Annotated in this window: 77 protein-coding genes, 2 pseudogenes and 1 riboswitch; of the genes and pseudogenes, 30 read left to right on the top strand and 49 right to left on the bottom strand. The window is 42.6% G+C overall.

From position 1 onward, the window contains the following. Window positions 1-8: 8 nt before the first annotated feature. Window positions 9-206 carry a hypothetical protein gene (locus tag OSCI_RS24595; protein ID WP_007357908.1) on the bottom strand — a complete coding sequence of 66 codons (198 nt, stop codon included), beginning with the start codon at window positions 204-206 and terminating at the stop codon, window positions 9-11. A gap of 225 nt (window positions 207-431) precedes the next feature. Between OSCI_RS24595 and OSCI_RS24590 the strand changes: the two genes are divergently transcribed. After that, the gene (locus tag OSCI_RS24590; RefSeq protein ID WP_007357907.1) at window positions 432-1,325 is read left to right on the top strand and encodes a DUF4351 domain-containing protein; all 894 of its coding nucleotides are present in this window, start codon (window positions 432-434) and stop codon (window positions 1,323-1,325) included. Between the two features lie 115 nt (window positions 1,326-1,440). Here the strand turns inward: OSCI_RS24590 and gloA are convergent, their stop codons facing one another. Further along, window positions 1,441-1,827 carry a lactoylglutathione lyase gene (gene gloA, locus OSCI_RS24585; RefSeq protein ID WP_007357906.1) on the bottom strand — a complete coding sequence of 129 codons (387 nt, stop codon included), beginning with the start codon at window positions 1,825-1,827 and terminating at the stop codon, window positions 1,441-1,443. A 464-nt stretch (window positions 1,828-2,291) separates the two neighbouring features. Next, a complete protein-coding gene (locus tag OSCI_RS24580; protein WP_234708822.1) occupies window positions 2,292-4,682 on the bottom strand; it encodes a VIT domain-containing protein in 2,391 nt (796 codons plus the stop codon). Between OSCI_RS24580 and OSCI_RS31760 the strand changes: the two genes are divergently transcribed. The 4 genes from OSCI_RS31760 to OSCI_RS24565 all read left to right on the top strand — a co-directional run bounded on the left by OSCI_RS31760 (window position 4,671) and on the right by OSCI_RS24565 (window position 8,161). Then, window positions 4,671-5,045, top strand: a complete 375-nt coding sequence (locus OSCI_RS31760; protein WP_234708821.1) for a hypothetical protein — start codon at window positions 4,671-4,673, stop codon at window positions 5,043-5,045. The two genes, OSCI_RS24580 and OSCI_RS31760, sit on opposite strands and share 12 nt — an antisense overlap. A 155-nt stretch (window positions 5,046-5,200) precedes the next feature. Next, window positions 5,201-5,638, top strand: a complete 438-nt coding sequence (locus OSCI_RS24575) for a hypothetical protein (RefSeq protein ID WP_007357903.1) — start codon at window positions 5,201-5,203, stop codon at window positions 5,636-5,638. Between the two features lie 201 nt (window positions 5,639-5,839). Beyond that, window positions 5,840-7,549, top strand: coding sequence for a CTP synthase (locus OSCI_RS24570; protein ID WP_007357902.1), 1,710 nt, complete (start codon window positions 5,840-5,842; stop codon window positions 7,547-7,549). A gap of 189 nt (window positions 7,550-7,738) precedes the next feature. Further along, the gene (locus OSCI_RS24565; RefSeq protein WP_007357901.1) at window positions 7,739-8,161 is read left to right on the top strand and encodes a hypothetical protein; all 423 of its coding nucleotides are present in this window, start codon (window positions 7,739-7,741) and stop codon (window positions 8,159-8,161) included. Window positions 8,162-8,305: 144 nt separating this feature from the next. Here the strand turns inward: OSCI_RS24565 and OSCI_RS24560 are convergent, their stop codons facing one another. The 3 genes from OSCI_RS24560 to OSCI_RS24550 all read right to left on the bottom strand — a co-directional run bounded on the left by OSCI_RS24560 (window position 8,306) and on the right by OSCI_RS24550 (window position 11,704). Beyond that, a complete protein-coding gene (locus OSCI_RS24560) occupies window positions 8,306-9,190 on the bottom strand; it encodes an ROK family protein (protein WP_019487551.1) in 885 nt (294 codons plus the stop codon). 154 nt (window positions 9,191-9,344) lie between these two features. Continuing rightward, the gene (glmU, locus tag OSCI_RS24555; protein ID WP_007357899.1) at window positions 9,345-10,736 is read right to left on the bottom strand and encodes a bifunctional UDP-N-acetylglucosamine diphosphorylase/glucosamine-1-phosphate N-acetyltransferase GlmU; all 1,392 of its coding nucleotides are present in this window, start codon (window positions 10,734-10,736) and stop codon (window positions 9,345-9,347) included. 101 nt (window positions 10,737-10,837) lie between these two features. Next, window positions 10,838-11,704, bottom strand: a complete 867-nt coding sequence (locus OSCI_RS24550; RefSeq protein ID WP_007357898.1) for a tRNA (5-methylaminomethyl-2-thiouridine)(34)-methyltransferase MnmD — start codon at window positions 11,702-11,704, stop codon at window positions 10,838-10,840. 287 nt (window positions 11,705-11,991) lie between these two features. On the opposite strand from OSCI_RS24550, the gene OSCI_RS24545 reads away from it, so the two are divergent. Then, window positions 11,992-12,819, top strand: a complete 828-nt coding sequence (locus OSCI_RS24545) for a hypothetical protein (protein ID WP_007357897.1) — start codon at window positions 11,992-11,994, stop codon at window positions 12,817-12,819. Window positions 12,820-12,985: 166 nt separating this feature from the next. After that, a complete protein-coding gene (locus tag OSCI_RS24540) occupies window positions 12,986-13,813 on the top strand; it encodes a sulfurtransferase (protein WP_007357896.1) in 828 nt (275 codons plus the stop codon). Between the two features lie 411 nt (window positions 13,814-14,224). Here the strand turns inward: OSCI_RS24540 and OSCI_RS24535 are convergent, their stop codons facing one another. Both OSCI_RS24535 and OSCI_RS24530 read right to left on the bottom strand, forming a co-directional pair. Continuing rightward, a complete protein-coding gene (locus OSCI_RS24535) occupies window positions 14,225-15,991 on the bottom strand; it encodes an EamA family transporter (RefSeq protein WP_007357895.1) in 1,767 nt (588 codons plus the stop codon). A 436-nt stretch (window positions 15,992-16,427) separates the two neighbouring features. Beyond that, window positions 16,428-16,943: pseudogene (locus tag OSCI_RS24530) on the bottom strand (inorganic phosphate transporter); the annotation flags it as partial. Between the two features lie 153 nt (window positions 16,944-17,096). Here OSCI_RS24530 and OSCI_RS24525 point away from each other — a divergent pair. From OSCI_RS24525 to OSCI_RS24515, 3 genes and pseudogenes are all read left to right on the top strand, one after another. Continuing rightward, window positions 17,097-17,398 (top strand): annotated as a pseudogene (locus OSCI_RS24525) (DUF2605 domain-containing protein). Between the two features lie 183 nt (window positions 17,399-17,581). Next, complete coding sequence (locus OSCI_RS24520; RefSeq protein WP_007357890.1) at window positions 17,582-17,893, top strand: DUF2973 domain-containing protein; 312 nt, start codon at window positions 17,582-17,584, stop codon at window positions 17,891-17,893. A 513-nt stretch (window positions 17,894-18,406) separates the two neighbouring features. Next, window positions 18,407-20,410, top strand: coding sequence for a DICT sensory domain-containing protein (locus OSCI_RS24515; RefSeq protein WP_007357889.1), 2,004 nt, complete (start codon window positions 18,407-18,409; stop codon window positions 20,408-20,410). Window positions 20,411-20,520: 110 nt separating this feature from the next. Here the strand turns inward: OSCI_RS24515 and OSCI_RS24510 are convergent, their stop codons facing one another. Both OSCI_RS24510 and OSCI_RS24505 read right to left on the bottom strand, forming a co-directional pair. Beyond that, window positions 20,521-20,724 carry a hypothetical protein gene (locus tag OSCI_RS24510; protein WP_007357888.1) on the bottom strand — a complete coding sequence of 68 codons (204 nt, stop codon included), beginning with the start codon at window positions 20,722-20,724 and terminating at the stop codon, window positions 20,521-20,523. A 267-nt stretch (window positions 20,725-20,991) separates the two neighbouring features. Then, the gene (locus OSCI_RS24505; protein WP_019487467.1) at window positions 20,992-26,754 is read right to left on the bottom strand and encodes an alpha-2-macroglobulin family protein; all 5,763 of its coding nucleotides are present in this window, start codon (window positions 26,752-26,754) and stop codon (window positions 20,992-20,994) included. 350 nt (window positions 26,755-27,104) lie between these two features. Here OSCI_RS24505 and pbpC point away from each other — a divergent pair, with 350 nt between their 5' ends. Continuing rightward, the gene (gene pbpC / locus OSCI_RS24500; RefSeq protein ID WP_019487466.1) at window positions 27,105-29,435 is read left to right on the top strand and encodes a penicillin-binding protein 1C; all 2,331 of its coding nucleotides are present in this window, start codon (window positions 27,105-27,107) and stop codon (window positions 29,433-29,435) included. 157 nt (window positions 29,436-29,592) lie between these two features. On the opposite strand, the gene OSCI_RS24495 is transcribed toward pbpC, so the two are convergent. Both OSCI_RS24495 and OSCI_RS24490 read right to left on the bottom strand, forming a co-directional pair. Then, window positions 29,593-30,030 (bottom strand): DUF3574 domain-containing protein, encoded by a 438-nt coding sequence (locus OSCI_RS24495; RefSeq protein WP_007357884.1) that lies wholly within the window; start codon window positions 30,028-30,030, stop codon window positions 29,593-29,595. A 323-nt stretch (window positions 30,031-30,353) separates the two neighbouring features. Beyond that, on the bottom strand, window positions 30,354-32,012 hold the full coding sequence (locus OSCI_RS24490; RefSeq protein WP_007357883.1) for a trypsin-like peptidase domain-containing protein: 1,659 nt from the start codon (window positions 32,010-32,012) through the stop codon (window positions 30,354-30,356). Between the two features lie 258 nt (window positions 32,013-32,270). On the opposite strand from OSCI_RS24490, the gene OSCI_RS24485 reads away from it, so the two are divergent. Together OSCI_RS24485 and OSCI_RS24480 are read left to right on the top strand one after the other, a co-directional pair. After that, complete coding sequence (locus OSCI_RS24485; RefSeq protein ID WP_007357882.1) at window positions 32,271-32,543, top strand: DUF4160 domain-containing protein; 273 nt, start codon at window positions 32,271-32,273, stop codon at window positions 32,541-32,543. Then, window positions 32,533-32,985, top strand: a complete 453-nt coding sequence (locus OSCI_RS24480) for a DUF2442 domain-containing protein (protein ID WP_007357881.1) — start codon at window positions 32,533-32,535, stop codon at window positions 32,983-32,985. The genes OSCI_RS24485 and OSCI_RS24480 overlap by 11 nt, the downstream gene beginning before the upstream one ends. A gap of 48 nt (window positions 32,986-33,033) precedes the next feature. On the opposite strand, the gene OSCI_RS24475 is transcribed toward OSCI_RS24480, so the two are convergent. The 3 genes from OSCI_RS24475 to OSCI_RS24465 form a co-directional block, all read right to left on the bottom strand. Beyond that, window positions 33,034-33,513: a VOC family protein gene (locus OSCI_RS24475; RefSeq protein WP_007357880.1), complete on the bottom strand. Its 480-nt coding sequence runs from the start codon at window positions 33,511-33,513 to the stop codon at window positions 33,034-33,036. A gap of 72 nt (window positions 33,514-33,585) precedes the next feature. Beyond that, window positions 33,586-34,284 (bottom strand): pirin family protein, encoded by a 699-nt coding sequence (locus tag OSCI_RS24470; protein WP_007357879.1) that lies wholly within the window; start codon window positions 34,282-34,284, stop codon window positions 33,586-33,588. A gap of 238 nt (window positions 34,285-34,522) precedes the next feature. Beyond that, window positions 34,523-34,759, bottom strand: coding sequence for a CDGSH iron-sulfur domain-containing protein (locus OSCI_RS24465; RefSeq protein WP_007357878.1), 237 nt, complete (start codon window positions 34,757-34,759; stop codon window positions 34,523-34,525). A gap of 129 nt (window positions 34,760-34,888) precedes the next feature. Between OSCI_RS24465 and OSCI_RS24460 the strand changes: the two genes are divergently transcribed. Then, window positions 34,889-35,221, top strand: a complete 333-nt coding sequence (locus OSCI_RS24460) for a winged helix-turn-helix transcriptional regulator (protein WP_007357877.1) — start codon at window positions 34,889-34,891, stop codon at window positions 35,219-35,221. 184 nt (window positions 35,222-35,405) lie between these two features. Here OSCI_RS24460 and OSCI_RS24455 read toward each other — a convergent pair whose 3' ends face one another. From OSCI_RS24455 to OSCI_RS30385, 3 genes are all read right to left on the bottom strand, one after another. Beyond that, window positions 35,406-38,006 (bottom strand): CHAT domain-containing protein, encoded by a 2,601-nt coding sequence (locus tag OSCI_RS24455; RefSeq protein WP_007357876.1) that lies wholly within the window; start codon window positions 38,004-38,006, stop codon window positions 35,406-35,408. Window positions 38,007-38,289: 283 nt separating this feature from the next. Then, window positions 38,290-39,324: a threonine aldolase family protein gene (locus OSCI_RS24450; protein WP_007357875.1), complete on the bottom strand. Its 1,035-nt coding sequence runs from the start codon at window positions 39,322-39,324 to the stop codon at window positions 38,290-38,292. Between the two features lie 158 nt (window positions 39,325-39,482). Next, a complete protein-coding gene (locus OSCI_RS30385) occupies window positions 39,483-39,629 on the bottom strand; it encodes a hypothetical protein (protein WP_155523403.1) in 147 nt (48 codons plus the stop codon). A 107-nt stretch (window positions 39,630-39,736) separates the two neighbouring features. On the opposite strand from OSCI_RS30385, the gene OSCI_RS24445 reads away from it, so the two are divergent. From OSCI_RS24445 to polA, 3 genes are all read left to right on the top strand, one after another. After that, window positions 39,737-41,968, top strand: coding sequence for a histidine kinase dimerization/phosphoacceptor domain -containing protein (locus tag OSCI_RS24445; protein ID WP_007357874.1), 2,232 nt, complete (start codon window positions 39,737-39,739; stop codon window positions 41,966-41,968). Beyond that, window positions 41,955-43,628, top strand: coding sequence for a putative bifunctional diguanylate cyclase/phosphodiesterase (locus OSCI_RS24440; protein ID WP_007357873.1), 1,674 nt, complete (start codon window positions 41,955-41,957; stop codon window positions 43,626-43,628). Before OSCI_RS24445 ends, OSCI_RS24440 begins: the two co-directional genes overlap by 14 nt. A 198-nt stretch (window positions 43,629-43,826) precedes the next feature. Then, a complete protein-coding gene (gene polA, locus OSCI_RS24435) occupies window positions 43,827-46,856 on the top strand; it encodes a DNA polymerase I (RefSeq protein ID WP_007357872.1) in 3,030 nt (1,009 codons plus the stop codon). Between the two features lie 172 nt (window positions 46,857-47,028). Here the strand turns inward: polA and OSCI_RS24430 are convergent, their stop codons facing one another. Then, complete coding sequence (locus tag OSCI_RS24430; protein WP_007357871.1) at window positions 47,029-47,661, bottom strand: DUF4328 domain-containing protein; 633 nt, start codon at window positions 47,659-47,661, stop codon at window positions 47,029-47,031. Window positions 47,662-47,919: 258 nt separating this feature from the next. Here OSCI_RS24430 and OSCI_RS24425 point away from each other — a divergent pair, with 258 nt between their 5' ends. Beyond that, a complete protein-coding gene (locus OSCI_RS24425; RefSeq protein WP_007357870.1) occupies window positions 47,920-48,552 on the top strand; it encodes a bifunctional 4-hydroxy-2-oxoglutarate aldolase/2-dehydro-3-deoxy-phosphogluconate aldolase in 633 nt (210 codons plus the stop codon). 128 nt (window positions 48,553-48,680) lie between these two features. Next, window positions 48,681-49,196 (top strand): L,D-transpeptidase, encoded by a 516-nt coding sequence (locus OSCI_RS24420; protein ID WP_007357868.1) that lies wholly within the window; start codon window positions 48,681-48,683, stop codon window positions 49,194-49,196. Between the two features lie 106 nt (window positions 49,197-49,302). Here OSCI_RS24420 and OSCI_RS24415 read toward each other — a convergent pair whose 3' ends face one another. Further along, window positions 49,303-50,892, bottom strand: coding sequence for an Hsp70 family protein (locus tag OSCI_RS24415; RefSeq protein ID WP_007357867.1), 1,590 nt, complete (start codon window positions 50,890-50,892; stop codon window positions 49,303-49,305). 133 nt (window positions 50,893-51,025) lie between these two features. Between OSCI_RS24415 and OSCI_RS32535 the strand changes: the two genes are divergently transcribed. The 7 genes from OSCI_RS32535 to OSCI_RS24380 all read left to right on the top strand — a co-directional run bounded on the left by OSCI_RS32535 (window position 51,026) and on the right by OSCI_RS24380 (window position 65,933). Continuing rightward, window positions 51,026-51,262, top strand: coding sequence for a DUF3157 family protein (locus tag OSCI_RS32535; protein ID WP_148288890.1), 237 nt, complete (start codon window positions 51,026-51,028; stop codon window positions 51,260-51,262). A gap of 411 nt (window positions 51,263-51,673) precedes the next feature. Further along, window positions 51,674-53,938: a PAS domain-containing sensor histidine kinase gene (locus OSCI_RS24405; RefSeq protein WP_234708820.1), complete on the top strand. Its 2,265-nt coding sequence runs from the start codon at window positions 51,674-51,676 to the stop codon at window positions 53,936-53,938. A 251-nt stretch (window positions 53,939-54,189) separates the two neighbouring features. Next, on the top strand, window positions 54,190-55,515 hold the full coding sequence (locus OSCI_RS24400) for a DUF1822 family protein (RefSeq protein WP_007357864.1): 1,326 nt from the start codon (window positions 54,190-54,192) through the stop codon (window positions 55,513-55,515). Window positions 55,516-55,527: 12 nt separating this feature from the next. Further along, window positions 55,528-58,083 carry a CHASE2 domain-containing protein gene (locus OSCI_RS24395; protein WP_007357863.1) on the top strand — a complete coding sequence of 852 codons (2,556 nt, stop codon included), beginning with the start codon at window positions 55,528-55,530 and terminating at the stop codon, window positions 58,081-58,083. Beyond that, a complete protein-coding gene (locus OSCI_RS24390) occupies window positions 58,080-58,808 on the top strand; it encodes a hypothetical protein (RefSeq protein ID WP_007357862.1) in 729 nt (242 codons plus the stop codon). The genes OSCI_RS24395 and OSCI_RS24390 overlap by 4 nt, the downstream gene beginning before the upstream one ends. 60 nt (window positions 58,809-58,868) lie before the next feature. Further along, window positions 58,869-60,299, top strand: a complete 1,431-nt coding sequence (locus tag OSCI_RS24385) for a hypothetical protein (RefSeq protein WP_007357861.1) — start codon at window positions 58,869-58,871, stop codon at window positions 60,297-60,299. 198 nt (window positions 60,300-60,497) lie between these two features. Beyond that, window positions 60,498-65,933, top strand: coding sequence for a trifunctional serine/threonine-protein kinase/ATP-binding protein/sensor histidine kinase (locus tag OSCI_RS24380; RefSeq protein WP_007357860.1), 5,436 nt, complete (start codon window positions 60,498-60,500; stop codon window positions 65,931-65,933). A 126-nt stretch (window positions 65,934-66,059) separates the two neighbouring features. On the opposite strand, the gene OSCI_RS24375 is transcribed toward OSCI_RS24380, so the two are convergent. From OSCI_RS24375 to OSCI_RS24330, 11 genes are all read right to left on the bottom strand, one after another. Continuing rightward, window positions 66,060-66,275: a hypothetical protein gene (locus tag OSCI_RS24375; RefSeq protein WP_007357859.1), complete on the bottom strand. Its 216-nt coding sequence runs from the start codon at window positions 66,273-66,275 to the stop codon at window positions 66,060-66,062. A 105-nt stretch (window positions 66,276-66,380) separates the two neighbouring features. Further along, entirely contained in the window at window positions 66,381-67,043 is a 663-nt protein-coding gene (gene nblB, locus OSCI_RS24370) for a phycobilisome degradation protein NblB (protein WP_007357858.1), read from the bottom strand. Window positions 67,044-67,138: 95 nt separating this feature from the next. After that, window positions 67,139-67,600 carry a CBS domain-containing protein gene (locus OSCI_RS24365; protein WP_019487463.1) on the bottom strand — a complete coding sequence of 154 codons (462 nt, stop codon included), beginning with the start codon at window positions 67,598-67,600 and terminating at the stop codon, window positions 67,139-67,141. 443 nt (window positions 67,601-68,043) lie between these two features. Then, the gene (locus OSCI_RS24360) at window positions 68,044-68,538 is read right to left on the bottom strand and encodes a hypothetical protein (protein WP_007357856.1); all 495 of its coding nucleotides are present in this window, start codon (window positions 68,536-68,538) and stop codon (window positions 68,044-68,046) included. Window positions 68,539-68,600: 62 nt separating this feature from the next. Next, entirely contained in the window at window positions 68,601-68,924 is a 324-nt protein-coding gene (locus tag OSCI_RS24355) for a hypothetical protein (protein ID WP_407635880.1), read from the bottom strand. Window positions 68,925-68,960: 36 nt separating this feature from the next. Continuing rightward, window positions 68,961-69,389, bottom strand: a complete 429-nt coding sequence (locus OSCI_RS24350; RefSeq protein WP_007357854.1) for a hypothetical protein — start codon at window positions 69,387-69,389, stop codon at window positions 68,961-68,963. Window positions 69,390-69,458: 69 nt separating this feature from the next. Next, window positions 69,459-69,701: a DUF4926 domain-containing protein gene (locus OSCI_RS24345; RefSeq protein WP_007357853.1), complete on the bottom strand. Its 243-nt coding sequence runs from the start codon at window positions 69,699-69,701 to the stop codon at window positions 69,459-69,461. Between the two features lie 3 nt (window positions 69,702-69,704). Then, window positions 69,705-70,034 (bottom strand): DUF6883 domain-containing protein, encoded by a 330-nt coding sequence (locus tag OSCI_RS24340; protein ID WP_007357852.1) that lies wholly within the window; start codon window positions 70,032-70,034, stop codon window positions 69,705-69,707. A 77-nt stretch (window positions 70,035-70,111) separates the two neighbouring features. After that, complete coding sequence (locus tag OSCI_RS24335; protein ID WP_007357851.1) at window positions 70,112-70,378, bottom strand: hypothetical protein; 267 nt, start codon at window positions 70,376-70,378, stop codon at window positions 70,112-70,114. Window positions 70,379-70,456: 78 nt separating this feature from the next. Beyond that, window positions 70,457-70,627 carry a hypothetical protein gene (locus OSCI_RS30370; protein WP_019487462.1) on the bottom strand — a complete coding sequence of 57 codons (171 nt, stop codon included), beginning with the start codon at window positions 70,625-70,627 and terminating at the stop codon, window positions 70,457-70,459. 102 nt (window positions 70,628-70,729) lie between these two features. Then, complete coding sequence (locus OSCI_RS24330; protein ID WP_007357850.1) at window positions 70,730-71,320, bottom strand: GNAT family N-acetyltransferase; 591 nt, start codon at window positions 71,318-71,320, stop codon at window positions 70,730-70,732. 235 nt (window positions 71,321-71,555) lie between these two features. Here OSCI_RS24330 and OSCI_RS24325 point away from each other — a divergent pair, with 235 nt between their 5' ends. The 3 genes from OSCI_RS24325 (at window position 71,556) to OSCI_RS24315 (ending at window position 75,793) form a co-directional block, all read left to right on the top strand. After that, window positions 71,556-72,752 carry an ATP-binding protein gene (locus tag OSCI_RS24325; protein ID WP_007357849.1) on the top strand — a complete coding sequence of 399 codons (1,197 nt, stop codon included), beginning with the start codon at window positions 71,556-71,558 and terminating at the stop codon, window positions 72,750-72,752. After that, window positions 72,749-75,331: an AAA family ATPase gene (locus OSCI_RS24320; RefSeq protein WP_007357848.1), complete on the top strand. Its 2,583-nt coding sequence runs from the start codon at window positions 72,749-72,751 to the stop codon at window positions 75,329-75,331. The genes OSCI_RS24325 and OSCI_RS24320 overlap by 4 nt, the downstream gene beginning before the upstream one ends. A gap of 135 nt (window positions 75,332-75,466) precedes the next feature. Further along, window positions 75,467-75,793: a (2Fe-2S) ferredoxin domain-containing protein gene (locus tag OSCI_RS24315; RefSeq protein ID WP_007357846.1), complete on the top strand. Its 327-nt coding sequence runs from the start codon at window positions 75,467-75,469 to the stop codon at window positions 75,791-75,793. Here OSCI_RS24315 and puuE read toward each other — a convergent pair. From puuE to hpxO, 9 genes are all read right to left on the bottom strand, one after another. Then, window positions 75,790-76,698 carry an allantoinase PuuE gene (puuE, locus tag OSCI_RS24310; protein ID WP_007357845.1) on the bottom strand — a complete coding sequence of 303 codons (909 nt, stop codon included), beginning with the start codon at window positions 76,696-76,698 and terminating at the stop codon, window positions 75,790-75,792. The genes OSCI_RS24315 and puuE overlap by 4 nt on opposite strands. A gap of 201 nt (window positions 76,699-76,899) precedes the next feature. Then, window positions 76,900-77,298 (bottom strand): gamma-glutamylcyclotransferase family protein, encoded by a 399-nt coding sequence (locus OSCI_RS24305; RefSeq protein ID WP_007357844.1) that lies wholly within the window; start codon window positions 77,296-77,298, stop codon window positions 76,900-76,902. Between the two features lie 39 nt (window positions 77,299-77,337). After that, a complete protein-coding gene (locus OSCI_RS24300; protein ID WP_007357843.1) occupies window positions 77,338-78,051 on the bottom strand; it encodes a GntR family transcriptional regulator in 714 nt (237 codons plus the stop codon). Window positions 78,052-78,207: 156 nt separating this feature from the next. Continuing rightward, on the bottom strand, window positions 78,208-78,708 hold the full coding sequence (gene uraD / locus OSCI_RS24295) for a 2-oxo-4-hydroxy-4-carboxy-5-ureidoimidazoline decarboxylase (RefSeq protein WP_007357842.1): 501 nt from the start codon (window positions 78,706-78,708) through the stop codon (window positions 78,208-78,210). A gap of 27 nt (window positions 78,709-78,735) precedes the next feature. Further along, on the bottom strand, window positions 78,736-79,335 hold the full coding sequence (locus OSCI_RS24290; protein WP_007357841.1) for a hypothetical protein: 600 nt from the start codon (window positions 79,333-79,335) through the stop codon (window positions 78,736-78,738). A 144-nt stretch (window positions 79,336-79,479) separates the two neighbouring features. Continuing rightward, window positions 79,480-80,838: an 8-oxoguanine deaminase gene (locus OSCI_RS24285; RefSeq protein ID WP_007357839.1), complete on the bottom strand. Its 1,359-nt coding sequence runs from the start codon at window positions 80,836-80,838 to the stop codon at window positions 79,480-79,482. A gap of 179 nt (window positions 80,839-81,017) precedes the next feature. After that, window positions 81,018-82,031: an aromatic ring-hydroxylating oxygenase subunit alpha gene (locus tag OSCI_RS24280; RefSeq protein WP_007357838.1), complete on the bottom strand. Its 1,014-nt coding sequence runs from the start codon at window positions 82,029-82,031 to the stop codon at window positions 81,018-81,020. Window positions 82,032-82,065: 34 nt separating this feature from the next. After that, the gene (gene uraH / locus OSCI_RS24275) at window positions 82,066-82,428 is read right to left on the bottom strand and encodes a hydroxyisourate hydrolase (RefSeq protein ID WP_007357837.1); all 363 of its coding nucleotides are present in this window, start codon (window positions 82,426-82,428) and stop codon (window positions 82,066-82,068) included. A 198-nt stretch (window positions 82,429-82,626) separates the two neighbouring features. Then, window positions 82,627-83,787, bottom strand: a complete 1,161-nt coding sequence (gene hpxO / locus OSCI_RS24270; protein WP_007357836.1) for an FAD-dependent urate hydroxylase HpxO — start codon at window positions 83,785-83,787, stop codon at window positions 82,627-82,629. Between the two features lie 72 nt (window positions 83,788-83,859). Next, window positions 83,860-83,943, top strand: a riboswitch (Glutamine riboswitch). Window positions 83,944-83,976: 33 nt separating this feature from the next. Here hpxO and OSCI_RS24265 point away from each other — a divergent pair. Beyond that, complete coding sequence (locus tag OSCI_RS24265; protein ID WP_007357835.1) at window positions 83,977-84,258, top strand: hypothetical protein; 282 nt, start codon at window positions 83,977-83,979, stop codon at window positions 84,256-84,258. Window positions 84,259-84,371: 113 nt separating this feature from the next. On the opposite strand, the gene OSCI_RS24260 is transcribed toward OSCI_RS24265, so the two are convergent. The 9 genes from OSCI_RS24260 to OSCI_RS24220 form a co-directional block, all read right to left on the bottom strand. Continuing rightward, window positions 84,372-85,160 (bottom strand): amino acid ABC transporter ATP-binding protein, encoded by a 789-nt coding sequence (locus OSCI_RS24260; protein WP_007357834.1) that lies wholly within the window; start codon window positions 85,158-85,160, stop codon window positions 84,372-84,374. A gap of 78 nt (window positions 85,161-85,238) precedes the next feature. Next, window positions 85,239-86,096: a transporter substrate-binding domain-containing protein gene (locus tag OSCI_RS24255; protein ID WP_007357833.1), complete on the bottom strand. Its 858-nt coding sequence runs from the start codon at window positions 86,094-86,096 to the stop codon at window positions 85,239-85,241. 129 nt (window positions 86,097-86,225) lie between these two features. Then, window positions 86,226-86,879, bottom strand: a complete 654-nt coding sequence (locus OSCI_RS24250) for an amino acid ABC transporter permease (protein ID WP_007357832.1) — start codon at window positions 86,877-86,879, stop codon at window positions 86,226-86,228. Between the two features lie 30 nt (window positions 86,880-86,909). After that, window positions 86,910-87,584 (bottom strand): amino acid ABC transporter permease, encoded by a 675-nt coding sequence (locus tag OSCI_RS24245; protein WP_007357831.1) that lies wholly within the window; start codon window positions 87,582-87,584, stop codon window positions 86,910-86,912. Between the two features lie 171 nt (window positions 87,585-87,755). Continuing rightward, window positions 87,756-88,571: an ABC transporter permease gene (locus OSCI_RS24240; RefSeq protein ID WP_007357830.1), complete on the bottom strand. Its 816-nt coding sequence runs from the start codon at window positions 88,569-88,571 to the stop codon at window positions 87,756-87,758. 36 nt (window positions 88,572-88,607) lie between these two features. Next, a complete protein-coding gene (locus tag OSCI_RS24235) occupies window positions 88,608-89,513 on the bottom strand; it encodes an ABC transporter permease (protein WP_007357829.1) in 906 nt (301 codons plus the stop codon). A 133-nt stretch (window positions 89,514-89,646) separates the two neighbouring features. Next, window positions 89,647-90,969, bottom strand: a complete 1,323-nt coding sequence (locus OSCI_RS24230) for an ABC transporter substrate-binding protein (RefSeq protein ID WP_007357828.1) — start codon at window positions 90,967-90,969, stop codon at window positions 89,647-89,649. Window positions 90,970-91,008: 39 nt separating this feature from the next. Then, entirely contained in the window at window positions 91,009-92,205 is a 1,197-nt protein-coding gene (locus tag OSCI_RS24225; protein ID WP_234708819.1) for an ABC transporter ATP-binding protein, read from the bottom strand. A gap of 249 nt (window positions 92,206-92,454) precedes the next feature. Then, window positions 92,455-93,192: an aspartate/glutamate racemase family protein gene (locus OSCI_RS24220; protein WP_007357826.1), complete on the bottom strand. Its 738-nt coding sequence runs from the start codon at window positions 93,190-93,192 to the stop codon at window positions 92,455-92,457. Window positions 93,193-93,564 lie beyond the last annotated feature (372 nt).

Below are 93,564 nucleotides of genomic sequence, written 5' to 3'. Positions count from 1 at the left end.
TGTCATTTTTAGAGTAACTGGGCATAAACATCATCCTCTGTATTATCCCAAATTGCATCTAGCGATCCTTGACTTGTCTGAATCCAGAATTCAGATTCATCATCAGGTAGAAATGTTACCAAAATTCTTGCACCTTCAGGAATTTCTGTTGGTTCCAACAATTCAATTTTGCCTTGGCGAACGATCGCCCAAAGTGTCTTTAGCATAATAGGGTGAGTTCAGAATCGTTCGGGTCGTATCTCAGTATATCTGATTCGTTGAAGAGTTGTAACAAAGAAAGCGATCGCGTTGTCCAATAATTTTTAGATTTATTGAATCAGGCATAAAGTGTCAGCCATTCAAAAACGGGATGCCTACGGCTGGCTACGCCTACGCACTCCCCAAAAATAGCGGTACAATATCCTACAAACCACTCGCACAATCCACCTTCCTTGGCCTACGATAACACCTGCAAATACCTAGCCGAAAAATTCCCCGCCGCCTTCGTCAACTGGCTACTACCAAACGATCGATCCGGCAATATTCAAATCCTCAAAACCGAACTGATCCAAGAACCCATCCGCGCCGATTCTCTCGTCTTCCTCCAAACCAATAACCAAATCCTCCACCTGGAATTTGAAACCCGTCCCTATTCTGAACCCACCATCGCCTTCAGAATGCTAGATTACTACGTCAGGCTGAAACGGCAATACTCCTGCGCCATCTATCAAGTCGTAATTTTTTTACAGGAAACCACATCAGAACAAGTTTTTGTATCCGAGTGGACAGACACCAACACCAGACACGGCTACCGAGTCATTCGTCTGTGGGAACAAGACCCCGCTTTACTGCTATCTTCCCCCGGATTATTGCCATTAGCAACCCTATCTCAAACCAACTCGCCGCAAACTTTGCTACAGCAAATAGCGGAGAGAATTGCTATAATAGATGAACCCAATCAACAAGCTGATTTACTGGCTTGCACCCAAGTAATCGCTGGATTGAGATTTGAAAAAAACTTAATCAGACAACTATTGAGGAGAGACATTATGCGTGAGTCTGTCATTTACCAAGAAATTCTCGAAGAGGGCATCCTTGAAGGCAGACAACAAGGTTTGCAACAAGGTTTGCAACAAGGTTTGCAACAAGGTTTGCAACAAGCACAGCAACGCGAGACAGCTTTACTTACTCGCCAATTGAATCGACGCATCGGCGCGATCGCACCGGAAATGGTTGAGCAAATTCAAGCTTTATCTGTAGAAGAATTAGAAAATTTAGGGGAGGCGTTACTAGATTTTTCATCAGCCGCAGATTTAGCCAATTGGTTGCAGGAACATCAGCCTTAATTGCTAAAGAATCATTCCAGGCGAATAGAATTCGCGAAGCAACGCGGGTACACAAACTAAGTCCGCCTACGCGGACTAAAGAATAAAGGTGCTATATTGCTTTTTCAGCAATGTTTTAAGCTTTCAATTGAATTAATTCAACTTTATATCCATCAGGATCTTGCACAAATGCAATCACCGTTGAACCATGTTTCATCGGCCCCGGTTCGCGAGTAACTTTACCACCACGAGTCTTAATTTCATCGCAAGTAGCATAAATATCATCAACACCGATCGCAATGTGACCGTAAGCATCTCCCAAATTGTACTTGTCAGTACCCCAATTGTACGTTAATTCTAATACCGTGTGGTCGGATTCATCGCCGTAACCCACGAAAGCCAGAGTAAATTTACCATCTGGATATTCCTTTTGACGTAGCAGTTTCATTCCTAGCACTTCAGTGTAAAACTTCAGTGACTCTTCTAGGTTTCCGACTCGCAACATCGTGTGTAGTAGGCGCATTTTCTTAACTCCAAATTTCTTGAGCTTTGACTACCATTCTATAACAAGTGGTAAAATTAGATGCGTCCTAAGCTATAGCACAATATGGAAAACGATTTACTTTCCTTAATTGTAGGTATGAGTTTATTAATTATCTATCTCATCTTCTCAGCCATGACTGAAATGGGGACTAAGTGGCCTTGGAAAAAATAATATAACTAGGGACTAGGGGCTAGGGGCTAGGGGCTAGGGAAGAGGGAAGAGAGAAAAGGTTACGACAATCAAGGATTATGAACCAGATGTCAGAGTTGGAGTTACCGTAAGCGACGAAAGCGGTTGCTATAATCAACAAAGGTATGTAGTTGCGCTTCAGTGCAACTACATACCTCTTAGTCCGCGTAGGCGGACTTTGTTTGTATAGCTGCGATTTCAATCGCCGGAATATTTGATCCCGAATATTTGAGAATATTTCAGCTTGATTGTCTTTAATTCGGCATAGGAACAATTCGCAATTTAAGGCGAATAGTCCCACGCAACCCCGCAGGAGATGACCAAGAAAAGAGCGATCGCTTCAAAGTATCAACAACATCTTTCTGTTGCAGCGTCGAAGCTTTATCGTCTAAGACAATGCGATCGACACGCCCATCTTTAACGAATAACTCCAAGATAATATCGCCGCCGACTCCGTTAACTAAATTTATCGCTTTCAGGTGTTGAGTTAGAGATGCGATCGCACTTCCATCCAATCCCTCAACAGTTACCACCTCTACATTAGAACTGGGGGTTTTCTGCGTAGTTTCCGGCCGTCTGGGGGCAATGGGTAGGGAACTAGGATAAGGTGCAGGCGCGGCCAAACTCCGCACTCCACCGCCTCTGGTGGCTTCCGCCTCCTGCTGTGGCTCAATAACTGCGTCGTAGCTAACGCCCTCTGGCAATTCTACGGGGACTTGGACGCGGCGACGAGTTCCATCTGGTTCTACCCGCACCTCTTCGCTGACGGCGACAAAAGCCGTATATTGGGACAGCAAGCGATAGGTGAGGGCAGTATTAGTAACAGCATCCACCAGAGATGTAGTCTCGCCGCCAAACATTTGACTCATTAAGTCTTTAATTCTATAACGTCCCCAGAGTTGCGCGATCGCGGGATTGCCAAAATCTGCGATCGCACTTGGTGGATTTGACTCCCGTTGACGAAGTTCTACCCCCGCCATAAAATTAACTGGCACGCTCTTTTCATAGCGTTTCCCCCCAGCTACCGTTCCAGTAATGCGGATTTGACCGTTAGCGCGATCGCTCTTTCTTCCAAACAAAACTAACGGCTGATTAGCAAATAAATCGGGTGCAACTAGAGGATAAATCTCTGGTTTTTCCCCTCCCCCTTCCCAAACCATTTCAATATTCGTCAACACCGGATTATTAATTTCTGTCAAAAACTTTTCGACTAAATCTTGGGTTGGTTCATCTTGACGAATTACCACAGAAGTGCCTCTTCCCACTTCTGCCAAACGGTTGAGTAAAAACCGATTTACAGAACTACCAACCCCGAAACTGTACAGTCTATTTCCTGGTTTTAAACTTCGTTGTACTTGGGAAATTACCTCATTTTCATTGCCAATATAACCATCTGTAATTAAGACAACGCTCCGCAATCTTCCTGACTCAGCGGCGGGAAAATTCATCACTGCTTGAACGCCATTTAGCAACTCTGTACCGCCATTAGCTTGCAGTTGCTCGATATAAGCTAAAGCCTTTTGCCTATTTTCTGCTGTATTTGCCAGAGGTGCAACGGAAAGCGCTTTAGCAGTATTAGCAAAATCAATAATCGTAAAGGTATCATTAGGATTGAGCCCATTGATAAAGCGGCGCATCAATTCCTTAGATTTAACCAAAGGTTCGCCTTGCTGAGAGCCGGAAGTATCCATTAAAAATACAACATCTTTCGGCACAATTTCATTACTTTTGTACTGTAAAGCTGGAATAAGATACAGGGCAAAATGTCCCCCTCGTTTGTCAGCTTGAGTCAGCACAGTTGCCTGAGTCCGATCGCCAGCCACTCGATAGCGCAAAATCAAATCTTTATTAGGGATTGTATCTAAATTCCCCAGTTGAACTCGGACTATATTACCGCTAGCAGCAGTTTCAATTTTATGAGAAGTAGAGCGGACGTTGCTAATAGCCAAACCCGCATCAATTTCTACAGAAACGCCGATATCATGTCCCGAACGAGTGTTTGGCGGCAGTATGGGCGGATTAATTCGAGAAGCATCGGGAACGCGATCTGTGTTAACTCCTGAATTGGGCGATTTCGGGGGAATTGGTGTCCCTGGAATGTAGCGCGGCCCTACCACCATTGGGAACACAAATTCATAATCGCCGCCTTCAAATTTGAGTGAATCTGTGTAGCGAATAGTAACTTCTATCTGTTCTCCTGGCTTGATATTGGCAAGAGATTGAGTAAAAATATTGTCTCGTTCTTGTTCTAAAAGTCCAGCAGTGCGACCTTGTTGTTTAGCACGTTCGTAAATTTCTTGAGCTTCTTCCCGACGTTTGATATCAGCTTTAACTATCCGCGCACCTATTTTAATTTCCATATCGTCTACCGCTGCGCCATCCGGCAAGGGAAAGACATAAACTGCTTCTAGAGGTTCATTAAAAGGATTTTCAAACTTCTGAGAAACTTCGACGCGGGAAATATTGCCGGCAATTTTTGCCTTAACTTCTGTATGCTTGAGAGGAAAAACTTGTTCTGTTTTGCCAGGAGTTTCGACGTACAAACCGCTGGGTTGACATTTAGGCTGAGATGAGCCGTTAACAGAGCAGTTAGCATCAGCTCTAGCAAGGCGGAGGGGGATTTGAGTGGGATAGTGGCTAGACATAACGAGAAAATTTGGCTTGTAGTCTGTTGCCCGCGAGCCTTGGCCCATGCCAGTGATGAGTGCGATGCCTACGGACAGCAACCCTTGGACTGGGAAAATAGGGGCGAACTTCATAGCAGTTTTTATAGCAGATGTGACAGCGTTTACTCTGCGTACCATGACCCCGGTAACAAAAAAAACGTTCCTGACCAATACCAATTAAAGTTGGAGGAGGCAGGAGAAGGCAGGAGGCAGGAGGAAAATGCAATAGTAGACATGGTTTGGGCGATCGCTTATTTGCTAAAGCCTTTGGTAGTAACTATTTTTGCCTCTCTCATTCGGTTCGCCTTGGCGATGGAGTCTCCTATTGCCGAGAGAAATTAACCAATTTAACGATCGTAACAAATTTTAGCAAAAATAGTTGACTTTTCCTGCTTAATTCTCTATACTAAAAAGTAGAGTTTTTTGATTGCATAAGTATCGTGATGATGCTTCTGTAGCACAAGTTAAAAATTCCCCGTTTTTTCTAAAATTTACTCATGGACATCAAAAATCTAGGCAATCCGATACAGGGTGCGAAAGATAAAGCACAAGGAGCTACAGGCAAATTAACTGAACAAGTTGCAGGAATTTCTGCTGCTGCTCAGGAACAATTCAATGCCATTCTGGAAGAATATCAAAAAGTTTTACCGATGGCAGAAAGTCTGGGTTTAAGCGTGGAGAGTTTTAAGGTAGAAATGGGACTTGTACCAGAGATTAGAACTACTCTCTCTGGTTCGGTAGAGCGGATCAATAAAGAAGCGGTACAAAAACTGATAGCAGATCATCCCAACAACAAACTTTTGGGGACAATTCTCAACGCCTTACTTATTACTAGGGATCTACAACTGAAATTGAATCTCAAAGCCCTTAAGGGGGTTGCCGTTGATATTAAGCTGGGTATTTCTCCTAATGTTTCTGTACATTTAACGCCTTAAACTGTTATCTTTTACCTTCTTAACAGTTAACTGTTAACTGTTAACAAAAATTTGTAAGATGGGTTTCGCTTCTCTTCACCCATCCTACAAATTGGGTGGGTTCCCCAGTCCCCAGTCCCCGCTAGACAATTTCCAATTTTGGCTTTTAGATTTTAGAGTGGGAGTTGGATAGAAAAATCTAAAGTTGAAAGCTAAAATCCTATGACCAAGTTTGTGTTTGTGACTGGTGGGGTCGTTTCCAGCATTGGCAAGGGGATTGTCGCTGCTTCCTTGGGCCGTTTGCTGAAGTCGCGGGATTATTCTGTCTCGATTCTGAAGCTAGACCCCTATCTGAATGTCGATCCGGGAACTATGAGCCCGTTTCAACACGGTGAGGTGTTCGTGACTGATGATGGTGCCGAAACGGATTTAGACTTAGGGCACTATGAACGGTTTACGGATACGTCGATATCGCGTCTGAACAGCGTCACTCAAGGTCAATGCTATCAGGCGGTGATTAATAAGGAACGCCGGGGAGATTATAACGGCGGGACGGTACAGGTGATTCCGCACATTACGAATGAGATTAAGGAACGCATTCACCGGGTGGCGAAGAATACGAATCCCGATGTGGTGATTACGGAGATCGGGGGTACGGTGGGTGATATTGAGTCCCAACCCTTTTTGGAGGCGATTCGGCAGTTCCGCAGGGATGTGGGACGCAAAAATGTGATTTATATTCATGTTACCCTAGTACCTTGGATTGCGGCGGCGGGGGAGATGAAAACTAAGCCGACTCAGCACTCGGTGGGAAGTTTGCGATCGATTGGGATTCAACCTGATATTTTGGTTTGTAGATGCGATCGCCCTTTGCAACCAGGGATGAAGGAGAAGTTGTCAACTTTCTGTGACGTACAGGAAAAGTGCGTGATCACTTCTCACGACGCGAAAAGTATTTATGAAGTACCGCTGATGCTAGAAAAGGAAGGGTTAGCGGAACAAGCTTTGGATTTGCTGCAACTAGAACAACGACAACCGGATTTGACGCAGTGGGAGACTTTGGTAAATCGGATGTATAGTCCGACTCAGGTAATTGATATTGCGATCGTTGGGAAATATGTCAGGTTAAGCGATGCTTACTTGTCAGTGGTAGAAGCTTTGCGACACGCTGCGATCGCGATCGGCAGTGATATTAATTTACACTGGATCAATTCTGAAGATTTGGAATCAGGAGAGATCGAAAGCTATTTCGATGATATCAATGGCATTGTCGTACCCGGCGGCTTTGGGATTCGAGGAGTTGATGGTAAGATAGCAGCGATCGAATACGCTAAACGCAAGCAAATTCCATTTTTAGGATTGTGCCTGGGAATGCAGTGTGCTGTGATTGAGTGGGCACGAAGTATCGGGGGGTTAGAAAATGCCAACAGTGCTGAATTTGACCCCGATACTACTAATCCGGTGATTAATTTATTACCGGAACAGCAAGATGTCGTCGATTTAGGTGGTACGATGCGTCTTGGTTTGTATCCTTGCCGATTGAATGCCGATACTCTTGCTTTCAAACTCTATCAGCAGGAAGTGATTTATGAGCGTCATCGTCATCGGTATGAATTTAATAATGCCTACCGTAATCTTTTTTTGGAGACAGGCTATGTAATCAGTGGTACATCTCCCGACGGCCGCTTAGTAGAGATTATTGAATTGCCCAAACATCCATTTTTTATTGCTACCCAATTCCATCCAGAATTCCAGTCTCGACCTTCCGCCCCCCATCCCTTGTTTAAAGGGTTTGTTGAGGCGGCAAGTGAATCTCGAACTGGCAAAATAGAAGAGGTTGCCACCATAGATGGTATAGTCTCTGGGAAGGATACAGGCAGTGAGGATGCCAGCCCTGAATCAATCCTAAATTTCCCTGCTGAGGTGTCTTAGCTATTAGTTGTCACCCCTCAGCCATTGGTAGTTAGCATAAACTAAATACTAATGGCTGACGACCGGGAATAGTCTTCCCCCCGATGTCAATGGCTAAACGAAATTTTCTCACCCACTTCTGTTTTTTACTTGCTTTTGAGTTACTTGAGCCATTTGAAATGCCAGAACTCACAGCTTTGAGGAGGTCTTGTGGGCTACTGGGTTAAAATAAATTATGAACGCAGCATATACCTAATCGAGCTTGAGAGTATTAGTGCGTTTTCTAGTGAAGTTGACAATAAGCGGATTACATTTTGGTTGCCCAATAGCAGTCAGCCAATTATTCTTAGCCCTCAAAATAATGCTGATGCTTATAAGCAAGTTTTAGAATATATTAAAAAAACTACTGAACGTGCCTCTAAAGGTTGGTGGGTTTCTATTAGTTATGACCGCAAGGAATTCTTAATTGATTTAAGTCAGATTAGTACATTTGTGTGGGAACCTAATGGTCGATTATCTTTTTGGTTGCCTGATAGTTCAACTAATATTATAATTAATCCACAAACTAGCATGGATGCTTATCAAAAAATTCACGATTTTATCCAAAAAACAACCGGTCACTCTATGCCTTAAAGAAGGGGAGAGGGGCTAGGGGCTAGGGGCTAGGGGCTAGGGAAGATGGGAAGAGGGGGGAGATGGGGAGGATGGGGAGGATAGGTAATTAACAATTATCAATTATCAATTACCAATTACCAGTTAACAGTTAACAGTTAACTGTTAACAATTAGCAATTGCTAACTTTGCTGCCCCGACAATTCCAGCTTGGTTGCCTAATTCTGCGATTAATAGCTGTAAACCTTCACGGGAACTGGGGAGGACTCGTTTTTCAATTTCTGCTTTGACTATGGGTAAGAAATGTTCTGCACCAGCACTAATACCGCCGCCAATAATGATGGCTTCTGGTGTTAAAATGTAGAGGAAATTTGCTAAACCTGCACCCAGATATCGACCGTATTTTTGCCAATATTCTAATGCTGTAGCATCTCCCGCCTTTGCTAAGTTTGCTACTTCTAATGGTTCTAAACCAGTGTCGCGGCGAATTGCTTGGATGGAAATATATTGTTCTAAAGAGCCACGATTGCCACTATTACATTCTGGGCCATCGGGGTTAATGGTAATTAATCCTAACTCTCCGGCGGTTCCTTTATGACCAACAAATAGTTTACCATCTTGGATAATTGCACCACCTATACCAGTGCCTAATGTTAATAGAATTAGGTTTTTAAAGTTACGACCGGCACCCAACCAAGCTTCTCCTAATCCTGCACAGTTTGCATCATTTGCTAATACTGTGGGTAAACCTGTTTTGGCTTCTAACCAATCAGCTAAGGGGACATCATGCCAGTTTTTGAGGTTAATTGCTACTCTAGCTATGCGGCCAGTTGCGTCTGCGGGGCCGGGGATACCGACACCGATTGCTTTTACAGAGTTAGCAGTTGGGTTCAGTTCGGTAATTGCGTCGGCCATTGCAGCTAAAACTGCTTCTGGTGTGGCCGGTTGTGGGGTGGGAACTGTTAAGGATTGGTGACAAGTGCCGTCTTCACTGAATCTGCCTAGTTTAATTGCTGTTCCGCCTAAGTCGATGCCGATTACTTGTTTCATCATTGGTTATTTGTTAGTTGTTAGTTGTTAGTTGTTGGTTGTTAATAGTAGGTAGGATCTTAATCCTGATGGAATGCTAACAAAATCAATTATGGCTATTTCTCCACCACATCAAAACCTACTAGCGGCGCATTTTAACCGTTCCTTCCAGTCTTTATTCCTCCTTCTGCAACCGCCAACCAGGTTTCACAACCTGCCGAGATCTAGCTACCACTAAACAATCATCGGGAACATCATCCGTCACCACAGAACCGGCAGCAATAGTAACATCATCACCCAAGGTTAAAGGTGCAACTAACACACTATTAGAACCCGTCTTAGTCCGATCGCCAATTTTCGTCCGATGCTTATTCACCCCATCATAATTAGCTGTAATTGTACCAGCTCCGATATTCACTTTCTCACCCAAAGTAGCATCACCTAAATAGGATAAATGGGCCGCATTAGTGCGATCGCCCAATTTTGCATTCTTCAACTCTACAAAATTACCTACACGGCACTTTTCCCCAACTTCGGAGTGTCCCCGTAAATGCGCGTAAGGCCCAATCCGAGAATTATTGGCTACAGTGCTATCTGCAACCACTGAATAAAGTACAGTCACATTTTGCCCAATTTGACTATTCTCAATTAAACTTCCAGGCCCGATGCGACTCCCAGATCCGATCGCAGTTTTTCCCCGCAGATGCGTCTGCGGTTCCACAATTACATCTGCTTCTAATTTTACCGTATCATCAATGGTAATACTGTCAGGATCGATCAGTGTTACTCCTTTTGCCATCCAGTCATCTTTTACCCGCCTTTGCAAAATATTGTAAGCAGTTGCTAGATGTTTGCGGTCATTAATTCCCAATATTTCCTGATAGTCTTCAACATCTACGGCCATTACTGGTTCGAGGTGATTTACTGTATCTGTTAGGTAATATTCTTTTTGATCGTTGTCCGCCTTTAAGTGCGGTAAAATTTCTGCTAATTTTGGCCAATTAAAGCAGTAAACACCCGCATTGATTCGATGATTTTGTTTTTGCGCTGCCGTACAGTCCCGGTCTTCTACAATTTGTTTGACAAGATTGTGACTATCAGCAAATACCCTCCCATATCCTTGAGGATGAGGCAAGTGAGCCGTCAACAAAGTAGCCGCATTGCGGTGTTCTTTGTGAATTTTCATCATGTGTTTGATAGTTTGCGATCGCAACAAGGGTACATCCCCGTTTAACACCAACAAATCCCCAGTAAATCCCTCTAAATGGGGTAACAATTGTTGAATAGCATGACCAGTACCTAATTGCTCAGTTTGTTCGACAAATTCCAGTGGCGGAAATGATACAGATTTTGGCTTTGTTTCCGGTTGTCTATCGCCACTGAGAGACTCTTTTACCATTTCACCCCGATAGCCAACAATTACAATGCGCCGCAATGGGTTAATATCAATACAACTATAAAGCACCCGATCGAGTAGCGATCGCCCTCCCAATTCGTGCAAAACTTTGGGCAAGTCAGATTTCATGCGCGTACCGCGCCCAGCGGCTAAAATTGCTATTGCTATCATGGGAGAATTTACTATTTCTGGTAGATGATGATGTGGCGTTTACACATTTTAAGATGATAGGCGATCGCATTGTCACCAAATCTTTATAAAATCAAAAGAATTTAACTAGCCCAGCGTTTTTTCCAGTGGGATGATGGCTCTTTGGGTGAGGCTAGTTGTTCTGCCTGACGGCGTTGCAGTATAATTTCGGCAGTATCGGACAAAGTGCGATCGCGATAGGGAATCCCTGCTTTCGTCTCTAAATGTTCGCGCTCTTGCTCTGAAAGTCCCGGCAAATTAGCCTCAGAAAAGCTTGCTGCTGTTCCCGGCCATCGCCTCCCCACAGGCGGAGTTGAACCAATTTTCAAACCGGCTTCCAGCAAGGCTACCCTCGCCGCCGCTGAGCAAGAATAAGTAGCTAAGATCCCCTCCGGCTTTAAACATTTTGCCAGCAACCCTAAAAATTCAACAGTCCACAATTGCGGACAATGGGGTGGGGAGAAAGGGTCAAGAAAAATTGCATCTGCTTGAAATCCCGATTTTGCTACTTGCTGGAGGGTTTGCCTAGCGTCGCCAATCAGCAGTTTAGCCTTGATTTTATCGGTTTGCAAGTCGCGATCGCGAACTACAGCCTCCAGCAATGCGGGAATGGGATCTGACCAATCTTGAAGTAGATGATGCGCGATCGCAGCCTTGGGTACTTCGGGATCTAACTCCAAACCGATCCATTCTATCCAACAATGGGGATTAACTTCCCAAATCGCCCCCAAAGCTGCCGCCGTATTATACCCCAATCCATAGCAAACGTCAAGCAAAACCAGTGTCGGTCGTGTAGCTTTGGCTCTGAGTTGGAGAGGGCCCACAAATTTAAGCTCAGCTTCCTGTTTAGCACCCCGATCGCTATGAAAAGCTTCCCCAAATTCTAGTGAAAAGAACGTAAAAGAGCCATCAGCCGTTAGTTGTGGTGTAAAGGCACTGGTATTTTGCATCCTTGAGCTTTTATTTTTCATTAATATCTTATAACATTTCTGTATATAGTTAGGGATTAGGGGCTAGGGGCTAGGGACTAGGGGAAGAAGGGAATAGAATCAGCGAGTTTCGGCAATAAGCAAGTGTCCTAACTGCCAATAAGGTTGCTATATCTCATACTAAAAACTAGGGTAACGGAGATTGGGGATTGGGAACCAAGGATTGAAGACTGGGAAATTCCAGCTTTCTTACCAATTACCAATTACCAATTACCAATTACCAATTACCAATTACCAAATTCTTAGCCATGAACGAACCTAATTATCAAGCACTTGCCAAACAGGGAAACCCAGAAGCGATCGCATTTCTGCTCAATCAACAGCTAGAACCTCAAGGCATTACCCTCACCACCAACTTGACCAATGGCTGCTTAGAAGTAATGCTAGAATCAGAGCAAGTACCCGATCGATACGAACTCATTGATTTTGTCCGCAACCAACTCACAAACATAGAACCAGATTCAATTCAAAGAGCAAAAGTTGAAGGTAAAAAAAGAGGGAGCGATTCTCCAGCCTGGAGTCAAGGATTTGGCTTAGAAGTAGGCAGCTATTCAATGCTAACATTTCCCCCCGAACCAGCCCCAAATCCAGAACTAATGTCAGCAGCACCTACTAGCTACCCAGAAGTAAAACAGCCAGAACCAATCGGTGAAGACCGAATGAAAACTACTACAATTATAGTTGGGCTGGTCATCGGTATCTTAGGGATTTCCGTCGCTGTATTTGTAAATAAGATGCTAGCTGTAACCGAAACAAAAGCAGATAATGCTAGCAATCAAACCGCTACCAACGCGCCAAAGCCATCACAGTCTCAGTCTTTCCGAAACGCAGTTAACATTGCCATCAATGCCTCCAAACTAGCTCAATCAGCGGAAACAGAGGAAGAATGGAATTTAGTAGCAAGCCAGTGGCAGGAAGCAGTTACAATGATGAAAAAAGTACCACCAGAAAGTGCGAATTATGAATTAGCTCAGAAAAAAGCCATTGAGTATCAAAAAAATCTGGCTTATGCTCAAGAATCTGCAAAACCAAAACCACCCAAAAATAATATTATCAATAGAAAGAGACAACGATGAGTGAATTAACGACAAAACTACCTATTTGCTTCTAAATGAAGCTTTACAGCGCACTCGCCAGATGAATCAAAGTCAGGTAGTTTGCTGGTTATTATCCCAGTTTCAGCAATAGTTTATAACCACAGCATTTTAAAATTAAATCATCATTTACTTTGACAAATTAACTATGCAAGACATAAACTCGATCGTTTCCCCAGAATGGCTGGCCGCACATCTAGACGACCCGAAAGTTATCGTTATTGACTGCCGTTTTTCCCTGGCAGATCCAGAATTAGGACAACAACAATATAAAACAAATCATATCCCTGGAGCATTCTATTTAGACCTTAACCGCGATCTTTCCAGTCCAGTTAGCAAACATGGCGGTAGACATCCCTTACCTAACCCAACAGAATTAGCGGAAAAATTAAGCGCGATCGGCATTACCAACGACACCTTAATTGTCGCTTATGATGACTCCAAATTTGCCTTCGCTGCGCGTTTGTGGTGGCTATTGCGTTACATGGGGTGCGATCGCGTCGCTATTCTTGATGGTGGCTTCAGCGCGTGGCAAACAGCCGGATATCCCACATCTGATACTCTACCAACACCCCAACCGGGAAACTTTGTCCCGCAGCTACAACCAGGATGGGTAGTAGACATTGATACCGTAAAAACACGCAAAGACCAACCGGGAGTAGTATTAATAGACTCGCGAGAAAGCGATCGCTATCAAGGACTGCGCGAACCCATAGACCCCATAGCTGGACATATACCCGGTGCGGTAAATTACCCTTGGCAAGAAGTGACAGGAGAGGGAGGGAAAGCGCGATCGCAAGTAGAACAGCAACAGCGGTGGGCGCAAATAGAACCAGCAGAAGAAATCATCGTATATTGCGGTTCCGGCGTGACAGCCTGCGTCAACCTTTTATCTTTAGAAATAGCAGGTATTCGCGATGCTAAACTTTATGCCGGTAGTTGGAGTGATTGGTGTTCATATTTGGTTAACAGTTAACTGTTAACGGTTAACTGTTAACTGTGGTGATGGGTTTCGCAAACATTCCTTCTTCCTTCTTCCTTCTTCCTTCTTCCTTCGGCTATAAAATTAAAGGTTGAAAGTCATCAGCTTGCGCCTTAAACTTTCAACCTTGATAACGATCGCAACTGAAATAGGACTTACGCAGGGAGTCCCAGAAACCGGGTTTTTGAGGCATCTGTGGGTACGGGCGAAGTATTTTCGTAAAAAACCCGGTTTCCTTGGTTGGGTGCGTAAGTCCTGCTTAAAGCAATATATAGCAACCGCCAAGGTGGTTAGGACATTCTAGTTTCCTCAAACCCTTAATTCTATTCCCTTCTTCCTCTTCTTCCCTAGTCCTGAGCATCGGAGCATCGTAGCCCCTAACCGCTGAAAGCGGTTGCTATAGCTTCAGGTTGTTTTCTTCGGCATAAGCATTCTTTCAAGACTCATACCAGCAACACCCAAAGTTACGAGTGCTAATCCCGAAACCTGGATGAAAGGTATTTTCTCATTAATAATCACCAAAGCAAACAAAGCTGTCAACGCCGGGCCTAAAGTTCCAATCACCGACGCTAACGCCGCACCCGCAAAACGGATTGCAAAGTTATTCAACAAATAGCTAAATAGCGTCAGCACCCCTAAAAGGAAACCGCCAAAAAGCAGCCCACTCCAGACATTAGGATCGACAAAAACAGCTAAATTTGTGGGCAATCCCATCCCAATGCCCAAAGGTAACAGTATTAAACTGACAGCAGAAAAGACAAAGATAGCTGCAAAATTAACCAAACTGAAAGGAATCGGGTGCAGTTTCCCAGCGGCCATTTGCGTCAACAACACATAGCCAGCAAAAGTAACGCCAGCACCTACAGCCGCCGCCACCCCTAAACCAACATCGCCAATAGCCTTTTGACCAAAACTAGGAACCGCTGCTAACAATAACCCGCCACTAATCACGCACATTGCTAAAATGCGAAGTACCGTAGGGCGATCGCCAAATAGTCCCCAAGAAGCAAGCACCGTTACAATCGGATAAATAAAGAAAATCGTGATCGCCACCCCCGTCGGGATATTGCCGATCGCGATATAGATCAACACCTGAGACAAAAACAAAAAGAAAGCACTACCTAAAACCTTAGTCCACAAATCGCGATCGCCATTATCGATAAACCGCCTTAAATCCTTCCACACCGACGGATAAAGGAAAGTTGCCAAAATCGGCATCAAAGCCATCACCACAATCAACCGGATCAACAGAATCAACAGCGAATTTCCGAAACCAGGAGAAACCACACCCTGCACCTGGAATAACCCAAAAATCATCCGGGGAGCCTTAGCCTTGAGGATAATCTTCAAGGAAACATTAAATAGCGATAGCACCACCGCCGAAATTAAAGCCAGCAACAAACCTACCTGAACTTGAGAAGCCGGTTGTTTCGCTGGAGCAGGAGCAGGTGGCGGCGAAGTCGGCTCTGGTAAAGGCTTCCGAATTGGAGGAGAAGGTGGTTCGGGATGTAATGAGTTAGTCGTATCCGTACTGTCGTAATCTCTCGGATCGAAAGTTGCATCAACTTCCTCTTGGAGTTCCACTCGGAGGCGGTTAACCAGAGTCTCCAACAGAGCCTCCCCTTGGCGCTCCATACCTTCCATATTTCTGAGTCGTTGAGACAAGCTACTCTCATAACTGCTCAAATCCCGATCCATCATATCGAAAGTCCTGTTGACACTCGCATCTAGCGAAGCCAGTAACTCCGTGGCTCGTTCATTATAGTTATTCACCAGAATTGGAGTCGGGAACTCCCCACTGGGGATAGCCAGATTCATTCCCTGTACAGAATTGGCACTGAGTTCGTTAAATCGTTGCACTAGCAACTCTTGCAAGTTATTGGCCAAAACTTGAGCCAACTGCTTAAGCCACAATTGCTGCTGGTATATGTATCGCTGAGAGAGGGTTTCGACTTGCTGCGACTGCAATTGGCGGTATTGATCCCGCAGTCTGTCAATATCCTCAATCAAGCTCGTTTTCTCTGTTTGGAGCCGGGTTATGTCTTCGGCTAATTGACCTCTAACATTTTGATGTAGAGTTTCTAGTTCCTGAATCACAGAATTCAGGACTTCTTCAGCCGATGTTGCATCCCCTGCTCCGGGTCTGAGCGGTTGCTTGTCCCGTTGCGCCATTTGCCTGTAACCTCTAATCTATCTGCTTGTTCATTATTCCTAGTATTTTGGCAAATCAAATCCAAAATACCAGTGAATTAATTTTGATTTTGATCGATTAGGCTGTTTCAACTTGCCGCTATAGTCGTTACGAGGGTTAGCGGTTAGCGATTGACCTTAAGGAGTGATATTTACATCATCATCCACGCCTAAAGGCAATGGGTTTCCATTTTGAAGGAAGTTATGATGACGTGATCTAATAGTAGTGCGTGATTGGAGATTTAAAGATTTGCGATCGCCTCAAGAACACTTTACGGAATTAGAAGCCATCTTACAACACCAACTGGGGCGCTGATACCGCCTGGAAACTATTGCCATAAAGAGTTTATCCCAATTAAGGTAACAGCAAAGAGGACTTAGACCCGCCAGGAGTTTAAACCTTTGGGCAATATCAGTATTAAAGACCTAGAAAGAGGCGAGTTAGGCTGAAAATAACAGCCGCTAAAGCCGTAGCGATCGGGATGGTAATTACCCATGCTAAGCCAATTGACTGCAAAGTTTGAAATTGTACTGATTTCCAACTCCTAACAAGTCCCACTCCTACGACTGCACCGACTAAAGCATGGGATGTAGAAACGGGCAAACCTAAGCGGGAAGCGATTAAAACTGTAGTGGCGGTAGCTAATTCTGCACAGAAGCCACCACTAGGCTGTAGTTCAATTATGCCTTCGCCAACGGTAGCAATCACTTTTTTGCCCCAGATGGCTAAGCCTGTGACAATGCCGATACCTCCGAGCACTAGAATCCATAGGGGAACATTGAAATCATTTATAGGAATGGAGTTTGTACGGCGAATGTAGGCGATCGCAGCTAAGGGTGCTACAGCATTCCCTACATCATTCGAGCCGTGAGCAAAAGCCACAAAACAAGCACTGAGAACTTGAAATCGCCCCATTTGTCGCTCAATTAAGGAAGAAGGCAGGGGGGCGGGGGGGCGGGGGAGAATTATTAGGGTATTCAAAATTCAACATTTCCCCAGGCGAAAAAATTGAAACTTTGTTAAATAAATATTAAAAAATGTGAATTGCGTTAAGATTAAAATAGATAGATAAGTTGATTTTAATGAATGGTTAATCCCAACTTGCCGGAAACTCAATTGCTCAAAGCCTTGCTGCCACAGCTACTAGAGGATTTTTGGTCTTGGTTTGAGCGTTCAATCGACCTCCTGAAAACTGAGGATATTCTTTTTTTTGGTTCTCAGGAGCAATGTGACTTACTCGCCAGGGTAAGACAGGCTCAGCAAGAAGTAAGTCATGCACAGGTGCTATTTCAAGCAATTGAAGGTGAAGTTGAGGTGAAACGGCTGTGCTCATACCTTGGCATAAACTGCTGACTGAATGCTGGCAAGTTGCTATGTGCTTTCGCTGAGAGCAGTTTCCTAAACCTGGAAAAATATAGTGAGAGTTGAACTCTGGCCCGCTTGCTTCTAAATTAAGAAGATGGCGATCGCAGATGCGGACAATCTCAAAAATATTTCCAGTTAATAAGTTATTCCTTGCTCAAACACTTTTGTAAATTTTTGTGTGGCTGTTTGGCCCGGAGGAGAATATTATGTTACACGTCCTTTACATCCTGGCTTTCACGATCCTAGCTTTTTTGGCTGTGGGGAACTTATTCCGCAGTTTGTTGACGGTGGGTATGGAGTCTCAGCGCATCCAACCATTTAGAGGTGGTAATTATAACGCATCATCCTCTCGGTTTCAAGCAGTGCCGCATCCAGAATTATTGGATGATTATGGGAATGTTGTGAATGAGCCATTGTTGGTAATGCGATCGCTTTCAGTGCAAGACGCTCGCGAACAATTGGATGCTCTTTATAAGTCTTCTCCGGGTAATAACGACGAGGCCCGCGAGGATGTGTGAGGCAGCCTAGACCGTAGCTTGAAGATTTACAAAAATTAAAGAAAAGTGCTATTAGCTGTTAGCTGCGAAGCTCATAGCTAGTAGCTCATGTTTTTTGATGGTGAGGGCGGTTCACAAAATTTTACCTAATTCTTTCTAAACTTACTCATACAAAATGTTAAAGTAGAATTTATGAGCAATTTAACAATTTTTAAGAAGGTAATTGGTAAGTAATTGGTAATGGCTAATGGCTAATGGCTAATGGCTAATTATTAATTAAGATTAGTACCTACGCAATTGAAAACTGCTATAGCTAAAGTCTCAAAAGAATTAGTAAGGCTAGTTCGGCCTGAATTTATGCCTGTGGACATCGAAGGAGCCGACTCCCCAGCGTGAAACAGGAAGTGAACATTAAATCTGCCCAATCGTAGATTTGAATAAGTTTCATAGAACTGATACTGGTAAAAGATCTCATAAAACCTCCTGTCGATCGCTCCTGTCTTGTCATCGGCAAAAATTTACGTCTAAGGCTAGATGATCGTCCCAACTTCGGTACTACCAGAGCTGCTGCAAGCTTTGCCGCAACTGCGATCGCAAATTTATTTTAAGTCTTCGCTGACGGCGCTTTCCCACGCGATGGAAGACCTGGTACTGGCGGGGTTAGACCAGCCGCTAGTGATCGCGAGTTTCCAGCGAGAGCGCTTTTACCGCCAGGAAGCTCACCGTTATCGGCGCATTGCCACGCTCACATCTCAGGTTTATGTGCTGGCGGTACCGGAAACTGATTTCAAAAATGCTTCTGACTGTTACGAGACTGTAGCATTTAAGCCGGAAGACGGTTTGAGTCAAGAGTGGCATTTAGTCGTGATCGGTCAGGAATATTCAACTTGCTTAATCTGTCAAGAACGAAAAGCTCCTACTCAAAATGAGAACGATAGCGCACCGCTGGCAATGATGGATCAAGCTCGCCGCTTTGAAGGGATTTGGACGTTTGACCGCGAAGTGAGCTGCAAAGCTGCTGATTTACTGCTGAAACGAATTCTTAACTATCGGCCGGAGTTAGAACAAAAGATTGAGGAAGCGCAAAATATTTATGGTATTGCCAAGGAATTGCCGAAGCAGCGAAAAACGACTAATGCCAAATCTAAATCTGCCTTGAGAAAGGGGAGTCAAAATCCCAAATTGAATGAGCCGTTTGCTCAGCGATTGGTGACATATTTACAGGCGGGTCAGCATAAATTACTAAAAGCTTACCGTTCGATCGCGGCCCAAGAGCGGAAAGAGCGTTTAGTAAATTTAATTACCACAGCGATGCGGCGATCGCTCAATCATGACGAGATGATCGAAGTAGCTGTGCAAGAATTAGGAGAGGCTCTCCATGCTTGCCGTTGCTTGATTTACCGCTGCAAAGCTACAGATGCAGCCGCCAAAATCAATCAGGAGTTTTTGCGTCCCGGCGTTCGTTCTCTGCGGGGTCAGACTTGGCCGCTGCAAAACAATCCCCTGTTTGAGGAGGTTGTGAGTAAGTTAGAGCCAGTTTATGTGGAACAGGGAGCAGAATATCCTCTGATTGCTAATACATCGGCATTGCGGACACTGGTTCAAGAGTGGCAAATTCTTTCTTGGCTGATGGTGCCAGTGCTTTATCAGGGGAGGGTTTTGGGGATAGTGGAATTGCATCAGTGCCATTCTACGAAGGCTTGGGAAGAAGATGAATTGGCCCTCGTAGAGGCGATCGCGACTCAACTGGGAGCGGCCCTAATTCAAGCTGAAACCTACGCTCACTTAGAAGAACTCAACCAACAACTGGAAGCTCTCGATCGCACTCGCAGTAATTTAATCGCGATCACGGGTCACGAACTCCGCACTCCCCTGTCTACTATCCAAGTTTGCCTGGAAAGTTTGAGCCAAGACCCCGATATGCCTTTAGAGTTGCGGCAAGTGATGCTAGAAACTGCTTTAAGTGACGCGGAACGAATGCGTAAACTGGTGCAGGACTTTCTCACTCTTTCTCACTTAGAGAGTGGCAGAGTGCAATGGAATATGGAAAGCTTGCCGCTGCAAGAGTGCGTCGATCTTGCTCTCAGCAGCATTCGCGCCCGCCGTCAACGTGAGGATTTACCGCAGATTATCGCACAAGTGCCGCCAGAGCTGCCTTTGGTACAGGCGGATGGGGAATGGCTGGTGGAAGTGCTCTCGAAACTACTGGATAATGCTTGTAAATTCACAGAACCCAATGGTAATGTGACGATTGAGGCTAAGCGCAATGGCGATCGCACGATCGAGGTAGTGGTAACTGATACTGGGCGCGGCATTGAGCCTAACCGTTTAGAGGTAGTATTTGACCGCTTTTATCAAGAGGAAGGTGCTTTGCGGCGTAGCACTGGGGGTACTGGTTTGGGGCTAGCAATTTGTAGGCAAATTGTCAAAAGTTGGGGCGGTCAAATTTGGGCGAATTCGGCAGGAAAAGATCGCGGTTCTCAGTTTCATTTTACTATTCCTTTTGTGGAAAATGGCATAGAGCCAAAGCGATCGTAAACGTAATCCCAATTCTCTAAAGTTATGCAGCAGTAGGTCGTAAGCTCTTCCCTCTTCCCTCTTCCCTCTTCCCTCTTCTATCTTCCCCTTCTTTCCCTAGCCCCTAGCCCCTAGCCCCTAGCTATATCAGGCTCGACTTTTTCTTCCTCGGATTTTTGGGCAGTTTCCTGTTGAGATTCGGCTTTTTTATTTTTCTCTAAAATATCTGCATAAGACCAAGCTGCGCTCACAATTATCCCTTTAAAGATTCCTTTTAAATCCTTTAAGTCGTCATTTTCAGAGGGTTGAGCCTTTTGATTGGCTTTATCTGCCATTGTTGCGTCTCCTGTTAAATCTAATTAGTTCCCTATTAATTCTCAAACCGAAATCCCAAATTGTATAGTCCTAGATTAACCTCAAATTCTTGTTGTTGGTTGCAGGGGATGGGATCTCATACCCCACATGAGGGGTATAACCCTGCATATCGTAAACGTCATTCTATAGTATATCGAATGCGTGCAAACGATCCGCCGCCGGGGGCGGTATCCGTAACGCCGCCCTCTGGGCGGTTCCATCACCGCCCAGAGGGGGCGTTACGTAAGTCATTTATCGAAGACAATCAAGGTAGAGGATGCCGATCGCCCAAACTCTTCAGGAGCATATTGTAAATGAGCTTCTGCGCCTGGCCAGAGGTAGGTTCCGGGGGTGACGGAACGGACGAGGTAGTGGAGGCTGTAGGCCCCAGGTTCGAGGCGATCGCTATAGGCGAGGACGCGATCGCGATACATCGTTTTATACCCAATTTGCCAGCTATCACCTTGAGCTTCCACCGCCTTTGTAGAGGTTTGGAAACTGTTATCAATTGCCTCGAAACCAGCAGGTAACTGGTCAGTAATTACCACATGATCCACATGGCGATCGGCGATAATTTCCAAACCAATATCAAACACTTGTCCCACTCCCAAAGTCAGGTCTTTAGGAATAGAAAGTTGCTGTTTCCCTAACACTCGATCTTCACCCGCAGGTCGGATTTCTCGCACTACTCGCAACCCGTTTAAACGTCCCGGTTGATTACCCTGCAAGCGATAGCCATAATTGACGATATAGTGCAGCGTACCTTGACCAGATTTCTGAATGATTAGATCGCCATTTCGTGGCAATTGATCTGTGGCTACAGTGATAAACTGACTGGGATTGCGGTAGCCGTCAAACTGAATGGAATCTAACTGTTTACCAGCCAATTTTACCGTAGCACTAAACTTAGGTGGTGTCGGCTGAGTTTTGCTGTAATCTACTAAAGCTGTCAGTGCTTCTGCATTGTCATAAGTGCTTTGCCAAGTGCCATCACGCCGCAAATTTAGGAGGCTTTGCAATAAGCGATCGATATCTTCAGTCTTGCTTTTTTGAGCGATAAACAGCCGCAAAGCTTGAGCTTGAATAGCTGTAGGAGAAGCTATCCAGCTCACATTCTTAGGTAGATTCACCGTAGCTGTGCGACCCGTGATATAGATGCTTTTTTGCAACTCATTAGTTAGCACTTGAGACTCATTTTGCCAGTCATTAAATTGAGAAAGGTAACGCGCCAGCTCAATTTGAGTAACTAGATTATATTCACTCCGCTGTTGATAGATATCGGCTAGAAAATCATTGCGCTTTTCGCCTAATTCTGCTAGAGAGATTAAAGCCGATAATCTCACTTGATTCTTACAAACTTGCTCTTTGCAAAACTCATATTGTCCGGGGTCAGCAAGAGTTTTCTTTAAGTAGTCTGTCAGGCGAGATAGCATCCCCGTATCGACTGTATTAGGAAAAGCCTTAGAAGCAGATGCGATTGCCTTTGCTGCATAGGGAGTCACAAACGGGTCAGATAGTTCTTGTCCGGGGTAGGAAGCAAAACCACCATCGGGACGCTGAAGTTTTTGCAATTTTTCAAGCGCGATCGCAGCTTCTTTGCTAGGATTAAAATCTTTCAAACTTTGAGCATATTGCTGAGAAAGAGTTTGCAAATTAGCTGCAATTAATAACTGACTAGCCGCAGGTTCCAAAAATGGTAACTGTTCATTCTGTAAAACCTGTTTCGCTGGTGCGATAATTTCTGGTATCAATGTACTAGCTAGAGAAATCTCTAAACCGCCAACATCTGACACCACATTTTTATCAACCTTCAGAGGAATTTTTACCTCCTGTCCCCCCCTTTGTAAGGGGGGATTGGGGGGTATTGTTCCCACTTCCACAACGTTTTCTGTAACTTCTAAAGGTTTCACCTCTAAAGGCACTTCAAACGCATCTACATTGCTATTTAATTGCGTGGCAAATTGAACTTTAGCATCACCAGCATTACCGGCCACAATGGGGAAACGGTAAGCATGAGTCCCTGACTCGGCTTGAGTTTTTAGATTCGCCGCTGTTGGGTTATTCCCTTCAAAATTGATAGCGCCAGCGACTTGACCGTTAATTGTCAGATTGCCTTTTTCCTGAGTATTGTTAGTTACAGATAAGCCTGCTTGAATGCGATCGCCGGGGCGGGCAAACTGCGGTAAAATGGGATTAGAAATCAGCGATTTAGTGGTAATAAAAGTTGCCTCGCCATTACCAAAATCTAAATTGCCGTCAGTAGCAACAGCCATTACACGCCAAGTTGTTAAATCGTCAGGAAGTTTGAATGTAACGCTCGCTTTCCCATTAGCATCTGTAACAACAGAACCATTGTAATAAGCCAAAGCTTGAAAATCTTTGCGGACGCGAGTATTTGCTGCACCTGTGGAGAAGCCACCGCCATAACCCCAACCTTTTGCCAAGGGTGAAGCCATATTTTCTAACACTACATTCGGTCGATTATCGTTGAAGCGGGTAGAAATAGATTGCTCCGCATAGACAGTTTTAACCAAATCTGGCGGGCGATATCCAGTTAGTTGCAGCACGGCTTCATTGACAGCCATAACTGTAAATTGCCCCTTGATTGGTTTCCCTTGATTGTCCTGTAATTGTAGTTGTACGGTTTCCTCTGCACCCGGTTGTAATTCTGTTTGCTGGGGAGTAACTTGGACTTTCAAGTATTTAGCATCTAAACTGGTTTGAAAAGGAGCAAAGCCGATTTTTACCAGATTTTCTAGACTTCCCGGTTCTAATTCTTTTAAACTCTTGCCCTGACGGACTAACACAGCTTCTACTGCTGCATTTGGCAACATTTCTGGCGTTACTTGGAACTGGATTTGAGGCGCACCACCCTTAACTTTAGTGACAGTTTGATAGAGGGTTTTATCGCGAACAACAGCAAAGTATAACTCTGCTTCTGGATAAGGCGATTGAATTAAAGCTGTTGCTGTTTCACCTGGTTGATAGCTTTTCTTGTCGAGTTTGACTTCCAGGCGATTATTATCGTATCTGTTACCCCAGCTTACGACATTTTCTCCTGTTGCCCAAATCTGTAAATCAGTGGCAGTTACTTCGTTATTGCTATCAGGAAATTTAGCCCGAATGCGGTAAGAACCAGATTCAGGAGGACTCAGAGATACTGTTTGAGGAGTGCTGCCAGATTTTACCTCGCTTTTTGCTACTGTTTTGTATTCGATTTGATTGTGAGGATTGCGACTACCTTCGACTACTTGAGTAACGCTGCTGTAGTTAATTTTTTGCAGTTCAACGCGGACTTTTTGACCTTCTATTAGTTTTCCTGTAGGATCGGTAACGATGAGTTGAATCGGTAAAGGTTTACCGGCATCGCCAACAAAATTAGTCTGTAAACCAATTAATCGCTCGCTGGGTAGGGCAGTAAATGTTTTAGAATCGGATACAGACAGATTTGAAACATCGGAGACTTCAATATCTACCCGATAATTCATCGGATAGGGCAAATCTTTGCCGACTGTAAATGTTTGATTGCCTTTACCACTAGCATCTAAGACTGCATTTTGTTGCAGTACATCAGTGGGAACGTTCGGGCTTTCTTCTGGCCAAAACCATTGCCGCCCAAAGGCAAATTCTTCCCAACCTTTTGGTGTAAATTCTGCTTTGCGGCGAGTGACATAGTATTTGGCTTTTCCACCTTCTACTGGCGAACCAAACAGATAATTACTTTGGGCAGTTGCCTCGATTTTATCGTCAATCAGTGCAAACTCTTTATCGAGGTTTAAATCTACCTTAAAATTAGGTGGTTTGAATTCAGCAATCCGAAATTGACCAGAAATTTCCGCTCCGCTTCCTCCTTTAGCTAGAATAGAATAGTAGCCTAAAGGTAGATTATTTTCGATGGGCAATTCTAGGGAAAATGTGCCAAATTCATTAGTTGTCTGAGTTCCTAAATCAGTCTTAGTACCGCTGGGAGTTTGCAGCGTGACTGCATAACTGGTATTTTTATCCTGCTTGATAACTCCATTTTGGAGATAGTAAGCAGTTCCCGTCAACCAAGCTTTTTCCCCTGGTTGATAAAGTTGTCTGTCTGAGAAGATTGTACCGCGCGATTGTGGCTTATTACTGTTCCAAGTATCTCCTTCAATCCCGTAGCCATAAGCACCGCTATATTCTTCAGTTCTAGCAAATGCCCAGTCTTTGTTTTCACGGGCAATGACTAATAAACTTGGTGCTTTTTCAAAGCCACCTACTTCAGATTTAATACAGTTCTGTAAATTCTCGCGATTGAGTAATAATGTACCATTATTGTCAGTTTTACCCGTTGCACAAGGAGTAGGTTCAGGTCGAGATTTTGCCTGTAATTGAGATTCGTAAATCTCGACTGATGCTGCTACTGGGGAACCATCATCGAGATGGTTTACTCTAATTAAGCCTGACTCTGGGAACCACTGGGCAAATACTCCCAAATTAGTCAATTGAACTAAACCGTAATTAGTAGGTTCTCGCCATTTTTGTTTACCTTTTTCATCCGAGTAAAGATTCGTGCGTGCTTGCACTCCATAAGCAAGCATTCCTGTTGCTGCACCTAGTTTTTCCCGTAAGGGAACTGTTATATCTAGAGGCTGATTTTTCTGCCCTGAAACTCGAAAAGTTTGCCACTCAGAAGGATTGGAAAGTAAATCATTTCCCTCGCCTCTGGGATATGCGTCAGCAGTATAAACTAAATCTGTCGGTTGAACGACTTTATAGGCTGCTTTGTACTCGGATTCGGGTAAATTGACTGTAGAAATATTCAGTTGTAAGTCTTTCCCTGCTGGGAAAATATTTAACCCTGTGGGTGTCCAAATTTCGCCAGAGACATCGCCTGTTTCATACTGCAATGTGACTGGTTTTCCCAAGGTTTGACCGAATTTATCTTTGAGGTTAGCACCAATAGTAATAGTATATTGTTTTGCTGGTTCTAAACTCCAGGGATTAAGACTAACCAAAGGTTCATTGTCATAGGCTTGGACAAGTGTGGGAGATTTTTTAGGTTGGGGATTAAGGGTGATATTCTCCCGCGCTGAATCCGCGATCAGACCGTTATTAAATTGTAACTGACCGCTGCCTTTTACGAACCGACCATAAGCACCGCCAGCATCTGGTTGTCCAAAAAATTTAATAGCTTTAAATGCCAAGGGCGAATAAGTTTCTACCTGGCTAACAAATGGTGTTTCGCTGGGGAGATTGCCGCGAAGTGGTAGCAAGCCAGAGTCAAATTGTAGACGGTACTGAGTGGCTTTTTCGAGGGTTTGTTGGGGAACTATGGTATACTTAAAAGGGCGAACCGATGGATCGAAATTTTCTTCTGGGTTTTCCCTATCCTCTGATTTTACCTCAGCTTTTTCTAACTCTACTTTAACAGGCACAGTTGTTGTCTGTCCCTCTGGCATTAGCTTCAAATGTTGTTCCACTGAAGCTAAATCTAATTCTACATTTGATGTGAATTTCAGAGTAGGCTTAATATCAATGGGTTGGAACTCTGAATTTTCCGGTTTAGAAGTGGGTAAATTGGACAGTTGGATTGGTTCGGTGTTAAATGTCCAACTTAAATCTCGATCGAGGCGGTGATTTTTTAAATCAGTCAAACCTGCTTTGATGGCGATTTGAATACGAGTAGCTTTAGGTAATGCTTGTTCCGGTTGAAATCCCACCATACGGGGGGTTAAAAAACGAAATTGACCGGGGATAGCAGGTTTGATTTCAAATAGTTTGAGTTTATCTTGCTGTTCGGAACTATCAAGGCTTTCAACGGGAATTAATGCCTCTTTAAACCGGATGCGAATTTGGTTGAGAGGTTCAGCTTTTCCAGTAGGACTAATTTCTTCAATCCAGTCTACCAGTTGCGGATTAACTAGGGGAGCAACTGAGGGAAGGGGTTCAATTTTTGAAGATTTATTCGCGACTCCACAGGTTGTTACTACCACCGTGAGAATTAGGAGAAGTATCGGCCTTATCCATTTTTTGAATTTCATATTGATGTTTTCCTTTACGGCTACTGTATCTACAGTTGACGCGATCGGGTTTCCCGATCAATTTTATTAAATTTTTAACTCAGCCATTGCTAAGGCTATATAAATGATTAAAGCCTATAATTTTATGGTGTAGAGATTTTGTATTTTTTCTTAATGAGTGCGAAATTTATAGTTTCTGGAAGTAGGGATATTCAAGTTGTAGTCTTGTAAATGAATATGCGTAATCCCGCCTTTGGGTGGTTAAAGATACCGCCCAGAGGACGGGGTTAGGTTATACTTTTTTGTCGATCCGGTAGGGTTGTTTCGATATCGGAAATAGATTAAACTTTTCTGGGCTGAGGGATTAATTGATGAAAGCATTAAGGCTGTGGCTAATTAAAAATTCCCAGAAGGCTGGGCGCAAATGTAGAAACCCAAAACTTCGCGTATTTTTGGTGTTAGTATTAATTTGTCTGACGGTGCGATCGCTTCCCTATCTCGCACCCATCCGCGCTGCTGACATCGCACAGGATCGGGAGGCGATCGAATTTAGCGATCGCAACGGCCTTACTCTCGGCACTATTCTCACTCGTGACCAAGAACATACCGCCGCTGTACCCTTAGATCGAGTTTCTTCTCACTTTGTACGCGCCATCATCGCCGCTGAGGATAGCCGATTTTATCAACATGGTGCCACAGATATGAGAGCGATCGCGCGATCGCTCCTCGAAGCCGCACAAGCCAAACAGTTAGTCAGCGGCGCTTCTACCATCACTATGCAGTTAGCGCGGATGCTAGACCCCGCACCTCGCACATTAGCTAATAAAGTGCGAGAAATTTGGCTATCTTGGCGCATTTTCGCCGGCATGAATAGAGACGAAATTCTCGAATCTTACATCAACAGATTGCCAATGAGCGGCAATATTTACGGGGTAGAAGCCGCTTCCCGTAACTATTTTGGCATTTCCGCCGCCGAGATCAATCTCGCTCAAGCGAGCCTTTTAGCAGCTATTCCCAACGATCCAAATAACCTCAATCCTTACTACCGCTGGCAATCTCTGAAAAAACGGCAAAATTACGTACTCGATCGCATGGTCAAAGACAAGTATATCACGCGATCGCAGGCAGATAGAGCCTTGAATGAAGAAATTTTACTAGCACCGAAAGAACAGGGAATTATTGCCGCACCTCACTTTTTATTCTGGCTATCTAATCAATTACCCAAGCAGCATCCGTCTCATATTCGCACCACAATCGATCGTTCTTTACAGCAGTTTATAGAAGCACAAGTGCAGCAAGTTGTTAACTCTTTATCTCCCCATAATGTCCACAATGCAGCCGCTCTAGTCATAGATAATCATACTGGGGAAGTTTTAGCTTATGTCGGTTCTCCAGATTATTTTAATGAAATAGAAATAGGTCGGAATGATGGAGTGCAAGCGCTACGCCAGCCTGGTTCTACCCTTAAACCTTTCTTGTATGAATTAGCCTTAGAAAAACGTGCGATTAGACCCAACACTATTTTAGCCGATGTACCGACTTATTACGCCATTCCCGGTGCAAAACTTTACAACCCAACTAATTATAACGATGAAACATTTTTAGGCCCGGTACGGGTGCGGGTTGCCTTGGCAAATTCTCTCAACATTCCAGCAGTAAGAGTATTAGAAAAAGTGGGAGTATCTACGTTTCTCAATCGTTTGCATGAATTGGGATTTGAGCATTTAACTCAATCTCCAGAATACTATGGTTTAGGCTTGGTTTTAGGTAGCGGTGAAGTTAGTTTGTTTGAGTTAGCTAGAGCTTATGTGACCTTAGCAAGACAAGGGAAATCGACACCTATTGTCACCACATTTAATGATGATAAAATTTCCAGTGATACACCTGTCATGGATCGAACAACATCGGCATTAATTACTAATATGTTAAGCGATGCTCACGCCCGCGCTCAAGAGTTTGGTGTTGATTCTGTGCTGGCTTTACCATTTACTACAGCGGTGAAAACAGGAACATCTTCTAATTTTCGGGATACTTGGACGGTGGGTTTTACTAATGATTACACGGTTGCAACTTGGGTAGGAAATTTCAATGGCGATCGCATGAAGAAAGTCTCTGGAGTCATGGGCGCTGCCCCTCTCTGGAATCACATTATTTTACACTTACACGAACATCAAGAGCCTGCACCTTTTCCTACTTTAAAAGGGTTAGTACAGCGCCCTATTTGTGCTATTTCTGGGTGGCGGCCTACACCTGAATGTTCCTCGGTTGTACAAGAATATTTTTATCCTGAAGATATCAGCAAATACAAAACTGAGTCAGGTATTTTAAAGCTGTCTGAAGATTATAATGGGTGGTTAGCAAGGCAGAGTAAATCTAGTTTAACTAATAGCAAATTCAAAATACTTTTTCCTCAAAATGATGCTTATTTTCTGATAAATCAGAATGAAAATTCACGCCTAGAGTTTAAATTGTCTGGATCGAATAACGCCCCCGTTGAGTGGTGGTTGAATGGTAAAAAGTTAGCCACTCAGCCCTCTAATTCACTTTTTTGGCAACTTCAACCTGGTCAATGGAATTTACAAGCTAAATCGGGTACTTTAGTGGATAGTGTAAGATTTGAAGTGCAAGTTACTGAGAATAAATCCCTGCGGCGTGGCTTTTCTTTTGTTGATAATTCAGCATCTTTTCCTACTGAAAAATAGAACAGGAATTACGCACCCAACCAAAGAAACCGGGTTTTCTTACGAAAATACTTCCTTCTACCTTTTACCTTTTGTCTCCTGCCTTTTGCCTTCTGCGTGACCCACAGATTTTCTCAAAAACCCGCTTTCTAGGACTCTATGCGTAAGTCCTATAGAATTAAAATGAGACTTTAGCTTCAGTAGTTACGCGGAGTACGGATTCTTGGTGAAAGGTGCGTTTATAGATATCGATAATTTCTGCTATTGCCCGATTTTTCTCTGGGCTATTTTCATAAATTAAGATAACGACTTTGGACTTTTCTGTTACCAGTAAGCTATTGCTATTAAGATATTGTCCATAGGAATCTAAGACGGTTAATCCTTCGTGAAAACGGGGCGTAATGGTAGTGTTTAAAAATTGCTGCCATTCTACATCGGAAATTGTACTACCTCCCGGTTTAGTTAGACCAAAATATAGTTCATCTTTGATGAGAATTTTTTGGTTAATATTTGTAGTAGAAGTTTCGGAAATTTCGGCACGAACGAGTGTAGGTATGGAGATGGGAATAAGGATAAAAAAACTGGCTAGGAAAAGGCTGTTAATAGTTTTTGGCATGGTAATTAATTAGGATAATAATTGTGGAAATTGCGCTAATAGCCATGTCCCTACTTGCGATCGATCTTGGTTGCGACTACGCTGTAAAGCTTCCTTTAGTAAGGCAATGGTTAATCGCGGTAAAACTTCGGACTAAAAAAATTGTATAAGTAAGGTTATAGCACAAATTGTTGCTACATGAGAACAAATTGCTTTCTAAAATAATTTTGTGTATATATTTATTGATTAATTAAACAGTTAGGTCTACACTTACCAGCCAAATTATTAACCAATTAGCGATCGCAACCCCAAATTAAATTAAGGTAAGCAACGCTTAAGAACTCTCACCCTCCTCTTTTCCAAATCTTGATCTGCCCATCCCAACCCCCACTAACAATCATCTGCCCATCCCCACTAATTGCAACAGAATTAACATAGCCAGAATGCCCGCTTAAAGTTCCTTTCAGCGCCCCAGAACGCACATCCCAAAGTTTAACAGTTTTATCCCAACTACCGCTAACTAAAGTATTTCCATCTTTAGTAATTGCCACAGACCAAACCCCATCTGTATGCCCGCTCAAACGCTTAATTAATTGCCCAGTACCCAAATTCCATAGGCTAATTGTTCCATCACCACTACCACTAGCTAAAGTTTTGACATCGGGACTGAAAGCCACCGACAAAATAGATAAAGAATTACCTTTTAAAGTGCGGATTAAGTCACCAGTTTGCAGATTCCATAACTTAATAGAACCATCCTTACTGCCACTAGCTAAAGTTTTGCCATCTGCTGCGATCGCCACCGAATTTACCAGAGCAGAATGTCCCAACAAAGTATAAAGTAAAGCCCCAGTTTTCACATTCCAAATCTTAACAGTTTTATCCCAGCTACCACTGGCTAAAAACTGACCATCAGGACTGAGGGCAATTGCAACTACCACATCAGAATGCCCGGTCAAAGTGCGAATATTCTCACCTGTTTCTAGATTCCAAATCTTAATAGTTTTGTCATCGCTACCGCTGGCAAAAATCTTGCCATCAGATGCGATCGCCACTGCATTCACCGCGTCCCCGTGACCCCGCAGCGTACTCTTTAACTCGCCGCTAGGCAAATTCCAGACAGAAATACTGCCGTCAGTATTGCCCGATACAAAGTGAGAGCCAGCCGCCGCCACCGAACTCACTACCCCCGCAGAAACCTTGAGCGCACTAGCGAGAGTAAAAGCAGCATTAGCAGGTAGGCGCGGCGAATTATTAACAGGAGTACCAGTTTGCGGTTTTCCCGGTGTTGGAGAATCTTGGGGTACTGTTGGCAGCGCAAGGCTTGTCCGCCACTTCAAGAAAGTATCGATCTCAATCCCGGCGGCCACAATTTTATCGGATTTGTCCTCTAATTGTATAATGCCATTAATGGCTACAACCCTCCCCCCATCGTCCAATACCGGGCCGCCGCTCATGCCTCCCCTCACTAAGTTACTATAAACTAAAGTATAACCATTCCAGGCCGTTTGACGGCGCGTCATCAGCCCCTCAGTGACAATCAAAATCGGCTGTTGCAGAGTTCCGCCCGATCGCGGCCAGCCAGCCACATAAAGCTTTTTACCCTCGCTTGCGTCAGTATTCGCCAACACAGCGAGGCGATAGTTTTCCGCGCTGCTGAAGGGAACTACTGCCAAATCTGCTCCCGGCATTCGTTTGATCAGGCTGTAATAGACTGGATGGCGCTTGCCATCGGGGGTAACAATGTGATAATTACCCGCTTGGCTCACTACGTGCCAATTAGTAATTATATAGTAAGTGCTACCTTTTTTTTCAAAGATCACCCCAGAACCGTTGCCTGTTGGGCCATCAACGCGAACTGTAATTTCTTTAGCGATCGCATTCACCTCAGCGGGTGCTAGTGCTGCGGAGACTTGGGGGGTAAGAAGTGGGAGAATAGGCGCGATCGCGGTCGCGCCGAGTCCAATACTCAAAATAGCTGAAATACTTTTGTTATAATTCATCTGCGAGTCAAAATGTTAATATAGCAACCTTTTAACAGACGGAAAACCTTTCTACTTTGTGTCATATTTTCACATGAATTTGAGATGAACAAAATGATTCAAGCTGATCTTAAATCAGTTTTTCCAATTTGAACCTTGACAAAACCCAACGCTTGGGTTATTATAAAGATAAGCTTTAAATAAAAGCTATTTGTATACACTAAAAACCAGTATGTATAATATTATGTTAATATATAATAATCCACTAATAATAATACTATGCCGAAAGTTCTTGAAGATACCCAGAAAAATTTATTCGTTTACATCTATACTAACGATCATATCCCTGCTCATGTCCATGTCTTTATAGGTAGAAAAAATGATGCTAACCAAATGGAAATTAAAATTAATATTGGTAGTGAAGAAAAACCTCCTAGTATAGTTAGTGCAAATGATAAAATCAAAGATAAAGACTTAGTAGCTGCTCTCAAGTTCGTAGCAGCTAATCAAGAAATACTATTAAGTAAATGGCAAGAAATACATGGTGATTAGAAACTGGGATAAAGAGTTAACTGAGGAAAATCTACGAGAGCAAATAGCCAAAGCCAAGCAAGCATGGAAACAAGCCGAGGCTACAGAGCCTCGTGCCGAATCCGTGCATTATAATCAGTCTGATGATTTAATAGTTATTAAACTGAAAAACGGTGCTATTTTTAGTTTTCCTCCAAGATTGGCACAAGGTTTAGAAGGTGCTTCAGCAGAACAACTTGCCGATCTTTGGCTACCACCTTCTGGTAGCAGCGTCCACTGGGAAAGCCTAGACGTTGATTTTGGTATTCCCGAACTTGTAGCAGGTATTTTTGGGACAAAATCATGGATGGCTGAACTAGGTAAAAAGGGAGGACAAGTAACTTCAAGTGCCAAAACTATCGCCGCTAGAAAAAATGGTAAAAAAGGTGGTAGACCTAAAAAAAATGCTCCTATTAATTTATGAAATTAATTTCAGGAACTTGGAGCATTCTTACCTTGATAATCTGAATTTTTACCTTAAATTTTTACCGCCATAACGTTGCAACTCCTCTGTCAAATTCAGAGGAGCAACAATCGCTTTACTTTCAAACTCACCCCACATTTCACGAGGTACTATCCAAGTAATTTCAAACTGATTACCATCAGGATCTTCACCATATACAGACTTACTAGCACCATGATCGCTTGCACCCCGATAAGAGCCTTTCTCCTTGAGAAATTGAACAGCATCAGCCAACTCCTCAATTGTTTTAACTTCCCAAGCTAAATGATAAAGTCCCACACTTCCAGGGGGTGGTGACGGCGCATTTGTTCCCAAAGCCGCTAAACCCAGATCGTGATGGTTTTGAGAACCTACGGCCCGCAAAAATGCCATCTTCCCGTGCATCTGCGCTACTTCCACAAAACCAAAAACAGATTTATAGAACTCAACTGAGCGTTTTAAATCCCGTACATAAAGCACAACATGGTTCAAACTGGTGACAGAAATCATAGTATTTTTAGATTGTCCCCCCTTTTTAAGGGGGGACAAATGCAGGAGATTTGAGATTTAAGATTTAGCATTTTAAGCCAAATCAAACAAGAGAAATTCAGCCTTATCTGCCGCTTCGATCTCGATATGAGATTCATCGCTAATGGCAGCGCCATCGCCATGTTTTAACGGCAAACCATTCAAAACAATTCCACCGCGAGCCACCTGTACCCACGCATGACGCTTAGGTTGCAAGGAATGAGTGACGCGATCGTTTTTTTCCAAAACAGCCGCATATAAATCCACATCCTGATGTACCTTAACAGCACCATCCCGTACATCCCTAGCAGCAACTAACCTCAACTTTCCGGGGTGTTGTGCCACATCAAAATCACGCTGTTCGTAACTTGGTTTTAATCCCTTTGTATCGGGAAGCAGCCAAATTTGTAGTAAGTGAACTGGGTCTGTTTTGGATTGATTAAACTCGCTGTGCTGGATACCTGTACCAGCACTCATTCGCTGTACTTCGCCAGGTTTAATCACTTCACCATTGCCGATACTATCTTTGTGTTCTAGCGCTCCTTCCAAGACATAAGTAATGATTTCCATGTCTTGATGACCGTGCGTACCGAACCCACGACCGGGGTTAACAATATCTTCATTAATTACTCGCAATGCCCGAAAACCCATTTGATTAGGATCGTAATAATTGGCAAACGAAAATGAGTGGTAACTATCCAGCCAACCGTGATTAGCATGACCTCTATCTTCACTTTTTCGGATGACGATCATTTTTTAATTCCTCATTTTTCAAGTTTGAAGGGAAAGTGTCAACTTAGGTGAACTTGGTGGTTTAAAACGCAACTACAAAAACAAAAACTGCCTACACGAGTTTAAAAAATTGTAGTTCTCGATTAGTCCGCGTAGGCGGACTTTGCTTGTGTAGCCGCGAATTCTATTCGCCTGCTAAATTGTTGTGATTCCTCCGATTAATTCTTGCAGCAATACCCACTCTACGGTTAACTATGCCTTAAAGTTTGGCATGAGCCCCATCGCAAAACGGGGAGTTAGCAGTATGTTTGCAGTTACAAAGCGCTACCGTTTTTGTCTCGGTAATTTCAAAAGCTAGCGGCACAAATTCTGTACCTTTGTGACCACCATCACAATAAGGCTGGTTTTGAGATTGACCGCATTTGCACCAATAGTAAGTACCAGGCTCTAATGCAAGAACAACGGGCTTTTTATCAAAAATAACAGGCGTGCTCATCGGATTCTCCTCTCAGGAATGGCAACAGATTTGTTATTTCTGTGCTTTTTGCATATTTATACTTTAAACTAAGTAAAGCCATAATGGGAAGTATGCACTTTAAAGTAAGGTAGTACCCAAAAAGATACTATGCAAACCAACACAGATACCGAGAGAGCCAGTTGTATTGTAGAAAGAACGTTAGACGTGATTGGTGGGCGCTGGAAGGTCTTAATTCTGCGCGAGTTATTTCAAGGGGTGAAGCGTTTTAATGAGCTACAACGCGCCTTAAAAGGAATCACTCAAAAAATGTTGACACAACAACTGCGGGAGATGGAATCGCATGGTATTGTCCATCGCGAAATATACTTGCAGGTTCCTCCAAAAGTCGAATATTCGTTAACACCTTTGGGAGAAAGTCTCAAACCAATCATCGATGCCATGCACGAATGGGGTGTTAAGTATCTCAATCAAAACAATTAATTTTGAAAAAAATAGTCATTGCGAGCCAAGCGAAGCGCAGTTGCGGGATATTGCCCGAAGCAATCCCAAAGCCTTGCGATTGCTTCGCTACGCTCGCAATGACAAGTTATCCCTAAGTAAGCTCTAACACCTAAGCAAGTCCTAACAACTAACAACTAACAAATTACAAATTACAAATTACAAATTACAACCAATTACCAACTAAAACAAAAGCTGCCCAGAAATAAGGATGAGAAAATCTTTTATCCTGGAAAATCGCCTGCTGAGCACGGCGGAGAGCTTCAGCTTTTGTCACTTCTTTCTTGGCTAATTCTTCATAAAATTTAGTCATCAGTAAAGCAGTCGCTTCATCGCTCACATACCACAAAGATGCCATCGTACTCCGAGCTCCCGCCCGCACAGCTACCCCCGCTAATCCCAAAGCCGCCCGCTTATCTCCAACAGCAGTTCTGCAAGCACTCAGCACTAGCAATTCAATAGGGCGGGCCGTCCTTGTATTTCCCCTTAGCAAACTATCTAATTCCTTAGCGTTAATTCGCTCGTCCCAAGCAAGAATAAATGTATTTTCAGCTTTAGAACTGAATTCGCCGTGAGTTGCTAAGTGAACTACTGGGAAAGGAAACGAATTAATTTTTGCTTTTAAGTTGGCTTCGGTGAAAGATTCATTTAGCAGAATTGTACTGGGAACTTCTGCCGCGATCCGTTGCAATTCAGTCTCAACGCCAGGAAGTGCATCAAACCCTTGGCGAGATTCGCTTAAGCCACCAGTGAGAATTTTGAGGCTATTTCTTGCTAAAGGTTTAGCGTCTACCAGTTGTAAACCAGGAGCTATTGCAATGCTATATTTTTGAGCTAAATATTGCTTGCCATCGTAAAGAGCGGCCATCGGAATACTCCGCAGAGAACCATCTAAGACAAATACTAAAGTTTGTACGCCACTCGCTGCTAAGTCAGTTTCGATGGGACGGATTAACCAGTCATAAGCTTGTTGCGACGGTTCCAATAAGATTTTTAAGACCCCCCGGATTAAGCTTCTTGTTAGTCCTTCCCGCAGTTTTATGAGTATTTCTTCTACTCGCTCTTCAGATACAAAGGTAGTGTAGTGAAGTAGAGGTTTGTTTGGAAGTTTGACAATTACTTCTAGGCGATCCCGCAAAATAATCGGATAAAAAACTGCTGCTTTTGGATCGATTTGGTCGATTTGAACTGGTCTGATATCTAAACAGGCATCTCGAAAGAAGTTGTCAAGTTCAGCTACTTGTAATGCTTCTATTATTTGCCTCGCTTGAATTAATGCTAATTGATCTACAACTCCATGACTTTGTGAAGAATTAAGAGGCGGTTGCAACAGCAAACCTACTAGCTCTCGATAGACTGGCTCTACACTTTCTGTAAATGAAAACTGTACATCTGAGCTAATACTAACTAAATCGCTACGAAGAGACTGGAGGGTTTTTACTGCGGAGAAATAAGCAGTAATTGCGCCTTCTCGCTCTCCTTGAACTTTCATAATTCTTCCTAATTGCCACTGCCACTGGTAGGCAATATCCGCAGCATTCACCGCTTGCGCTAAAAGTAGTGCTTTTTCAGTTAATTTTCTCGCGTCAGCCCATTGTTGATTCTGTTCGTAAAGCTTGCCCAAATTTCCCAGAGCATTAGCTTCTGCTCTTCTATCTTTTAAGCTTTGAGCTAGTTTTACTGCCATTGCTAATAATTGAGCAGGCTCTTGATAATTGGCGATCTGCTGCTGTTCTTCGCCTTGCTGTTCAATCCTAATTAAGCTGTGAGCTAAATTAATTATAGCATAAACTGCTGTCCTGCTAGCAGGTAATTTGGCAAGTAAAAACTCGATTTTAGGTGATAAAATTTTGGCTTCTGACCATTGCTTTTGCTCTAATAAAAGGCTCAGTTGGTTTAGTTGCGCTTCAATTGTCTGTAAAGGTGTAGGAGATGCTTTCACTGCCCGCTGATAAAAATCTAAAGCTGCTTCCGGTTTTTGCTGTACTCTAAATGTATTACCCAAGCTAATCATAGCGGCTGTCAAGGCTTCGGGAGATTCTAATTTTTCAGCTATTGCTAAACTTTGCTGTAAAACTTCCTGAGATTGATTCAAATCTCCCACTATCCGCAACGCATCGCCTAAGCTCTGAAATCCTCTGGCTTTCAGTAGCGTATCTGGTTGGTTTTTCAGTGTTTCTTTCACAGTCTTTAGCATTTTGAGAGCTTGACTATATAGCCCTAATACCTGTAGTGATTGAGCTTGGTTAATCTGGTTCCTAGTAACTCCTGTAGCATCGCCGATTTCTTTGTATGTTTCTGCGGCTTTTTTCCAGGTTTCTAGGGCTTGTTCGGAATTGCCAGCAGATAATTCTAATTGTCCTTTTACTTCTAGTATTTGAGCGAAAATTTTTGTCCTCTCAGCGGTATTTTCTATTTGATTTAGTTGGTTGAAACTGTCTGTAATTGCAGCCGTTGCTTTAGTTCTTTCTCCAGCATGATGATAGACGAGTGCCAGATTTCTTAAAGCCCTTGCCTGACCTAATTGATTGCCTTGGGCGGTATAATCGGTAACTAAGCGCTGTAATACCGCGATCGCATCTGCAAACTGTCCCGTTTCATAAAGTTGCTGTGCCTGTTTTTCTAAGGCCGCCACTCTATTTAAAGCTGGCGTTTGCCTTACCTCTGCTTTAGCAAATGTTTCAGGAGTAATTGCCAAGGCTTTTGGGGTTTGGGAACCGCAAACTAAAGAGAAAATGCAAATAGTAAAAACAGGGATTTTTTTCATCTATAATAATTGTTAATTATTAATTGTTAATTATTTATTTCATAAACAGGTGCATAACAACCACAATTTGTCAATCGAGGACTGTATTTGGAGTTCAGATCGTTAGCAGAGGCACGAAGTAAACAGAAATGAAGTGAAGCAATCGCAGGGATAAGGAAAAAGCTTCGTACCCTCGCAACTGCGATCGAGCTTAGCTCACAATGATATTATTTATTTTATACTATAGCATTATCAGAACTTACTCAAAACTGTATGCTCCCAAAGCATAAAACAACTGCTCGAGTTATTGTGCAAAGTTTTTGACAGTTTTTATGAAAGCAATAATATCTTTTTCCTGCGTATTGAAAGCGGTGACAAGTCGGACAATATTCGCATCTTCACGATGCCAACGATAAAACTCGAATCCTTCGGATAAAAGCGCTTTAATTACTGGTTCTGGAAGTTCAATAAAAATTTCATTTGCTTCTACTGGATAGGCAAGCTTCACCCCAGAAATACCCGCGATTCCTTCTACTAATTGGGCTGCCATTTCGTTAGCTTTCGCTGCATTTCTTAACCACAACTTATCTTTAATATATGCTTCTAGCTGTACTGATAGAAACCGCATTTTTGAGAAAAGATGACCGCTGCGCTTGCGGCGATATTGGAAATCTCGCACCAATTTGTGATTAAAAAATACTACTGCTTCTGCTGCCATTGCGCCATTTTTAGTAGCTCCAAATGAAAGTACATCAACGCCAGCCCGCCAAGTAATATCGGCAGGAGAACAACCGAGACTGGCGACAGCATTTGCAAACCGCGCTCCATCCATGTGCAATTGTAAATTGTAAGCGTGAGTTACTTCAGCAATTTGGGAAATTTCATCAGGATTGTAAATAGTTCCGGCTTCTGTTGCCTGAGTAATGCTGACAGCAGCAGGTTGTACATGATGAACAAATCCTGCACCGGCTCGATCGAGTATTGCTGCTAAGTTAGCAGCATCAATTTTGGCATTATTTCCTGTTAGTGTTACTAGCTTTGCACCACCAGTATAAAATTCTGGTGCGCCGCATTCATCGACGTTGATATGAGATTCGGCATGGCAATAAATTGCTCCATAAGGAGGAGAAATAACAGAGAGAGCGAGAGCATTGGCGGCGGAGCCTGTCGCTACGGGAAAAACTGTGACGGGTGTCTCAAATAGTTCGGAAAATTTGCCTTGCAAATTCTGCGTGCATTCGTCATTTCCGTAGGGCATAGTAGCCCCGTCATTGGCGGCTGCGATCGCTGCCATTATTTCTGGAGAAACTCCCGTAACATTATCGCTGCAAAAATTCATTTTAATAATTGGTAATTGTAATTGATAATTGGTAATTCCTCTCCATTACCACTTCAACTCTAACACTATCTTGAGTTTACTTCTCCTTAAATACAAACCTTTATACATTTAATCAGAGCGTAATTTATCTTAAAAAAATAAAACACAAGCTCGAAATTTTAAACGGTTGAGTAAGTGGGATCTGTGGAAATACGAGTGAAAATACTATTAAAGCTGAATTTGCCAAGGCTGTCTCCGTTTTTATACGTAAGTACATTTACATAAATGCGACATTGACGATCGTCTGCCTTTGTTCCCAGAGGCATTTTTTTTGTCAAGAATAAGTGTCGCAGCTAACTTTAATACTTTACTTGCAAAGCTTATCTTTAAAATAGAGGCTGTACTCATAGTAAGAGTGCATCGCAAATTAACCATGCTACACCCCAACCCATCCTTTTGTCGCACCCTTGCTCCCACAGAAATATCTGGCATCGCTGCCACCTTGCAGCATAAGGTAGAGCAATTGACTGGCGAATTAAACAGTGCCCGCCAGCAACTAGAGCGCGAGAGAGAGCAACTAAAAAAGACCAATGATGCTCTCCAAGAAAGCCAAGTACACCTGCACGCAGTCATTTCCAAAGCGCCAATTGTCCTCTGGGCATTGGATGGTGAGGGCATATTCACACTTTTTGATGGCAAAGGGCTAGAAAATTCAGACCTTCAGCCCGATCAACTCGTCGGTCAGTCAATTTTTGATTTATATTGCAACCATCCAAATATTTTGGAAAGCATCGCCTTTGTACGTGCAGGCAACGAGCACAGTTGGATTGCAGAAATGGGGGATTTAGTATACGAAAGTCAAGCAACTCCGATACGGGATCGAGATGGTCAAGTTTTGGGAGTAATCGGTGTTTCTACTGACATTACGCTGCGTCATAAATCTGAAGCAGCCCTGCAAGAAGCAAAGATAGAGCTAGAGTTTAGAGTCGATGAGCGGACAGCAGCTTTAAAGGAGTCTAACGATCAGTTAGTAGTAGAAATTGTGGAACATCTACAAGCAGAGAAAGCGCTGCGATATCGAGTTGAATTTGAGCAATTGATCGCGACTCTTTCTACTCATTTTATCAACTTAAGACCAGAAGAAATTGATAGCGGTATTAACCGAGCGCTGGAAACAATCGCAACTTTTAGCGGTGTCGATCGCAGTTACGTCTTTTTGCTCGATGACAACGGCACTAAGCTCAACAATAGTCACGAATGGTGCGCTCCTAACATTGCCCCGCAAATTCGCCAACGTCAAGGCATAGCAGTGGAAGCTCTGCACTGGTGGCAAGAGCAAATCCGCCAGCGCGAAACTATTAATATTCCCAGTGTCGCCAAATTGCCGCGATCGCAGCGGACTACCAAAGCCATTATGCGATCGCAGTCCATCCAATCTCTGATCGTGATGCCAATGACTCATCGCGGCTCCCTGGTGGGATTCTTAGGCTTAGATGCCGTGCAATTAGAAAAAGCTTGGTCAGAAGATGTCATTACCTTACTGCGAATTGTCGGCGAAATGTTCGTCAACGCCCTAGAGCGCAAGCGAGTAGAAGCACAAAAGACCCAATTAATTGCCTCTATCCAAGAGTCAGAACGCAAATTTCGCAGCTTATACGAAGCCACCAACGACGCAGTAATGCTCCTTGACGAACAAGGTTTCTTTGACTGCAACCGCGCCACCCTAAAAATATTTGGCTGTACTATCAAAGAGGATTTGTGTGGGAAGCAACCCAAAGACTTTTCGACCCGATTTCAGCCAGGAGGAGAAGATTCAGAAAGTTTAGTAAAACAACACATTGCTGTAGCTATGGAGACAGGTAGCAACCGATTTGATTGGCTACACCAACGCATTGATGGTTCAGAATTTCCCGGAGAAGTCTTACTCTCTGCAATGGAAATCGACGGCAAAAAAGTGCTGCAAGCAGTAGTGCGCGATATTACCGAGCGAAAGCGAAGTGAAGAGGGAATTAAGGCATCCTTAGCAGAGAAAGAAGTCCTGCTTAAAGAAATTCACCATCGCGTTAAAAACAATCTCCAGGTTATTTCTAGTCTGCTCAGACTTCAATCGCGATACATTCAGGATCGACGTACAATTGAAATGTTAAAAGAAAGCCAAAATCGCGTTCGGTCAATGGCTCTCGTTCACGAGCAATTATATCAATCCCAAGACTTATCAAAGATTAACTTTGCTGAATACATCCATAACCTAGCAAATAATTTATTTCAGGCTTATGAAGTAAATGAAAAGGGAGTTAAATTAAGGATGAATATCGAGGTAGTTTATCTCAATATTGACACAGCAGTTCACTGTGGATTAATTATCAACGAATTGGTTTCCAATTCTCTTAAATATGGATTTATCGATCGGCAAAAAGGAGAAGTTTATATAGAATGCTCAGTCACAAATCAGCAATTTATGCTGACCGTTCGGGATAACGGCATTGGATTTCCAGCTAACTTGGATTTCCGCAATTCCTGCTCATTAGGACTGAGATTAGTGTGTTCTTTAGTTAATCAACTCAGAGGGACTATTGAACTAAATAGCAGTAAAGGAACTGCGATAGCAATTACATTTACAATGCAAAACTTACAGCAGGGGAGTGAAACTAATGTCAAGAGCTAAGATCCTCATCGTTGAAGATGAAAGCATCATCGCCGAGGACATTGCAGATAGTTTAAAAGTTCTAGGGTATAGCATTAGCGCTATAGTATTTTCTGGAGAAGAAGCCATTCAAGCAGCCGATGATATGCAGCCTGATTTGGTGTTAATGGATATTCATCTGCAAGGAAAAATGGACGGCATAACAGCAGCAGAAGAAATCAGATCGCGCTTCCAAATACCAGTTGTTTATTTAACAGCTTATGCCGATGATAACACTTTACAACGGGTCAATGCGACAAAACCATTCGGCTATGTTGTCAAACCATTTGAAGAAAAAAACTTGCATTCAGCTATCCAAATTGCTCTGCATCGGCATCAGTATGACTATTTAACAAATTTACCTAATCGCTCGTTGTTGCGAGAGCGGCTTAATCAGATATTAGAAAAACAAAAAGCTTTTCAGACTCTAATTCCGATTGTATCTCTCAGCGTGGATCGGATCAACAAAATCAACGGTACATTAGGGCATTCTATCGGTGACTCCGTACTCCGTATTATTAGTCAAAGGCTCACTAACTGCAATCCTAACTTTAATATGGTTGCCCGTTTAGAAGCTGCTGAATTTGCGATTATCATGCCGCTAATTGAAGAAAAAGAAGATACTGGCAATGTCGCTCAAACCATTTTAGATATGATCTCCGATCCCATCGTTGTTGATGGCTATGAAGTTTATGTCACTGCCAGTATCGGCATCGCTTTCTATCCCGGTGACGGCACTAAGGGAGACGAATTGTTGAAGAATGCTTATGCAGCCATGTATTATGCTCAGCAGCAGGGCGGAAATAGTTATCAGTTTTATACTTCAAAATCATCGATAGTATCTATCAACCAAATCATTCAGGAAACCAGCCTGCGGAATGCCCTTAAATGCTCAGAGTTTGAAGTTTACTATCAGCCTCAAGTCGAACTTAAGACAGGTAAGATTGTTGGTGCTGAAGCCCTATTACGCTGGAATCATCCAGAACGAGGTTTAGTTTACCCCGATGAATTTATCGCCCTTGCTGAAGAAATGGGTTTGATTATTCCACTGGGTGAATGGGTGCTGCAAACTGCTTGCAAGCAAACTAAAATTTGGCAAGAATCAGATTTTTCCCCCTTGCGGATAGCAGTCAACTTGTCAGGTCGTCAGTTCAATCAGAAAAATATTGCTGAAAGAGTAAGGCAGATATTAAAAGAAACAGGACTAGATCCTAAGTATTTAGAACTGGAAGTAACAGAAAGTCTAGTAATTCAAAATGAATCGGCTGCTACTAAGGCTATGACTGAATGGCGTACCCTTGGAATTAAAATAGCGGTTGATGATTTTGGCACGGGATATTCCTCTTTAAGCTATCCTAAACGTTTTCCATTTGATATTATTAAGATTGACCGCAGTTTTATCTGCAATATCACAAACGATCCCAAGAATGCCGCAATTACTAAAGCGATTATTCAAATGGCACACAGTTTGAATATGAAAGTGATTGCTGAGGGTGTGGAAACCCAGGCAGAACTAGATTTCCTTTATCAATATGAATGTGATGAGATGCAAGGTTATTTTTTTAGTAAAGCCCTTACCAATAAAGAATTTGAAGAATTGTTAAAAAAAGGGCAATGTTTGCCTAGTGTAGAAGATAACTAAATCCTGCCGGCCTCTACTTAATTAGAGTTTCCATACCCCCTTCATTAATTTTTAATTGCCATAGGGCGAGATATAGCAATCCTCAAGGCGAAACAAAGCTTGTCAACTCCTAAAACCATTGATTTTTCCTGTATTTTCCTTCTTCCATCTTCCTGCTGCTATAATTCGTTAGAATAGAACTATTGTCTCGCGCTATTGGTGTCTATTTCTGTGTTGGCAAATCAAATTCCTACTTTCGTCCTAGTTGACGGCCACTCCTTGGCTTTTCGCTCCTACTACGCCTTTGCCAAAAGTCGAGATGGGGGGTTGCGGACTTCCACAGGTATTCCCACGAGTGCATCTTTTGGTTTCCTCAAGTCGCTCTTAGAGGTGATGGCGGCAGAGGAACCGGAGTATATGGCTATCGCTTTTGACCTCGGTTTGCCTACGTTTCGCCACGAAGCTGACGATACCTACAAAGCAGACAGAACTGAAACTCCCGAAGATTTTATTATTGACCTCAAAAATCTTCAAGAACTATTAAGTTACTTCCATTTGTCAATAGTAACTGCTCCTGGTTATGAAGCCGATGATGTCTTAGGAACCTTAGCACAAAGAGCGAGTTTAGCAGGTTTCTGCGTTAAAATTCTTACAGGCGACCAGGATCTATTTCAGCTTGTTAATACAGACGCAAATATCAGCGTTTTACGTCTCGGTAGAGACTCTTTCGGGCGCGGTGGTACAGGAAGAGGTCAAGAATACGGCCCAGAACAAGTAATTGAAAAACTGGGAATTAGACCCGATCAAGTAGTTGATTATAAAGCTCTGTGCGGCGATGCCTCTGATAACATCCCTGGAGTGAGAGGGATTGGCGAAAAAACCGCTGTGCAGTTGTTGACAACTTACAACTCTCTCGATCGGATTTATGCTTCTTTAGATCAGGTTAAAGGAGCTGTGCGGAAAAAGCTGGAAGACGGAAAAACCGAGGCCTATCATTCCCAGCATCTTGCTAAGATTATATGTGATGTACCCTTGGAAATTGAGTTAGAAGAATGCAAGCTTGCTGGTTTTGACGAGGCAGCTTTAATACCAGTTTTAGAAAAATTAGAGTTTAAGACATTTTTAAATAAAGTCAAGCAACTTCAGAAGCGATTTGGCGGTGTAGAACAGAGTGGAGAGGAGGCTTCCAGTCGGAAAATAGAAGAGGTAGATCAGGACAATCGCACCACAATCAAGACTGAAATTAGTGAAGATAGAGTTAGTAAAGAAAATAGCGATCGCTCTTTATCAAACAATGAAGATGATGCAAGCTGGTTTTGGAACTTAGAGGATACCAGAGAGGCTCAACAGCAGGCAATTTTGCCCATTAAACCGAGGATTATTCATACTCCTGAACAGCTAACCGAATTAGTGCAACTATTGCGAACTTTCACCGATTCAGCCACACCTGTTGCGTGGGATACTGAAACTACAGCCTTAGAACCGCGAGACGCTGAATTAGTAGGAATTGGCTGTTGTTGGGGAACTGGGGAAGCAGATTTAGCTTACATTCCTACAGGACATAAAACTGGTCAAAATTTAGATAAAGCCATAGTTTTAGAAGCATTGCGTCCAATTTTAGAAGACAATAATTATCCTAAAGCCTTGCAGAATGCTAAATTTGACCGCTTAATTCTGCGTTGTCAGGGAATCAAATTAGCTGGCGTAGTATTTGACACGATGTTAGCTAGTTATGTCATCGATCCCGAAGGCAGTCACAACCTTACTGCTCTGTGTAAGGAATACTTGGAAGATCCCAAGTTAACTGCAAAAAGTTATAAAGATTTAGTCTCTAAAGAGCAAACAATTGCAGATTTAGCCATTCCGATTGTTGCTAACTACTGCGGTATGGATGTCTATACAACGTTCCAGCTAGTAAGTAAACTTCGCGAAAAACTAGAAGAACTTGATGCAGAAAAGCCGCTTACAGCGTCTTTAGAACAGTTGTTAATAAAAGTAGAACAGCCTCTAGAACCTGTTTTAGCTCAGATGGAATATAAGGGTATTCGCATTAACACAGAGTATCTCAACGAACTATCACAGGAGCTAGAAAATAAATTACAATTAATTGAGCAGACAGCCTACGAAGTCGCTGGGGAAGAATTTAGTTTGAGTTCGCCAAAACAGTTAAGCAAACTGTTGTTTGAAACTCTAAAACTAGATATCAAAAAATCCCGAAGAATTCAAAGCGGCTATTCTACTGATGCTGCTGTTTTGGAAAAGTTGCAAGACGATCACGAGGTAGTCAAAACTATTTTGGAGCATCGCACTTTATCAAAGTTAAAGTCAACTTATGTGGATGCACTCCCGCAGTTAGTGCGTCCTGATACTGGACGGGTGCATACAGATTTTAATCAGGCCGCTACGGGGACGGGGAGGCTATCTTCTTCTAATCCAAATTTGCAGAATATTCCCATCCGCACTGAATTTTCTCGACAAATTCGCAAGGCATTTTTGCCTAAAGAAGGCTGGCTGATGGTGTCTGCTGACTATTCTCAAATTGAGTTAAGAATTTTGGCTCATTTAACTCAAGAACCTGTGTTAGTTGAAGCTTACAAAACGAATCAGGACGTGCATACTGTGACTGCTAAACTCTTATTTGAAAAGGAAACAGTAACGCCGGACGAGCGCAGGTTGGGCAAAACGATTAATTTTGGCGTAATTTATGGAATGGGGGCGCAGAGATTTGCACGGTCTGTGGAAGGGGTGAGTCCGACGCAAGCTAAGCTGTTTATTGAGAGGTTTAATCAGCGGTATTCTAGGGTTTTTGAGTATTTGAATAGGGTCAAGAAGGATGCGATCGCGCAAGGTTACGTCTCAACAATTCTAGGCCGTCGCCGCTATTTCAAATTCGAGGGCGAAAGTGTCCGCAAACTGAAAGACTCTGATGTTCAAGACATTAACCTGGCTACTCTCAAAAATATAGGTCAGAATGACGCACAACTTTTACGAGCTGCTGCTAATGCTCCAATTCAGGGCTCCAGTGCTGATATTATTAAGGTGGCAATGGTGAAACTGCATGATATCTTGAAGGATCGTCAGGCGCGTTTACTATTACAAGTTCATGATGAATTAGTGTTGGAAGTACCGCCCGATGAGTGGGAAGAATTGCAGCATAAAATTAAGAATACAATGGAAAATGCTGTAGAGTTAAGTGTACCGCTAGTGGTTGATATTCATGCGGGGCAAAATTGGATGGAGACGAAGTAAATAGCTAGGGGCTAGGGGCTAGGGACTAGGGGCTAGGGGAAGAAGGGAATAGAATCAATGGTTTCAGCTATTCAAAATGTCCTAACCGTCTTGGCGGTTGCTATAGCAATTAGCAATTAGCAATTAGCCATTAGCCATTAGCAATTAGCAATTAGCCATTAGCCATTAGCCATTATGGAGAGGGTGTAATTTGCGGTTGTCTGGCTTTTTCAGCAATGGCACTTTTCATAACTTTTACCATTTGCAGTACCACGACAGATAAAAACACGCTGACTATATCACTAACTAAGAACCATAAAGGCTCTATTTCTGAATTCTGTCTTTGCATTCTTGACATTTCCCGGTTCAATATATTTGAGCCAATAGTTAAAGCGTAAAACCCTCCAATTAGCGGATCTAGCTGCTCGGCCCACTTTACCAATTCCCCTCCTTCCTGCTTAAATGTATTGCCAAATGTTGATAGTGTATTCCAAATTCCCCAAAAGCTGTATATGGGGATCAAAAATCTTGCAAGGGCTCCTCCTGGCGTGATGGGATAATCCTTGAAGAGAACCTTGAGATCGACGTGCAGACGATATAGCCATACTAGCCAAAGCACTAACGCAACCAAGCCTATAAAAAGTGCAACAAATAGCAAAATCTCTTGCAGACCTTGAAGCGCCTCAGAAATAGTCGGTGCTATTACTTTAAGCAAAGAGAAAATTAGGGAAATGATGGCTAACGATAGGTTAGCCCAAAGAAACTGCGTTAATAAGCGACTAACTCCTTGGGACTTGAGAGGAGTAGCTGCATCAAAATTATTCATTAAGCCTCCACGAAAATCTGCCGCAGGGGGGTGATACCCACAGCATACACGACTATACCAGTTTACCTTTTTTTGTAGAGAACGGTAATGCCGAGAGGCTGTTACACTGAGAGTAGCTTAAATAAGTAATTGAGTGCGGGGATAGCTTTTAAAGAGAGAAGCAAGACGCGATCGCACTCATTCATCTTTCGTAAATTTCCCGGCGATGACCAACTTCCACAATTTTGATAGTGAATATGTATATTATAATAAATTAGCATGAACGATCGATATTGGTTAAAACTACTGCAAAAACACCGCGCGATCGCGGTCATACGTTCCCCAAAAATGGAACTGGGAGCGCTGATGGCTAAAGCTATAGCAAAGGGAGGAATTCAGTTAATTGAAATTACCTGGAACAGCGATCGCGCACCTGAGCTAATTTCCCAATTGCGCTCGGAATTGCCAGAGTTTACAATTGGTACTGGTACGCTCTTAAACTTAGAGCAGCTAGAGCGAGCTGTTGAGTGTGGCGCTCAATTTCTCTTTACTCCCCACACCGATTTAGCTATGATTGAAGCCGCAGTTAATGCAGGTATACCAATAATTCCTGGTGCTTTCTCGCCTACGGAAATAGTTAGCGCCTGGCAAGCTGGCGCTAGCTGTGTTAAGGTTTTTCCCATCTCAGCAACAGGAGGTGCTAGCTACATTAAAAGTTTGCAAGGGCCACTGGGTAATATTCCCCTAATTCCTACTGGAGGTGTTACTCTGGAAAATGCTAAAATATTTATCGAAGCAGGCGCGATCGCGGTGGGTTTGGCAGGGGATTTGTTTCCTCAACAGCTAGTAGAAACTGGAGATTGGGACGCGATCGCACAGTTGGCTCGTAATCTTGTAAAGAATTTAACCTGAAGGGTAAAGATTAGGCAAGAATGCTATAACAGATAAGTTGCCTGCGATCAGGATAAAATCTTTAGCTATATTATGTAAATGGGAAACCCTGAAATTATCTAGTTTTCCAAACCTCAGAGGTGTGAAGAATGAAAAACATTATTAGCTCAATTTGGTTGCGTCGCGCTGTAACTTTGTGTGCTTGTAGTGCTTTGAGCATTTCCGCTTTGTGTGGCGCGTCAACTCCGGCAACGGCAAACGAGGCACACAACAAAATTGCTTATAGAATTATGCAGTTACAACAATCCAATCAACGATGGATTGAAATTGACTTATCCCGGCAGCGATTGGTAGCTTGGGAAGGTAATAAAGCAGTTTATGCAGTTATTGTTTCTACAGGTAAATCATCAACTCCTACCCGCGTTGGAACTTTTGCTATTCAAACTAAGTACGTAACTACCCGGATGACTGGGGATGACTATGATTTACCCAATGTTCCTTATACAATGTATTACGACGGTGGTAATGCAATTCACGGGGCTGATTGGCATAATTTGTTTGGCAATCCCGTGACTCACGGCTGCACAAATGTTGCAGTTGATCATGCTAAATGGCTATTTGAATGGGCTGATGTAGGCACGCCTGTGGTAGTACATAAATCTTAGTTGTTAGTTGTTGGTTGTTAGTTGTTAGTTGTTAGCAATTAGCAATTAGCAATTAGCAATTAGCAATTACCAATTACCAATTACCAATTACCAATTACCAATTAGTCTAACTTAGCTGTACAACAGGTTTATCTTCTAATAGGGTTTGGGTTGTTAACAAGTCTTCTACTGTCATTCGCAAAAATCGCTGGTTGTCCACTCGAAATAGGATTTTAATGCGATCGCTTCCCGGATACCCAGGCGGATTTAACTGAGCAATACTGCGTGCGCCCTCCCGATCGTTAAGTGCTTGTACAGATGTCCTCCCAGATAACTGACGAGTTACCAAGCGATCGCCATCAAAATAAACCTCTGTGCCGCCAGTTTCCGCTCCCAATTCCCCTACAATTAATTCAATACTGGGCTGACTTTCGATAGATGCGCCTAATACTAATTCTATTGGTTCGCTCATCGGATAAGCTTGGCCGGATTTAATCAAAGGATGCCAACTGTGACAATTGTCGCGGCGGTTCCAATAGCGAATACCATAGCTGTGATAGAGAAAATCTTTCACTTCTACGCCTTGACTTAGTTGCAAAGCACCGTGCGCGATCGCTTCAAATGGCTTCTGGCACCTAATTTTTGTTGAGTTAAAATACTTCTCTACCCAAGTTTGAACTGCTGGAATTTGGACTGTCCCACCAACTAATAAAACTGCATCAATGTCTGCCGTTTCTATGCCTTGACGACGCGCTTGCTGCAATACTTGATTCATGCACTCGTCCAGGTTATCAAAAAACTGATGTTCGGCAAGGATATTCTCGAAGCGATCGCGCTCTAATTCTAGTTCGTAACTATCAAAAGTTTCGTCATTGAAATAAACTTCTGTGGCCTTCGATTGCAGGGACAACTGAATTTTTAAGCGTTCTGCCAAACGAGTTGTTAAAGGAGATTTCGCCAATCCTTGCGACTGGGCAAAATAATCTACCAGCCAGTTATCAATATCAGAACCGCCTAAGTTTTGCCCAGCTTTAGCTAAAACACGGGCGGTTTTTAGCTTTTGTCCTGAAGATTCAGCGAGGAGTTTTTCGCCCCATTTAAGAATGAAGCCTAGAGGTTTTTTACCTTCAGAATTATCTAATCTAACTAAAGAAAGGTCGAGAGTGCCACCACCAAAGTCTATTACTAGCAGAATTTCCCTATCTGCCAAACCGTAACCCAAAGCGGCGGCGGTGGGTTCATCTAACATCCGCACTTGTTCTACTTGTAAAGATTGACTTACTTTACCTAGCCAGTTGCGGTAAGCTTCAAAACTATCTACCGGGACGGTAAAAACTACAGAATCTACAGGTAATGGCAATTCACGAATTGAGCCGACAATGTGGTTAAGAAACCATTGACCAACTTGTTCAAAAGTGACAATTTGACCGTCTAATTCTGGCAAAAAACCTTGGATAGGAGTGCCTATTCCGCGTTTGAAGTTACGGAAAAATCGGGGGTCTGCATTTAAGTCGAGGCCGCGATCGCGCACTTGTTGACCCAGTACCACTTTACCCTGAGCCGCGTCCTCAGCATAGAGCAAACTGGGAATTAGGGGCGGATTTGGCGCGGAGATCAGAGATAAACCTGGTAATCTCAAGGTTTCTGGCTGCTGGGAGGCTTGATTCCAGCGAGCGATTACGGTGTTGCTAGTGCCAAAGTCAATTGCGATCGCCATTCAGTCATTAAGCAGCAAGTCGTGACTAGATCATACTAGGGTATGCAGCCCCCCAAAAGCAAACCGGACTAGATCAATTATTTCGATGTAATCATCTGTCAAGGTTGCTTTTCCAGAAATTTAGTTATTATCAATCACCGCAACCTCCATCACTACCACCTCCGTCACCACCACCTCCATCACTGCAACCTCCATCACCACCACCCCCGTCACCACCACTTCCATCACTGCAACCCGAATCACCCCAACCCGAATCACCCCAACCCGAATCACCGACATCTCCGACTCTGGAATCTGCACTGCCGCCTCTACCTCTTACGATAACGGAAGGTTGAGGATGAAGGATGAGGTCAAGCATTTTTCTGAATAACTGAAGCATCCAAAAAACAGACCATAGCAAAAATAATAAAAGTATCAATGCCTCTAGATTTAATGTCTTCATGGTATCGCCTACTCCATAATCTACTGCCTCTATAAGTAGAAGGCCCAGGAAATTAGTAGAATTCAGAACGGAAAAGACTGAGCTAGCCTGCTTTTCAGTCATTGGCGTTTTAGATTTAAGTATATTCTCTTACTTAAAGGCTTACAGACTGACTCTAATATGTGAGAAAACTTATGCAAGTGACGACAATCACAGTAGAATTATAAATAATAAGTTATGGCACTTTCAATTCTCTACCTTTAAGTTAAGTTTCTTACTACTCAAGAATGAGATCAAAAATACAAAAAATGTTTAAGATAGGTTGCAATAATATAAAAATCGTTACCCTTTGGAGTTTTAATGATGAGCTTGATTACGACCATTGTAGAACAGCCTTTTGATACTACCTATCTTAATATCAAGGCTTGTTTAAATAATCTTCTAAAAAGTCTGCTAAGTAAGATTTTTGTAAGTTCTAATAGCAGTCAAGGCAAGTTTTTGTCCGACCAACAGGCTAACTCAGAAATCCCACCATCAGTCAAAGGATTGTCTGACCTCAAATCTGCTTTAGATCGAACTGCTATCTGGGTAGCACTAGATTCTAAAGGACTTATTAACGATCTCAACGATAATTTTTGTCAAATTTCCCAATATTCTAGGCAAGAACTGATTGGAAAAGATCCGCGTCTGCTTAACTCTGGCAATCATTCTCAAGCGTTCTTTAACAGCATTTGGTCAACCATTTCTAGAGGGCAAGTTTGGCAAGGAGAGATTCATAATAGAGCCAAAGATGGAAGCTATTTCTGGCTCGATGTGAGAATTGTTCCTTTTTTAGATGCTCGTGAAAAACCGTTCCAATATTTAGCTATCGCCTTTGATATAACTAACATAAAACTCGCTAATTCATCGCTACAGCAGCAGGAAGAACGATTAAGATTAGCCTTGGAAGCTGCCAACACGGGCATCTGGGATTGGAATATTCTAACTAATCAACTGCTCTGGTATCATAACACTGAACAACTATTAGGTTTAGCATCAAGTCCTTTTCAAGGAAACTGCGAAGCTTTTCTCGAATGCGTTTATCAGGAAGACCGCGAATTTGCACGCCAAACTATAAATTTAGCTGTTCAAGAAAAGAAGAATTGCAACTTTGACTTTCGCGTTATTTGGAGTAATGGCAGCATTCATTGGATGGTTTTAAAAACTCAGTTATATAGCGATAAAAAGGGTCAACCAGTACGAATGGTAGGGACAACAATGGACATTAGCAAGCGGAAAGCCGCAGAAATAGCTCTCTACCAGCAGACCGAACGAGAGCGCTTGGTGAGCGCGATCGCGCAACGCCTCCACAGGGGTTTAGAACAGCAAGTAAAAGACCGTACAGCCCAACTGCAACAGGCCCTCGACTTTGAAGCAATGCTGAAGCGAATTACTGATAAAGTACGCGATTCCCTGGATGAAAAGCAGATTTTACAAATTGCTGTTCAAGAATTAGGAATAGGGCTGGGTGTCCGCTGTTGTAATGCCTCATTATATGACCTTGATGCTGACACTTCAACCATCTGTTATGAGTGGACTAATTCGATGTTTTCCGACCGAGGTCGCGTGGCTTTGATGGCAGAGTACCCAGAAATTTACCAGTTACTTTTTCAAGCTCAATATTTACAGTTCTGCAACATTATTCCTAATCCTGTGCGCGGCAAAGTGGCAATGCTAGCCTGCCCAATTTTTGACGATCGAGGAGCGATCGGTGATTTGTGGTTAATTAATGATAGAGACTACGCTTTCCAGGAATTAGAAATACGAATGGTGCAGCAGGTAGCAAATCAATGTGCGATCGCCATCCGCCAAGCCAGACTCTACGAAGCCGCCCAAGCGCAAGTGAAATCTCTGGAAAAACTCAACTGGCTTAAAGATGACTTTTTGAGTACAGTTTCTCACGAATTGCGAGCTCCAGTTGCTAACATGAAAATGGCAATTAGGATGTTAGAAATCTGTATGAAACAGGATCAGCTATCACCTCATCACCGCCAAAAAGCAACTCAATACTTGGAAGTTTTGCAGCGGGAATGCGATCGAGAAATTACTTTAATTAATGACTTGTTAGATCTACAACGGCTAGAAGCGGGAAGGCAGTCTTTAGTGTTAGAAACTGTTCAGATTCAGCATTGGCTACCGCAACTCGTGGCAGGTTTTCAAGAACGCGCGGAAGCTCGGCAACTTATGCTAATTATTGAGCTTCCACAAACACAAATGCCTCCCTTAGTTTCTGATATTTCTAGCCTGGATCGTCTGGTCAGCGAGTTGTTAAATAATGCTTGCAAGTACACGCCTCCTGGTAAGCAAATCATTGTCACCGTTAGCGCTCAACCAGGTAAAGTTCAACTAAAAATAACCAACTTTGGGACTGAGATTCCGACTGAGGAATTTGCCAGAATTTTTGACAAATTTTACCGAATTAAAAGTGCCGATCCTTGGAAGCAGGGCGGAACTGGTTTAGGCTTAGCATTAGTTAAAAGGCTGGCAGAACATTTAGGGGGAACGATTCATGTAGAATCTGCAAATCTTCAAACAACTTTTATAGTAGAATTGCCCAATCAAGGAGTGCTCAGTAGAGTTGGATAAGCTGCTACGGGCTTAAACAAAACGGGCAAGCTAAGCTTTTACGCCTCTAGACTGTACTATTTGTAATGCCACCTCAACCCCGCAACCTCCTCCTCTGCAAGGGAATGATGAGAAATAGGTCGATGTGTAAATCTTGTTGCTACTATTCTTGCATACCCCCTAGACTTTGGGAGATATAGATCGACAGCACGAACCTTCACCTGCCAGAACAGCTTTTATTTCAACGCTGAATTCGGAGGAGATATTAACCAATGATAAATTACTTAGCTAATTCTGAGCTTGACTTTGAAAGCTTACAAATAGAATCGATCCCACTTGCTCCCGCCTCAATTAACCAGGCAATCCAAATCAGCCAGAAAATTAAAAATCAAGGGCGGCAGTGGCAAACTTATTTGACTGTTTTAGCATTGTTTACTTTCCGTCAGTGGGCGGAAGAACGTATACCTAAAATTGCGTTAAATCAGGAAGAATGCTCGATTTTACAGCCACAATATGCTAATATAATTGAAGCAGCTTGCAATCTAAAATTAGGCGATTTTAAAATCTGTTTACTAGCAATTGGCAGCTTAACAGAGGAAAAAGTATCTATCCCTAGAGCTGCAATTGATTTGCCAGAATTTACCGCTCATTTTTATGTCGTTGTAGAAGTAACTGAAGAACTTGAAGAAGCTACAATTATTGGTTTTATTAGTTACGACCAATTAATCAAACAATTTAATTCGGTTAATTTTTCCCAAGAAAATGACTGGACATATCGTTTTCCCTTGGCTTGTTTTAATAGTAACTCTGATGATTTACTGCTATATTTACGGTATTTAGAACCAGACGCGATCGCGCTCCCCTCTATCCCAGTTCGCCCTATCGATACCTTATCAATAATGCAGGCTCAATTGTCTCCGCTATTGCCGCAGTTACGAGCTGGCAGTCGAGAACTATGGGAGCTATTAATTTGGGAAAAAGCAACAGAAATACTGACAAATCCGCCGCTTTTAAATTGGCTATATCAAGAGTCAATACGCCCCCATCCAGAGTCTAAATTAACTCAGAGAATATTAAATGTCGGGCTGTGGTTACGAGATGAAATGGATGATTTAGCGCGAGAATTGTCTTGGGTATTGCTTCCCGCTTTCAATTCAGAAAAGTTAGGTGTGGCTGGAGGGACGGCAATGCGATCGCCCATTGAAGAACTAGAAGCCATTGTCACCCAATTAGAGCGGCGGGGTACAGCAATTTCGGCAGCCGCGAGGGGAGCTTGCAAAACCTTGAATCTAGCATCAATTTCCCTGCGGCTTTATGCCCTCAGTTGGCCGATGCTGTCAACAGAAAATATTCCAGAGTGGAAATTGCTGTTAATATTAGGAGGTTCCCCCTCTGGCACTCGGCTCCCAGAAGGCACAAGAATGCAAATCAGTGACAATACAAGCGTACTGGTTGAACAAGTCCTCAACCAAAACACTGCTGAACCCTATCTTTACAGTCTGGTAGCGGGAACCTGGGACGAACAATTTACTGTTACTCTCGCCCTCAGCAATGGAGCAAGATTAACATTACCTCCCTTTGCTTTTCGTCCTCATTAGAAAGAGGGATCGATGACAATTTTTAGGTTAAAAATTCAGCGTTTTGCTCAAAATTGTCTGTTTGAATTGTCTTGGGGTACAGGACAACAACTGTCTGCAACGTTAAATTATCCAGAATCAATCGCGACTTTATATCAAGAGTGGCAGCGAATTTATTTAAGCTTTTACAAATCAGCTCTGAGAGGGCGGGTAGAAGCTAGTGGTAGCATTGCACCGCCACCTATAGATTGGCACGCTAGACTGATTCAAGCCGAAGCTAGATTATTGTCAGAATTTCATCACTGGCTGCGAAGTGCAGATTTATTTGAAATCCGAGCAGAAATTGCTAATAGTAGATTACCGGAAATTACTGAGTCGGTAATTGTTGGCAGCCAAAATTCAAATGTTAATGTATTCCTTACTTGTCATCCTATTGAGATCGAGCGCTTACCTTGGGAATCTTGGGAAATCGGCGCTGATTTTCCGAGATTAGGGGAAATTCGTATTGTTCGGACTCCTGTAAATATTAGGAGTGAAACTGATAAAAATCCCCCACAAAAACGAGGAAAAAAAGCCAGAATTTTAGCAATTTTAGGAGATGATACGGGATTGAATTTTCAGGGCGATCGCACCGCAGTGCGCTCCCTTTCTCGCATCGCTGAGATTAAGTTTGTAGGTTGGCAACCGGGATTAGATATTCCTGAATTGAAAGCTAATATTTGTCAGGCTTTAGCCGATGAGAGAGGCTGGGATATACTATTTTTTGCGGGACACAGCAATGAAACAGCAATGACGGGCGGAGAATTGGCGATCGCGCCCGAAACCTGCATATCAATTAGTGAAATTAAACCTCAACTTCTCTTAGCAAAAGAGCGGGGATTAAAGTTTGCCCTATTCAATTCTTGTTGCGGTTTGACCATTGCTAATTCGTTAATTGATTTAGGATTAAGTCAAGTAGCGGTGATGCGAGAACCCATTCATAATCAGGTAGCGCAGGTATTTTTAGCTCGGTTTCTCCAAGGACTTGCCCAACACAAAGATGTACAAGATTCTTTAGTCGGTGCTTGTCAATATCTGCGATTGGAAAAGAGCCTAACTTATCCCTCTACTTGCTTAGTTCCTTCGCTATTTTGTCATCCGGGAGCAGTTTTCTTTCAAATTAAACCTTACGGGGTTAGAGAATTTGTTAAGCGTCTTTTACCAACTCGGATAGAAGCGATCGCGCTGTCAATTTTAACATTCCTTAGTTTGTCACTTCCAGTACAAGATGGGCTGCTAGAAAAGCGCGTTTTAGTACAAGCAATTTATCGCGACATTACCCGACAACTACCGATGGTTGCTACCCCTAAAGTGCTATTAATAGCAATTGATGATAAGTCAATCCGCAAGGCTAAAATTTCTAATCCCAAACCGATGAATCGCCAATATTTAGCTAGTTTAATTGACAAGCTTGCGGCAAGTAATGCTAAAGTTGTAGGGATTGATTATTTATTAGATCGTCCCCACGAGGAGAGCGATCGCATACTTTCTAAATCTATACAAACCGCCGTTCAAAAACCTCATCCCACTTGGTTTGTATTTGCATCTGTCCGCGACGATACCGAAGGATGGCTAAAAGTGCTCCCAGAAATTGCCAGCCCTAATTGGAGCTTTCAAGGTCATATTAATATGGTACACTGGTACATGAGATTAGTACCCGAAGAAAATTCTAGTTCTGCAAAAATGCCCTTAGCTTATATGCTGGCTTTAGCTTATCATTTGAACATAGAAGCTTATTCACAGCCATCTGTGGCAGCAAATCAAAAATTGGCAACAGGAAATCAAGATTCGTCTCAATTGCCTGCGCCTAGATTGGACAGCAAGACAGAACTTTTCTCGGAAGCAATTGCATATCTTAATCGAGAAAAAGGCCTTAATTACAAAACATTATTCTCGCCTTCATCGCAACTACAACCGATTACCAGCTTATCTTATGATTGGGGGCAAATGTGGTTACAACCAATCATTGATTTTTCAGTTCCCCCTGAATATATCTATCAGCATATCCCCGCTTGGCAACTGCTGGAAAGTGAAGTTAATTCCCCGGAATTGCAGCATTTACAGCAGCAAGTTGTGCTGATTGCACCGGGAGGATATAGCGAAGCAGGGGTAATTAGAGATGGGGAAGATAATTTTAGGATTCCCGCAGCACTTAGCTACTGGTTCAATCAGCGCCGCCACAAGCAGCGCCGCTATTTTACTGGTGGGGAAGCTCACGCTTACATGATACACCATTTCTTGCATAAAAGGTTAGTAATTCCTATTCCCGATCTCTGGACGATCGGCCTAGCGGTGTTGTTAGGAAAAGGGGCTGCCCTCGCCCTAGCACATCGCGAGCAAGCAGTTTGTTCGATATTAATTGGAACTACCATTTATGGATTAATTAGCTTACAACTTTACATTACTGCTGCCGTGCTTTTACCTTTTGTTCTACCTGCTGCAACGCTGAGTATTTACATCCTGCCCATACTGGTAAAATTATTAAATCAGAAAAAATCTGCCAAAGATTTACGTTTTTGGGGATATAGTTTGTTGAAGGATTCAAAATGAGATTTCACAAGGGATTAACCATTTTTTTGCTATCTTTAGCGTTGATTTCCACCCCGTTTTTGCTACATTTATCCGTGCAAAATGCTATGGCAGAAACAGAAGAACAACAGTTACCCTGGGATAAATTGTACGAGAAAGAACCTCCTAGAAAGGAAGAAACAGGAGGTTCGCGGGGCCCAGTTGAACTCGTCTGCACCATCTCACCCGAATCTCTGTCAGGGGAAGAAATAAGAATTTGGAACGATCGCCCTTTATTTCTATGGCAAGGAAATATATCAAAAATAGAGGTGCGCCGACGGCGTAGCGAGCAAGTAATGTGGAGTCAGAAACTCGCGCCTAGTAATAACAGCGCCACCTATAGCGGACAACCTCTGCAACCGGGAGAAAGTTACGATTGGGTACTGTTTGAAGAGGGGGAGGATATCCCCACTTTCCAAGTTTCATTCCAGATCGTACCCGCCGAGGAACGCGATCGCATTACCGCAGATTTAAACACCTTAGAAAGGCAATTGCAACAAGAGGGAGCTACGCCAGAAAAGATTGCTTATGCCAAAGCAAATTATTTTGCCGAGCGCCAGATGTGGTCAGATGTTTTACAGTCTGCTTATCAAGTGCAAAATCCTTCAGAAGCTCTCGCACAATTTATTCAAAACATCCCCCAGCAGTTTTGTCAGCCTTTGGCTACTATCAGAAAGTCAATTAGGCAGGCTAATAGGGATAGATGATTAAAGTAGATGATTAAATCCTTCTGCCTTCTCCTATACATCTGGTAATGGGTAATTGCTATGGGTGCTGCTTCAAAATACTGGACACTTGTAAGAATTGATATTGCTGGAGGGTGCAAAATCGAGGTGATTGCCGAAGTAAAAGCCTTTTTTGCTTCAGAATTTCTCAAAGGTACTGATACTGCACAAGGCGATGTACCTGACGATCGAATTCAGCGCCAATTGCGGGAATGGATGAGATTTCCCCCTCCCCATCAATCAGAAAAATCTGTATTTGCAGAACGCTGTTTGCTCTGCTTTATTTCCCATCACATTGAGCAAGCTTGCCGACATCTTGAAACCCAATTTGGGGCGGCTCACGGCTTCACTTACCAGGATTTATTGCCATTTGTCCTCTCTGAAGATGGCAGATTTAACAAGTTCTCCAGTGAAGCTCGTGGCTCTAGTTCCTACAAATCAATTGCTAAGATCGTTCTGGAAAGCTTCGATCCAGAACAGAGCAGTTTAAGCACCTGGACTTATAGAAGGGTAAAACATCATTCTGAATTAAATTCTTTCTTGCTAGAACGCGGTGTTTATATGGTCAGCGATTGGGCAATACTCAACGATACTCGTACCAAACAGCTAGAGCGAATTTTATCTGATTTTTACCAACTAACATCCTTTGAAATCCAGCAATTTTGCCAACTTTTAGAAGCTTATCATGCTGTCTACCGCACCGCCAGACTTCAGCAGCGTCAAGCGGGAGGGAAGAGGCAGTGCCAGCCACCCACACCTGAGCAACTGCAACAAATTGCAGAATTTATAGAAACTAAAACCAGCCAGAAATTTTCACCTAAAATGGTGATGCTACTGCTACAGCAGCTAGCATCGAAATTGCGAAATTACCGGATTTCTGTGCGAGGAGGTTCTCCCAAATATGAATCTTTAGATAGTTCAGAAAATAGCTATGCAGTTAACATTTTGAATTCTACAGAAACTTTAAATAATTTGGAAAATAGAGATGAACAAACAGAGTTTTTGAAATTATATCGCCAGGAACTTTTACTTTGTTTAGAGGATGCAATTGCCCAAGTGACAAACTTATGGATTAAGCAATTTCAGCGTCAAAATCCCAATAAAATCAAACAATTCTTGATGGGACTTCAGCTATTTCATTGTCAGGGACGGACTATGGGAGAAATTGCCGCTACTGTAGGACTACAAGCTCAGTATCAAGTGACTCGCTTGCTTAAACTCAAATCTTTTCGTGCTGATGTCAGACATCAGTTACTAGGTATGCTGCGCCAGCGTATTTTAGAAGTAGCAAAATCCTACATCCCTCCAGAGCAGCTTCAGAAACAGGACAAACAAATTGAAGAGGCTCTAAGCGAACAAATTAATATCGTGATTCAGGAAGCAGAAACAGAAGCAAGTATGGCAAAAAGCCATCTTGCAAGTAGTATTTTTTCCCAAAAACTTTGCAGCTATCTCGACAAAATGATATTATGAGTATTGTCGTGCGATCGCAACAGATGCAACGGGCATTGTTATCGGAAAATATAGCGTCCTTAGCAATCAACCAGCACTGAAAGCGACTAAAAACGTAAGATAGGGCGGAGCGCCCACAATCAAGCTCATCTATATTAACCTTGAGTGATAATGAGCAATAGCAACGAGAAATCAAACTCAATCAGGGAGAACCCCACTATGATCGCGATTCCCGGCGTTGCAGTTATAGCTTTAATCTACGAAAGTAGTAAATCCCTAGTCTATCGCGGCCGCATCGAACAGGACAATCAACCAGTTATTCTTAAACTTATAAAAGAAGAATATCCCGCACCAGAAGAACTTGCGAGATATAGACTTGAGTATGAAATTATTCAGAATCTAAACCTAGATAGCGTTGTCAAAGCCTATAGCTTACAACCTTTTAGGAACAGTCTAGTAATGATATTAGAAGACTTTGGCGGTGAATCCTTAAGAATATTCATGTCCTCCCAAAAATTGACATTTTTTGGATTCCTAACTATGGCGATCAAAATTGCTGAAAGTTTAGGAGAAATTCACGCAAAAAATGTTATTCATAAAGATATTAATCCCTCCAATATTGTTGTTAATCCTACTACTGGACAGCTCAAAATCATTGACTTTAGCATTGCTACAGAATTGACCCGCGAAAATACCCAGATTAAAAATCCCAATATTTTAGAAGGTACTTTAGCTTATATGTCGCCCGAACAAACGGGCAGAATGAACCGAGCTGTAGATTACAGAACTGATTTTTATTCCCTGGGTGCAACCTTCTACGAACTGCTGACAGGCAAACTGCCTTTTAACACTACGGATGCGATGGAATTAGTTCATTGCCACATTGCTAAACAGCCAATTTCTCCTCGCGAAATTACACCCGAAATTCCGCAAGCTCTTGCTAACATTGTAATGAAATTGCTCGCCAAAACTGCTGAGGAAAGATATCAAAGTGCTTGGGGAATTAAAGCTGATTTAGAATCTTGTCTTTTTCAATTACAAACCTCTGGATATATTGCCGAATTTCCTCTCGGTAGCCAAGATATTTCGGACAAATTTCAAATTCCCAAAAAGCTTTATGGCAGAGAAAAAGAAATAGAAACGTTGCTAGCAGCCTTTGAGCGTGTCAACACCCCTTACTCCGAGAGCAGGGGGGGCGAAATGATGCTAATTGCTGGTTATTCTGGGATTGGTAAATCAGCATTAGTTAGGCTTCTAGAAAAACCTATTACCAACAGACATGGTTATTTCATCTGGGGTAAATTTGACCAGTACAAGCGAACTACTCCCTACTCAGCCGTAGTCAGCGCTTTCTCCGAATTAGTGCGGCAATTGCTGACAGAAAGTGAAACGCAGCTAACAGTATGGCGCGAAAAACTCCGCAATGCCTTTGGCCCTAACGGACAAATTATTATCGATGTCATCCCAGAAATAGAATTGATTGTGGGCCAACAATCTCCCGTAGCAGAATTAGGGCCAACTGAATCCCAAAATCGTTTTAACCTAGTCTTTCAAAACTTTATCCGGGTATTTTGTCAGCAGGAACATCCTCTAGTAATTTTTCTAGATGATTTGCAGTGGGCTGACTCTGCTACCCTTAAACTGATAGAATTAATTTTCTCCGATCGAGAGACAAAATATTTATTTGTAATTGGTGCTTATCGCGATAACGAAGTCAGTCCCACACATCCTTTAATGATGACCCTGGAAAATCTGCGAAACCAGGAAGCGATTATCAACGAAATTATTTTAGCACCGTTAGATGTTGAGCACGTTACTAATCTGATTGCTGAGACTTTACACAGCGATAAAGAATCAGTAAAACCAATTGCAGAATTGGTAATTAGTAAAACTGATGGCAATCCTTTCTTTGTCAATCAATTCTTGAAAACTCTCTATCAAGAAAACCTATTAACTTTTTCTCCTCCGCAGTCTGGTAGTAAAGGTGAGTGGCAATGGAACATTTCTGATATTGAGCAGTGCGCCATCACGGATAATGTAGTAGAATTGATGATCCAAAAATTGAAGAAACTCCCAGAATCAACGCAGCAAATTTTACGCCTTGTTGCTTGTTTGGGCAACCAATTTGATTTAAATACCCTTTCTCTTATACATGAAAAAGAAGCATCGGAAACTTTTCATGCTCTTTTACCAGCGATTCAAGAAGGGTTAATTCTCCCAACTTCCGACTTAGAAGCTAAGTCCGTAGAATTGACTCACTACCCCTTACTAATTCTCAATTATAAGTTCTTGCACGACCGCGTGCAACAGGCAGCTTATACCCTGATTGAGGATTCGCAAAAAAAAGCAGTTCACCTCAGAATTGGTCGCCAAATCCTAGCAAATACTCCGAAGGAATATAGATCCGAAAGAATTTTTGAATTAGTAGATCATCTCAATGTTGGTAGGTCGCTAATCCTAGACGAAGAAGAACAAATGGAATTAGCAATATTGAACTTAGAAGCAGCGCGAAAAGCTAAAGAGGCAACAGCTTACTTTGCAGCTAGGGAATATTTAACTGCCAGCATGGACGGCTTAACTGAAGATATTTGGAATGCAGATTACGACTTAGCTATAGCTTTGCATAAAGAACGGGCTGAAGTTGAATATTTAAATGGGAATTTCGAGCGATCCGAAGAATTTATCAACCTAACTCTGAAGAAGACGAGATCGGATTTAGAAAAGGCAGAAATTTATAATCTTCTGCTCGTACAGTATGCTTTGCGTGGGAAAAATGAAGAAGCAGTTAAAGCCGGGAAAAATGCTATTACCTTGCTAGGAATTGACTTGCCTGAAGATGGTTTAGATGCGGCAATTGGAGCCGAATTTGCAGAAGCAAAAGCCAGTCAAGGGAATAAAGAAGTTGCGGTGTTAATAGATGAACCTGAAATGACGCTGCCGGAGAAAAAAGTTGCCTTGAAATTATTCAATAATTTGTTGCCATCGGCTTACTTTATTAATCCTGCTTTGTGGACTTTTAGTATCCTCAAATCAGTTAATCTTTCTCTCAGATACGGTCATGCTCCTGAATCATCTTTCTCTTATGCTAATTATGGAATTCTCCTGAATGCAGTATTTGGAGAGTATAAATCAGCCTACGAGTTTGGTTTAATGGCGCTGAAACTAACTGATAAATTTGGAAATTTGGAACTTAAAGGTAAAGTTTCTACTGTATTTGCTAATGCTTTAAGTTACTGGTTTCAACATCTAAAAGAGTCTATTCCTCTTAATAATGAAGGGTATAAAGCCGCTTTGAACTCTGGAGATTTACAGTATGCAGGCTATATTCTCAATTATAAAGCGATTTACTCATTTTTTCAAGGTAAAAATATTGGCCCACTGCTGACAGAAGTGCCCAGTTATTTACAATTTTCGCTGAAGACTAAAAATCAGATGGTTACGGATACATTGAATGGATTGCAATTAATTCTGCGTAACTTAAGTAAGCTGACTTCAGAAAAAAATGATTTTAGTAACGAAGGAATCACCGAATTAGAGTATATCGAAAGTTGCCAAGAACATCAAAACTTTTTCACGCTGTGCTTCTATAATATTTTTAAAGCTCAGGTTTTTTATTGTTATGGGAATCTAGATGAAGCACTCAAATGGGTTTTATCTGCGGAAAAGCAACTGAGTTTTATCACCGGGATTTTTCCAGTTACAGAATATAATTTTTATGCGTCTTTAATATTCGCTGCTCTTTACTCTCAAGTTTCAGAAGATGAGCAAAAGGAATATTGGGCGAAGTTAGAATCTAATCAAAAGCAGATGAAAATCTGGGCAGAAAACAGTCCCGAAAATTTCCTGCACAAGTACCTGTTGGTGGCAGCAGAAATGGGGCGTATTTCTGGTCAAGAATCAGAGGCAATTGATTTCTACGATCGCGCTATATCTTTAGCTAAGAAAAATGAGTATATTCAGCATGAAGCTTTGGCAAATGAACTAGCAGCAAATTTTTGGTTTAGTAAAGATAAACCGAAGTATGCCAACATCCACTTACGCGAATCTTACTCTGCTTATAAACGCTGGGGTGCTATTCGTAAAGTGGAGGATTTAGAGGAAAAATATCCTTATTTACGCGACGCAGTAATAGCTAATAAAACCTTTAAAAATTCCTTAAATGCAACTATTCATACCTCTACTGGTAGCGATGCACGGGCTCTAGATTTAGCTACAGTGATGAAGGCATCATTAGCAATTTCTAGTGAAATTTTTCTCGATAAATTGCTGGCTTCATTGATGAAAATTTCCATTGAAAATGCTGGAGCGCAATCTGGATTTTTGATCTTGCTGAGTGAAGGAAAATTGCTGATTTCTGCTCAAGCATCTGTAACGGGAGGTTTAGCCAACAAATCGGGAAGAACAGCTACAGAAGATGTTATTGTGCAACAATCAACTCCACTGGAGGAATCTCAGGATTTACCTGTGAGTGTGATTAATTATGTTGAGAGGACTCGCTCTGATGTGGTGTTAAGTAATGCTGCTGCTGAGGGCAGATTTGCCGCAGATCCTTATATTGTCAAACAGCAACTCAAATCTCTTTTGTGTACGCCGATTATTAATCAAGGCAAACTCATCGGGATTCTCTATTTAGAAAATAATTTAACCACTGGGGTATTTACTCCTGACAGATTGGAAGTTTTAAGGCTGCTTTCTTCCCAAGTTGCTATTTCGCTAGAAAATGCTTTGCTTTACGCTTCAGTGGAGCAAAAAGTGCAAGAACGCACGCAGGAATTAAACGAAAAAAATGGGCGTTTAGAACAAACTTTAGTGGAACTAAAAGTTACTCAAGCCCAACTGATCCAAACTGAGAAGATGTCTAGTTTGGGGCAAATGGTGGCTGGTGTAGCTCATGAAATTAATAATCCTGTCAGTTTTATCTACGGCAATTTAACTCCAGCTAGTGAATACGTCAAAGATTTGCTAAATATCATTTACCTTTACCAGCAACACTATCCCACACCTGCACCTGAAATTCAATCGGAAATAGATAGAGTAGAATTGGAATTCTTAGTAGAAGATTTGGAAAAACTTCTGGATTCGATGAAGGTGGGGGCAGAACGCATCCGCGATATTGTTCTCAGTTTGCGGAATTTTTCGCGCCTTGATGAAGCAGAAATGAAGCCGGTTAATATTCATTCTGGCATTGATAGTACGGTTATGCTTTTGCAGCCACGTCTGAGAAAAGAAGGGGGAAAATTAGGCATTGATGTGATTAAAGAGTACGTTGAACTGCCGCAGATTACCTGTTATGCTTCTCAGTTAAATCAGGTGTTTATGAATATTCTTACCAATGCGATTGATGCTTTGGAATCTGTGAGAAGTAATAGCGAAGATGCAGAGAAAAAACCTATGATTACAATTCGCACTGAGGTTATAGGTAGAAATGCGATCGTTAGAATTGCTGATAATGGCCCCGGCATGACTCCTGATGTGGTTCACAAGATTTTTGACCCTTTCTTTACAACGAAGCCTGTGGGGTCTGGTACTGGCTTGGGTCTGTCTATTTCCCACTCTATTGTTGTTAAGTCTCACGGTGGAAATTTGACTTGTATTTCCGCACCTTTTGAGGGTAGTGAGTTTATTATTGAGATTCCGCTGGCACCTCATCAGTAAGCTTGACTGGGCGGTTGAAACCGCGTCTATACAGACAAAACCCGCCTACGCGGGTTGAAATTCTACAGTCTGGATAGGCAGACTTTGCTTGTGTAGACGCGATTTTAATCGCCCAATTAGCGATACTTAATCGATGTTAATAGACTGAGGCCCACTACTATTACCGTTGTTTTCTTCAGTAGGGGGAGTGTAGGAAGTCGAACCAGTTTGCTGGTCAAGCCAGCTTTTTACTGGGTCGTCGTAAAGGTTGAGTCGCAGCAGGCCAGAAACAAATCCGCCTAAGAAAGCGATCGGCTGCTGGGTTAGTTCTTTTAGCACTGGGGTTAGTTCGTTGAGGAACATTTTTGGTCTCCTTGCGCTGCTTTTCGCCAGCGGTAGCAATAATTGGATCGTAGCGCGTCGCGAAGGGGAGAGGGCATCCCTGGCAACCTTTTAAATTAGTGTAAATTAGTGGGTATTTTGTGCAGTTTTGGCTTCTTGGGCAACTTGCTCTACTTCATCGCTGGCTAGGGTTTTGAGAGTGGCTTCTGCTTCAGGGCCGCCTAACCGGGCTAAGGCTTGGGCAACTCTGTAGCGCACCTGCCAGTCAGGATTGGAGGCGTAGGGTACGATCGCGGGGACTGCTCGACTATCGCCTAATTCTCCTAGTGCGCTAATGGCAATGGTTTGGATCAGTTCGTTGCTGGATTGGAGAGCAACTTCTAACAGTTCAAAAGCTCGTGGTTCTCCCATGTCTCCCAAGGCGGCGACGATGCTGAGTTGGACTAGCCACTCGGAGGTACTGTGGTAAAGTTGCTCCAATTCCTCAAAAGCTGCGGTTAGTTTCAAAGCACCCAAGGCATCAGCGGCGGCGGCTTGCACGTCGGGTTCGGGGTCTTTGAGGCTTTCGCGCAAGACTTTCAAAGATTGAGGCAAATTCTGTTCGCCGAGGGTAGCCATCTGACTGACGGCTGCATATCGGACGCGGACATTTTTATCGACGATCGCACCTTGGATCAGGTCGAAAGCTGTGGCCGGTTCTAGTTGGCGCATTTTATTCAATGCTTGTAAGCGATCGCCTAGATCCTGGGAACTTAGCAATTGCTGGACAGACTCAGGGGTAATGCTCATTAAATTGGTAATTGCTAATTGGTAATTGTTAATTGGTAATTGTTAACGGTTAACTGTTAATTGTTAACTGTTAACCGTTAACTCTTGGTTGATAATTAATACTCGGCGGCCATTGCTCGGACAATATCTCCTCGCGTCAGAATGCCGATCGCTTTGCCGGTGGGATCGATCACTGGCAAGCGATGGATGCTACGCTCGTGCATTAGTCGCGCTGCTTCTGGGAGAGATTTATCGGGTGTAGTAGTAATGGGATCGCGACTCATCACTTCTCCAACCGTTTGTCCTAAAGCTTTGTGGAGTTCTCGTTCGTAACGGCCGGGATTCTCCAAGTAAATCACGCTATCGAGTAGCATGATATATGCTGGGGGCGTTACCCCTACTTCCTGCCACATCAAGTCTGTTTCGGAGATAACGCCTACTAATTTCTCATTTTCATCCACCACTGGCAGGCCACTAATCCGCCGTTCGGCCAAAATCTTAATGGCTTCGGAAAGAGGCATTTCAGGTCGCGCCAAGATGGGGTCGCGGGTCATTACATCGGCTACAGTTTTGGGCATGATCGGCGGTATGCGATTGATCTCTCTGGGTAGATCATAGATGAAAGCGCGACACAGACCTATCACCGATAGAAGTAGGGACGATCTGAGAAAATTGTTAAGATATAGCAACCGCCAAGGCGGTTAGGGGCTAGGGGCTAGGGGCTAGGGGCTAGGGAAAGAAGGAAAAGAAGGGAATAGAGGGCGATCGCGATCGGATAGTTTAGGGGTGAGACAGTTTAGGAGTCAGACAGTTTAGGGGTGCGATCGTACCGCCAAACAAATCGTATTGTAGAGTAAACAGGAATTACGCACCCAAGCAAAGAAACCGGGTTTTTTACGAAAATACTTCGTTGTTACCCACAGATGCTCTCAAAAACCCGGTTTCTGGGACGACCTGCGTAAGTCCTATTAAAGTTAAGCTTTATTCATGCCGCCTCAGATAATCCGGGTATTTACGATAGCTAAAGACTTTCCTCTCGGAATCTAGCTAACAGTTCCTCGCGGGATAATTGCACCAGCAAGGGAGTAAATTCTTCTGGCGACAAAGCTAATAATGGCTCAATAATTGCTGACAATTCCTCATCTAATGAGCCAAACCTGACGCGCAATAAATTTTCTACAATGAGGCGTTTAGTGCGCTGTTCGCCGCGCTGTTCGCCGCGCTGTTCTCCTTGTCGTTCTACTTCTGCCAATCGTTCTTGAAAAAGAGGTCGTAATCGCATAACTAACTCCCTATCTTCTATTGCTAAACTTTGATTAAAGCCTAAGTTTTCCTGCAATTGATAAAACAATTCTAGCGCATTTGTGCGGAGGGGGCTATCCGCTGGTAATGCTTCTAGTTCGTCAATTGCCTGTTTTTGTGCATTACCTCTACCTAGAATTCTCAGCCACAGGGTTTGTGGAATTCTGGGTAGTTGGTGGATGGCGATAATTCCCGTTCTCAAATATTCTGGCATGAAGTACACGCCAGAGTCCCAGTCCGCATGAAATAAGGGAATAGATAACTCTTTTTTAGAGATTATACAGTTGCCATTAACTCACTGGGATGACCGATAACTTTTCGTAACTTCTGGCTGAAGTAATGCACTTCATAATCGGCGGCTAATTCTTCTTGAAGTTGCAGCCATAAGCTTATACCATCTCGCTCATAACTCTCTATTTCCTCTTTTGTTAGTTCTGGGGAATCAGGTGGGTAATCCCAGTTTAAACCAGCTTGATATGCTTCTGAGTATACTTTTAAACGATGAATCGTATCTGGCAAAAGCGGCAATGTTTCCGGGTCAATATCGCCAATATTATCTGGGTCTAAACCCCACAAAGGGTAGCAGTAATAATCTGGCATTAGTTTGATTTTTGGGATCATTTTTCTCCCCCTTAATTATCGGCTTCGTCGAAGTGAACCTGGGTTAGCACAGACAATATAACCATTGTCAGCAACAGTTACAGCAATTAGCTGAATTTTGTTATTGAAGCTGATCTTATAAATAGGTCTATTTGTTTGTTGATAGTCAACAATTTCACCTTGAGTGACAGCATTTATTATAGCATCGGGCAGGTTAGTTTCGCAGAGTCCGCGAGTAGCAAATTCCTGTTGGTGATTTTCTAAGATATGTTTAAGACCACTACCACGTTTTCCGCCTTTACCTTCTTCTAAGAAGACAATTTTGCCATCAGACAGTTTCGCAATCCGTAGTATTTTCTCTGGTGTATGTTTAATTCCTGCCTGTTGGAGTTCAGCAATTAGGATAGCTTTTTCGTCCTCTTTTGGTTTTGAGGGTTCTGAGATTTCATCAGATGGGTTTGTCAATGGCGATTACCTCAATGTTAGAGAATTTATGACAATTTTAGCATAGTGAAGATTAGAGTTAAGCTCTATTCACGCCGCCTCGTCTAAACGCCTAACGTGCAACACTTCATTCTCGGAAAGTTGTTCAATCTGGGACTCGCCGACGGTAATTACTGCTAAGGTTTCTCCTACTGCATTAAATACCTCTAGGCTGTACCCATCTTCATCTGGATCGGGATGATGTTCGACAATGGTGGCAATATCGCCGCGACACAGTTTGTACTGAGGTAAATCTTCTCGTAAAGCTACTCTTTTAAAGAGTTCAAATTTCATGGCTTATGCTTCCTTGTTTGGATACAGGGTGATAAATTTGGTTTGTTGGGATAAAAACTCGGTCATCCAAATGGTAACTACTTGCAGGGTTGTCCCGTTAGGCCCTGTTAGGGAACCTCGTATTTGGTATTTATTACCATATCGTGTCTCCTCGGTAGGTGTTGCATCTAGTGGTAAAATTTGGATTCTTAAATCCGTTTCTAACTGTTGCCAGTTTGCTAAAGTATAGCCAGCTTGTGCTAAAAACAGGGATTTATCATCTTCTGGCAATAGTTTCAGTAAATATTGGGTGATTTTGGCTTGAGCAATTGTGGTATTAGGTGGTAATTTCACATGAAGAGTTAGTAAAAATTTTAGTTGACTGGTTGATTTTTATATTATAGGGTAACACAGGGAAAGCAGAGAAATAATTAGGAAGATTGTTTTTCACTCTTGAATTCTTCCATTGAGATTGAGTTACCCTGTGCGATTGATTCTAAACCTCTGCGGATGCCTTCTTGATGTTCTGCGGAAAGCTCGTTAAATTTGATGTATTGCAGATAGTTTGTAAGTGGGTTTATTTGGCGACAAGCTATTTCGTAATCGGGATTGAGTTGAGCGAGGACTTCTTTTGCGCTTTCTGAACTCGCTTGCTGTTGAGTTTGTCTGATCGACTGATTTAGGGTTGTGTGTTCCATTTAGTTATGCTCTTAACATAGTTTCGGGCGATCGCTCTTTTTATTGTAGCAAAAATAAGAGCGATCGCATCCAGATATTTAACCCATTGCAATAGCAACAATCAGCGCGATTATAAACAATAAAATCCAAATCCACCCATCATTAGAACTGTTGAGCCTCCGTTCCTTTTCACACCGCAAACAATAATAACGATCGGGATCTTGTGAGTGCTGAACCCAAGGACAGTAAAAATCATTACACTTATTCATTGTTTATTTCCGATTTATTTGTGTTGGGTAAAAACTAGGTACGTAGTTGCGCTTCAGCGCTCTTTGATATCGGTTTGTGCGCTGAAGCGCAACTACATACTTTTAAGATTGAGTGCGATCGTAATTAGGAACACTTGACCGAAGTTGATAGAGACGAAAATACTCGACTGCCTCCATACTGTAATGGCAATAATGGCGACCATCATAGCGAAAGTTTTCCGATTCCAAGTACATTCCTAGCTTGTTTAAGATATGACGTGAGGCTTTATTCTCAACCATTGCGAAGGCCTCTAATCGCGGTTCATTTAACTGGTTAAAGCCTAATTCTAGGCAAATTTTACCCAATTTTGTCCCCCATCCTTGATTCCAGTAGGGTTCGTCTAGGGCATAGCCGAACTGAACAAATGAGGAGCGATCGCTTACATAAAGTTTCGTGAATCCCATTAATTTCTGCTGTCGTTGATCGAAAGCTAAATAAGTGCCAAAACCAAATTTCTCCCAGGCTTCGTCCCAGCCAAAGTATTCGGCGTATGCTTGTGATTCAGAGCGAACCCCCGTTGTAATAAATTTCATAACAGAAGAGCTTACCAGCATCGGACGAACCTTTGGATAATCCTTGATAGTTGGGCGGACTAATACCATTTCTGCGGTCTTTAAAATTGGAGGTAACTTTGGTAGAGTTCTGGTTTCCATTAGGATTCCCTCTTCACTAGGGTTGTTTTATTAACGACAAATGTAAAACCTTCTTCTATTAATTAAAATCCCTAAAATATTGAGAAAAATAGCCAATTAATTTAGCTATAAGTGCTCAAAAATATGGATAAATATAAATAAATATACAAAAATAGTAATTAGTTCTTAGATAATAGACAATGCCATCTGTCTATGCTACAATAAAAACCCAAGCAAGCTAGAACAGCAAAGTGCTATGGATTCACAGGAGCAAGACCAGGAGCAACAAGAAAAGCAGCGTTTTTTAGAGGATGTGGCTAAACATTGTCAATTCTCTGGGAGGATGCGTTCAGTGTTCCTGCTTCGCTTTGATGAAAAGAATGAAGAGGAAGGCCATAAAAAAATTGAAATTCGTTTAAAGATAGAATATCAAAACGTTTCTGAAGATTTGCAGGTAATCTGTAAAGTTTTGAGTGGTTTAAAAGGAAAGAGAGGACGACCTCCCACTGGTGAAAGTCCTTGGAAAACAACTTATATTTTGTTATGGACTCAGCATTATCCTCTGTGGAAAAGTGACTACTCCGCTTGGCAAAAGCAGATACTTAAGCTAGTTACAGAAAACCCAATTAAATCAGACACTCAATTGGTGGAATCTCAAAGCGATTTAACTGAAATTTATAATCCTATAAAACCTCAAATATTACCGCCAGAGATTCCAATTTCAGAAATTCATTTTTCCAATCCTTTCATTCCCAGAAATGGGATGATCGACAACCCGCAACTATTCTTCCCCAGAGAACGGGAAATAAGAAATATATTCGAGACGCTAAATAGTGGTAGCAGTGTCGCGGTGATTGGCCAAAGCGCGATGGGCAAATCTTCTCTACTAATGGAAATTTGCCGACAAGCACCCAATAAACTGACAACGCCACGACAGCCAATTTATTTAGAGTTAAACGGCTGTATGGATGAAAATCAAGTTTACAGCAGATTTGCTAATAAAATTGGTATTGAAATTAGTAATGGCGATCTATATTCAGCTTTGCAAAATCACAAATTATTACTAGCTTTAGATAATGTCGAGTGTCAGGGTTTCACTCGCTCCGTCAGAGATTGCCTTCGCTCTTTAGCTGAAGGCAGTCAGTCACCTTTAAAATTAGTCATTGCTGCTACTAAATTCCTTGATGAGTTATTTAATGATAGTCAAGCTGGTGGCACATCACCACTGGCAGGAATTTGTCAAAGTGAAGTATTGAAGCCTTGGAATGAAACAATTATTCGTAAGTTTATAGACAGTCGCCTCAAGGCTCCCTGGTTAAAATCTGTGACAAATCCTGTCAGTTTCACTGAGGAAGAAATTGCACTGCTAATCGCGGAAAGTGGCGGCCATCCTCAGAAATTAATGCAGTTATGCTATCAAACTTATGCTGGCTATCTGGAGGAAATACAATGAGTCAAAATTCTAACCCTGTTCCCCGCTTAGATTTAGCTCCTAAATTGAGTCACCCTCTTTCATTATGGAATCCCCTAGATTATCTGCGGTTATTGTATTGGGTGTTCTTTTTTCCCCAAGCTTTGCCATTCTATATAGACACCTTTGGGGGTAATGGTTTTAAGGAGGCAAAGACTTTAAAAGATAAATGGGAATGGCTGCGCAAAAATCCTATCCAGCGACGGTTAACTTTACAAGCTTTAGCGTTGATATTTGTAATTCCTATTGGTTTGAATCTCTTTATGAAAACGATAGGCATTCCTATCAATTCGAGTGTTTTTTCGTGGGGCATGGCATGGGGCGTGGCGTGGGGCGTGGCGTGGGGCATACAGTGGGGTATAAATCTGTGGGGCGCGGTGTGGGGCGCGGCGTTGGGCGCAGTGTTCGGCGTGCTGTGGGGCGCAGTGTGGGGCGCAGTGTGGGGTGTGGTGTACGGCGCGGTGTGGGACGAGGTGTGGCGCAATGCGTTGGTCGTGGCGTTGAGCGCAGTGTTGGGCGTGGTGTTGGGTGTGTTGTTCGGCGTAGTGTTCGGTGTGGTGTTAGGCGTGTATACCCGCCTTGGAGATTGGATTTTCGCTTTAGCGTTTACCTTGCTCCAGGCGAGAAACAAAAATAGGTATTTTCCTCACATTACCCCTCTTCCTCTTCCTTACCTGTCTTCTCAAGTTGCTAATTGGCTGAGGCGAGATTGGGAAACAGGAAAGCACAACATTAATCAACTATTGCGATTTACCCTTCAGTTTATCCCTGTTGTTCAAGCTGTTAATCGAGCGCTTGCCGAGACTCCTCCAGAACTACTTATCTATCGTGTCGCTCAATTAGCCGACGAGCTTTATGATTGGAATTTATTGCATTTTGTCTCAGCTTCTCTGAATAAATTCCTTAAGTTACAAACCCTCAGAAGTTTATTTTCTATTCCTTTTTTGCCCCATCGCTGGCAGCAGCGATTCAATAATCATTTTGAAACAAAGATGCGTTTAGATATCCCTGCCAGTGCAGCGGCTGGTTTCTTGTATTTGTATCAACAAAACCCAGCACAAGCAACTGAAGCGTTTGCAGTCGTGCGCCATCTCCCCTATGGCGAAGAAGCTTTCACCTTAGCGAAAATTCTATCAGTTTTTAACCAAACTAACGATCCAACTCTTGCCACCATCAAATTACCAGCATCCCCTAATCAACCGTCTTTACACTTGACTGCTTGGGAAGCAATTGCAGCCTTACGGTGGGTTATTTTCGATCTGCAAATTGTCCGGGAATCTGCCTCAGAATCAGCGCGTTCTCTGGCTCTAAACCGCGCATTAGGCGAACTACAAGGCATTCTGGATGGAGCCGCAAATATCTCGCAAGCTGAACGATATTTAATTATAAATATTGCACAAAGATGGCAAACAGCTTTACTAGCAATTACTCGTGAAATCGGCAATATTTCCATCACCGAACCCGTAACTAATCCCTACATTATCGGCGATCCAGTTCAAACTAAACTCTTTGTCGGTCGCGAAGACATTATGAGAGAATTAAAGGAATTGTGGGTTGTCAGCCATCGCCTCCAATCTGTCGTCCTCTACGGACACCGACGGATGGGTAAAACCTCAATTTTGCTGAATGTTGGCAACATTCTAGGTGCCAAAGTTCACCTAGCCTATATCAACTTACTGCTAGTTGGACAGAGTAATCAAGGCGTAGGAGAAGTGCTGATTAAGATTAGCGATGCTATTTCTCTTGCCGTCAACTTGCCATCACCTGCCGATGAAGGTTTCCTCAAACTTCCCTATATTACCTTTGAACGCTACCTCAAACAAGTAGTAGCAAATTTAGACGGCGGGTTAATTATTGCCTTAGATGAGTTCGAGAAAATTGAAGAATTAATCGAAGCTAAAAAAATCGATCCAGATTTCATGGGATTTCTGCGGGGACTGGTGCAAATGAGTCCGAAAATTGCCTTTGCCCTTGCTGGTTTGCACACCTTAGAAGAAATGACAGAAGATTATTTTCATCCTTTCTTTTCTAGCATTATCCCCATCCGCGTTGGTTTCCTCTCCCCAGGTGCAACTCGCCAAATTTTAGCCAACCCCGATGATGATTTTCTCCTCGACTACAAACCCGAAGCAATGGATACCATCTACCAGTTAACACAGGGCCAACCCTATCTCGTACAACTGATCGGATTTCTGCTAGTCCGCCGCTACAATGACCTAGTATTTGAAATGGGAAAAACCCTCGATCCAGTCTTTACCAGAGATGATGTGGAAGCTGTCATTAATGACCCCGATTTCTTCATCAAAGGTCGCTACTATTTTACAGGTGTTTGGGGTCAATCTGCCCAAGGATCACCGGGACAACAGGAAATATTAAAAATATTAGCCCCTCACCCAGAAGGTATCAATTTAGATCGCATAATTCAGGCAATAAATATGGATGAAACAACATTAAATGAAGCGATAGAAACTCTCAAACGTCACGATGTCATCCAAGAAACCAATGCCCAATATCATATCATCGTCGAGCTATTCCGCCGCTGGGTATTAGAAAATAAGTGAGCAGATCCCTTATTGTAAGTCATATACCCAAAAGCACGATTTGCTAATTGCTAAAGTAGATTGCCACAGCGAAGCAAGAAACCACTGAGAAGATTGTTAAGATATATTAAAGAATAACTTGAGAAATCCTGACCCATGCCAGAAATAGAGGGCGATCGCACTAACTCCGATCCCCAACCTCCCTGCATATTAGTTTGCCAGTACCAATCTTGCCTCAGAAACGGTGCAGCAGAAGTGCTGGAGGCTTTTGAGGCCGCCGCAGTTCCAGGCATCACAGTGCAAGCTAGCGGTTGCCAAGGACAATGTAGCATCGGCCCTACAGTGCGAATCACCCCTGAAGAGATTTGGTATTGCAGAGTTAAACCCACTGACGTACAGCTAATAGTTGAACAGCATCTTCAAGGCGGGAAACCTGTAGATGCGTTGCTTAATCCGAGAATTCACGTCCGTTTTTATTATTAACTCGGTTGATGATATTTATGCCAATGCCTAGCAATATCAATTCTACGGCATAACCACACTCGTTCGTGCTGCTGCACATAATCCAAAAATCTCGCCAAAGCAGCGGCCCTTCCCGGCCTTCCCACCAGGCGACAATGCAATCCCACACTCATCATTTTTGGTGCTGTTTCTCCCTCAGAATAGAGTACATCAAAGGCATCTCGAAGATAGGCAAAAAACTGATCGCCCGAATTAAATCCTTGATTAGTTGCAAACCGCATATCATTATTATCTAGCGTATAAGGAATGACTAAATGAGGTTTGCCGTAATCGCGAACCCAATAGGGTAAATCGTCAGCATAGCTATCAGAATCGTACAGAAATCCGCCTGCTTCTACAACTAATTTACGAGTATGAGGACTGGTACGCCCAGTATACCAACCAAGGGGACGATTACCAGTAACTTTTGCATGAAGTGCGATCGCCTTCTGTAAATGTTCCCGTTCTGCTTCCTCCCCAAAATATTTATAATCAATCCACCGATAGCCGTGACTAGCAATTTCCCAATCAGTTTCTAACATCGCCGCCACTGCTTCCGGGTTGCGTTCCAAGGCCATCGCTACCCCATAAACTGTAACAGGAATTCCCCTTTGTGTAAATATTCTGTGCAGTCGCCAAAAACCTGTCCGACTGCCGTATTCATAGCAGGATTCCATGTTAAGATGCCGCACTCCCATTAAGGGGATAGCACCTACAATTTCTGATAAAAATGTCTCGGAAGACTGATCGCCATGCAGGATACAAGTTTCTCCACCCTCTTCATAATTAATCACAAACTGCACTGCAATTCGGGCTCGATTTGGCCATTGAGGATCGGGTGAAAAACGGCCGTACCCAGTCATATCTCGTGGATAATTTGCTGACATTGTAATAACTTATCTTATTATTTTAAGTGGTTTTGAAGTGAATTAAAAAAGACTCCTACCCAGCATTAGCGTCAACTTAAGTAAGACTTATTCACACTTTACGTAACGCCGCCCTCTGGGCCGTATCCTCACCGCCCGGAGGGCGGCGTTACAAACAGTAGAATTTTAGCGGCTAAAGCCACTACTACAAATTATTTTGTTTCAAGCACTCGCTTTATAAGCAGCCCAACCTCCCAAGTCCGAAATATCCGGCCAGTTATATTTCTGCACTAATTCTTGGGGATAGAGGAAAGCTGTCAATACTTCTCCATCAACAAGTACCACATCAGCCGGATACATATTCGGCGGTTCCGTTGATGCTAAATTGTCAAACTCTTCTAGGGTGATTTCGTACACTTCACCAGGGATAGAAATACCCCCAATTTCTACTTCATAAATTGCGGGATGCCAACCGTCGCCAGCAGCATGAAGGCGATATTTGGGTTGAGTTTTTGCTTCTTTAATAAATTTAGCCGTTTGCAGATTTTTGTGGTCTGGCTGTCCGCGTAAAGCCGAGCCACAGATAAAGATCCGTTTGGTATTTAAGTTGTCTGAGGTCATAATTTCATTGCTCCTTATTATCAAATTATCAAAAATTTATCAGACAGATTCAGCAAAATCAGATTTCTGTTGTAGTTGCTGAATTTCTCGGATTACTCGTGCTTTACTAGCAATTAAATGTTCTCTAATTGCCGTCATTGCTACTTCTTGATTGCGTTCTACTACTGCTAGATAGATCCGGCGGTGTTCGCTCCGAATTTCCAGCACGCCTGGATTTTGCTGCATGGTGCGAATTCGCAACAGTGCCATTTTATCAAATAGTTGATCCAGAAAAGATACTAACCAGGGATTGCCGGAACTTTCCGCTAGCAACCGATGAAAATTATAGTCCATGTGGAGGAGTTGATAATTCGTTAATGGTTGCAATTGTTGATCTTTTACATTCTCTGCTTGCTGCACTACAAAGTCAAGTTTTTCTAACTGTTCTGGTGTAGCATTTTGACAGGCTTCTGCTACTGATAATTGCTCTAGGGCAATGCGACAATCGTAAAGATAGACTGCATCAGCGATGGAAAGTGCAGCAACACGCAATCCCGCACTGGTATCGGTTACTAAGTTCTCTCTTTGAAGTTGTCGCAAAGCTTCTCGAATTGGAGTTCGGCTAACTTGTAGCGTTTGGGCCAATTGAGTTTCTATTAAACGCTCTCCACTAGCTAATTCGCCGGACAGAATTGCAGTCCGAAGAGTTTTATAAGTTTGCTCGTGGAGAGACTGAGAGCGATGAATTGAACCCGACGAAAGAGTTAAAGTCATTATTCCTATTTTTTGCTACCTCTATTGCTGTATACAGGATACATCTTATCATATCACGAGGAGAATAGATAGCCTAACGCCGCCCTCTGGGCGGTATCTTTACCGCCCAGAGGGCGGCGTTACGTAAGTAATTAAAAGTATCCAATCAAGGATTAGCTATTGATGGAGAAGGTCAAATAAACGAAACTGGGCAATTTGGTTGATTTGTGCGATCGCCTCTTGCATTTCCACATCCGCTGAATTTTGCAAACGACGCTCAAACGCTTCGAGGATAGTCGTTTTGCGATGGTTCCTGACTGCAACAATAAAGGGAAAACCGAATCGATCCTTGTATGCTTGGTTGAATGCTTGAAAGCGATCGTATTCTTCTGGAGTCAGCCGATCCAACTCAACACCAGCCTGTTCTTTTACAGAAGCTTCCGCCATTTTAGCTTTACTTCCGAGATCGGGATGAGCTTGAATTAACGCTAGTTGTTCCTCCCGACTCATGGCATTTACCACAGCAATCATCTGCTGATACAGATGGGTAACATGAGTAAAGGGGCGTTGATACCAAGTTTGGTGCGCGATCGCAGGCGTATGTTCAAACACCGCACCTAACGCTGTAACAAACTCGTCTTGGCTCATCTGATTTAACTCAGCAATTGTATAAAACATATCCTACTAATTATTCAAAATAAAGTGTCACCCTTCCCTCACCATCCACACCAAAAAACCCAAAATTTGCTCAATCGGTAGCAGCGGGTAATCAACCAGATCGACAGTAACGACTGCTTTTTCAAGCTTGAGAAATCGCCACTGAGTCCCACTACTGATGCAGCCATAAACGGTGGGAATTGAGTTTTCTGCTACTTCATTAAAGCGCTGCGCTGCGAGCATTTCTGCAACACACTGCCCTAATCCCTCATTCAAATCAGCTTTTTTGGCTTCAACAACCACAATTACAGGCGCTTCAATAATCAATTGCTCTGACGAGCGACCGATCAAAAAATCCACATAACCAGTCAAGTCAAGAATTGGATCTACACTGAATTCTCGACCGGAAAATAAGCTAATTTTACGGTCAAAAATACGGCGCACTTCTTGAAGAACTGGATAAATAATCGCTTCCGATCTAGCTTTCTCAGAACCAACCGCAATTGTCCAAGTTAAGTCTTCTAGCTCGCTGACTAGCCTGGAACTGGGAGTGATTGGTTTAATAGATGGGAAAAACTGCTCTCCTTCTACAATAGTTAACTTAAAGTCTTTCTTGACTTTTGTAAGTGTAAATTGGCTGTAAGGCATTCAAAACTCCTAACATATCGTGTAGTCTCTTAACTAAGACAGGACTTACACATTGTAACGGTATAACAATGGTTTGGAATTGCTTCGGAAGCCTCGCAATGACAGACAACAGTAGTAAGTGCATAAGTCCTGTGAGAAATAATATCAAGCTACCAATTGATGAGCAATGCGATTAGTTTTCTCCACCAAAGTTTCTAATTCAACCGTAGTTAGCCGTCCGCGATCGACCACTTTTTTACCATTAATAAAACTATAATCCACAGAATTTACCTGACAGAAAATCAACGCCGCTACCAAATCGTGATGAGCTCCAGCAAACTGCGGACGATCGATATTAATAGCAATAAAATCAGCAGACATCCCAGGCGCAAGATAGCCAATATCATCTCTACCTAAAACCTTAGCACCGCCAATTGTTGCTACTTCTAATATCTCACGAGCAGTCATAATCGAAGCATCGCAACTACCAACGCGAGCTAGGAGAAAAGCCGTGCGTGCTTCCTGTAATAAATTACCAGCATCATTAGAAGCAGAACCATCCACGCCTAACCCCACCGGCACTTTATTATCTAGCATTTTACGGAGCGGAGCAATCCCACTAGCAAGACGCATATTACTACAAGGACAATGAGCAACACCAGTCCCTGTTTTACCAAATTTCAAAATAGATTCATCGCTTAATTGTACGCAATGAGCGTGCCAAACATCCTCACCTAACCAACCAACTGACTCTGCATAATCGCCAGGAATCATGCCGAAATTTTCCAAACTATAAGTAACATCAGCCTTATTTTCTGCTAAATGCGTATGTAGCCTCACTCCCTGATAAGAACGTGCCATTGCTGCGGACTCCCGCATCAAGTCTTGGGAAACAGAAAAAGGCGAACAAGGTGCAAGAGTAATCCGTAGCATAGCATGACGAGAATTATCATGATATTGCTCAATTAACCGCTGAGAATCTTTGAGAATATCTGGTTCTTTTTCTACTAAAGCATCGGGTGGTAATCCGCCTAAACTCTCACCCACACTCATACTGCCTCGGCTGGCATGAAACCGCATTCCAATCTCTTGAATCCCGCGAATTTCATCATCCAAAGTGGAATCATTCGGATAGATATAGAGGTGATCGCTAGCAGTTGTACAGCCAGACAAAATTAATTCTGCGGCTGCCATTTGAGCGCTGATATAAATCGCCTCTGCTGTCAGATTTGCCCAAATGGGGTAAAGATTTGTCAGCCAGTTAAATAAGTCGCAATTTTGCGATTTTGGGATGACCCGCGTTAGAGTTTGACAGAAGTGGTGATGAGTATTCACTAAACCGGGAAGTACGATATATCTTCCTTGTAAATCTAAAACTTCATCGGCTGTTTGCGATAGTTCTTGAGAGGTTCCTACTTGCTCAATTACGTTGTCTCGAATAAAGATAGCACCACTGCGAATTTCTCTTCGCGTCGCATCCATTGTGATAAGAGTATGGATATTTTTGACGAGTAAAGTTGTCATTTGAGGTTGGTAGGTTGAATGAAATAACAGGACTAAAGCTCCTGTAACACTTAAATCAGCTTGTCAGGTGCGTCAGACTTTCATTATAGTATACAATAGAGGTTTTAGCCTCTGACGCACCCTACTAATAGTGACTAAAGTCAGTTAACAGTTAACAGTTAACAGTTAACAGTTAACAGTTAACAGTTAACAGTTTGTTCGCGTTCACCCTGCGCTTTTAAAAAAGCTGCTACTTTCTTGCGGATGATAATACCTGGCTTATCGGTGAGCATATGTTGCTCTTTATTTAGTTCCAATGGTATATCATAGTCTGTGCTTTCCAGAATGCGTTTATCTTCTAAAGTTACAGCGCGATCGAAGGCAATAATATCGCTGCTTTTAGTGTCGGCTTCTGTATCATTCCGCAGACAAAATTGTACCATTTGAGAACTCGAATCATTAATCGGAGTCATCGTATTAACGATAATATGAACCAGTCCGTTAGGGTAGGCAATTTTCAATTTAACTGTAAACGGCATGAACCAAACTCCGTCTATAGTTCGGACTGTTTTTTCTTCCTCCATTTTGAGATTGTCCTGCTGTTCTTTGGGATTAGTTACTCCCAAAGTGCTGCGATAGTGCAGTTCCCATTCTTTCTCTTGGAACTCCATAGAATCTGGAGTAAGATGATCTTCACTGCCAAAGGTTGTTGTATGGACAAAGGTAGGATGAGCCATATCTAATTCGTTTTCCATGACTCGCAAACCTGCACAATTCCAGGTTTCGTAAAATTCGTGAATTTGGCGATAGTCTGGATCGAAAGCTTCAGTAATATTCGGAATATCTATCAAGGGTTCTCCTAGACATACCCAAGCATAGCCATAGCGCTCAACACAGGGATAAGCTTTGACTTTGTAGCTTGAAGAAATAGTCCCTTCACTGATTTGTGGAACGTGGACGCACTCTCCGCAGGGGTTGAAAGTCCAGCCATGATAAGCACAGCAAATATTGCCATTAACGACTTTTCCTAGAGACAGTTTGGCAGTGCGATGACAGCATTTATCTTCTACGGCGGCGGGTTTTCCTTCTGCTGTTAACCAGAGAACTATTGGCTGACTTAATAATTCAAAGGGTACGGGTCGATCGGATAACTCTGTCATGGGAATGACAGGATACCAAAAACGTTTGAAGGCTGGTTGTTTTGTGACTAACATAGTGACTCCTAATTAGTGATAATAACAAACTTTTTCAGCTACCTCGATAGGTGCTATAAGACCAAGGGGAGACGAGCAAAGGGACGTGATAATGTATTGTAGTATCGGCGATACCAAACTGAATTGGCACGCGATCTAAAAAGGGTGGTTGGGTGGCGATCGCACTTTCTTTAGCAAAATAATCTCCGACTGCAAATACAAGTTCGTAAACGCCAATTTTTAGTTCATCTTCTGCTAGCAAAGGAGCATCTGTACGCCCATCAATATTGGTAGATATTGTTTTCAACAGTATCTTTTCTCCTGATTGGATATTGATAGTCCAGAGTTCTACAATCATATTAGCTGCTGGACATCCTTGAGCTGTATTTAATACATGAGTTGTCAGTTTACCTGTCATAAATTATAGCCGAAGGAAGAAGGAAGAAGGAAGAAGGAAGAAGGAAGAAGGAAGAAGGAAGAGGGAAGAAGGAAGAAGGAAGAAAGAAAATACAATTAATTAGACCTCTTGCAAAAGCTCATCAACCTCATTAGTCCGCGTAGGCGGACTTTGTTTTTGTAGCCGCGATTTCAATCGCCAGATATTTTTGCTGTCATGTCAATGCAGAGGCCCTGCCATAATCACTTTAGAAATAGCACCAGTCACCTCTAAAGGGCTTTCATGTGCTAGCTGTTGATACCATTTTTCGGTAATTTCTGGTTCTTTTCCATGAATCATTTCTGCACGCTTACGAGCTTTCATAACTACTGCATTTGCGCGTTCTTTTCGTTCTGCTTCGTAGCGTTTGAGAGCATATTCAACTCCTAAATTTGTTGTTAGTAAATATTGAGTTAAAACCAATCCATCTTCCATTGCTTGACAACCACCTTGCCCTAAATCTGGACAAGTTGCGTGTACGGAATCTCCTAATAACGCCACTCTACCGCGAACAAATCGATCGAGCGGGCCCACATCATTGATTTCTGGGCGACTGGTTTTCATGGGATCGATCCGTTTAATTAGGGTTTGTACTGGTTGCGCCCAACCTTTAAAATATTCGGCTAATTCAGCTCGATAATTCTGCGGTTCAGACGGTGTACCTTTTGGTAGGGGTACATCGAAGAAGAAGTATAGTCTATTGCCAGCTACAGGCATCAGCGAAGCTCGTTTATATTCGCCAACATAGACAACCCAAGTATTTTTAGGGGCTAAATCTTCACTCGTTTCTACTAATCCATTCCAGTTGATATAACCGCCATATTGAGGATGAATTTCCTCTCCCAATACATACTTTCTTAAGGTTGAGTGAATCCCATCTGCTGCAATTACCAAATCCCCCGTTGCGCGATGTCCATTTTCAAAAATTGCAGTCACGCTATTTTCACTTTCCTCAACTCCAATGCACTTGGAATTTAGCTTAACTTCTCCTTCGTAAGCTTCTAACAACATTTTTTGCAAATCTGCGCGGGCAACAGGATAGGGGCGCTGTCCAACTTCTTCTATTAATGGTTGCAAATCAATATCATTTAGCAGTTCACCCGTCAAACTGCGATACTGCATCTTATTCATAATTCCGCCAATTGCGGCCATTTTTTCACCCAAACCCAGCCGATTAAGAACTTTTACGCCGTTTGACCATAGGGAAATTCCGGCCCCGGCGGGGCGCAGTTCCTTGACTCTATCGTAAATTTCGACCTCGTAGCCAGCTTGTCGCAAAGCTATACCTGCGGTCAAGCCGCCGATGCCGGCACCGATGATGATAATTTTCAGGCTGTGCATATTCTTCCTCGCTAGATGGAAAAAAGTTGACAAACTTTAGAAAAAGTGTCCTATAATACAGATATAAATCTAATCGTTCATCTCTGTGTGGACTCAGGTTGTTGACCGAGGGGCAATAGAGACGGAAGTAGGGAATGTAGCCCGAAGGAACGCGCCTCGACCAAATATAGCAATTGAGAGGCAAGTCCTATGCAATTTATACATCGCAACATCACAAATAAAAGTCAGTGGCAAACTTACAAAGAATTAGAGTTAATTCCTGACTCAGTATCCTATTCTGAAGCTAGCAAAGTCACCTTTGCCTTCGGACTAGATCGAGTTTGGCGGCTACTAATTATTGCTCTCACTCAAGAACTGGTAGAGGAGCAACAAGTTGAGTATTTAGAACGGTGTTTGGCAGTGAATAATTTTGATGTGGATAGTCATAAAGGTGCTAAGACTTTGCAGAAACTTTGGACGCTGATGAATTAATTTCTTTAATTATCTTTTGGGAGCAGATTCATAACAGTATCAGCGATTACTATTATTAGTAGATATGCTCCAAATAACGTGCTACTCCTTTTGGGATTAATAGAAAATCTAGTCTAATGCAAAATCTGTGCTAGAAATTGCTTAGTTCTTTCGTGCTTGGGATTGTTAAAAAAGTCTTGGGGGGTGGCTTCTTCGACAATCAAACCTTCGGCCATAAACACGATGCGATCGGCAACTTCACGAGCAAAACCTACTTCGTGGGTTACGCAAACCATTGTGATGCCGGTGCTAGCGAGCGATCGCATCACATCCAGTACCTCCCGCACCATCTCCGGGTCAAGTGCAGACGTTGGTTCATCGAATAACATGATCTTCGGTTGCATGGCTAAAGCACGCGCGATCGCCACCCGTTGCTGCTGTCCCCCAGAAAGTTGACCGGGGAATTTATGCGCTTGACTCAAAATTCCCACTCGCTCTAATAATTCTGAGGCAATTTCTCTCGCTTTTGCTTTGTTCCAACCGCGTACCTCAACTGGTGCAAGTTGCACATTTTCTAACACCGTTAGGTGAGGAAATAAATTGAATTGTTGAAAAACCATTCCCACTTCGCGGCGAATTGCTTCAATATTTTTCAAGTTGTGAGTTAGCTTGATGCCATCAATTTCAATGCTCCCTTTTTGATAATCTTCTAAAGCATTAAACGTGCGGATAAAGGTAGATTTACCCGAACCTGACGGCCCCATAATTACAACGACTTCCCCTTGATTTACGGTGAGGCTAACGCCGCGTAAAACATGAAAATTATTGCTGTACCACTTCTCGACATCCTTAGCAGTAATCATCGCTTCTGCTTTGTTCAATGTCGGCTCGATGGAAGTTGAGAGGGGTTGAGATTGTGTCATTTTTTTATTCCTAATTTAGTAGCGATTCTTGTTGATTTGTTCTCAGTCTGTGCCTACAAATTCTCCCTAGCTTAGTCCTTAAAAAGTAGGTAGTTGCAGTGGCTCACCAAACCATTTCTTAGATAGTTCGCTCAAATCGCCTGAGAGTCGCTTATTGGTGACAAATACGTTCACCCATTGCAGCAAATCTAAATCGCCTCGACGCACGCCGATGTAGCAAGGTGAATTTTTCATCACGAACTTGTTTTCAATCTTTTTATCGGGATTATCTTTGCTGATTTTGTTGGCGATCGTATTACCTGTTGCCATCAGTTCAATTTGTCCAGCTAAGAGCGCTGAAGCGGTGGTGCTATTGTCTTCAAAGCGCTTAATTTGTATGTCTTTGGGAGCGCGTTTAGCTAATTCAATGTCTTCTAAAGATCCTTGCGTAACTCCTACAGTCTTACCTGATAAATCGGTATAAGATGAGGCGTTAATACCGGGAAAACCGTAAATACCAGAATAGAAAGGAGCGTAAGCAATAGAAAAGTAAATCGATTTAGCTCGCTCAGGAGTTGCACCTAAACTAGAAATTACCAAATCTACGCGATCGCTTTGCAAGTAAGGAATTCGGTTGGTACTGGTGACGGGAACTAATTCTAATTTCACTTCTAAGGATTCTGCAAGCATCTTTGCAACATCAATATCGTAGCCTTGAGGCTGCATATCTGTACCCACAGATCCAAAAGGTGGAGAATCTTGAGGAACGGCAATTCTCACTTTACCAGCACTGATAATTTTATCGAGTGTGGAAGTTCCTGGTGCCGTACTTTGACTGGGTGCTGCGGCTACTGCTTGACTGCTTGTAACGTCGCCAGCAACAGGTTTAGATGTGATAGAACTGCCGCTAGAACAAGAGGCGATGCTGAAGATTACAACCAAACTAACTGCTAACATTGTTAGTGGTTTTGTTAATAATCTTGGCAATGAAAATCGGATATTTAGGCGCTTGAAAAGTCTGTAAAACATGATTTTCTCCTGATGATTTGTGTAGAAAAATTAAGAAATCAAGTGTGCATAAATCCCTTAGTATTTGTAAGCAAACTTCTGTTCTAAGTGCTTGCTCCAAAGGGATAGCGGAAAACACAAACAGAAATAAATTACAGCCGCTATTGTAAACACTAAGAAGGGTTTGAAAGTGACATTACTAATAGCCGTAGCCGAGCGAGTTAATTCTACAAAGCCGATAACAGATGCTAAAGATGTGCCTTTAATTACCTGCACGGCAAAGCCTACAGTGGGGGGAATTGACATCTTAATTGCTTGCGGCAAAATGATGCGTTGAAGCTGTTTAAAGTAATTCAATCCCAAGGCTGTAGAGGCTTCCCATTGTCCTTTCGGAATGGCTGCAACTGAACCTCGCCATATCTCAGCTAAAAAAGCACTTGTGTAAGTTGTCAGTGCGATCGCGGCCGCTATCCAAGGAGATAAATTGAGGTTAAAAATCACAGACAATCCGAAGAATGTCAGGAACAGTTGCATCAGCAGCGGGGTTCCTTGAAAAAACTCAACATAAATTAAGCTGAGATACTTGATAATTTTGTTAGGTGAAATTCGCATTAGCATGACTAGAAATCCTACAATTCCGCCGCCGATAAAAGCAATTGCTGAAAGGGCAATTGTCCATCTAGTTGCTAGCAGTAAATTGCTCAAGATATTCGACAGGGTAAACTCTTGCATAATCGAAACTTAGTAAAAGATAGTAACCAGTTAGCGAGTGTATTGCATGAAGGCGAAAAACTTTTTCTGGATCAGAAAGGCAATAGCTTTAATTGCCCAGATTATCCCCACATAGATTAGAGTAATCGTCAAGTAAATTTCAAAGCTCCGGAAGGTACGGGATTGCAAATAATTACCTACAAAGGTCAATTCTTCCGCTGAAATTTGAGAGACAACACTGGTGAATAAAATTGCAATCACAATTTGGCTAACCAAAGATGGATAAACATTACCTAAAGCTGGGATGAGGATAATGTGTCTGAAAATCTGTAGTTTTTTGAATCCTAGCGCTAATCCCGCTTCAATTTGTCCCTTACGGATGCTTTCAATTCCAGCACGAATGATCTCAGTAGAATAGGCTCCAAAATTAATCGCTAGTGCTAGTACCGCTGCTTGCCAAGAAGTTAATTTAATTCCTAAACTTGGCAAGCCAAAGAAGAAAAAGAACAGTTGAATCAGAAAAGGCGTATTGCGAAGAAATTCCACATAAGCTACAGCAATGCCATTAAATACAGCATTTCCAGAAGTTCTTCCCATTGCGCCAATTGTTCCTAGCACTAACCCGCCAGCAATGGACACAATAGCGAGTTGAAATGTTAAAAAAACACCTTGGATTAAAAAGCCTGCATTATTCCAAACCACTGAAAATTCAGGTCTATAGCTCATGGTTTTCTACGTAATAGAGTTTGAACTGACACTAAATCCGGCTTAAATACCTCTTGATCTTTGAGTCCGCGCAGGCGGACTTCGTTTGTGTAGTAGCGGTTTCAACCGCCCAATTCGGTTCGCCCCAATTTGTTTCGCCCAATTTGTTTCGCCCAATTTGGTGATGATTTCCTACTGTGACTGACGACGAGACAAGAACTGAATGCCAGCAAAAGCTAATGCAATTAATCCAAAGGAAAAAAGCGTTGTCATCGTTCCTAAAGCGTAAATTGCAGGAGTTGTCACGTTCGTTGTCATCCCAAAAATTTCTAGCGGTAGGGTATTCTTTTCCCCGGAAATTAACGAAGTGCGCGTAAATTCATCGTAGGAGAGGGTAAACCCAAACAAACCTACTCCAATCAAACTAGATGCAATTAACGGCAGCAAAACTTCTGAAAATGTCTGGATTTCGCTGGCTCCCATATCTCGTGCTGCTTCTTCATAGCTAGGATTAAAGCGATTGAATACTCCCACCATAATTAAGAAAGCAAAAGGTAATGTCCAGGTCAGATGTCCCGCCAGCGCTGATGAATACCAAGTGGTATCTAAGCCAACGATATTAAAGACAATACCAATGCCTAAAGAGATGAGAATACTGGGAACAATCAGACTAGAAATTGTTAAGTAAAAAATCCAATTTGAACCCATGAATTTTTGCCGAAATGCCATGCCAGCTAATAGGCTAAAAATGACAGTAATTACCATCACCAGCAAACCTAAAGTAAAAGAACGACCAAAGGCACTGACAAAATCTCCTACACGCTGAGTGCCAAATACTGCTGACATCCAGTGAAAGCTGAAACCTCGCATGGGAAAGGTTAACTGTCCTTCTGGCCCTTGCAGAGAAAGTAGAAAGATAGCGGAAAATGGGCCGTATAAAAACAGAACAAATAATCCAAAAAAACCAGCTAATAGGTAATAAGAAAGAGGGCGTTTTGTCTTTTGCATTGTTTAACTCCATTTAGACAATTACAAAGGTTTATTTTAGAGTTCTTTGCGAATATCAACCGCTCGCAAAATGCCAAATACAATCAGTAATGTTACAGCGAGTAAAACGATCGCATTCGCAGCAGCCATCGGATATTGCAAACTACCAATGAGGGTTTTAATCAAATATCCAACAGAAGAAGTTTGTCCGCCACTCATTAGCCTGACAGTTGCAAATTCTCCCATAACTAATGTGACGACAAAAATTGAACCAATGGCAATTCCCGGCGATGATAAAGGAAAGATAATTTCCTTCTGAATTTGCCAAGCTGAGGCTCCTGCATCTTCTGCGGCCGCAATTAAAGAACGGTCAATTCGCATCATGCTATTAAAAGTTGGAGCTACCATATAGAGGGTATAAAGATGCACCATTGCTAGGAGTACGGCAAAGTCGGAAAACAAAAACATTTCTAGGGGTTGATCCGTTAAATGCAGACCCATTAGTAACCCATTCAAGATGCCTTCTCTTCCCAAAAAAGGAATCCAAGAAATCATCCGAATAATGTTAGATGTCAGAAAAGGAACTGTACAAACTAGGAACAAAATTGTTTGCCATTTCAAGCTTTTGATATGAAAAGCAAGAAAGTAGGCAACTGGATATGCAATCGCCAGAGTTAGCAACCAGACAATAGCTGCAAATTTGATGGTATTGACATAAGTTGATAGAAATACCTTCGAGGTAAAAATTGTCAGATAGTTGTTCAAAGTAAAAGTGGGAACCATTGTATAGCCATTAAACGTCCAAAAACTGACGATAAAAATGGCAATAATTGGCAACACTAAAAACAACAGAAAGACTAAAGTTTGAGGAGCAACTAGAAAATAAGGCTTGAACTTTTTCCAGTCAGTTACCTTGGTTTTAGCAGAATTGGTAGAGGTGGTTAATGGTTGGGTGATTGTCATGATTCAATCCGCAAGAGTAACAAAATACAGTAAATATTTCGCTCATTGAAAGAAACCGGGTTTCTAGAGATTTTTGGGTTTGGTGCTGAGAAATTTAGGAAGAAACCCGGTTTCTGGGTCTCATACTAAAACTTTAAGCAACTACAAATTCAATCCACTTTTGTAGGAGATATATCTGTTCCTTCATTACAGAATTCCAGCACACAACATTGCCCATTCTTTCTTTGAAAGAACCTCCATCTCGCACGGCTCCTTGAGACTCAATCTTTTTGCCAAAGGGGTCAATAATATCAGTAGCAGCAGGCTTTCCTTCATACCAAAAATCCCACTCTTCCGGCTTCATGTATTTCTTGGCATTTTCGGGAATTGCACTGTAATAACCCTGTCTTCCCAGAAAAGCACCTAGCCAACCTTCTAACATCCAATCGAGGTAAGCATAAGCAGCATCTAATTCCAGTCCTGAAAGATTTTTAGAGAGCCCAATTCCGCCTCCCCAGCCGCGATATCCTTCCTTTAAAGGGCCATAAACGCAGGGAACTCCTCTGGCTTTTACGGCTGTCACCGCAGGCGACCACATTGATTGCAGAACAACTTCTCCAGCCGACATCAAATTGACAGATTCATCAAAGCTTTTCCAGAAGGCTCGAAATTGTCTTTCTTTCTTTTGCTCGATCAAGATTTGCGTCACTTTATCGAGTTCTTCCCGCGTCATATTTCCTTTGTCGCCAAAGGTCATTAATCCCATTGCTTCAACGGCCATCGCTGCATCCATAATCCCAATAGAAGGGATATCTAGCAGTGCGGTTTTACCTTTATATTTGGTGTTGAATAAATCTGCCCAGGATTCAATTTTGCCACCAATTAAATCGGGGCGGTAGCCCAAAGTATCGGCATTGTATTGAAAAGGAATTAATGTTGCCCAATCAGTTGGCCCCTCAGCAAATTCTGTTGAATTTTGCCCTTTGACAAACATTACTTTCCGGGGTGCGCTACCTTGGGAGCTATTAACAGGAGCGCCTGGGTACAATTCTCCTGTGGTAAAGATAGGAACGAGTTTGTTAAATTCCTTGACTCGCTTAACATCAATTGGCTGCAAGCTTCCCGAAGGAAATACTAATGGTAAACCGAAGTATTCGCCGTCAAACATATCATATTGTTTGGGCTGAGTGATGGCGATTTGTACTGTTTCTTCGGTACTGAGGGCGCGGAGTTGAATTTTAAAACCTAAGTCTTTTTCGGCTTGCTCTTTGATGTCATTAATTTGCGCGGCTCCAGTGCCAATAAATCGCAGAGTAACATCTTTAAATTTATTGGTGAGCAGTGTCGGCCCTCTATTGGGAGTAGTTGAAAGGTTGGCAGTTTCAGAGACTTTATTCGCACCGCAATTTGTTGTGCTCAGAAATGTTCCTGCTGCCAGACCGACTTGAATAAATTTCCGTCGCGAAAGTCTAGCCATTGTTCTATTTTAGGTTTGAGATTTGGCTGGAAAGATAACTTAATGAGGCAGAAAAACGCAATCTTCTGCTGACCATCGCAGAGTAATCATTTGCCCTTCTTGTAAGGAATTATTCGCCCATTCATCGGTGGCAATTTTGTACAGGATTTCTTGACCTGTTTTTTCTGTCATTAAGGAAACGCGCGTTACATAACCTGTGAGTTCAACGGCAGTAATCCGAGCATCAATGTGATTAGCGTAGGGAGAAGGTTGGGGAGGAGGTGTTGATGAAAATGGTTCTAATTTTAGCAAGTCGGCTCGTACTGAACAAGCGGCTTGACTTCCTAATGGTGGTACTCCCTGACCTATGCAAAATATAGAACCCAATCCTTCGATATTGAGTTCCACCAATTCTTTGCCATTACTTTCTGGAACGCAGTGCAATACTTTACCTGTAAATAGGTTATTATCGCCCATAAATTTGGCAACGAATTGGGAAGCAGGAGTGCGGAACATATCCGCAGGACTGGCTACCTGTTCGATGTGACCTTGATTCATTACTACGATTTCATCGGAGAGGGAAAATGCTTCATCAACGCCGTGCGTTACTTGGATAAATGTCATGCCAAACTGTTTTTGAATCCGGCGTAGTTCGCTTCGCATTCGCAGGCGGAGGGTTTCATCTAAGGCGCTTAAAGGTTCATCGAGGAGGAGAACTTTGGGACGGGTTGCTAATGCTCTGGCTAGTGCGACTCGCTGTTGTTGTCCGCCGCTTAATTGAGCTGGTTTGCGTTCTCCAAGATGGCTTAATCCGATTAATTCGAGCATTTCTCCGACGCGATCGCGCCTTTCTGGTTGCGGTACATTCCGCATTTTTAAGCCGAATTCTACGTTTTCCCAGACGGTTTTGTGGGGAAAGAGGGCGTAATTTTGGAACATCATGGCAGTATCGCGTTTGGCGGGTGGCAGGTGGTTGACGCGCCGATCGCCTATTAATACTTCGCCACTGGTAGTATCTTCGTGTCCAGCTATCATCCGCAGGGTGGTGGTTTTGCCGCAACCGCTAGGGCCTAATAGACAGCAGTAGTAACCTGCGGGAATCTCTAAATTGAGGTTCTCGATCGCGACAAATGAGCCGTATTCTTTTCTGAGCGATCGCAAGCTTACTCCCTGAGCGCTGGAGGCTAATTCTTGCGCGATCGCGCTATTCCCATTGCTAATTTCGCTTTTTCTGGCTTGTTCGGTTCCGATATTCATGACACCCTCTCCGTCAAAAAGTAGGTTGTATTTGATGTCTGGCACCATTCTCATCAGGTGGGAGCGGGTTTATTTAACCTGTCTGTACTTTAATTAAACCTATTGGTAAACCGACCCCTACAGATTGTTGACAATGGTGGAAGAAATAACTTATATGCTGCATAACACTAGGCGATGAATTACTAGAAAAAAGTTATCAAAGATACCAATAGCCACTTTCTTTGTAAATTTTAAACATTCATCGTTTTTCTAAGATTTGGGAGCAAAATTCGAGAGCATTCCTGTATAAGATTTGGCGAGCGGATAGGCTAAATCACCTACTTTACTCGTACCCAAACCTAAACTAATCAGGACTTCTACAAACTTAACCGCAGCACTGACACCATCGATAACAGGTGCATCGATGTCTTGACTAATTTGGCGAACTAAATCAGTCATACCAGCACATCCCAAAATAATTGCCCCAGAACTATCTTCAATGAGAGCTTTTCGACACTCTTCTGTAATTATTTTTTGAGCTTGAGAGCCTGATTTTTCTAGTTCAAGGACTGATAATTCAGTACCGCGAATTCCTTGGCAAAAGCGAGTCATGCCGTAGTTTTCTACTAATTGTTTGGCAATGATCCGCGTGCGGTTCAAAGTTGTCACAATTGAAAATCCTGTGGCAATGAAACTAGCAGCGTGCATCGCCGCTTCTGCTATGCCTAAAACGGGGCCTCGTGCCAATTCGCGAGCCGCTAACAAACCTGGATCGCCAAAGCAAGCGATCGCATAACCATCAATACCCTCTGCTTCTCCTTTACGGATTTCATCTAAAATCCCTATCGCGCTGAGGGCTTCATCATAATGCCCCTCGATGGAAGCAGGCCCCATGACAGGATTGCAAGCAATAATTTCTGTGCTGGAGTTGGCTGCTGCTTGAGCTGCAATCCCGATTTTTCGGGTCATGCTAGCCGTCGTATTGGGATTTATGACTTTGATTTTCATGTCAATGGCGCGATCGCTCCTCCTGGATTTGCGGTGGGTGTATACTGCATACAATGTAAACTACAGGTCTGCTTAAAGGTTGTTTGTATCTAAAGTTACAAACAATCAAATTTCTGAAATTTAGTTATTTGTATCTAAAGTTACAGAAAATTAAATTTCTGAAAATTTTTTGTTATAACCTAGTTCTAGGGATGTTCTAGAGATGCGGGAGTTAAAACCCCCCTCTTATAGCCAAAGTCCTCATTTAGTGGACTGAAAAACTCATTAATCCTCTTTAGAGGACTTAAACTTTGAGGCAGGGGTTTTAACCCCTGACAGACTAAGGTTTTGACATTAACTCAACCCCAATAATCTTCTCCCTTCTTTCTTTTT

It is taken from the genome of Kamptonema sp. PCC 6506 (assembly GCF_000180455.1).
Taxonomy (GTDB): Bacteria; Cyanobacteriota; Cyanobacteriia; order Cyanobacteriales; family Microcoleaceae; genus Kamptonema; species Kamptonema formosum.
This window is presented reverse-complemented; position numbering and strand designations above follow the sequence as displayed.

Excerpts from the sequence above, each read along its gene's own strand:
- OSCI_RS24595 (WP_007357908.1), bottom strand. The coding sequence starts at position 206 with ATGCTAAAGACACTTTGGGCGATCGTTCGCCAAGGCAAAATTGAATTG.
- gloA (WP_007357906.1), bottom strand. The coding sequence starts at position 1,827 with ATGCGCCTACTACACACGATGTTGCGAGTCGGAAACCTAGAAGAGTCA.
- OSCI_RS24580 (WP_234708822.1), bottom strand. The coding sequence starts at position 4,682 with ATGTCTAGCCACTATCCCACTCAAATCCCCCTCCGCCTTGCTAGAGCT.
- OSCI_RS24575 (WP_007357903.1), top strand. The coding sequence starts at position 5,201 with ATGGACATCAAAAATCTAGGCAATCCGATACAGGGTGCGAAAGATAAA.
- OSCI_RS24570 (WP_007357902.1), top strand. The coding sequence starts at position 5,840 with ATGACCAAGTTTGTGTTTGTGACTGGTGGGGTCGTTTCCAGCATTGGC.
- OSCI_RS24560 (WP_019487551.1), bottom strand. The coding sequence starts at position 9,190 with ATGAAACAAGTAATCGGCATCGACTTAGGCGGAACAGCAATTAAACTA.
- glmU (WP_007357899.1), bottom strand. The coding sequence starts at position 10,736 with ATGATAGCAATAGCAATTTTAGCCGCTGGGCGCGGTACGCGCATGAAA.
- OSCI_RS24550 (WP_007357898.1), bottom strand. The coding sequence starts at position 11,704 with ATGCAAAATACCAGTGCCTTTACACCACAACTAACGGCTGATGGCTCT.
- OSCI_RS24545 (WP_007357897.1), top strand. The coding sequence starts at position 11,992 with ATGAACGAACCTAATTATCAAGCACTTGCCAAACAGGGAAACCCAGAA.
- OSCI_RS24540 (WP_007357896.1), top strand. The coding sequence starts at position 12,986 with ATGCAAGACATAAACTCGATCGTTTCCCCAGAATGGCTGGCCGCACAT.
- OSCI_RS24535 (WP_007357895.1), bottom strand. The coding sequence starts at position 15,991 with ATGGCGCAACGGGACAAGCAACCGCTCAGACCCGGAGCAGGGGATGCA.
- OSCI_RS24520 (WP_007357890.1), top strand. The coding sequence starts at position 17,582 with ATGTTACACGTCCTTTACATCCTGGCTTTCACGATCCTAGCTTTTTTG.
- OSCI_RS24515 (WP_007357889.1), top strand. The coding sequence starts at position 18,407 with ATGATCGTCCCAACTTCGGTACTACCAGAGCTGCTGCAAGCTTTGCCG.
- OSCI_RS24510 (WP_007357888.1), bottom strand. The coding sequence starts at position 20,724 with ATGGCAGATAAAGCCAATCAAAAGGCTCAACCCTCTGAAAATGACGAC.
- OSCI_RS24505 (WP_019487467.1), bottom strand. The coding sequence starts at position 26,754 with ATGAAATTCAAAAAATGGATAAGGCCGATACTTCTCCTAATTCTCACG.
- pbpC (WP_019487466.1), top strand. The coding sequence starts at position 27,105 with ATGAAAGCATTAAGGCTGTGGCTAATTAAAAATTCCCAGAAGGCTGGG.
- OSCI_RS24495 (WP_007357884.1), bottom strand. The coding sequence starts at position 30,030 with ATGCCAAAAACTATTAACAGCCTTTTCCTAGCCAGTTTTTTTATCCTT.
- OSCI_RS24490 (WP_007357883.1), bottom strand. The coding sequence starts at position 32,012 with ATGAATTATAACAAAAGTATTTCAGCTATTTTGAGTATTGGACTCGGC.
- OSCI_RS24485 (WP_007357882.1), top strand. The coding sequence starts at position 32,271 with ATGCCGAAAGTTCTTGAAGATACCCAGAAAAATTTATTCGTTTACATC.
- OSCI_RS24480 (WP_007357881.1), top strand. The coding sequence starts at position 32,533 with ATGGTGATTAGAAACTGGGATAAAGAGTTAACTGAGGAAAATCTACGA.
- OSCI_RS24475 (WP_007357880.1), bottom strand. The coding sequence starts at position 33,513 with ATGATTTCTGTCACCAGTTTGAACCATGTTGTGCTTTATGTACGGGAT.
- OSCI_RS24470 (WP_007357879.1), bottom strand. The coding sequence starts at position 34,284 with ATGATCGTCATCCGAAAAAGTGAAGATAGAGGTCATGCTAATCACGGT.
- OSCI_RS24465 (WP_007357878.1), bottom strand. The coding sequence starts at position 34,759 with ATGAGCACGCCTGTTATTTTTGATAAAAAGCCCGTTGTTCTTGCATTA.
- OSCI_RS24460 (WP_007357877.1), top strand. The coding sequence starts at position 34,889 with ATGCAAACCAACACAGATACCGAGAGAGCCAGTTGTATTGTAGAAAGA.
- OSCI_RS24455 (WP_007357876.1), bottom strand. The coding sequence starts at position 38,006 with ATGAAAAAAATCCCTGTTTTTACTATTTGCATTTTCTCTTTAGTTTGC.
- OSCI_RS24450 (WP_007357875.1), bottom strand. The coding sequence starts at position 39,324 with ATGAATTTTTGCAGCGATAATGTTACGGGAGTTTCTCCAGAAATAATG.
- OSCI_RS30385 (WP_155523403.1), bottom strand. The coding sequence starts at position 39,629 with ATGCCTCTGGGAACAAAGGCAGACGATCGTCAATGTCGCATTTATGTA.
- OSCI_RS24445 (WP_007357874.1), top strand. The coding sequence starts at position 39,737 with ATGCTACACCCCAACCCATCCTTTTGTCGCACCCTTGCTCCCACAGAA.
- OSCI_RS24440 (WP_007357873.1), top strand. The coding sequence starts at position 41,955 with ATGTCAAGAGCTAAGATCCTCATCGTTGAAGATGAAAGCATCATCGCC.
- OSCI_RS24430 (WP_007357871.1), bottom strand. The coding sequence starts at position 47,661 with ATGAATAATTTTGATGCAGCTACTCCTCTCAAGTCCCAAGGAGTTAGT.
- OSCI_RS24425 (WP_007357870.1), top strand. The coding sequence starts at position 47,920 with ATGAACGATCGATATTGGTTAAAACTACTGCAAAAACACCGCGCGATC.
- OSCI_RS24420 (WP_007357868.1), top strand. The coding sequence starts at position 48,681 with ATGAAAAACATTATTAGCTCAATTTGGTTGCGTCGCGCTGTAACTTTG.
- OSCI_RS24415 (WP_007357867.1), bottom strand. The coding sequence starts at position 50,892 with ATGGCGATCGCAATTGACTTTGGCACTAGCAACACCGTAATCGCTCGC.
- OSCI_RS24405 (WP_234708820.1), top strand. The coding sequence starts at position 51,674 with ATGATGAGCTTGATTACGACCATTGTAGAACAGCCTTTTGATACTACC.
- OSCI_RS24400 (WP_007357864.1), top strand. The coding sequence starts at position 54,190 with ATGATAAATTACTTAGCTAATTCTGAGCTTGACTTTGAAAGCTTACAA.
- OSCI_RS24395 (WP_007357863.1), top strand. The coding sequence starts at position 55,528 with ATGACAATTTTTAGGTTAAAAATTCAGCGTTTTGCTCAAAATTGTCTG.
- OSCI_RS24390 (WP_007357862.1), top strand. The coding sequence starts at position 58,080 with ATGAGATTTCACAAGGGATTAACCATTTTTTTGCTATCTTTAGCGTTG.
- OSCI_RS24385 (WP_007357861.1), top strand. The coding sequence starts at position 58,869 with ATGGGTGCTGCTTCAAAATACTGGACACTTGTAAGAATTGATATTGCT.
- OSCI_RS24380 (WP_007357860.1), top strand. The coding sequence starts at position 60,498 with ATGATCGCGATTCCCGGCGTTGCAGTTATAGCTTTAATCTACGAAAGT.
- OSCI_RS24375 (WP_007357859.1), bottom strand. The coding sequence starts at position 66,275 with ATGTTCCTCAACGAACTAACCCCAGTGCTAAAAGAACTAACCCAGCAG.
- nblB (WP_007357858.1), bottom strand. The coding sequence starts at position 67,043 with ATGAGCATTACCCCTGAGTCTGTCCAGCAATTGCTAAGTTCCCAGGAT.
- OSCI_RS24365 (WP_019487463.1), bottom strand. The coding sequence starts at position 67,600 with ATGCCCAAAACTGTAGCCGATGTAATGACCCGCGACCCCATCTTGGCG.
- OSCI_RS24360 (WP_007357856.1), bottom strand. The coding sequence starts at position 68,538 with ATGCCAGAATATTTGAGAACGGGAATTATCGCCATCCACCAACTACCC.
- OSCI_RS24355 (WP_407635880.1), bottom strand. The coding sequence starts at position 68,924 with ATGCCAGATTATTACTGCTACCCTTTGTGGGGTTTAGACCCAGATAAT.
- OSCI_RS24345 (WP_007357853.1), bottom strand. The coding sequence starts at position 69,701 with ATGAAATTTGAACTCTTTAAAAGAGTAGCTTTACGAGAAGATTTACCT.
- OSCI_RS24335 (WP_007357851.1), bottom strand. The coding sequence starts at position 70,378 with ATGGAACACACAACCCTAAATCAGTCGATCAGACAAACTCAACAGCAA.
- OSCI_RS30370 (WP_019487462.1), bottom strand. The coding sequence starts at position 70,627 with ATGAATAAGTGTAATGATTTTTACTGTCCTTGGGTTCAGCACTCACAA.
- OSCI_RS24330 (WP_007357850.1), bottom strand. The coding sequence starts at position 71,320 with ATGGAAACCAGAACTCTACCAAAGTTACCTCCAATTTTAAAGACCGCA.
- OSCI_RS24325 (WP_007357849.1), top strand. The coding sequence starts at position 71,556 with ATGGATTCACAGGAGCAAGACCAGGAGCAACAAGAAAAGCAGCGTTTT.
- OSCI_RS24320 (WP_007357848.1), top strand. The coding sequence starts at position 72,749 with ATGAGTCAAAATTCTAACCCTGTTCCCCGCTTAGATTTAGCTCCTAAA.
- OSCI_RS24315 (WP_007357846.1), top strand. The coding sequence starts at position 75,467 with ATGCCAGAAATAGAGGGCGATCGCACTAACTCCGATCCCCAACCTCCC.
- puuE (WP_007357845.1), bottom strand. The coding sequence starts at position 76,698 with ATGTCAGCAAATTATCCACGAGATATGACTGGGTACGGCCGTTTTTCA.
- OSCI_RS24305 (WP_007357844.1), bottom strand. The coding sequence starts at position 77,298 with ATGACCTCAGACAACTTAAATACCAAACGGATCTTTATCTGTGGCTCG.
- OSCI_RS24300 (WP_007357843.1), bottom strand. The coding sequence starts at position 78,051 with ATGACTTTAACTCTTTCGTCGGGTTCAATTCATCGCTCTCAGTCTCTC.
- uraD (WP_007357842.1), bottom strand. The coding sequence starts at position 78,708 with ATGTTTTATACAATTGCTGAGTTAAATCAGATGAGCCAAGACGAGTTT.
- OSCI_RS24290 (WP_007357841.1), bottom strand. The coding sequence starts at position 79,335 with ATGCCTTACAGCCAATTTACACTTACAAAAGTCAAGAAAGACTTTAAG.
- OSCI_RS24285 (WP_007357839.1), bottom strand. The coding sequence starts at position 80,838 with ATGACAACTTTACTCGTCAAAAATATCCATACTCTTATCACAATGGAT.
- OSCI_RS24280 (WP_007357838.1), bottom strand. The coding sequence starts at position 82,031 with ATGTTAGTCACAAAACAACCAGCCTTCAAACGTTTTTGGTATCCTGTC.
- uraH (WP_007357837.1), bottom strand. The coding sequence starts at position 82,428 with ATGACAGGTAAACTGACAACTCATGTATTAAATACAGCTCAAGGATGT.
- hpxO (WP_007357836.1), bottom strand. The coding sequence starts at position 83,787 with ATGCACAGCCTGAAAATTATCATCATCGGTGCCGGCATCGGCGGCTTG.
- OSCI_RS24265 (WP_007357835.1), top strand. The coding sequence starts at position 83,977 with ATGCAATTTATACATCGCAACATCACAAATAAAAGTCAGTGGCAAACT.
- OSCI_RS24260 (WP_007357834.1), bottom strand. The coding sequence starts at position 85,160 with ATGACACAATCTCAACCCCTCTCAACTTCCATCGAGCCGACATTGAAC.
- OSCI_RS24255 (WP_007357833.1), bottom strand. The coding sequence starts at position 86,096 with ATGTTAGCAGTTAGTTTGGTTGTAATCTTCAGCATCGCCTCTTGTTCT.
- OSCI_RS24250 (WP_007357832.1), bottom strand. The coding sequence starts at position 86,879 with ATGCAAGAGTTTACCCTGTCGAATATCTTGAGCAATTTACTGCTAGCA.
- OSCI_RS24245 (WP_007357831.1), bottom strand. The coding sequence starts at position 87,584 with ATGAGCTATAGACCTGAATTTTCAGTGGTTTGGAATAATGCAGGCTTT.
- OSCI_RS24240 (WP_007357830.1), bottom strand. The coding sequence starts at position 88,571 with ATGCAAAAGACAAAACGCCCTCTTTCTTATTACCTATTAGCTGGTTTT.
- OSCI_RS24235 (WP_007357829.1), bottom strand. The coding sequence starts at position 89,513 with ATGACAATCACCCAACCATTAACCACCTCTACCAATTCTGCTAAAACC.
- OSCI_RS24230 (WP_007357828.1), bottom strand. The coding sequence starts at position 90,969 with ATGGCTAGACTTTCGCGACGGAAATTTATTCAAGTCGGTCTGGCAGCA.
- OSCI_RS24225 (WP_234708819.1), bottom strand. The coding sequence starts at position 92,205 with ATGAATATCGGAACCGAACAAGCCAGAAAAAGCGAAATTAGCAATGGG.
- OSCI_RS24220 (WP_007357826.1), bottom strand. The coding sequence starts at position 93,192 with ATGAAAATCAAAGTCATAAATCCCAATACGACGGCTAGCATGACCCGA.